112 protein-coding genes, 1 pseudogene and 1 riboswitch (1 of these 114 only partly in view) are annotated in these 111,807 nt (G+C 72.0%); of the genes and pseudogenes, 76 read left to right on the top strand and 37 right to left on the bottom strand.

The window, feature by feature from the left end; genetic code table 11:
• The 26 genes from rpsC to truA all read left to right on the top strand — a co-directional run.
• Positions 1 to 257 carry the end of a 30S ribosomal protein S3 gene (gene rpsC / locus AB0J36_RS12545; protein ID WP_091402401.1) on the top strand. 613 nt of this gene lie to the left of the window's left edge, so the window shows 257 of its 870 coding nt (coding positions 614-870); the start codon falls outside the window, past its left edge; the stop codon is at positions 255 to 257.
• Between the two features lie 3 nt (positions 258 to 260).
• Entirely contained in the window at positions 261 to 686 is a 426-nt protein-coding gene (gene rplP, locus AB0J36_RS12540; RefSeq protein WP_073834927.1) for a 50S ribosomal protein L16, read from the top strand.
• Complete coding sequence (rpmC, locus tag AB0J36_RS12535; protein WP_007465283.1) at positions 686 to 922, top strand: 50S ribosomal protein L29; 237 nt, start codon at positions 686 to 688, stop codon at positions 920 to 922. The genes rplP and rpmC overlap by 1 nt, the downstream gene beginning before the upstream one ends.
• The gene (rpsQ, locus tag AB0J36_RS12530) at positions 919 to 1,197 is read left to right on the top strand and encodes a 30S ribosomal protein S17 (protein ID WP_355050759.1); all 279 of its coding nucleotides are present in this window, start codon (positions 919 to 921) and stop codon (positions 1,195 to 1,197) included. Before rpmC ends, rpsQ begins: the two co-directional genes overlap by 4 nt.
• Positions 1,198 to 1,294: 97 nt before the next feature.
• Positions 1,295 to 1,663, top strand: coding sequence for a 50S ribosomal protein L14 (gene rplN / locus AB0J36_RS12525; RefSeq protein WP_007073026.1), 369 nt, complete (start codon positions 1,295 to 1,297; stop codon positions 1,661 to 1,663).
• Entirely contained in the window at positions 1,660 to 1,980 is a 321-nt protein-coding gene (rplX, locus tag AB0J36_RS12520; protein ID WP_007465276.1) for a 50S ribosomal protein L24, read from the top strand. The genes rplN and rplX overlap by 4 nt, the downstream gene beginning before the upstream one ends.
• On the top strand, positions 1,980 to 2,546 hold the full coding sequence (gene rplE, locus AB0J36_RS12515) for a 50S ribosomal protein L5 (RefSeq protein ID WP_355050758.1): 567 nt from the start codon (positions 1,980 to 1,982) through the stop codon (positions 2,544 to 2,546). Before rplX ends, rplE begins: the two co-directional genes overlap by 1 nt.
• A gap of 1 nt (position 2,547) precedes the next feature.
• Positions 2,548 to 2,733, top strand: coding sequence for a type Z 30S ribosomal protein S14 (locus AB0J36_RS12510; protein ID WP_007073023.1), 186 nt, complete (start codon positions 2,548 to 2,550; stop codon positions 2,731 to 2,733).
• Between the two features lie 115 nt (positions 2,734 to 2,848).
• On the top strand, positions 2,849 to 3,256 hold the full coding sequence (rpsH, locus tag AB0J36_RS12505; protein WP_007465270.1) for a 30S ribosomal protein S8: 408 nt from the start codon (positions 2,849 to 2,851) through the stop codon (positions 3,254 to 3,256).
• 16 nt (positions 3,257 to 3,272) lie between these two features.
• The gene (gene rplF, locus AB0J36_RS12500; protein ID WP_355050757.1) at positions 3,273 to 3,815 is read left to right on the top strand and encodes a 50S ribosomal protein L6; all 543 of its coding nucleotides are present in this window, start codon (positions 3,273 to 3,275) and stop codon (positions 3,813 to 3,815) included.
• Positions 3,812 to 4,201: a 50S ribosomal protein L18 gene (gene rplR / locus AB0J36_RS12495; protein WP_357126510.1), complete on the top strand. Its 390-nt coding sequence runs from the start codon at positions 3,812 to 3,814 to the stop codon at positions 4,199 to 4,201. Before rplF ends, rplR begins: the two co-directional genes overlap by 4 nt.
• 33 nt (positions 4,202 to 4,234) lie before the next feature.
• Positions 4,235 to 4,849 (top strand): 30S ribosomal protein S5, encoded by a 615-nt coding sequence (gene rpsE, locus AB0J36_RS12490; RefSeq protein ID WP_007465263.1) that lies wholly within the window; start codon positions 4,235 to 4,237, stop codon positions 4,847 to 4,849.
• Positions 4,849 to 5,031 carry a 50S ribosomal protein L30 gene (gene rpmD, locus AB0J36_RS12485; RefSeq protein ID WP_030329904.1) on the top strand — a complete coding sequence of 61 codons (183 nt, stop codon included), beginning with the start codon at positions 4,849 to 4,851 and terminating at the stop codon, positions 5,029 to 5,031. The genes rpsE and rpmD overlap by 1 nt, the downstream gene beginning before the upstream one ends.
• Entirely contained in the window at positions 5,031 to 5,474 is a 444-nt protein-coding gene (gene rplO / locus AB0J36_RS12480; RefSeq protein ID WP_357126507.1) for a 50S ribosomal protein L15, read from the top strand. Before rpmD ends, rplO begins: the two co-directional genes overlap by 1 nt.
• Positions 5,475 to 5,706: 232 nt before the next feature.
• Positions 5,707 to 7,035, top strand: coding sequence for a preprotein translocase subunit SecY (gene secY / locus AB0J36_RS12475; protein ID WP_355050755.1), 1,329 nt, complete (start codon positions 5,707 to 5,709; stop codon positions 7,033 to 7,035).
• On the top strand, positions 7,036 to 7,689 hold the full coding sequence (locus AB0J36_RS12470; protein ID WP_088950228.1) for an adenylate kinase: 654 nt from the start codon (positions 7,036 to 7,038) through the stop codon (positions 7,687 to 7,689). It abuts the gene before it with no gap.
• 88 nt (positions 7,690 to 7,777) lie between these two features.
• Entirely contained in the window at positions 7,778 to 8,629 is an 852-nt protein-coding gene (gene map, locus AB0J36_RS12465; protein ID WP_357126503.1) for a type I methionyl aminopeptidase, read from the top strand.
• 185 nt (positions 8,630 to 8,814) lie between these two features.
• On the top strand, positions 8,815 to 9,381 hold the full coding sequence (locus AB0J36_RS12460) for a DUF1707 domain-containing protein (protein WP_357126500.1): 567 nt from the start codon (positions 8,815 to 8,817) through the stop codon (positions 9,379 to 9,381).
• Positions 9,382 to 9,682: 301 nt separating this feature from the next.
• On the top strand, positions 9,683 to 9,904 hold the full coding sequence (infA, locus tag AB0J36_RS12455) for a translation initiation factor IF-1 (RefSeq protein WP_007073013.1): 222 nt from the start codon (positions 9,683 to 9,685) through the stop codon (positions 9,902 to 9,904).
• A 91-nt stretch (positions 9,905 to 9,995) separates the two neighbouring features.
• Entirely contained in the window at positions 9,996 to 10,109 is a 114-nt protein-coding gene (gene rpmJ, locus AB0J36_RS12450; protein WP_012184307.1) for a 50S ribosomal protein L36, read from the top strand.
• 266 nt (positions 10,110 to 10,375) lie between these two features.
• On the top strand, positions 10,376 to 10,756 hold the full coding sequence (gene rpsM / locus AB0J36_RS12445) for a 30S ribosomal protein S13 (protein ID WP_007465236.1): 381 nt from the start codon (positions 10,376 to 10,378) through the stop codon (positions 10,754 to 10,756).
• 17 nt (positions 10,757 to 10,773) lie between these two features.
• Positions 10,774 to 11,181: a 30S ribosomal protein S11 gene (rpsK, locus tag AB0J36_RS12440; RefSeq protein ID WP_030329919.1), complete on the top strand. Its 408-nt coding sequence runs from the start codon at positions 10,774 to 10,776 to the stop codon at positions 11,179 to 11,181.
• A 13-nt stretch (positions 11,182 to 11,194) separates the two neighbouring features.
• Positions 11,195 to 11,821 (top strand): 30S ribosomal protein S4, encoded by a 627-nt coding sequence (gene rpsD / locus AB0J36_RS12435; protein WP_007465229.1) that lies wholly within the window; start codon positions 11,195 to 11,197, stop codon positions 11,819 to 11,821.
• Between the two features lie 98 nt (positions 11,822 to 11,919).
• The gene (locus tag AB0J36_RS12430; protein ID WP_007465227.1) at positions 11,920 to 12,942 is read left to right on the top strand and encodes a DNA-directed RNA polymerase subunit alpha; all 1,023 of its coding nucleotides are present in this window, start codon (positions 11,920 to 11,922) and stop codon (positions 12,940 to 12,942) included.
• Between the two features lie 34 nt (positions 12,943 to 12,976).
• Positions 12,977 to 13,537 carry a 50S ribosomal protein L17 gene (gene rplQ, locus AB0J36_RS12425; protein ID WP_357126496.1) on the top strand — a complete coding sequence of 187 codons (561 nt, stop codon included), beginning with the start codon at positions 12,977 to 12,979 and terminating at the stop codon, positions 13,535 to 13,537.
• Between the two features lie 70 nt (positions 13,538 to 13,607).
• The gene (gene truA, locus AB0J36_RS12420; protein ID WP_357174365.1) at positions 13,608 to 14,438 is read left to right on the top strand and encodes a tRNA pseudouridine(38-40) synthase TruA; all 831 of its coding nucleotides are present in this window, start codon (positions 13,608 to 13,610) and stop codon (positions 14,436 to 14,438) included.
• Positions 14,439 to 14,507: 69 nt separating this feature from the next.
• Here the strand turns inward: truA and AB0J36_RS12415 are convergent, their stop codons facing one another.
• Positions 14,508 to 15,551: a hypothetical protein gene (locus AB0J36_RS12415; protein WP_357174368.1), complete on the bottom strand. Its 1,044-nt coding sequence runs from the start codon at positions 15,549 to 15,551 to the stop codon at positions 14,508 to 14,510.
• A 103-nt stretch (positions 15,552 to 15,654) separates the two neighbouring features.
• Here AB0J36_RS12415 and AB0J36_RS12410 point away from each other — a divergent pair, with 103 nt between their 5' ends.
• From AB0J36_RS12410 to AB0J36_RS12400, 3 genes are all read left to right on the top strand, one after another.
• Positions 15,655 to 16,260 (top strand): methyltransferase, encoded by a 606-nt coding sequence (locus AB0J36_RS12410; RefSeq protein WP_357126487.1) that lies wholly within the window; start codon positions 15,655 to 15,657, stop codon positions 16,258 to 16,260.
• Between the two features lie 41 nt (positions 16,261 to 16,301).
• Entirely contained in the window at positions 16,302 to 17,981 is a 1,680-nt protein-coding gene (locus AB0J36_RS12405) for an ATP-binding cassette domain-containing protein (protein WP_357126484.1), read from the top strand.
• Positions 17,982 to 18,067: 86 nt separating this feature from the next.
• Positions 18,068 to 19,012, top strand: a complete 945-nt coding sequence (locus AB0J36_RS12400; protein WP_357126601.1) for an aldo/keto reductase — start codon at positions 18,068 to 18,070, stop codon at positions 19,010 to 19,012.
• 175 nt (positions 19,013 to 19,187) lie between these two features.
• Here the strand turns inward: AB0J36_RS12400 and AB0J36_RS12395 are convergent, their stop codons facing one another.
• Entirely contained in the window at positions 19,188 to 19,727 is a 540-nt protein-coding gene (locus tag AB0J36_RS12395; protein ID WP_363660506.1) for a hypothetical protein, read from the bottom strand.
• A gap of 69 nt (positions 19,728 to 19,796) precedes the next feature.
• Positions 19,797 to 25,511, bottom strand: coding sequence for a ThuA domain-containing protein (locus AB0J36_RS12390; protein WP_357174373.1), 5,715 nt, complete (start codon positions 25,509 to 25,511; stop codon positions 19,797 to 19,799).
• A 419-nt stretch (positions 25,512 to 25,930) separates the two neighbouring features.
• Positions 25,931 to 26,040, top strand: a riboswitch (TPP riboswitch).
• Here AB0J36_RS12390 and thiE point away from each other — a divergent pair.
• The 7 genes from thiE to thiC all read left to right on the top strand — a co-directional run bounded on the left by thiE (position 26,035) and on the right by thiC (position 31,863).
• Complete coding sequence (gene thiE / locus AB0J36_RS12385; RefSeq protein WP_363660505.1) at positions 26,035 to 26,658, top strand: thiamine phosphate synthase; 624 nt, start codon at positions 26,035 to 26,037, stop codon at positions 26,656 to 26,658. (Overlaps the previous riboswitch by 6 nt.)
• Positions 26,655 to 27,749: a glycine oxidase ThiO gene (gene thiO, locus AB0J36_RS12380; RefSeq protein WP_363660504.1), complete on the top strand. Its 1,095-nt coding sequence runs from the start codon at positions 26,655 to 26,657 to the stop codon at positions 27,747 to 27,749. Before thiE ends, thiO begins: the two co-directional genes overlap by 4 nt.
• Positions 27,749 to 27,949 (top strand): sulfur carrier protein ThiS, encoded by a 201-nt coding sequence (gene thiS / locus AB0J36_RS12375; protein ID WP_357126469.1) that lies wholly within the window; start codon positions 27,749 to 27,751, stop codon positions 27,947 to 27,949. The genes thiO and thiS overlap by 1 nt, the downstream gene beginning before the upstream one ends.
• The gene (locus AB0J36_RS12370) at positions 27,946 to 28,725 is read left to right on the top strand and encodes a thiazole synthase (protein WP_363660503.1); all 780 of its coding nucleotides are present in this window, start codon (positions 27,946 to 27,948) and stop codon (positions 28,723 to 28,725) included. The genes thiS and AB0J36_RS12370 overlap by 4 nt, the downstream gene beginning before the upstream one ends.
• Positions 28,722 to 29,471 carry a thiamine phosphate synthase gene (locus AB0J36_RS12365; protein WP_363660502.1) on the top strand — a complete coding sequence of 250 codons (750 nt, stop codon included), beginning with the start codon at positions 28,722 to 28,724 and terminating at the stop codon, positions 29,469 to 29,471. The genes AB0J36_RS12370 and AB0J36_RS12365 overlap by 4 nt, the downstream gene beginning before the upstream one ends.
• Positions 29,468 to 30,253, top strand: coding sequence for a bifunctional hydroxymethylpyrimidine kinase/phosphomethylpyrimidine kinase (gene thiD, locus AB0J36_RS12360; protein WP_357126460.1), 786 nt, complete (start codon positions 29,468 to 29,470; stop codon positions 30,251 to 30,253). The genes AB0J36_RS12365 and thiD overlap by 4 nt, the downstream gene beginning before the upstream one ends.
• Positions 30,254 to 30,270: 17 nt before the next feature.
• Positions 30,271 to 31,863, top strand: coding sequence for a phosphomethylpyrimidine synthase ThiC (gene thiC, locus AB0J36_RS12355; RefSeq protein WP_357126457.1), 1,593 nt, complete (start codon positions 30,271 to 30,273; stop codon positions 31,861 to 31,863).
• A 91-nt stretch (positions 31,864 to 31,954) separates the two neighbouring features.
• Here the strand turns inward: thiC and AB0J36_RS12350 are convergent, their stop codons facing one another.
• From AB0J36_RS12350 to AB0J36_RS12335, 4 genes are all read right to left on the bottom strand, one after another.
• Complete coding sequence (locus AB0J36_RS12350) at positions 31,955 to 34,999, bottom strand: hypothetical protein (protein WP_363660501.1); 3,045 nt, start codon at positions 34,997 to 34,999, stop codon at positions 31,955 to 31,957.
• 77 nt (positions 35,000 to 35,076) lie between these two features.
• Positions 35,077 to 35,385, bottom strand: coding sequence for a cupin (locus AB0J36_RS12345; protein ID WP_355050737.1), 309 nt, complete (start codon positions 35,383 to 35,385; stop codon positions 35,077 to 35,079).
• Positions 35,382 to 36,332: an LLM class F420-dependent oxidoreductase gene (locus AB0J36_RS12340; protein ID WP_363660515.1), complete on the bottom strand. Its 951-nt coding sequence runs from the start codon at positions 36,330 to 36,332 to the stop codon at positions 35,382 to 35,384. The genes AB0J36_RS12345 and AB0J36_RS12340 overlap by 4 nt, the downstream gene beginning before the upstream one ends.
• 2 nt (positions 36,333 to 36,334) lie before the next feature.
• Positions 36,335 to 37,120: an ABC transporter ATP-binding protein gene (locus AB0J36_RS12335; protein ID WP_357126451.1), complete on the bottom strand. Its 786-nt coding sequence runs from the start codon at positions 37,118 to 37,120 to the stop codon at positions 36,335 to 36,337.
• A gap of 269 nt (positions 37,121 to 37,389) precedes the next feature.
• On the opposite strand from AB0J36_RS12335, the gene AB0J36_RS12330 reads away from it, so the two are divergent.
• On the top strand, positions 37,390 to 38,421 hold the full coding sequence (locus AB0J36_RS12330) for an ABC transporter substrate-binding protein (protein WP_355050735.1): 1,032 nt from the start codon (positions 37,390 to 37,392) through the stop codon (positions 38,419 to 38,421).
• A gap of 129 nt (positions 38,422 to 38,550) precedes the next feature.
• Positions 38,551 to 39,411, top strand: coding sequence for an ABC transporter permease (locus AB0J36_RS12325; protein WP_363660500.1), 861 nt, complete (start codon positions 38,551 to 38,553; stop codon positions 39,409 to 39,411).
• 135 nt (positions 39,412 to 39,546) lie between these two features.
• Here AB0J36_RS12325 and AB0J36_RS12320 read toward each other — a convergent pair whose 3' ends face one another.
• Positions 39,547 to 40,728 carry an ABC transporter substrate-binding protein gene (locus AB0J36_RS12320; RefSeq protein WP_363660499.1) on the bottom strand — a complete coding sequence of 394 codons (1,182 nt, stop codon included), beginning with the start codon at positions 40,726 to 40,728 and terminating at the stop codon, positions 39,547 to 39,549.
• Positions 40,729 to 41,174: 446 nt separating this feature from the next.
• Here AB0J36_RS12320 and AB0J36_RS12315 point away from each other — a divergent pair, with 446 nt between their 5' ends.
• The 4 genes from AB0J36_RS12315 to AB0J36_RS12300 all read left to right on the top strand — a co-directional run bounded on the left by AB0J36_RS12315 (position 41,175) and on the right by AB0J36_RS12300 (position 45,817).
• Positions 41,175 to 44,351: a sensor histidine kinase gene (locus AB0J36_RS12315; RefSeq protein WP_363660498.1), complete on the top strand. Its 3,177-nt coding sequence runs from the start codon at positions 41,175 to 41,177 to the stop codon at positions 44,349 to 44,351.
• A complete protein-coding gene (locus AB0J36_RS12310) occupies positions 44,348 to 44,755 on the top strand; it encodes a roadblock/LC7 domain-containing protein (protein ID WP_007465177.1) in 408 nt (135 codons plus the stop codon). Before AB0J36_RS12315 ends, AB0J36_RS12310 begins: the two co-directional genes overlap by 4 nt.
• Positions 44,756 to 44,844: 89 nt before the next feature.
• Positions 44,845 to 45,210, top strand: coding sequence for a DUF742 domain-containing protein (locus AB0J36_RS12305; RefSeq protein ID WP_282305307.1), 366 nt, complete (start codon positions 44,845 to 44,847; stop codon positions 45,208 to 45,210).
• Entirely contained in the window at positions 45,191 to 45,817 is a 627-nt protein-coding gene (locus tag AB0J36_RS12300; protein ID WP_357126437.1) for an ATP/GTP-binding protein, read from the top strand. The genes AB0J36_RS12305 and AB0J36_RS12300 overlap by 20 nt, the downstream gene beginning before the upstream one ends.
• 88 nt (positions 45,818 to 45,905) lie before the next feature.
• On the opposite strand, the gene AB0J36_RS12295 is transcribed toward AB0J36_RS12300, so the two are convergent.
• The 7 genes from AB0J36_RS12295 to AB0J36_RS12265 all read right to left on the bottom strand — a co-directional run bounded on the left by AB0J36_RS12295 (position 45,906) and on the right by AB0J36_RS12265 (position 54,083).
• Positions 45,906 to 46,994, bottom strand: a complete 1,089-nt coding sequence (locus AB0J36_RS12295) for a uroporphyrinogen-III synthase (protein WP_355050730.1) — start codon at positions 46,992 to 46,994, stop codon at positions 45,906 to 45,908.
• The gene (gene nirD / locus AB0J36_RS12290) at positions 46,994 to 47,341 is read right to left on the bottom strand and encodes a nitrite reductase small subunit NirD (RefSeq protein ID WP_357126595.1); all 348 of its coding nucleotides are present in this window, start codon (positions 47,339 to 47,341) and stop codon (positions 46,994 to 46,996) included. The genes AB0J36_RS12295 and nirD overlap by 1 nt, the downstream gene beginning before the upstream one ends.
• 8 nt (positions 47,342 to 47,349) lie before the next feature.
• Entirely contained in the window at positions 47,350 to 49,872 is a 2,523-nt protein-coding gene (nirB, locus tag AB0J36_RS12285) for a nitrite reductase large subunit NirB (RefSeq protein WP_357174388.1), read from the bottom strand.
• Positions 49,869 to 51,308 (bottom strand): FAD-dependent oxidoreductase, encoded by a 1,440-nt coding sequence (locus AB0J36_RS12280; protein WP_357126431.1) that lies wholly within the window; start codon positions 51,306 to 51,308, stop codon positions 49,869 to 49,871. The genes nirB and AB0J36_RS12280 overlap by 4 nt, the downstream gene beginning before the upstream one ends.
• Entirely contained in the window at positions 51,305 to 53,425 is a 2,121-nt protein-coding gene (locus AB0J36_RS12275) for a molybdopterin oxidoreductase family protein (RefSeq protein WP_363660496.1), read from the bottom strand. Before AB0J36_RS12275 ends, AB0J36_RS12280 begins: the two co-directional genes overlap by 4 nt.
• 122 nt (positions 53,426 to 53,547) lie before the next feature.
• Positions 53,548 to 53,826, bottom strand: coding sequence for a hypothetical protein (locus AB0J36_RS12270; RefSeq protein ID WP_363660495.1), 279 nt, complete (start codon positions 53,824 to 53,826; stop codon positions 53,548 to 53,550).
• Positions 53,823 to 54,083, bottom strand: coding sequence for a hypothetical protein (locus AB0J36_RS12265; RefSeq protein ID WP_357393835.1), 261 nt, complete (start codon positions 54,081 to 54,083; stop codon positions 53,823 to 53,825). Before AB0J36_RS12265 ends, AB0J36_RS12270 begins: the two co-directional genes overlap by 4 nt.
• A gap of 274 nt (positions 54,084 to 54,357) precedes the next feature.
• On the opposite strand from AB0J36_RS12265, the gene AB0J36_RS12260 reads away from it, so the two are divergent.
• From AB0J36_RS12260 to glmM, 9 genes are all read left to right on the top strand, one after another.
• On the top strand, positions 54,358 to 55,125 hold the full coding sequence (locus tag AB0J36_RS12260; RefSeq protein WP_363660494.1) for a DUF5753 domain-containing protein: 768 nt from the start codon (positions 54,358 to 54,360) through the stop codon (positions 55,123 to 55,125).
• Positions 55,122 to 55,316, top strand: a complete 195-nt coding sequence (locus tag AB0J36_RS12255) for a DUF397 domain-containing protein (protein ID WP_363660514.1) — start codon at positions 55,122 to 55,124, stop codon at positions 55,314 to 55,316. Before AB0J36_RS12260 ends, AB0J36_RS12255 begins: the two co-directional genes overlap by 4 nt.
• A 120-nt stretch (positions 55,317 to 55,436) precedes the next feature.
• Entirely contained in the window at positions 55,437 to 56,132 is a 696-nt protein-coding gene (locus tag AB0J36_RS12250; RefSeq protein ID WP_357126414.1) for a methyltransferase domain-containing protein, read from the top strand.
• Positions 56,133 to 56,215: 83 nt separating this feature from the next.
• Positions 56,216 to 56,479, top strand: coding sequence for a DUF6364 family protein (locus AB0J36_RS12245; RefSeq protein WP_357126411.1), 264 nt, complete (start codon positions 56,216 to 56,218; stop codon positions 56,477 to 56,479).
• Positions 56,451 to 56,756, top strand: coding sequence for a hypothetical protein (locus AB0J36_RS12240; RefSeq protein WP_357126408.1), 306 nt, complete (start codon positions 56,451 to 56,453; stop codon positions 56,754 to 56,756). The genes AB0J36_RS12245 and AB0J36_RS12240 overlap by 29 nt, the downstream gene beginning before the upstream one ends.
• 131 nt (positions 56,757 to 56,887) lie before the next feature.
• The gene (locus AB0J36_RS12235) at positions 56,888 to 58,273 is read left to right on the top strand and encodes a nitrate/nitrite transporter (protein ID WP_357174394.1); all 1,386 of its coding nucleotides are present in this window, start codon (positions 56,888 to 56,890) and stop codon (positions 58,271 to 58,273) included.
• A gap of 209 nt (positions 58,274 to 58,482) precedes the next feature.
• Entirely contained in the window at positions 58,483 to 58,926 is a 444-nt protein-coding gene (gene rplM, locus AB0J36_RS12230) for a 50S ribosomal protein L13 (RefSeq protein ID WP_007465158.1), read from the top strand.
• Positions 58,927 to 58,946: 20 nt separating this feature from the next.
• Entirely contained in the window at positions 58,947 to 59,411 is a 465-nt protein-coding gene (gene rpsI, locus AB0J36_RS12225; protein WP_355050719.1) for a 30S ribosomal protein S9, read from the top strand.
• Between the two features lie 117 nt (positions 59,412 to 59,528).
• On the top strand, positions 59,529 to 60,884 hold the full coding sequence (gene glmM / locus AB0J36_RS12220) for a phosphoglucosamine mutase (RefSeq protein ID WP_363660493.1): 1,356 nt from the start codon (positions 59,529 to 59,531) through the stop codon (positions 60,882 to 60,884).
• Positions 60,885 to 60,904: 20 nt separating this feature from the next.
• Here the strand turns inward: glmM and AB0J36_RS12215 are convergent, their stop codons facing one another.
• Both AB0J36_RS12215 and AB0J36_RS12210 read right to left on the bottom strand, forming a co-directional pair.
• A complete protein-coding gene (locus tag AB0J36_RS12215; RefSeq protein ID WP_357393832.1) occupies positions 60,905 to 61,651 on the bottom strand; it encodes an ABC transporter ATP-binding protein in 747 nt (248 codons plus the stop codon).
• 3 nt (positions 61,652 to 61,654) lie between these two features.
• Positions 61,655 to 64,480, bottom strand: coding sequence for an ABC transporter permease (locus tag AB0J36_RS12210; protein ID WP_363660492.1), 2,826 nt, complete (start codon positions 64,478 to 64,480; stop codon positions 61,655 to 61,657).
• 73 nt (positions 64,481 to 64,553) lie between these two features.
• Between AB0J36_RS12210 and AB0J36_RS12205 the strand changes: the two genes are divergently transcribed.
• The gene (locus tag AB0J36_RS12205) at positions 64,554 to 65,180 is read left to right on the top strand and encodes a PadR family transcriptional regulator (RefSeq protein WP_363660491.1); all 627 of its coding nucleotides are present in this window, start codon (positions 64,554 to 64,556) and stop codon (positions 65,178 to 65,180) included.
• On the opposite strand, the gene AB0J36_RS12200 is transcribed toward AB0J36_RS12205, so the two are convergent.
• Together AB0J36_RS12200 and AB0J36_RS12195 are read right to left on the bottom strand one after the other, a co-directional pair.
• On the bottom strand, positions 65,152 to 66,303 hold the full coding sequence (locus tag AB0J36_RS12200) for a pyridoxal phosphate-dependent aminotransferase (protein WP_357393855.1): 1,152 nt from the start codon (positions 66,301 to 66,303) through the stop codon (positions 65,152 to 65,154). The genes AB0J36_RS12205 and AB0J36_RS12200 overlap by 29 nt on opposite strands.
• A gap of 79 nt (positions 66,304 to 66,382) precedes the next feature.
• The gene (locus AB0J36_RS12195) at positions 66,383 to 67,333 is read right to left on the bottom strand and encodes an MmpS family transport accessory protein (RefSeq protein ID WP_363660490.1); all 951 of its coding nucleotides are present in this window, start codon (positions 67,331 to 67,333) and stop codon (positions 66,383 to 66,385) included.
• A 239-nt stretch (positions 67,334 to 67,572) separates the two neighbouring features.
• On the opposite strand from AB0J36_RS12195, the gene glmS reads away from it, so the two are divergent.
• On the top strand, positions 67,573 to 69,486 hold the full coding sequence (gene glmS / locus AB0J36_RS12190) for a glutamine--fructose-6-phosphate transaminase (isomerizing) (RefSeq protein ID WP_355050715.1): 1,914 nt from the start codon (positions 67,573 to 67,575) through the stop codon (positions 69,484 to 69,486).
• Between the two features lie 100 nt (positions 69,487 to 69,586).
• On the opposite strand, the gene AB0J36_RS12185 is transcribed toward glmS, so the two are convergent.
• The gene (locus AB0J36_RS12185; protein ID WP_363660488.1) at positions 69,587 to 71,311 is read right to left on the bottom strand and encodes an alpha/beta hydrolase; all 1,725 of its coding nucleotides are present in this window, start codon (positions 71,309 to 71,311) and stop codon (positions 69,587 to 69,589) included.
• Positions 71,308 to 71,604, bottom strand: coding sequence for a hypothetical protein (locus tag AB0J36_RS12180; protein ID WP_357174408.1), 297 nt, complete (start codon positions 71,602 to 71,604; stop codon positions 71,308 to 71,310). Before AB0J36_RS12180 ends, AB0J36_RS12185 begins: the two co-directional genes overlap by 4 nt.
• 174 nt (positions 71,605 to 71,778) lie before the next feature.
• Between AB0J36_RS12180 and AB0J36_RS12175 the strand changes: the two genes are divergently transcribed.
• From AB0J36_RS12175 to ung, 6 genes are all read left to right on the top strand, one after another.
• Positions 71,779 to 72,147 carry a holo-ACP synthase gene (locus AB0J36_RS12175; protein WP_357126380.1) on the top strand — a complete coding sequence of 123 codons (369 nt, stop codon included), beginning with the start codon at positions 71,779 to 71,781 and terminating at the stop codon, positions 72,145 to 72,147.
• Between the two features lie 55 nt (positions 72,148 to 72,202).
• Positions 72,203 to 73,672, top strand: a complete 1,470-nt coding sequence (locus AB0J36_RS12170; RefSeq protein ID WP_357174411.1) for an NAD(P)H-hydrate dehydratase — start codon at positions 72,203 to 72,205, stop codon at positions 73,670 to 73,672.
• A gap of 80 nt (positions 73,673 to 73,752) precedes the next feature.
• Positions 73,753 to 74,871, top strand: coding sequence for an alanine racemase (alr, locus tag AB0J36_RS12165; protein ID WP_357399266.1), 1,119 nt, complete (start codon positions 73,753 to 73,755; stop codon positions 74,869 to 74,871).
• Positions 74,871 to 75,974: an alpha/beta hydrolase gene (locus tag AB0J36_RS12160; protein ID WP_357126372.1), complete on the top strand. Its 1,104-nt coding sequence runs from the start codon at positions 74,871 to 74,873 to the stop codon at positions 75,972 to 75,974. Before alr ends, AB0J36_RS12160 begins: the two co-directional genes overlap by 1 nt.
• On the top strand, positions 75,971 to 76,453 hold the full coding sequence (tsaE, locus tag AB0J36_RS12155; protein ID WP_357126369.1) for a tRNA (adenosine(37)-N6)-threonylcarbamoyltransferase complex ATPase subunit type 1 TsaE: 483 nt from the start codon (positions 75,971 to 75,973) through the stop codon (positions 76,451 to 76,453). The genes AB0J36_RS12160 and tsaE overlap by 4 nt, the downstream gene beginning before the upstream one ends.
• Before the next feature lie 66 nt (positions 76,454 to 76,519).
• Complete coding sequence (ung, locus tag AB0J36_RS12150; protein WP_357399260.1) at positions 76,520 to 77,221, top strand: uracil-DNA glycosylase; 702 nt, start codon at positions 76,520 to 76,522, stop codon at positions 77,219 to 77,221.
• Positions 77,222 to 77,325: 104 nt separating this feature from the next.
• Here the strand turns inward: ung and AB0J36_RS12145 are convergent, their stop codons facing one another.
• The gene (locus AB0J36_RS12145) at positions 77,326 to 78,030 is read right to left on the bottom strand and encodes a helix-turn-helix transcriptional regulator (RefSeq protein WP_363660487.1); all 705 of its coding nucleotides are present in this window, start codon (positions 78,028 to 78,030) and stop codon (positions 77,326 to 77,328) included.
• 501 nt (positions 78,031 to 78,531) lie between these two features.
• Between AB0J36_RS12145 and tsaB the strand changes: the two genes are divergently transcribed.
• The 4 genes from tsaB to AB0J36_RS12125 are packed head-to-tail and all read left to right on the top strand — an operon-like array spanning position 78,532 to position 80,996.
• Complete coding sequence (gene tsaB / locus AB0J36_RS12140; protein ID WP_357126360.1) at positions 78,532 to 79,209, top strand: tRNA (adenosine(37)-N6)-threonylcarbamoyltransferase complex dimerization subunit type 1 TsaB; 678 nt, start codon at positions 78,532 to 78,534, stop codon at positions 79,207 to 79,209.
• Positions 79,206 to 79,688: a ribosomal protein S18-alanine N-acetyltransferase gene (rimI, locus tag AB0J36_RS12135; RefSeq protein WP_357126357.1), complete on the top strand. Its 483-nt coding sequence runs from the start codon at positions 79,206 to 79,208 to the stop codon at positions 79,686 to 79,688. The genes tsaB and rimI overlap by 4 nt, the downstream gene beginning before the upstream one ends.
• Positions 79,681 to 80,727, top strand: a complete 1,047-nt coding sequence (gene tsaD / locus AB0J36_RS12130) for a tRNA (adenosine(37)-N6)-threonylcarbamoyltransferase complex transferase subunit TsaD (RefSeq protein WP_357126354.1) — start codon at positions 79,681 to 79,683, stop codon at positions 80,725 to 80,727. The genes rimI and tsaD overlap by 8 nt, the downstream gene beginning before the upstream one ends.
• A gap of 14 nt (positions 80,728 to 80,741) precedes the next feature.
• Positions 80,742 to 80,996 (top strand): hypothetical protein, encoded by a 255-nt coding sequence (locus AB0J36_RS12125; RefSeq protein ID WP_053660576.1) that lies wholly within the window; start codon positions 80,742 to 80,744, stop codon positions 80,994 to 80,996.
• Between the two features lie 23 nt (positions 80,997 to 81,019).
• Here AB0J36_RS12125 and AB0J36_RS12120 read toward each other — a convergent pair whose 3' ends face one another.
• The 8 genes from AB0J36_RS12120 to AB0J36_RS12085 form a co-directional block, all read right to left on the bottom strand.
• Positions 81,020 to 81,760 carry a DUF4142 domain-containing protein gene (locus tag AB0J36_RS12120; protein ID WP_357126351.1) on the bottom strand — a complete coding sequence of 247 codons (741 nt, stop codon included), beginning with the start codon at positions 81,758 to 81,760 and terminating at the stop codon, positions 81,020 to 81,022.
• Positions 81,761 to 81,916: 156 nt separating this feature from the next.
• Positions 81,917 to 82,222, bottom strand: coding sequence for a DUF1707 domain-containing protein (locus AB0J36_RS12115; RefSeq protein WP_357126348.1), 306 nt, complete (start codon positions 82,220 to 82,222; stop codon positions 81,917 to 81,919).
• A gap of 19 nt (positions 82,223 to 82,241) precedes the next feature.
• Positions 82,242 to 83,423, bottom strand: coding sequence for an ROK family protein (locus tag AB0J36_RS12110; protein ID WP_357126345.1), 1,182 nt, complete (start codon positions 83,421 to 83,423; stop codon positions 82,242 to 82,244).
• Between the two features lie 22 nt (positions 83,424 to 83,445).
• A complete protein-coding gene (locus AB0J36_RS12105; protein ID WP_357174423.1) occupies positions 83,446 to 84,708 on the bottom strand; it encodes an ABC transporter permease in 1,263 nt (420 codons plus the stop codon).
• Complete coding sequence (locus tag AB0J36_RS12100) at positions 84,705 to 85,523, bottom strand: ATP-binding cassette domain-containing protein (protein ID WP_357126338.1); 819 nt, start codon at positions 85,521 to 85,523, stop codon at positions 84,705 to 84,707. Before AB0J36_RS12100 ends, AB0J36_RS12105 begins: the two co-directional genes overlap by 4 nt.
• 113 nt (positions 85,524 to 85,636) lie before the next feature.
• Positions 85,637 to 86,725, bottom strand: coding sequence for a substrate-binding domain-containing protein (locus AB0J36_RS12095; RefSeq protein ID WP_357126335.1), 1,089 nt, complete (start codon positions 86,723 to 86,725; stop codon positions 85,637 to 85,639).
• A 177-nt stretch (positions 86,726 to 86,902) separates the two neighbouring features.
• A complete protein-coding gene (gene ybaK / locus AB0J36_RS12090; RefSeq protein WP_357174426.1) occupies positions 86,903 to 87,382 on the bottom strand; it encodes a Cys-tRNA(Pro) deacylase in 480 nt (159 codons plus the stop codon).
• A 9-nt stretch (positions 87,383 to 87,391) separates the two neighbouring features.
• The gene (locus AB0J36_RS12085) at positions 87,392 to 88,573 is read right to left on the bottom strand and encodes a methyltransferase domain-containing protein (protein ID WP_357174429.1); all 1,182 of its coding nucleotides are present in this window, start codon (positions 88,571 to 88,573) and stop codon (positions 87,392 to 87,394) included.
• Positions 88,574 to 88,831: 258 nt separating this feature from the next.
• Between AB0J36_RS12085 and groES the strand changes: the two genes are divergently transcribed.
• From groES to AB0J36_RS12070, 3 genes are all read left to right on the top strand, one after another.
• Complete coding sequence (gene groES / locus AB0J36_RS12080) at positions 88,832 to 89,146, top strand: co-chaperone GroES (protein WP_030330046.1); 315 nt, start codon at positions 88,832 to 88,834, stop codon at positions 89,144 to 89,146.
• A 70-nt stretch (positions 89,147 to 89,216) separates the two neighbouring features.
• Positions 89,217 to 90,860 (top strand): chaperonin GroEL, encoded by a 1,644-nt coding sequence (gene groL, locus AB0J36_RS12075; RefSeq protein ID WP_357126326.1) that lies wholly within the window; start codon positions 89,217 to 89,219, stop codon positions 90,858 to 90,860.
• Positions 90,861 to 90,986: 126 nt separating this feature from the next.
• Positions 90,987 to 92,552 (top strand): molybdopterin-dependent oxidoreductase, encoded by a 1,566-nt coding sequence (locus AB0J36_RS12070; protein WP_363660486.1) that lies wholly within the window; start codon positions 90,987 to 90,989, stop codon positions 92,550 to 92,552.
• 187 nt (positions 92,553 to 92,739) lie between these two features.
• Here AB0J36_RS12070 and AB0J36_RS12065 read toward each other — a convergent pair whose 3' ends face one another.
• The gene (locus AB0J36_RS12065) at positions 92,740 to 93,123 is read right to left on the bottom strand and encodes a WhiB family transcriptional regulator (protein WP_357126320.1); all 384 of its coding nucleotides are present in this window, start codon (positions 93,121 to 93,123) and stop codon (positions 92,740 to 92,742) included.
• Between the two features lie 256 nt (positions 93,124 to 93,379).
• Here AB0J36_RS12065 and AB0J36_RS12060 point away from each other — a divergent pair, with 256 nt between their 5' ends.
• Positions 93,380 to 94,198: a helix-turn-helix transcriptional regulator gene (locus AB0J36_RS12060; protein WP_357126316.1), complete on the top strand. Its 819-nt coding sequence runs from the start codon at positions 93,380 to 93,382 to the stop codon at positions 94,196 to 94,198.
• 177 nt (positions 94,199 to 94,375) lie between these two features.
• Here AB0J36_RS12060 and AB0J36_RS12055 read toward each other — a convergent pair whose 3' ends face one another.
• Complete coding sequence (locus AB0J36_RS12055) at positions 94,376 to 94,798, bottom strand: DUF5319 domain-containing protein (RefSeq protein WP_357126313.1); 423 nt, start codon at positions 94,796 to 94,798, stop codon at positions 94,376 to 94,378.
• 186 nt (positions 94,799 to 94,984) lie between these two features.
• Between AB0J36_RS12055 and guaB the strand changes: the two genes are divergently transcribed.
• From guaB to AB0J36_RS12035, 4 genes are all read left to right on the top strand, one after another.
• Complete coding sequence (gene guaB / locus AB0J36_RS12050) at positions 94,985 to 96,547, top strand: IMP dehydrogenase (protein WP_357126310.1); 1,563 nt, start codon at positions 94,985 to 94,987, stop codon at positions 96,545 to 96,547.
• A 31-nt stretch (positions 96,548 to 96,578) separates the two neighbouring features.
• Positions 96,579 to 97,697 carry a GuaB3 family IMP dehydrogenase-related protein gene (locus tag AB0J36_RS12045; RefSeq protein ID WP_357126307.1) on the top strand — a complete coding sequence of 373 codons (1,119 nt, stop codon included), beginning with the start codon at positions 96,579 to 96,581 and terminating at the stop codon, positions 97,695 to 97,697.
• A gap of 151 nt (positions 97,698 to 97,848) precedes the next feature.
• Positions 97,849 to 99,270, top strand: a complete 1,422-nt coding sequence (locus AB0J36_RS12040; protein ID WP_363660485.1) for a M1 family metallopeptidase — start codon at positions 97,849 to 97,851, stop codon at positions 99,268 to 99,270.
• Between the two features lie 108 nt (positions 99,271 to 99,378).
• Positions 99,379 to 100,839 carry a M1 family metallopeptidase gene (locus AB0J36_RS12035; protein ID WP_363660484.1) on the top strand — a complete coding sequence of 487 codons (1,461 nt, stop codon included), beginning with the start codon at positions 99,379 to 99,381 and terminating at the stop codon, positions 100,837 to 100,839.
• A gap of 48 nt (positions 100,840 to 100,887) precedes the next feature.
• On the opposite strand, the gene AB0J36_RS12030 is transcribed toward AB0J36_RS12035, so the two are convergent.
• Positions 100,888 to 102,006 carry an LCP family protein gene (locus AB0J36_RS12030; RefSeq protein ID WP_357174449.1) on the bottom strand — a complete coding sequence of 373 codons (1,119 nt, stop codon included), beginning with the start codon at positions 102,004 to 102,006 and terminating at the stop codon, positions 100,888 to 100,890.
• Between the two features lie 146 nt (positions 102,007 to 102,152).
• Between AB0J36_RS12030 and AB0J36_RS12025 the strand changes: the two genes are divergently transcribed.
• Complete coding sequence (locus tag AB0J36_RS12025) at positions 102,153 to 103,850, top strand: GMC family oxidoreductase (RefSeq protein ID WP_357174452.1); 1,698 nt, start codon at positions 102,153 to 102,155, stop codon at positions 103,848 to 103,850.
• Here AB0J36_RS12025 and AB0J36_RS12020 read toward each other — a convergent pair.
• Positions 103,839 to 104,300, bottom strand: coding sequence for a GNAT family N-acetyltransferase (locus AB0J36_RS12020; RefSeq protein WP_357126291.1), 462 nt, complete (start codon positions 104,298 to 104,300; stop codon positions 103,839 to 103,841). The genes AB0J36_RS12025 and AB0J36_RS12020 overlap by 12 nt on opposite strands.
• Positions 104,301 to 104,472: 172 nt before the next feature.
• Here AB0J36_RS12020 and guaA point away from each other — a divergent pair, with 172 nt between their 5' ends.
• The gene (guaA, locus tag AB0J36_RS12015) at positions 104,473 to 106,029 is read left to right on the top strand and encodes a glutamine-hydrolyzing GMP synthase (protein WP_363660483.1); all 1,557 of its coding nucleotides are present in this window, start codon (positions 104,473 to 104,475) and stop codon (positions 106,027 to 106,029) included.
• Positions 106,030 to 106,036: 7 nt separating this feature from the next.
• Here guaA and AB0J36_RS12010 read toward each other — a convergent pair whose 3' ends face one another.
• Positions 106,037 to 106,375, bottom strand: a complete 339-nt coding sequence (locus tag AB0J36_RS12010; protein ID WP_357126286.1) for a PspC domain-containing protein — start codon at positions 106,373 to 106,375, stop codon at positions 106,037 to 106,039.
• Positions 106,376 to 106,519: 144 nt separating this feature from the next.
• Here AB0J36_RS12010 and AB0J36_RS12005 point away from each other — a divergent pair, with 144 nt between their 5' ends.
• The 3 genes from AB0J36_RS12005 to AB0J36_RS11995 all read left to right on the top strand — a co-directional run bounded on the left by AB0J36_RS12005 (position 106,520) and on the right by AB0J36_RS11995 (position 109,775).
• Complete coding sequence (locus AB0J36_RS12005) at positions 106,520 to 107,470, top strand: NUDIX hydrolase (protein ID WP_357126283.1); 951 nt, start codon at positions 106,520 to 106,522, stop codon at positions 107,468 to 107,470.
• A gap of 137 nt (positions 107,471 to 107,607) precedes the next feature.
• The gene (locus AB0J36_RS12000) at positions 107,608 to 108,495 is read left to right on the top strand and encodes an NUDIX domain-containing protein (protein WP_357126589.1); all 888 of its coding nucleotides are present in this window, start codon (positions 107,608 to 107,610) and stop codon (positions 108,493 to 108,495) included.
• A gap of 347 nt (positions 108,496 to 108,842) precedes the next feature.
• Positions 108,843 to 109,775 carry a CDP-alcohol phosphatidyltransferase family protein gene (locus AB0J36_RS11995; protein ID WP_357126586.1) on the top strand — a complete coding sequence of 311 codons (933 nt, stop codon included), beginning with the start codon at positions 108,843 to 108,845 and terminating at the stop codon, positions 109,773 to 109,775.
• A gap of 51 nt (positions 109,776 to 109,826) precedes the next feature.
• On the opposite strand, the gene AB0J36_RS11990 is transcribed toward AB0J36_RS11995, so the two are convergent.
• Positions 109,827 to 111,080, bottom strand: coding sequence for a phosphatidylserine decarboxylase (locus AB0J36_RS11990; RefSeq protein WP_357126280.1), 1,254 nt, complete (start codon positions 111,078 to 111,080; stop codon positions 109,827 to 109,829).
• A 158-nt stretch (positions 111,081 to 111,238) separates the two neighbouring features.
• Positions 111,239 to 111,807: pseudogene (locus AB0J36_RS11985) on the bottom strand (hypothetical protein); the annotation flags it as partial.

The raw sequence follows: 111,807 nt of genomic DNA, 5'->3' as shown, positions 1-111,807 counted from the left end.
GCGACGCCGTCCCGGGCCGGGAGGCTCCGGCCGAGGCCGGTCCGTCCCGCCCGCGTCGTGGTGAGCGCGGCGACCGTCCCGAGCGTCCGCGCCGTGGCCGGTCGGGTTCGTCCGGCACCACGGCTGGTGGCACCGAGGCCGGTCGGGCTGCTGCGACCACCATCGCGCAGCAGGCCGAGACGCCGAGCGGCGAGCCGGTCGACAGCGCTGCTGTCGCCGCCACTGCTGCTCCGGCTGAAACGCAGCAGGAGGGCTGACAGATGCTGATGCCGCGCAAGCCCCCGAAGGGCTTCCGCAAGCCGCACCACCCGGACCGCCACGGCGCGTCCAAGGGTGGTAACCGGGTGGTGTTCGGCGAGTTCGGGATCCAGGCTCTCGAGCCGGCGTACGTGACCAACCGCCAGATCGAGTCGGCGCGTATCGCGATGACCCGTCACATCAAGCGTGGCGGCAAGGTCTGGATCACGATCTTCCCGGACCAGGCCCTCACCAAGAAGCCTGCCGAGACCCGGATGGGTTCCGGTAAGGGTTCGCCCGAGTGGTGGGTCGCCAACGTCAAGCCGGGACGGGTTCTCTTCGAGATGTCGTTCCCCAACGAGCAGATCGCGCGTGAGGCCATGCGTCGCGCGATCCACAAGCTCCCGATGAAGTGCCGCATTGTTACGCGCGAAGTGGGTGAATCCTGATGGCAGCGGGCGTTAAGGCGACCGAGCTGCGTGAGCTCTCCGAGGAGGAGCTGGTCACGAAGCTGCGGGAGGCCAAGGCGGAGCTGTTCAACCTCCGCGTGCAGGCCGCAACCGGGCAGCTGGACAACAACCGGCGGCTGCAGGTCATCCGTCGGGAGATCGCCCGGATCTACACGATCATGCGCGAGCGCGAGCTGGGGCTCTCGGCCGCGCCGACTGAGGTGACTGCATCATGACCGAGAACACCACCGCTGACGCCACCCGCGCGCGCCGCAAGGTCCGCGAGGGCCTGGTGGTCAGCGACAAGATGGACAAGACCGTCGTGGTCGAGGTCGAGGACCGGGTTCGGCACGCGCTGTACGGCAAGATCATGCGTCGTACGAGCAAGCTGAAGGTGCACGACGAGCAGAACGCCGCTGGCACCGGCGACCGGGTCCTGATCATGGAGACCCGGCCGCTGAGCGCCACCAAGCGTTGGCGGATCGTGGAGATCCTGGAAAAGGCCAAGTAGCGAAGGCTCGAGCTCGCCCGGCGTTGCGTCGGGCGTAGGTTCCGCCAGGCTCCGGCCGCCACGGCGGCCGGAGAACCGGCAGACATAGGAGATAGACGTGATTCAGCAGGAGTCGCGACTGCGCGTCGCCGACAACACGGGTGCTCGGGAGATCCTGTGCATCCGGGTTCTCGGTGGCTCCGGTCGGCGCTACGCGAGCATCGGCGACGTCATCGTGGCCACGGTCAAGGACGCGATCCCGGGTGCCGGTGTGAAGAAGGGCGACGTCGTCAAGGCGGTCGTCGTTCGCACGGCCAAGGAGAAGCGGCGGCCGGACGGCTCGTACATCCGCTTCGACGAGAACGCCGCCGTCATCATCAAGGACGGTGGGGACCCGCGTGGAACCCGTATCTTCGGCCCGGTGGGCCGGGAGCTGCGGGACAAGCGGTTCATGAAGATTATTTCCCTCGCGCCGGAGGTGTTGTGACCGTGAAGGTCAAGAAGGGCGACACGGTCGTCGTCATCGCCGGCAAGGACAAGGGCGCCAAGGGCAAGGTCATCGCGGCCTACCCGCGGCAGGACAAGGTCCTGGTCGAGGGCGTGAACCGGGTCAAGAAGCACACCCGCATCAGCACCACCCAGCGTGGCGCCAAGACCGGCGGCATCGTCACCCAGGAGGCCCCGATCCACGTCTCGAACGTGCAGGTCCTGGACTCCGACGGCAAGCCGACCCGCGTCGGTTACCGGATCGACGACAACGGCCAGAAGGTCCGCATCGCGCGTAGCACCGGTAAGGACCTGTGATGACCACGGCTACCGAAAAGACCATGCCGCGCCTCAAGGAGCGGTACCGCAACGAGATCGTGGCCCAGCTGCGTGAGCAGAACAGCTACGGCAACCCCATGCAGGTGCCGCGGCTGGTCAAGATCGTCGTCAACATGGGTGTCGGCGAGGCCGCTCGCGACGCCAAGCTGATCGACGGCGCGGTCCGCGACCTCGCCACGATCACCGGCCAGAAGCCGCAGGTGCGGCGGGCGACCAAGTCCATCGCGCAGTTCAAGCTCCGCGAGGGCATGCCGATCGGCGCGAAGGTGACCCTCCGCGGCGACCGCATGTGGGAGTTCCTGGACCGGCTGCTCTCCATCGCGCTGCCGCGTATCCGCGACTTCCGCGGTCTGGACGGGCGCAAGCTGGACGGGCACGGCAACTACACGTTCGGTCTGACCGAGCAGTCGGTGTTCCACGAGATCGACCAGGACCGGATCGATCGCCAGCGGGGCATGGACATCACGGTGGTCACCACCGCCACGACCGACGACGAGGGCCGGGCGCTGCTCAAGCTCCTGGGCTTCCCGTTCAAGGAGAACTGAGATGGCCAAGAAGGCGCTGATCCTCAAGGCGGCCGCGAAGCCGAAGTTCTCGGTTCGCGCGTACACCCGCTGCCAGCGGTGCGGGCGTCCGAAGGCGGTCTACCGCAAGTTCGGGCTCTGCCGGGTCTGCATCCGGGAGATGGCCCACCGCGGTGAACTGCCGGGTGTGTCCAAGGCTTCCTGGTAAGGGCGACCGCGTCCCGGCTCCGGCCGGGAACTCCTGCACCGATTAGGTATTGCTCTTCGCCGTAGGCCCGGGGCTGGTGCCCCGGGAACCCCGGCGAGAAAGGCTGACGAAATCCATGACGATGACCGACCCGATCGCAGACATGCTCACGCGTCTGCGTAACGCCAACCAGGCGTACCACGATCAGGTGAAGATGCCCTACTCCAAGATCAAGGCGAACATCGCCGAGGTCCTGAAGGCCGAGGGTTACATCGCCACCTGGTCGGTCGAGGAGCCCGAGGAGGGCGCCGTCGGCAAGCGACTGGTCGTCGAGCTGAAGTACGGCCAGAACCGCGAGCGGAGCCTGGCCGGCATCAAGCGCGTGTCCAAGCCCGGTCTCCGGGTGTACGCCAAGTCGGACGGGCTCCCGCGGGTGCTCGGTGGGCTGGGCGTGGCGATCATTTCGACGTCCCAGGGACTGCTGACCGACCGGCAGGCCCGCAAGCGGAGTGTTGGCGGGGAAGTCCTCGCCTTCGTCTGGTAACGGGAGACTGGTAGAAATGTCGCGAATTGGACGTAAGTCGATCCCGGTGCCATCCGGCGTCGACATCACGATCGACGGGCAGACCGTCAAGGTCAAGGGCCCGAAGGGCGAGCTCCAGCACACCATCGCGGAGCCGATCACGATCGAGCGCGCGGAGGACGGGCAGCTGAACGTCAGCCGCCCGAACGACGAGCGCAAGGCCAAGGAACTGCACGGCCTGAGCCGTACCCTGGTCGCCAACATGATCGTCGGCGTGACCGAGGGTTACCGTAAGAGCCTGGAGATCGCGGGCACCGGTTACCGGGTCACCGCCAAGGGTTCGGACCTCGAGTTCGCGCTCGGGTTCTCGCACCCGGTGGTCGTCCCCGCCCCGGCGGGCATCACCTTCACGGTGGAGCGGCCGACCCTGTTCCACGTGGCCGGCATCGACAAGCAGCAGGTCGGTGAGGTCGCCGCCAACATCCGGAAGATCCGTCCGCCGGAGCCCTACAAGGGCAAGGGCGTGAAGTACCAGGGCGAGGTCATCCGCCGCAAGGCTGGAAAGGCAGGTAAGAAGTGAGCGCCACGCTGCTCAAGCGCCGCCGCGGCGTCGCCGCCAAGCGCGCCGTTGGGCGTGCGCGTCGGCACTTCCGCGTCCGCAAGAACGTCACCGGTACGGCCGAGCGTCCGCGCCTGGTCGTCACCCGTTCGCTGCGGCACATGGTCGCCCAGATCGTCGACGACACCAAGGGCCACACCCTGGCGTCGGCGTCGACCCTGGACGCCTCGCTGCGCGGTACGGAGGGCGACAAGAGCGCCCTCGCCGGCAAGGTGGGCGCCCTGCTCGCCGAGCGGGCCAAGGCCGCTGGCGTCTCCAAGGTCGTCTTCGACCGCGGTGGCAACCGGTACGCGGGCCGAGTCGCCGCGCTTGCCGACGCCGCCCGCGAAGCCGGGCTCGAGTTCTAACAACCCCGTCACGAGAGATAAGGAAGGCTGCTGATGCCAGGTCAACAGCGCCGTGGCGGCGGGTCCGGTGGCAACGAGGGTGGTCGCCGCGACAACCGCCGTGAGGGCGGCCGCGGAAACGCGCCCGTCGAGAAGACCCCGCACCTTGAGCGGGTCGTCGCGATCAACCGCGTCGCCAAGGTCGTGAAGGGTGGTCGTCGCTTCAGCTTCACCGCCCTGGTGATCGTGGGCGACGGCGACGGCACGGTCGGCGTGGGCTACGGAAAGGCCAAGGAGGTGCCCGCGGCCATCGCCAAGGGTGTCGAGGAGGCCAAGAAGCACTTCTTCAAGGTGCCGCGGATCGGTCAGTCGATCCCGCACCCGGTGACGGGTGAGGACGCGGCCGGTGTGGTGCTGCTCAAGCCGGCCTCGGCCGGTACGGGTGTCATCGCCGGTGGTCCGGTGCGTGCCGTGCTGGAGTGCGCCGGTATCCACGACGTGCTCTCCAAGAGCCTCGGTTCGTCGAACCCGATCAACATCGTGCACGCCACCGTGGCGGCCCTGAAGGGGCTCGAGTCCCCCGAGCAGGTCGCAGCGCGTCGTGGTCTGCCGGTGGAGGACGTCGCGCCGGCCGCCATGCTGGCGTCGCGGGCGGGGGTGGCGCGCTGATGGCACGCCTGAAGGTCACCCAGCTCCGGTCCGGTATCGGGACCAAGCAGAACCAGCGTGACTCGCTGCGTTCGCTCGGTCTCAAGCGGATCAACGACGTGGTGGTCAAGGAGGACCGGCCCGAGATTCGCGGCATGATCTTCACGGTCAACCACCTCGTGAAGGTCGAGGAGGTCGAGTAATGACGATCAAGGTGCACCACCTGCGCCCGGCGCCCGGTTCCAAGACCGCGAAGACCCGTGTGGGTCGCGGTGAGGGTTCCAAGGGCAAGACCGCCGGTCGCGGTACCAAGGGCTCCAAGGCCCGCAAGAACATCTCGGCGGCGTTCGAGGGTGGGCAGATGCCCATCCACATGCGCCTGCCGAAGATGAAGGGCTTCAAGAACAGGTTCAAGGTGGTCTTCCAGGTGGTCAACCTGGACCGGCTCGCCGAGCTGTTCCCGAACGGCGGCCAGGTCGGCCCGATCGAGCTGGTCGAGGCCGGCGCGGTCCGCAAGGGCCAGCCGGTCAAGGTCCTCGGCACCGGGGATCTCGGCGGGGTGGCGCTCCAGGTGTCGGCGCACGCGTTCAGCGCGTCGGCCAAGGAGAAGATCGCCGCCGCCGGTGGCTCTGCCACCGAGCTGTAAGGCGTACGACCTCGGCGCCCGTCCAGTTGCGAGCAACTGGCGGGCGCCTAGGTCTGCCTGGGGCCTGAGCGCCCGGTAATATCGGAATCGGTTTATGTAGCCGGGCACACCTGCCCGGAGTGGGACAGGGCTGTTAGAGTCCCATCCCAGCCATGGATTCCGGGCACTCGCCCGGGATTCACCCCGACCCGCCAGGGATCACCGGCGGCCCGCCTCGCGCAGGAGGAAGAAGTTGCTGTCCGCCTTTCTCAGTGCGTTCCGTACGCCTGACCTGCGCAAGAAGCTGCTGTTCACAGTAGGCATCATCGCGGTCTACCGGCTGGGTGCCACGCTGCCCAGCCCCGGCGTCTCGTACGGCAACGTGCAGAAGTGCCTCGACTCCATCTCGGGCGACACGACGGGCCCGCTGAATCTGCTCAACCTATTCTCCGGCGGAGCGCTGCTCCAGCTCTCGGTCTTCGCGCTGGGCATCATGCCCTACATCACGGCGTCGATCATCCTGCAGCTGCTGACCGTCGTGATCCCGCGCCTTGAGCAGCTCCGCAAGGAGGGCCAGGCCGGCCAGGCGAAGATCACGCAGTACACCCGCTACCTGACCCTGGGTCTGGGTGTCCTGCAGGCGTCGGCGTTCGTGGCCCTGGCCCGCTCCGGGCAGCTGTTCCAGAACCGCTGCGACCAGTTCCCGATCATCCCCGAGGGCACCGGCATCCCGGACTGGCTGACGCTGTCCATCCTGGTGATCACGATGACCGCCGGCACCGGCATGGTCATGTGGCTCGGCGAGCTGATCACGGACCGCGGCGTCGGCAACGGCATGTCCGTCCTGATCTTCACCTCGATCGCGGCCCGCCTGCCCAGCGAGGGCTGGCAGATCAAGACCAGCAAGGGCTGGGACATGTTCGCCCTGGTCATCGCGCTGGTCCTGGTGGTCATCACGGCGGTCACCTTCATCGAGCAGGCACAGCGCCGGATTCCGGTGCAGTACGCCAAGCGGATGATCGGCCGGCGCATGTACGGCGGCACCTCGACCTACATCCCGCTCAAGGTCAACCAGGCGGGCGTCATCCCGGTCATCTTCGGGTCGTCGCTGCTCTACCTGCCGCAGCTGGCTCTCCAGTTCTTCGACCAGAACGACCCGGGCAAGGTCCAGGCCTGGATCCAGAACAACCTGGTCGCCCCGGACAGCCCGATCTACATCACGGTCTACTTCCTGTTGATCATCTTCTTCACGTACTTCTACGTGTCGATCACGTTCAACCCGACCGAGGTCGCGGACAACATGAAGAAGTACGGCGGTTTCGTGCCGGGCATCCGTCCGGGCAAGCCGACCGCCGACTACCTGGACTTCATCCTCAGCCGGATCACCCTGCCGGGCGCGCTCTACCTGGGCGTCATCTCGATCCTGCCGAACTTCTTCTTCATCTGGCTGGACAACCAGCAGTACCAGAACTTCCCGTTCGGTGGCACCGCTGTGCTCATCATGGTCGGCGTCGGTCTGGAGACCGTGAAGCAGATCGAGAGCCAACTCATGCAGCGGAACTACGAAGGGTTCCTGCGGTAGATGAGACTCGTTCTGGTTGGCCCGCCGGGCGCGGGCAAAGGCACGCAGGCCGAGTTCATCGCCGCGCACCTCTCGGTGCCCAAGATCTCGACCGGGGACATCTTCCGGTCGAACGTCACCCAGGGCACGCCACTGGGCGTCGAGGCGAAGCGCTACATGGACGCGGGCGAGCTGGTTCCGGACGAGGTCACCATCAACATGGTCCGGGATCGGCTCGCCGAGCCCGACGCCAGCGAGGGCTTTCTCCTCGACGGCTTCCCGCGGACCACTCCGCAGGCAGCCGCTCTGGACAAGCTCCTCGCCGACCTGGGCACCGCTCTGGACCTGGTCCTGGAGCTGGTGGTCGACGACGACGAGGTGATCCGGCGGCTCTCCGGCCGGCGTACCTGCCGCGGCTGCGGCAAGATCTGGCACGTCGAGTTCGACGCCACCACCCGTCCGGGCATCTGTGACCGGTGCGGCGCCGAGCTGTTCCAGCGCGACGACGACAAGCCGGAGACCATCGCCACCCGCCTGCGGGAGTACAGCGAGAAGACCGCCCCCCTGGTCGACTACTACGGCGCCCAGGGCAAGCTCGTCGGGATCGACGCCACCGGCCCGGTGGAGGACGTCACGACCCGGGCCATCGACGCCCTGCGGTCGTACGGCGGCTGAGGCCCGGCCGCACCGCGGCGGATAGAGTGCGAACAGCGGGGTACGCGAGACGTGCCCCGCTGTTTCGGCAACGAAAGGTAACCGCTCCATGCGTCGTCCCCAGCTGGACATCCAGCTGAAGACCCCTGACCAGATCGAGAAGATGCGCGCGGCCGGGCTCGTGGTCGCCGAGGCGCTCCGCCGGATGCGCGAGGCTGTTGCGCCCGGTGTGAGCACCGCCGATCTGGACGCCATCGCCGAGTCGACGATCCGCGAGGCGGGCGCCGTCCCGTCGTTCAAGGGGTACCACGGCTTCCCGGCGTCGATCTGCTCCTCGGTGAACGAGCAGATCGTGCACGCCATCCCATCGTCGAACCAGGTGCTCGCCGAGGGCGATCTGATCTCGATCGACTGCGGTGCCGTGTTGAACGGGTGGCACGGCGACTCGGCGATCACCGTCGGGGTCGGCGAGGTCGATCCGGCGCTGTTGAAGATGGCTGAGGTGGCCGAGGACGCCATGTGGGCCGGTATCGCCGCCGCGGCCCGTGGTGCGGCCAGCGGCAAGGGCCGGCTCACCGACATCTCGCACGCCGTGGAGACCGCGGTCCGCAAGGGCGGCCGGTACGGCATCGTCGACGGTTACGGCGGGCACGGCATCGGCACCGAGATGCACCAGGATCCGCACGTGCTCAACCACGGCCGGCCGGGCAAGGGGCCGCGTCTGGTCCCGGGCATGGCCCTGGCGATCGAGCCGATGATCACCATGGCCTCGCCCCGTACGGTCGAACTGGCCGACGGCTGGACGGTGGTCACCCGGGACGGGTCGATCGCGGCGCACGTCGAGCACTCGATGGCGCTCCTGCCCGACGGCGTCTGGGTGCTCACCGCCTTCGACGGGGGCCGGGCCCGACTCGGCGACCTCGTGACGGCCCGCCAGCCCGCCGCCTCCACCACCCCCTGACGGCCCGCCGCCTCCACCACCCCCTGACGGTCCCGACCGGGCGGGCCAGTCGGTTGATCGACTCGGGTTCCGGAAGGTCGCCCTGTCCCACCGCCATGGAAACCCCGATTGCCCTGATGTCGGGTCGATCGAGGGCAGGGCAACCGGGCGGGACGGATTGGTGGGGCGGTGGCATGCTTGCCGGCATGGACGGGCGCGACGGGATGCGAGCGGCGGACGCGGACCGGGAAGCGGTGGCCGAACGGTTGCGGGCCGCCCTCAACGAGGGTCGGTTGGACCTGCACGAGTACGACGAGCGGTTGCAGCGGGCCTACGCTGCGCGGACGTACGCGGAACTGGATCCGCTGCTGTCGGACCTGCCGCCGATGTCGCCTGCGGCGCAGCCGGCCCCGCAGTCGCCTGGCCCGGTGGCCCAGCCGTCCAGCGGCCGACTCGCCTCGTTCGCGATCGGTGACACCAATCGTTGGCTGGGCGAGGTGTGGTTCCCGTACCTGAAGGTGCTTGCCATCGTGGTGACCATCTGGGGCGTGACCTCGCTGCTGAGTCAGGATCTGCTCTACTTCTGGCCGGTCTGGGTGGCCGGGCCGTGGGGTGTGGTGCTGGTGCTTCGGACGGTGGGTGGGCTGGCCGCGGGAGAGCCCCGGCGGCAGGCGATCGAGCGGGAGCGTCGTCGCCAGCGCAAGCGCGCCAAGCGAGAGCGCAGACGCCAACTCCGCTCCACCGAACCAGACAAAACCCCACCCCCCACCTGACTCACAAACCCCACCCAGATCCCCGTCGATCATGAAGTTACTGCCCTCGGGGCCCGGCGTGTCATGGCAATAACTTCATGATCAACCAGAGGCTGCGGGTCGTGGTGGGTGGGTGGTTTGGCGGTGGGCGGCAGGCGGGCGTACACTTTCTGATCGGCGCACAGCGTCCACTCCGGCATGCCCACCCTGCGCTTCGGTGGGTCCCGGAGCCGCGGCTGGCGCGGTCTTCTGATTCTGGTCAGATTTCCGTGTAAGACGTTGTGGGTCGCCCGGAGCAATCGACGTCAGGACAGCGGAGGACATGCCGAAAAAAGACGGAGCCATTGAGATCGAGGGTCGGGTCATCGAGCCCCTGCCGAACGCCATGTTCCGCGTGGAGCTCGCGAACGGCCACAAGGTGTTGGCTCACATCAGCGGCAAGATGCGGCAGCACTACATCCGCATCCTGCCGGAGGACCGGGTCGTCGTCGAACTCTCGCCGTACGACCTGACCCGCGGGCGCATCGTCTACCGCTACAAGTAGTCCTGACGGCGGCCGGGAAGTCCCGTGTCCGTCTTCGACGTCCGGTCTCGCGCATGGCGCGTTGCCGGGCCAGATGGGAAGTAAGGCAACCGTGAAGGTCAAGCCGAGCGTCAAGAGGATCTGCAACAAGTGCCGGGTTATCCGCCGGCACGGCCGGGTCATGGTCATCTGCACCGACCCGCGCCACAAGCAGCGCCAGGGCTGACTCAGCCCGTCCGGCCGAACACGGCCGGGTGGTGTTGGTCCGGGCAGTTCCTCAGCGACACACACATCACACATGCTCGTCCCAGCCGCGAGCGGTACGCGAGGCGTACTCCTTTCGTGGCTGACCCCCGGTCGGAGGCCGGGGCCCGCTTGGGCAGCGACCGATCCCGGTCGCCGGCGCTGATGGCGTCGGAAAGACGGGACGGCCGGTAGCGGGGTGGGACGGGTCCACACCTCCGCCACACATCACGAGGAGTACGCCCGCACATGGCACGTCTAGTCGGCGTGGATCTCCCCCGCGAGAAGCGGATGGAGATCGCGCTCACCTACATCTTCGGGGTCGGTCGAACCCGCGCCCTGGAGACGCTCGCCGCTACCGGCATCTCGCCGGACAAGCGCGCTCGGGACCTCACGGACGAGGAGCTCGTGCAGCTCCGCGACCACATCGAGGGCAACTACAAGGTTGAAGGCGACCTGCGCCGCGAGGTCGCCGCTGACATCCGCCGCAAGGTTGAGATCGGCTGCTACGCCGGCATCCGGCACCGCCGGGGCCTGCCCGTGCGTGGCCAGCGGACCAAGACCAACGCGCGGACCCGCAAGGGCCCGAAGCGGACCGTCGCCGGCAAGAAGAAGCCCGGCAAGAAGTAATAGGAGCGCACAGACTTATGCCACCGAAGGCTCGTGCCGGAGCCGCTGTCAAGAAGGTCCGGCGCAAGGAACGCAAGAACGTCGCCCACGGGCAGGCGCACATCAAGAGCACTTTCAACAACACCATCGTGTCCATCACGGACCCGACCGGTGCGGTCATCTCCTGGGCCTCCGCGGGCCAGGTGGGCTTCAAGGGCTCCCGCAAGTCGACTCCGTTCGCCGCGCAGCTGGCCGCCGAGGCCGCCGCGCGTCGCGCCATGGAGCACGGCATGCGCAAGGTCGACGTGTTCGTCAAGGGCCCCGGCTCCGGCCGGGAGACCGCTATCCGTTCGCTGCAGGCCGTCGGGCTGGAGGTCGGCCAGATCGCCGACGTCACCCCGCAGCCGCACAACGGGTGCCGTCCGCCTAAGCGTCGTCGGGTCTGAGAGGTAGAGAGAGATGGCTCGTTACACCGGTGCTGACTGCCGCCGTTGCCGGCGGGAGAAGATGAAGCTGTTCCTCAAGGGCAGCAAGTGCGATGGTCCGAAGTGCCCGTTCGAGTCCCGGCCGTTCCCGCCCGGGCAGCACGGCCGCGGCCGCACCAAGGAGACGGAGTACCTGCTCCAGCTCCGCGAGAAGCAGAAGGCCCGTCGCGTCTACGGCGTGCTGGAGAAGCAGTTCCGTGGCTACTACGAGGAAGCCGTCGGCAAGCAGGCCAAGACCGGTGAGGTCCTCCTGCAGATCCTCGAGTCGCGGCTGGACAACGTCGTTTACCGGGCCGGCTACGCCCACTCGCGGGACATGGCCCGCCAGCTGGTCAAGCACGGTCACTTCACGGTGAACGGCAAGAAGGTCGACATCCCGTCGTACCGCGTCAAGGAGCACGACATCATCGAGGTTCGGGGCAAGAGCAAGGAGCTCACCCCGTTCGTGGTGGCGCAGGCTCAGGCCGGTTCGAAGACGGTTCCGGCGTGGCTTGAGGCCATTCCGAGCCAGATGAAGGTGCTCGTGCACTCCCTCCCGGCCCGGCAGGTCATCGACACGCAGGTCCAGGAGCAGCTGATCGTCGAGCTCTACTCCAAGTAGTCGGGCTCGTTGCGGTGGCCTGCCCTTCGGGGCGGGCCACCGGAACAGTTTGTGTCGTGGGCGTCAAATAGCGGGCGTCCCGGAAGAGAAGAGACAAGATGCTCATCAGTCAGCGACCCTCCCTCTCCGAGGAGTCGATCAACGAGACCCGGTCGCGGTTCGCCATCGAGCCGCTCGAGCCGGGCTTCGGCTACACCCTGGGCAACTCGCTGCGGCGTACGCTGCTGTCGTCGATCCCGGGTGCGGCGGTCACCTCGATCAAGATCGACGGCGTGCTGCACGAGTTCACCACGATCCCCGGTGTCAAGGAGGACGTGGTCGAGCTCGTCATGAACATCAAGGAGCTGTGCGTCAGCTCCGAGCACGACGAGCCGGTCAGCATGTACCTGCGTAAGCAGGGCCCGGGCGACGTGACGGCGGGCGACATCCAGCCCCCGGCCGGCGTCTCGGTGCACAACCCGGACCTCAAGCTCGCGACCCTGAACGGCAAGGGCCGGCTCGACATGGAGCTGACCGTCGAGCGGGGCCGGGGCTACGTGACGGCCGCTCAGAACAAGCAGTCCGGCGCCGAGATCGGCCGGATCCCGGTCGACTCGATCTACTCGCCGGTGCTGAAGGTGACCTACCGCGTCGAGGCGACCCGCGTCGAGCAGCGCACCGACTTCGACCGGCTCATCATCGACGTCGAGACCAAGCCGTCGATGGGCCCGCGTACCGCGCTGGCCTCCGCCGGTTCGACGCTGGTGGAGCTGTTCGGTCTGGCTCGTGAGCTGGACGAGACGGCTGAGGGCATCGACATCGGGCCGTCCCCGCAGGACGCCCAGCTGGCGGCGGACCTCGCTCTGCCGATCGAGGAGCTGGACCTGACCGTCCGCTCCTACAACTGCCTCAAGCGCGAGGGCATCAACTCCGTTGGTGAGCTCATCGGGCGTACCGAGGCCGACCTCCTCGACATCCGCAACTTCGGTCAGAAGTCGATCGACGAGGTCAAGATGAAGCTCGCCGGGATGGGTCTCGGGCTGAAGGACTCGGCTCCGAACTTCGACCCGGCGCACGTCGTGGACACCTTCGGCGAGGCCGACTACGACACCGACGACTACCGCGAGACCGAGCAGCTCTAGTCCGCGCTGCCGCCACAACTGAGGAGCACCAAAAATGCCCACGCCCACCAAGGGCCCCCGCCTCGGCGGCAGCCCCTCGCACGAGCGGCTGATGCTCGCCAACCTGGCGACCGCGCTGTTCCAGCACGGCAAGATCCAGACCACCGAGACGAAGGCCCGGCGGCTCCGTCCGCTGGCCGAGCAGCTCATCACCAAGGCCAAGCGCGGTGACCTCGCCTCGCGGCGTCGGGTGCTGGGTGTCGTCAAGGACAAGGACGTCGTCTACGCCCTGTTCGACCAGATCGCGCCCCGGTACTCCAACCGCCCCGGCGGTTACACCCGGATCGTGAAGACCGGTCCGCGCAAGGGTGACAACGCGCCGATGGCGATCATCGAGCTGGTGGAGGAGCTTCAGGTCGCCGAGCCGAAGGCGAACAAGAAGACCGCCGCCCGCAAGGCCGCGCAGCAGGACAAGGTCGAGGCGCTCGCCCCGGCCGAGGACGCTCCGAAGTCGGCCGACGCCGACCAGGACTCCGAGGCGCCGGTGTCGGCCTCCGGCGACACCGCCGAGGCCCGCGAGGACAGCGACCTCGCCACCGAGGAGAACAAGGCCTGACCTCGGGCATCAGTGCGGGCCCGGCACCCCTTTCGGGGTGTCGGGCCCGACCCGTAACAGGAGGTACGAGGTGGACGAGCGGATCCGGCTGCGGCTGGACGTCTCGTACGACGGCGCGGACTTCTCCGGGTGGGCGCCCCAGCCGACGCGGCGGACCGTCGCCGGGGTGCTCGTCGAGACCCTGGACCTGGTCCTGGGCGCGGGTACGGCGACCGGTCTGACCGTCGCGGGCCGGACCGACGCGGGGGTGCACGCCCGCGGGCAGGTCTGTCACCTGGACCTACCCGTCGAGGTGTGGCGGGAGCACGAGGGGCGGCTGCTGCGCCGGCTGGCCCGGCTGCTCCCCACCGACGTGCGGGTACGGGCGATGACCGAGGTGCCCACCGACTTCGACGCCCGCTTCTCGGCCACCTACCGGCGCTACGAGTACCGGGTGACCGACGCCCCGTACGGCGCGGAGCCGCTCCGTCGGCACGAGGTGTTGGCCTGGCCGCGGGCGCTGGACCTGGCGGCCCTGAACGCCGCGGCCGAGGGCCTGGTGGGAGAGCACGACTTCGCCGCGTACTGCCGACGCAAGGAGAACGCGACGACGCTGCGCGAGGTGACCCGGTTGGACTGGCGGCGGGACCCGGACGGCATCCTGGTCGCCACCGTACAGGCGGACGCGTTCTGTCAGGCGATGGTGCGCAGCCTCGTGGGGGCGATGCTCGCGGCCGGCGACGGCCGCCGGCCGGTGCGGTGGCCGGGCAGCCTGCTGACCCGGCAGGAGCGGTCCAGCGAGGTGACGGTGGCGCCGGCGCACGGGTTGACCCTGGTCGCGGTCGGCTACCCGGACGATCCGGTGGACTACGCGCGCCGTGCCGACCTGACGCGCCGGCTGCGCGTGCCGGTCGAGGGCTGACGGGCGAACCCGGTACGGACGACGACGGGTGTGCCACCTCGGCGGCACACCCTTCGGACCGGTCGCGGGTCAGTCGCCGTCCTCGCCGCCGCTCTGGCTGCCGCTGCCGTCGGTGGACGCCCCCGTTGGCTGCCCGGCCGTGCCGATGTCGGCCCGCCGTTGGAGGACGCCCTTGCTGAGGTGGGCCTCGATCATGTCGAACAGGACTTCCCGGATCTTGGTGTCGCCGGGCTTGACCGCGGTTCCGTCGGCACGGACCACCAGCGCGTACGCCAGGTAGTGGCCGCGGACCTGCCAGCCGACCCGGGCCGGGGCGCTGGTCAGCGCATCGGTGTCGTCGCCGGCGGTGAGCCCGAGGAACCGGCCCTGCCGTTCGTCGAGGATCTGCCGGATCCGGTCCCGGGCCCGCTCGGCGTTGGCCCTGTCGGTCAGGTTGAACAGGCCGGTGGTGACCAGGTGCTCGCCGCCGGGACTCCGCAGGGTGGCCCGGACGACCTGGTTGCAGCCGAGCCGGACCAGCAGGTCCGCGACCTCGTCCGTGGCGGCGACGGCGCAACTGCCGCTGGACTGGGTCTTGAGCACCTGGTAGGCGGGCTGGCCTTCGGCGAGCTTCAGATCCTTGCCGGGGAAGAGTTCCTTCGCGGTGAGCGGCGCCTGGTCGGTGTCCCGCGAGTCGAGATCCTGCGGCTGCTGGACGCTGGCGGACGGCGCGGCGTTCGGCTGGTACGTCGGGGTGGACTGTGGTGTCGCGTCGCGATCCAGCAGCAGTGCGGCGGCGCCCAGGCCGCAGAGCGCGAGCAGGACGAGGACGGCGGCGCCGCCGATCACCACCTGCCAGAGCCGCCCACCGCCACGCCGGGCGGACGGCTCCACCGGCTGGGCCGAGGTGTAGACCTGGCTGCGGGGAGCCGCCACCGACGGGGTGACGCGGGGGGCCGGCGGCGGCTGGTTCGACGGCAGCACCAACTGGTTGGGTCGGGGCAGCGACGGCGCGGGGAAACGCGACGGTGAGGGGCCGGCCGGTGGAGGGGGACCTGCGCCGACCACGTCCAGGTCGGAGCCGGGCTCGGGGTCCTCGAATGCGTCCTCTTCGGACTGGTACCGATACACCATGTCGCCCAGAGTAGGAGTGATTGTCCCTTTAGGGGGTAATATCAGGGAAATGTGGGTGTGGGCAGTGTCGTGAGCCGCCCGAGCCGATGCGAGAATTGCCGACGTGACCGGCGACCACTACTTCACCGCGCAGCCCGCCAGCGACGCACCGGCGCGCGAGGTCGAATTCTCCGTCGCCGACCGCGACTACCGACTCGCCTCGGCCGGCGGTGTCTTCTCCGCCAGCCGTCTCGATCCCGGCACCGCCGTACTCCTGCGCAAGGCCGACCTGCCCGCCGCCGACACCACGGGTGACCTGCTCGACCTCGGCTGCGGGTTCGGACCCATCGCGTGCGTCCTGGCCGACCTCGCGCCGACGAGCACCGTCTGGGCCGTCGACGTCAACTCCCGCGCCCGCGACCTCACCGCCGCCAACGCGGCGAGGATCGGCGCCGGTGACCGGGTCCGGGTGAGCGCGCCGGACGACGTACCGGCGGAGGTGACCTTCGCCCAGCTCTGGTCCAACCCGCCCATCCGCGTCGGCAAGGACGAGCTGCACGAGCTGCTGCGGCGCTGGCTGCCCCGGCTCGCCCCGGACGGCGTCGGCTGGTTGGTCGTCGCCCGGCACCTGGGTGGCGACTCGCTGCAGCGCTGGCTCGTCGAACAGGGCTGGCAGGTCGAGCGGCACGCCAGCCAGAAGGGCTTCCGGGTGCTGCGGGTCACCCGGTAATTGGATGTCCCTACCGGTCCCGGTTGGGGCAGGATCCCGGCGTGGGATACGTGGACGTGGCAGCGGTCGGGCACACCCTGCCCGACGGTCGGGAACTCTTCGCCGACGTGTCGTTCCGAGTCGGTGAGGGCGCCAAGGTCGCCCTGGTCGGGCCGAACGGCGCCGGCAAGACGACACTGCTGAGGATGGTCGCCGGTGACCTTCCGGTACGCGCGGGCAGCATCGCGCGGGCCGGCGGGCTGGGCGTGATGAGGCAGTTCATCGGCATGATCGGCGACGAGACGACGCTCGCCGACCTGGCCCTGTCGCTGGCCCCGCCGGCACTTCGCGACGCCGGCCGCCGGCTCGGCGAGACCGAGGCGGCCATGCGGGCGGCCGAGACCCACGGCAAGTTCAGCAACGCCGCGGGCAAGGCGCAGTTGGCGTACGCGGACGCGCTCGGCGCCTGGGGCGAGACCGGCGGGTACGACGCCGAGGTGCTCTTCGACACCGTCGCCACCATCGTGCTCGACCAGCCGTGGGACGCCGTACGGGACCGACCGGTACGGACGCTCTCGGGCGGGCAGCAGAAGCGGTTCGCCCTGGAGTTGCTGCTGCGCGGCCCGGACGAGGTGCTGCTACTCGACGAGCCGGACAACTTCCTCGACGTGCCCGGCAAGCGCTGGTTGGAGGGGCGGCTGCGGGAGTCGACGAAGTCGGTGCTCTACGTCTCGCACGACCGTGAGCTGTTGGCGCAGAGCGCCGACCGGGTGGTCGCCGTCGAGGGCGGCAGCGCCTGGGTGCACCCGGGTGGCTTCGCCAGTTGGCACGAGGCCCGGGTGGCCCGGCACGCCCGCCTCGACGAGCTGCGTCGACGCTGGGACGAGGAGCACCAGAAGCTGCGCGAGCTGATGCTGATGTACAAGCAGAAGGCCGCGTACAACGACGGGTTGGCCTCGCGGTACCAGGCCGCGCAGACCCGGCTGCGCAAGTTCGAGGAGGCCGGGCCTCCGCCCGTACCCCCCAAGGACCAGGACATCCGGATGCGGCTGACCGGCGGGCGGACCGGCAAGCGCGCGGTCGTCTGCGACCAGCTCGAGCTGGACGGCCTGACCTTCCCCTTCGACCTGGAGATCTGGTACGGCGACCGGTTGGCGGTCCTCGGCGCCAACGGCACCGGCAAGTCGCACTTCCTGCGTCTGCTGGCGCGCGGCGGCACCGATCCCGACCCGGCGAACGGGCCGGTCGACGGCGCGGGCGCGCTCGCGCCGGTGGTGCACGACGGCGTGGCCCGGCTCGGCGCGCGGGTCCGCCCCGGGCACTTCTCCCAGACGCACGACCGACCGGAGCTGATGGGAAGGACGCTTGTCGAGATCCTGTGGCGGGGCGACGAGCACCGCCAGGGGATGGACCGGCACGCGGCGATGGGGGTGCTCAGTCGGTACGAGCTGGCCGGGCAGGGTGATCAGCGCTTCGGCACCCTCTCCGGAGGGCAGCAGGCCCGCTTCCTGGTGCTCCTGCTGGAGCTGTCCGGGGCGACCCTGTTGCTGCTCGACGAACCCACCGACAACCTCGACCTGGCCAGCGCGGAAGCCCTGGAGGCCGGCCTGAACGCCTTCGAGGGAACGGTGATCGCGGTCACCCACGACCGCTGGTTCACCCGATCCTTCGACCGTTTCGTACTGTTCCGCGGCGACAACGAGGTGGTGGAAACCCCCGAGCCGGTCTGGGACGTCGGCTGACGCGAAAGGAAGGGCCCCTTATTAGACACCAGGCGTTAGTAAGGGACCCTTCCTTCACGGGGCATAGGGTGGAACTCGTGACTGAGATGACCTATCGCCGGCTGGGCGACTCCGGGCTCGTGGTGTCCGTCGTCGGGATCGGCTGCAACAACTTCGGCCGCAAGCTGGACCTCGACGGCACGCGAGCGGTGGTGGACGCCGCCCTGGACGCTGGGATCAACCTCTTCGACACCGCCGACATCTACGGCGAGCCGCAGGGTGGTTCGGAGGAGCTGCTCGGGCAGGCGCTCAAGGGCCGCCGCGACGACGTGGTGGTGGCCACCAAGTTCGGTATGGACATGAACGGCCTCAACGGGCCGGACTTCGGGGCCCGGGGTGCGCGCCGGTACATCGCCCGCGCGGTGGAGGCGTCGCTGCGCCGGCTCGGCACCGACCACATCGACCTGTACCAGATGCACGAGCCCGACCCGGGTACCCCGATCGACGAGACCCTCGCCGCGCTGGACGACCTGGTCCGTGACGGCAAGGTGCGCTACCTGGGCAACTCGAACTTCGCCGGCTGGCAGATCGCCGACGCGGACTGGGTCGCGTCGTCCAACGGCCGGGCCCGCTTCATCAGCGCGCAGAACCACTACAGCCTGCTGGAGCGCTCGGTCCAGGCCGAGGTGATCCCGGCGTGTGAGCGGTTCGGCCTCGGCATGCTGCCGTTCTTCCCGCTCGCCAACGGCCTGCTCACCGGCAAGTACAAGCGCAGCGAGCAGCCGCCGGCCGGCAGTCGGCTCTCCGGCGGTGGCCGGTACGCCGACCGGCTCGCGGCCGCCGACTGGGACACCATCGAGGCCATCGAGGCGTACGCGAACGAGCGGGGTCTGACCATGCTCCAGGTGGCGATCGGTGGCCTGGCCGCCCAGCCCGCGGTGACCTCGGTGATCGCCGGCGCCACCAGCGCCGAGCAGGTGCACGCCAACGCGGCCGCCGGCACCTGGGAGCCCACCGACGAGGACCTGACGGCCCTGCGCGACATTCTCTGAGCGCGGGCGCCGCGTCGTGATCCACTCGCGTTCCTTGAATGCGGGGTGACCTGCGGTCGGGGATGCCCCGACTTCAAGGAACACGAGTCGATCACCAGCCGGCCGGACGGAATCGGGCCGGGCCGCTCGTCGCGGCCCGGCCCGGTCGTCGGAGTGGCGCTGGAGCGCCGACAGGTCAGTCGTTCGGCGTGGCGGAGCGGCGGCGGCCGAACAGCATGGCCACCCCCATCGCGGCGGCGATGAGCACCAGCCCGGCCGCCGCGAACGGCCACCAGCCGGCAGCCGCCCCGCGTCCGTCGGCCCGGTCCGCGGTCACCGCGACCGGCGTGGGCACCGGCGGAGACTGTGCCGCCTTCGCCTGCACCGTCGCGGTGGCCTTGCTCTGCAGCGGAGCGGGGGAGTTCACCGTCACCTTCCACGTGCCGGTGGAGAGCACCGGGCCGCTGCTGTAGAAGCCCTGCCCCTCGGGCTGCGGTTCCAGCTGCACCGGGCCGACCTTCTGCCCGTCCGGGCCGGTGGCGGTGAGCACCAGTCGTACCACCCGGTCCAGCCGACGACCGTCGGCGTAGCTGGCCTGGATGGTGACGCCCTCGGCTCCGTCGCCGGCCACCGTCAGCTTGAGTTTGTCGGCCTGCGCGGCCGCCGGGGTCGCGGCGAGCAGGGTCAGGGCCAGTCCGACGAGGACGGCGGCCAGCACCTTGCGGATACGCGTCACGGACGTCTCCTCCCTAATGAGGGAGGCCCCTCCCCGACGCCGGAGCGTCGGGGAGGGGCCTCGATCGGATCAGAGCTGGCGACCGGGTGCCAGCCGGGTGGCGTCGCCACCGAGCCGTCCCGTGCCCTTGACCGGCTCGCCGTCATTGGCCTTGACGCCGGCCTTGCTGGCCGTACCGCCGAGCCGCACGATCATCGCGTCGGCGTCCCGGGTGAGGGTGTCCCGGATCTCGGCCTCGGCCACCAGGGTGGCGTCGGTGGCGAGGTCCCGGAACTGGGTCAGCTGCTTGATCGCCTTGCTGTCGTTGCCGGCCGCCTCGGCCTGGCGGGCCGCGTCGAGCTTGGCGGTCAACTGCTTGTGCGCCTTGGCCGACAACCGCCCCGTCGCCTTGAACCGGTCCAGCAGGAACTGCATGTCCCGGAACGAGGTGGTGACGAAGAACCGGACGTTCGAGGTCGTCTTGTTGCCGGCCTTGTCGGTCGCGGTGACGGTCAGCTCGTGCAGGCCGAGCGACAGCTCGTACATGGCCTGCAGGGTGCCGCTGGCGTACGTGTTGCCGTCGAGCTGGCCGACCACGGACGCGATGCCCGAGGTCGGGTCCACGGCCTGCCAGGACACCCGGACGTCCTGGCTGTCGCCGTAGAGCTGGCCGTCGGCGATGCCGGAGACCAGCAGCGTCGGCTTGGTGCCGTCGATCTTCAGGATCGCCGACTTGAGCGTCTCGACGTTGCCCGCCTTGTCGGTGGAGCGGTACAGCAGCTCGTGCTGCCCGTCACCGGTCACCTCGACCGGCGTCGTGTACGGCGTCCACGCGCCACCGTCCAGCGACCACTCGACCGTCTTGACCCCGGAACCGGCGTCGGTCGCGGCGAGCACCACCGGGATGGTCCCGTTGTGCCAGCCCGCGTCGTTCGCCGGAGCGAACGTCGCCGTGGTGACCGGAGCGGTGGCGTCGATCTTGACCGTGACGGTCTTCGTCGACTCCACGTTGCCGGCCTTGTCGGTCGAGCGGAACCGCAGCTCGTGCTCGCCGTCACCGCTGATCGCCACCGGCGCGGTGTACGCCGTCCACGCGGTGGCCCCGTCCAGCTGGTACTCCGTGCTGGCGAGCCCGCTGCCGCCGGCCTCGTCGGCGGCGGTCAGGGTGACCGTCACCGGGCCGGTGTACCAGCCGTCGGTGGGGGTGCCGGACACCGCCGCGGTGGTGACCGGCGCCTTGTCGTCGGCCACCTTCGTGCTCAACCGGAAGTAGTCGAACGCGGCCGTCTTCGACGCCGTCTGGTTGGCGCCGAGGGTGAACAGACCCACCTTCGGGGTGGCGCCCACCGCGCTGTTGGTCAATGCCTCCAGCGTGGTCCAGGTCGTCCCGTCGGCCGAGTACGACGCGGTGAAGGTGTCGCCCACCCGGGCCAGGCGCAGGTACCACACCGCCGAGGTGAGGCTCGTCGCCTCCGGCTGCGGGCTCTGCACCGTCCCGGCGATCTCGCTGCGGAACTCGATCCGCCGCGTCACCGCCGAGCCGGCCGTGTTGTCGGCGATGAAGTCGAACTTCAGGTAGTTGTCGTCGTCGGCCTGCACGAGCAGACCGGCCTGCTGGTACTGCTCGTTCAGCAGACTGCCGTCGACCTTGGTCTCCAGGGTCCAGTCGCCCGAGGGCGCGGTCTGGAGGATGAAGTTCTTCGGACCGGTGTTGTCGGTGCCGTAGATGTCACCGTTCGGCACGTCGATCCGCAGCGCGCCGTCGGTCACCCGGTAGCCGTTCGGGTCCTCCCGAACGATGGCGTCCCACCGGCACTTGTCCAGCGTGCTGCCGGTGAACTCGTCCGACGGCTCGACCGGGCCGGCCGGAGCGTCCGGCGTGACCACGAACGAGTCGAACGCGGCGTCCACCACTGGGGCCTCGGTGCCGCCGTTGAGGGCGAACACCCCGATCCGCGGGTTGGTGATGCCGGCCAGCGCGGCCGAGCGGCCGACCGTGGTGAACGTCTGCCCGTCGCCCGAGGTGGCCGCGGTCAGGTTCGTCCCGTCGCTGGTGATCCGCAGGTACACGGTGTCACCGGCCGGCGCGTTGGTGGCGTCGGCAGCGTCGTTGCGCGGCGTGGCCGCCGTCTCCCGGATGAACTCCACCCGACGGCTGCCGTTGTAGAGCAGGTCCACCTTGGCGTAGTTGTCGTCGTCGCCGTACACCAGCAGGCCGGCCTGCTGGTAGTTGGCCGTCACCGGGAGGGTGACCTTGGTGGTCATCTCCCAGGCGCCGGTCGGCGCCGGCTGGAGCACCAGGTTGGTGGCGTCGTTGCGGGCGCCGTAGAGGTCACCCACGGCGGTGGGCAGCTTCAGCGCGCCGCCGCTGAGGGAGTAGAGCTGGTTCTCCCGGACCACGGTGGTCCACCGGCTCTTGTCCAGCGTGTTGCCGTTGAAGTCGTCCGAACGCGCCCCGAGGCAGGACGTGTCCGGAGCGTTGACCCGCACCGGCACCGTGGCGTACGACTTGGCACCCTTGCTGTCGGTCACCGTGAGGGTGGCCGTGAAGGCGCCGACGCTGGTGTACGTGTGGCTGGCGTCCAGGGTGGACGCCGTACCGCCGTCACCGAAGTCCCAGGCGTACGTCAGCGGGGTGTCACCCTCGGCGTCGGTGGCCGTGCCGTCGAAGGCGACGGTGACCGGCGCGGTGCCCGTGGTCGGGGTCGCGGTGGCGGTGACCACCGGCGGCCCGTTCTCGGTGACGCCGCGACCGACGAAGTCCATCCAGTTGACGTTGAACAGCGAACCCGTTCCGCCGTTCGGGTCACGGGCCACGAAGTACAGCCCGCCGCTCGCGGCACCGGTCACCGGCGCGCTCACGTCCGTGTACGTCTGCCACCCGCCGGTCGCCGGAACGGTGGCCGTGGCCACGACCGGTCCGTCGACCGCACCGGCGTGGACCTCGATCCGACCGCCAGCGGCGGCCGAGGCGGCCCGGAACCGGATCTCGGTGATGTTGGTGAGGTTCGCCGGAACGACCGACCACCAGTCGCCGTCCTCGATGAACGCGATGCTCTGACCGCCACCGGCGGTGTCGGTCGCGGCCTCGCGCTGCACGCCGGCGTCGCCGCCGCCCGTGCTCACCGGGGTACGCCCGGTGGCGGTGAAGTACTCGGCCTGCTTCTGCTTGGGCTGCAGGATCTCGATCTGCCGGCCGGTGAGCGCGCCGGAACCGCCCGCGCCACCCTTGTCGGTGTAGGTGGCCTCGAAGACCGCGAACACGTTCGCCTCGGCGCCGTGCCCGGAGGCGAGCGACGTCTGGACCGTGCCGGTGCAGCCGGTGTGCTGCTCCAGCGGGTGGGCGTGCTCGTCGTGACCGAGCAGCACCTGGAGGTTCACCTTGGTGCAGTCGATCTGCCCGTCCTCGGGGTCGGTCACCTTGACCGTGTAGCGGACCTGGTCACCCCAGTTGAAGAAGCCACCGTCCGGCGGGAACTCGATGGTCACCGTCGGCGCGGTGTTGCCCACGGTGACCGGTACGTTGGCCACCGCCGTGCGGCCCTTCGGGTTGGTCACGGTGAGCTGCGCCGTGTAGTTGCCCGCCGTGGCGTAGGTGTGCGTCGGGTTGGCCTCGGTGGAGGTCTGCCCGTCACCGAACGCCCAGGCGTAGGTGAGCGTGCCACCGTCCGGGTCCCGGGAGCCGGCGCTGGAGAACTCCACCGTCAACGGGGCCGGACCCGAGGTCGGGTTGGCGGCCGCCGCCGCGATCGGCGCACGGTCACCGGCGGTGTAGTCGATCCGGTAGACCCCGGAGTTGTCGTTGTTGCCGCCGAAGCCGCTGCCCCACTCGATCAGGTACAGCGCGCCGTCCGGACCGAACTCGAAGTCCATCGGCCGGATCATCGACATGCCGGGCAGCAACTGGTTGATGTCCACCAACGACTTGCCGTCGGCGGTCATCTGCATCGTGTACATCTTGTTCTGGTTCCACTCGCCCAGCAGCGCCTTGCCGTCGAAGTAGGCCGGCCACTTGCGGGTCGAGTTGAGGTTGGCGTCGTACCGGTAGGCCGGGCCGCCCATCGGGGCGCCACCGCCACCGATCTCCGGGTACCGCGCGTCACCGGCGTAGCCGTAGTCGACGGTGGCCGGGACGACCGGCGGGAGGTTGGTCAGGCCGGTGTTGTTGGGCGAGTTGTTGACCGGCGCGGCGCAGTCGAACTTCGGACCGCTCGGGCCGGACGGGAACGTGTAGTCGTTGTACGCCTCGTTCGTGCCCGTGCAGTACGGCCAGCCGTAGTTGCCGGGGGTCACGACGTTCCACTCGACCAGACCCCGCGGGCCCCGGTCCGGGTTGTTCGAGTTGGCGTCCGGCCCGTAGTCACCGACGTACAGCGTGTCGGTCTTCGGGTCGGTGCCGATCCGGAACGGGTTGCGGAAGCCCATCGCGTAGATCTCGGGACGGGTCTTCTCGGTGCCGGCCGGGAAGAGGTTGCCGGACGGGACGGTGTACGTCCCGTTGTCCTCCGGGTGGATCCGGAGCACCTTGCCGCGCAGGTCGTTCGTGTTGGCCGACGTGCGCTGCGAGTCGTAGTCCTGGCGACCCGGACGCTCGTCGAGCGGCGCGTACGCGTTCGACTCGAACGGGTTGGTGTTGTCACCGGTGGCCAGGTACAGGTTGCCGGCGCTGTCGAAGGTCATGCTGCCGCCCGCGTGGCAGCAGGTGTTGCGCTGGGTGTCGACCCGCAGCACCTGCTTCTCGCTCGCCAGGTCGATGGTGTCGCCGGTCACGGTGAACCGGGACAGCAGGTTGCGCGTGACGTTGTCGTTCGGGGCGTAGTAGAGATACACCCACTTGTTGGTGGCGAAGTCCGGGTCGAGCCGGATGCCGATCAGGCCGTCCTCGTTGCCGGTGAAGACGTCCAGGTCGACGGCGGTGACGGTGTTGCCGGTGTCCGGCTTGATGATCTGCACCCGACCGTCGCGCTCGATGTAGAAGACCCGCCCGTCGGGGGCGATGTCCAGCTCCATCGGGTTGCTGGTGTTGCTGTCCAGCGTGACCTTCTCGAAGTTGGAGGTCTTCGACGCGCCGCAGTCGGCGTCGACCACGCCGGCCGCCGTCTGGATGCCGCCGAGCAGGTGCTTGAGGAACTCGGGCTCGGCGTACGACTCACGGGTGTGCCCGCCGCCGGTGTACCAGGAGCGGCCACCGTCGAAGTCCTGGCACCACGCCGTCGGGTGGTCGGCGCCCATCGCGCCGGCGCCCGGGGTGTAGCTCTTCTCGTCCAGGCTGGCCAGGACGTGCACGTCCGACCGGGGGTTGGTCTGGAAGTTGTACCACTCGTCGAACCGGGACCAGCGTTCCGGCAGTCCGGCGGTGGACGGGTGGGCCGGGTCCTCCACCTTGACGGTGGCCTGCTGGTTCTGCGGGTGGTTGGCGAAGTACGCGCCGACCAGGTCGCCGTACCAGGCCCAGCTGTACTCGGTGTCCGAGGCGGCGTGGACGCCGACGTAACCGCCGCCGGCCTTCACGTACCGCTCGAAGGCCGCCTGCTGGTCGGCGTTGAGAACGTCACCGGTGGTGGAGAGCCAGATCACGGCCTTGTACTTGGCGAGGTTGGCGTCGCTGAACGCGGCACCGTCCTCGGTGGTGTCCACCGTGAAGCCGTTGGTGGCGCCGAGCTGCTGGATGGCGGCGATGCCGGTGGGGATGGCGTCGTGCCGGAAGCCGGCGGTCTTCGAGAAGATCAGGACGGAGTAGGGGTCGGCCGCTGCGGCCTTCGGCGCGTTCGGCGCCGCCTGGGAGAGCGGAGCCGCGACAGGCACGTCTCGCGCGGGGATCTGTGCTCCGGTCGGAGCCGCCTGCGCCGGGGACCCGATGAGGGCCGTCGACGTCAGGGCGAGGGACAACAGGGTAGCGGTGAGTGGTAAACGGGCACGACGAGAACGGGACACGCCGCCTCCAATGTCGCGGTGGACAGGGATCGCGGGGCCGGCTCGCCGAAGACCGTCCCAGATGGAGCCGGTGGGGACGCCGTGCCAGGGCGTCCACGCCGGCATTTTGTCGAATCGCTGAACAAATTAGTTCTGCTGCATCGATGTCCGGCAAGATGCCGGCGGGTAACGGTTCTGCAACGGCGGGCGACATTCCGAACAGGACAGGAGAAAGCACCCCGATCGATACGCCGCCTCGGGTCGATGACCCACCCTTGGCAGCGGAGGCCGAACTGTCGTACGGTGACACGCAAGTAACCCACGGGAGCCCGGTGTACCGGGCTGAGAGGGGGGCTGACAGCCCCCGACCGTCGAACCTGATCCGGGTAATGCCGGCGCAGGGAGGAGCGTTGCCGTGCCGTCCCTTGGACGACTGCATCTGATCACCGACACCCGACCCGGGCGCGATCCCCTCACCGTGGTCCGGGCCGCCCTCGCGGCGGCCCGCGCCGACCTCGTCGTGCAGGTCCGGGTCCAGGACTCCGCCACCGACCGCGAGGCGTACGACCTGGCCGCCCGGGTGCTCGCGCTGTGCGCGCCGTACGGGGCGACGTGCCTGGTCAACGACCGACTGCACGTGGCGCTGGCGGTCGACGCCGCCGGTGGACACGTCGGCGCCGACGACCTGCCGGTCGCCGCGGCCCGGCACGTGCTCGGCCCCACCGGCGTGCTGGGCGTCACCGCCCGCGAGCCGCGCGGCGCGGTCGAGGCGGTCGTCGCCGGGGCCACCTACCTCGGCGTCGGCCCGTGCCACGCCACCAGCACCAAGGCCGGCCTGCCCGACCCCATCGGGGCCGTCGGGGTACGCGACGTCGTCGACGCCGTCGACGTGCCGGTCATCGCGATCGGGGGAGTGACCGCCGACCGGGTGCCGGCGCTGCGCGCCGCCGGGGCGTACGGGGTGGCCGTGGTCGGGGCGGTCTCCTCGGCCGCCGATCCGGGACGGGCTACCACCGACCTGCTGCGGGCGCTGGCGTGACCCGCGCCGACGTGGCGGTGGTGGGCGCGGGCCCGATCGGGCTGGCGATCGCGTGGCGCTGTGCCACCCGTGGTCTGCGCGTCGAGGTGTACGACCCGACGCCCGGGTCGGGGGCGTCGGCCGTCGCCGCCGGGATGCTCTCCCCGGTCGCCGAGGCGTACTTCGGGGAACGGCGACTGACCGAGCTGCTGGTGGCCTCCGCCGCGCGTTGGCCCGCGTTCGCCGCCGAACTGACCGACGCCAGCGACGCCACGATCGGCTACCGGACCGAGGGCACCCTGATGGTCGGGCTGACCGGCGACGACCTGGCCGAGGCCCGCCGGCTGTGGGCGTACCAACAGGGTCTGGATCTGCCGGTGACGGCGCTGCGCCCCACTGAGCTGCGCGACCGCGAGCCGGCGCTCGCGCCCCGGGTTCGCGGCGGCGCGTTCGCGCCCACCGACCACCAGGTCGATCCCCGGCGGCTGGTGCCGGCGCTGCGCACGGCCGCGCGGCGGGCCGGCGCGGCGTTCGTGCCGCGGCCGGTCCGGCGATTGTCCGAGGTGGAGGCCGGAGTCACGGTGGTCGCGGCCGGTTGCGGCGCCGCCGCCCTCACCGGCCTGCCGGTTCGGCCGGTGAAGGGCCAGATCCTCCGGCTGCGCGCGCCCGGCGGCGTCGCGCCGGGCTTCCGGCACGTGATCCGGGGGTACGCCGACGGCGAGCACGTCTACCTGGTGCCCCGCGCCGACGGCGAGGTGGTGCTCGGCGCGACGGTCGAGGAGCGGTCGGACACCACCGTCACCGCCGGCGCGGTGCAGCGGCTGCTGCGCGCCGGGGTCGACCTGCTGCCCGAACTGACCGAGTACGACCTGGTGGAGGCCGTCGCCGGGCTGCGGCCCGGCACCCCGGACAACGCGCCGATCCTCGGGCCGCTGCCCGGCCGGCCGGACGTGCTGGCCGCCACCGGGCACCACCGGCACGGCATCGTCCTGACCCCGGTCACCGCCGAGGCGATCACCGAACTGGTGCTCACCGGAACGCCCGACCCGCTGCTCACCGGCTTCGGCGCCGACCGGTTCGCCGGCCCGAGAAGCAGTTTCGAGGAGGAGTGATGGAGCTGACGGTGAACGGAGCCGGGCGCAGCGTCCCCGGCGGTGTGTCGGTGGCCGACCTGGTCCAAGACGTCGCGCCGCACCAGCGTGGCGTCGCGGTCGCGGTCAACGGCGAGGTGGTGCCCCGGGCCGGCTGGCCGGCCACGGAGCTGCGCGACGGCGACCAGGTCGAGGTGCTCACCGCCGCGCAGGGCGGGTGAGCGGCGTGCCGTTCGAACTGGGTGGGGAGAGGTTCGGCTCGCGGTTGATCCTCGGCACCGGCGGGGCCGCGAACCTGCACGTGCTGGAGCAGGCGATCCGGGCGTCCGGCACGGAACTCGTCACGCTGGCACTGCGCCGGGTGGACACCGCCCCGGGCACCGGAGGCGGGCTGCTGGACCTGCTGGACCGGTGCGGCGTACGGCTGCTGCCGAACACCGCCGGCTGCCACACCGCGACCGAGGCGGTGAAGGTGGCCCGGCTGGCGCGCGACGCGTTCGATACCGACTGGGTGAAGCTGGAGGTGATCGGCGACGAGCGGACGCTGCTGCCCGACGGGGTGGAGCTGCTCCGCGCCGCCGAGGAACTCGTCGCCGACGGTTTCACGGTGCTGCCGTACACCAGCGACGACCCGGTGCTCGCCCGCCGCCTCGCCGACGTGGGCTGCGCCGCGGTGATGCCCGCCGGGGCACCGATCGGCTCGGGACTCGGCATCGGCAACCCGCACCACATCCGGCTGATCCGGCAGAGCGTGGACGTGCCGGTGATCCTCGACGCCGGCATCGGCACCGCCTCCGACGCGGCGCTCGCCATGGAGCTGGGCTGCGACGCCGTCCTGCTGGCCAGCGCGGTCACCCGGGCCGCCGACCCGGTGGCGATGGCGACGGCGATGCGGTACGCCGTCGAGGCCGGCCGCCTGGCGGCGGGCGCGGGCCGGATCGCCCGGCGCTTCCACGCCCTCGCGTCCACCCCCGACGAGGGAAGACCGAACCTGTGACGGGGTCGCCGCCGGCCGGGGTGGTCCTGTTGACCGATCGGCTGGTCGCCAGGAGCGGTCTCGAACGGGTCGTGGCGGGGGCGGTCGCCGGGGGAGTGCGCTGGGTCGTGCTGCGGGAGAAGGACCTGCCCCGCGCCGAGCGCGCCGCCCTCGCCGTCGAGCTACGCGCGATCCTCGCCGACGCCGGCGGGACCCTCATCGTGGCCGGCCCCGACCCGCTGGGCGGCGACGTCGTCCACCTGCCGGCCGCCGGCCCGTACCCGCCGCCACGCCACGGTCTGGTCGGCCGCTCCTGCCACAACGAGACCGAACTGAACCGCCTCACCACCGAGCACTACGCCACCCTCTCCCCGATCTGGCCCACCACCACCAAACCCGGCTACGGCCCACCCCTACAAGCAACGGGCCTGCGAAAGCTGATCGAGGTCAGCCCGGTGCCCCTGTTGGCGCTGGGTGGCATCGAAACCCCGGAACAGGTAACCGCCTGCGTGCAGGCAGGAGCCGCCGGAGTGGCAGTACTCGGCGCACTCATGCGCGCAAGAAACCCCGAAGAGGCAGCGGCAAACCTGACCAGCGCCTTCGAAGAGGCGGTCACCCAGAAGGTCCTAAAAGGCCGGCACGGGCGCACGGAGGTCCCCCGGTCAGGGCTGCGGCCGACCGTGCCCACGCAGGGATCAAGCCTGACCGCCCGGAGTGGGCACGGTCGGCCGCAGCCCCAAACCGCGACCACGAAGGAAAGCCAGTGACCCCGAAAACCACGCTAACCATCGCCGGCTCCGACTCCGGCGGTGGCGCGGGCATCCAGGCGGACCTCAAGGTCTTCGCGGCGCTCGGCGCGTACGGCACGAGTGTCCTCACGGCGGTCACCGCGCAGAACACCCGGGGTGTCGACGCCGTCCTGCCGTTGCCACCGCGCACGGTCGCGGAGCAGTTGGACAGCGTGCTCGCCGACTTCACCGTGGGCGCGGTCAAGACGGGGATGCTCGGCACCCCGGCCGTCGCCGACGTGGTGGCTCAGGCGGCCCGGGACGGTCGGTTGCCCCAGCTCGTCGTCGATCCGGTGCTGGTCGCGACGAGCGGTCACCGGCTGGGCGTGGTGGGCGCGGTGGAGCGGCTGCTTCCGTACGCCCGGGTGGCGACGCCGAACTGCGCGGAGGCCGCGGCCATCACCGGACGTGGCGTGGACGACGTGGCGGGGATGGTCGTGGCCGCCGAGGCGCTTGCGGCCGGCGGCCCGGAGTACGTGGTGGTCACCGGCGGCGACGTCGCTGGGGACGAGGCGGTCGACGTGCTGTGCGGCGCTGGCGTCACCACTCTGCTGCGCGGTCCCCGGGTGGACACCCGGCACACCCACGGCACCGGCTGTTCGTTCTCGGCGGCCGTCGCCGTGCGGCTGGCGCTGGGGGATCCGGTGCCGGCGGCGGTGCAGGTCGCCAAGGAGTACGTGTTCCGCGCGCTGACCGGCGGGCGGGGCTGGGAGCTGGGCACGGGGCGCGGGCCGCTGGATCACTTCGGCTGGTCCGCCTGATCACCAGGGAGGTTGTCATGCAGGCACGAGGCAAGGTGTACGTCGAGGGGTCGCGGCCGGATGTGCGGGTGCCGTTCGCGGAGGTGACGCTGACCGGTGACCATCCGCCGGTACGGCTCTACGACACGTCCGGCCCGGGGTCGGACCCGGCGGTGGGGTTGCCGGCGCTGCGTGGTCCGTGGATCGCCGAGCGCGGTGACGTGGCCCCGGTGCGGGGCGCGGGCACGCCGCTGGCCGGCGCGGAGGGTCGCCGGCCCACGCAGTTCGCGTACGCGCGGGCGGGTGTGGTGACGCCGGAGATGGAGTTCGTGGCGATCCGGGAGAACGTCGACCCGGAGCTGGTCCGGACCGAGATCGCCGCCGGTCGGGCGGTGCTGCCGCTGAACGTGAACCACCCGGAGTGCGAGCCGGCGATCATCGGTAAGGCGTTCCTGGTCAAGGTGAACGCCAACATCGGCACGTCGGCGGTCAGCTCGTCGGTGGCCGAGGAGGTGGAGAAGCTGACCTGGGCGACCCGGTGGGGCGCGGACACCGTGATGGACCTGTCCACGGGCAAGCGGATCCACGAGACCCGTGAGGCGATCGTGCGCAACTCCCCGGTGCCGATCGGGACGGTGCCGATCTATCAGGCGTTGGAGAAGGTCGGCGGCGACCCGGTGAAGTTGAGCTGGGAGGTGTTCGCCGAGACCGTCATCGAGCAGGCCGAGCAGGGCGTGGACTACATGACGGTGCACGCCGGGGTGCTGCTGCCGTACGTGCCGCTGGCCGTGGACCGGGTGACCGGGATCGTCTCCCGGGGCGGCTCGATCATGGCGGCCTGGTGCCTGGCGCACCACGAGGAGAACTTCCTGTACACCAACTTCGCGGAGCTGTGCGCGATCCTCGCGCGCTACGACGTGACGTTCTCGCTCGGTGACGGGCTGCGGCCCGGTTCGATCGCGGACGCCAACGACGAGGCGCAGTTTGCCGAGCTACGCACCCTCGGTGAGCTGACGAAGGTCGCCTGGGAGCACGACGTGCAGGTGATGATCGAGGGCCCGGGTCACGTGCCCATGCACAAGATCAAGGAGAACGTGGACCTCCAGCAGGAGTGGTGCCACGAAGCCCCGTTCTACACGCTCGGGCCGCTGACCACCGACATCGCGCCCGCGTACGACCACATCACCTCGGCGATCGGCGCGGCGATGATCGGCATGTTCGGGACCGCCATGCTCTGCTACGTCACCCCGAAGGAGCACCTCGGCCTGCCGGACCGGGACGACGTGAAGGCCGGCGTGATCGCGTACAAGATCGCCGCCCATGCTGCCGACCTGGCCAAGGGGCACCCTGGCGCGCAGGCGTGGGACGACGCGCTGTCGAAGGCACGGTTCGAGTTCCGCTGGGAGGACCAGTTCAACCTCTCGCTGGACCCGGAGACCGCGCGCTCGTACCACGACGCGACGCTGCCGGCCGAGCCCGCGAAGACCGCCCACTTCTGCTCGATGTGCGGCCCGAAGTTCTGCTCCATGAAGATCACCCAGGAGCTGAAGGAGTACGCCGCCCGCGGCATGAAGGACAAGTCGGAGGAGTTCGTCTCCGGCGGCGGGAAGGTCTACCTGCCCCTGGCCTGACGGTTTGGCGCGGTCGACCCCGGGTTCCGGGAAGTCGGGGCGTCCTGGCCGGCAGGAAGGCCCGAATTCACGGAACCCGGGGTCGGTCGGTTCAGTCGCGGTGGTGGCGGCCGGTGGAGCGCAGCGAGCGACGGCCGCTCTCCTGCTCGGGCTCGTTGTCGGTGACCGGCTTGCTCAGGCCGGCGACCCAGTCGACGAACTCCTCGTCCTGCGAGGGCAGCGGCTCCGCCGCATCGGGCGCGGGCCGGCTCTCCTCGTCGGCCCGCACCCGGTTACGCCGGAACAGCCCGCCGAGCCGCCCTCGCCGGGAGGACCGCCCGTCGTCCGTGGACGTCCGCGCGGGGTCGTTCGCCGGCTCGGCCCTGCCGGCGGTGGTGGACGCGTCGCCCTGCTCCGGTACGACCGGAGTGATCGACGGCGGCACGATGGACCTCGCCAGGGCGGCCATCGCCCTGGCCTGGTCGGTCGTACCGGCGGGGGTCTGGTCCGGCGTGCTGACGGCCGGTCCGGTGGTGCCGGCGGGCGATGCGCTGGTGTTCTGGTCCGGCGTACCGGTGCTCTGATCCGATGCTCTGGTGCGGCGGGTGGTGTCGAAGGCGTCCCAGGTGGGCACCCGGCTCAGGTCGGGCAGGGGTGCCCGGTGCCGGAAGCGGGGCGTCCAGTCGGTCGACTCCTCGGCGCTCACGGGCGCATCCGCCGGTTCCGGGTCGGTCGACGCCGTGGTCCACGACGGGGTGGCCGACCAGGCCGGCGCTGCCGGCGTCCACCGGTCGGCCCCCGCGTCGCCCGCAGTCGGCTCGCCGAACAGCGAAGCGCCGGTGCCACCCTCGGCCGTCGCCGGTCCGGTGCGGCGGCCCGCCCCGGGCTCCGCGACCGGGATGGAGCCGTCGGCGGGCAGGACCGCACCCTTTTCGGCGGCCAGGGCGTCGGGTTCCGCTGCAGCGGTCCGTGCCGCTTCGCCGGGCTCGACGCCTTCACCCTCGGGGGAGGGGCGCGGCGCGTCCTGGCCGAGCGGCTGGTCGGCGCTTGTCACGTCGGCGCCCTTGCCGGCGCGGGCCGTCCGCTTGGCGCGTCCGCCGGTCGTCGCTTCGGTGCTCGTACCGGTGGGCGCCGCTCCGGCGGTTGCCGTCGCGCTGGTGTTCGTCCCGGTGGCCGCCGCCGTGCCGTCCTCGGCCGCGGTCGTCGAGGTGGCGGTCGTCGAGGTGGCGGCCGGTACGGACTTCGGTTTGCGCGAGCGACGCGGCTTGGGCGCGGACACGTCGGCGGCGCTGTCCGTGTCGTCGGCGTTGCTGTCCGTGTCGGCGGCGCTGTCCGTGCTCGTGGTGCCGGCGACCTCCACGACCTGTGGACCCGTGCTCGGCCCAGCCACGTCCACGACCTGCGGGCCTGTGCTCGGCGTGCCGGCGTCGGCCACGACCTGCGGATTCGTGCCCTGCGTGCTCGGGGTGCCGGAATTGGTCGCGACCGGCTCGCCGGTGTCGCCCGCGCTCGGCGTGCCCGCGCCGCCCCTGGCCCGCGTGCCTGCCCTACGGGCGACCGGAGTGACGGTGGCGCCCGCAAGCGGAGTGCTCGTGTCACCGGAGCCGTCCGTGCCGACCGGGGCTTCCATGTCGGGCGGCGCTTGCGTGGCGCTGATCGTCGTGCGGTCGCTGCCCGGCTTGTCCCAGCCGGTCGTCGCGCTGTCTGTCGCGCCGTCGCCGCCCGCGTCGGGCGTCGGGCTGACGGCTGCCGATGCGGGCGTGGTGGGCGTCGGGCTGACGGCTGCCGATGCGGGCGTGGTGGACGTCGCAGCGGTACGGGCCGGGTCGGCGGCACCGCCGGTCGCGTCCTCGTCGCGGCTCGACGGCTGCCGCCCGGCGGTGAACTCGCCGGTCGGGTCGGTCAGCCAGGAGGCGCGGGCCGGTGTGCGGTCGTGCCGTGCGCCGGTGGCGAACGGGTCCGGAGTCGCGGCGTCCGCTGCCGACCCGGCGGCGTCGGACCGCTGGCGGGGGCCGGCGGGTCGAGGGGTCTCGCCCGCGCGCGTCGCGTCGGCGGGGACCGGGCCGTGCTGGCCGCTCACCGTGGCAGACGGCCAGTCCCAGTGGGCGGGGACGGTGCGTACACCGGTGGTGTCGTCACCGGCACGCGGACCCGCAGCCGTCTCGACCAGCTGTCGGCCGGCGGCCCCGGGGTGGTCCTCGGCCTGGTCCGTCGGCGTCGCCTGGTCACCGCCCGGCAGCGTCGGGCCGGTGGGCAGCGGACGCAGGATGTCGGTGGGCGCGATCGCCTCGGAGTCGGCGGCGCGGACGCCGACGGGCCAGCGCAGCAGGGCGGCCGCCGCAGCCCCGAGGGCGCCGGCGAGGACGGCGATCAGCGCGCCGTAGTAGGGGGTCGTCTGGTAGCGGTCGACGGCGTCGCCGGGGCCGGCGGTCAGGTAGGCGAACGCCACCAGCACCGGACCCGCCACCCCGGTCGCCGCGCTGATCAGCGGTATCTGGCCGCGCCACCGGGCCAGTCCGGCGGTCGCCGCGCCCGCGAGCAACGCCACCAGGGGCAGCACGAGCAGCGCCAGGCGCTGCGCGGCCGCGTCGTTGAGCCAGTTCGGTTCGAGTACGCCGAGTCGGACCGTGGGCAGCGGGCCGGACGTGCCGAGCGACGGCAGAACGGAGACCAGCGCCAGCAGCCAGATCGTCCCGGCAACGGCCGCCATGTTCCAGCCCAGCACCGGCCGGAGCAGTACGGCGATGGCCGCGCCCGCTCCGATGACCGCGCCGAGGATGGCGCAGATGCCGACCGCCCAGACCGGGTCCACCGAGATCAACTCGGCGGCTCGGGCGGGCTGCATGCAGAGCGGGGCGACGGCGGTGGCGCCGAGCGCGGCAGCGCCAGCGATGGCCAGGTGCCGGCCGGTGCTGGCCGGCGGGGTGTCCCGGCGGGCCAGTCGTCCGGTCAGGACGGCGCCGGCCACGGCGGCGTTCGCGGCGAACCAGCCCACCCAGACGAGCTGGGCCGGCCACTGGTTTACCGTCGAGCCGGTGAAGGCGCCGGTGAGCCGGACGATGCCGAAGCCGTACGCGACGCCGAGTTGGCCGGCTCCGGCCAGCACACTCACCCCGAGCGCCGTGAGCAGCAGTCTGCCCCAGGTCCGATAGGCCATGTCGGGCACGTTACGCACCTGGTACACCCGATCGCCACCGGCGCGCCGCGCGGCGCGCCGGGGCACGCCGGGCGGGTCTACTTGAGTTCGACCAGTCGGGCCAGGTATGTCGTGTCCCCGACATTGGTGAGCATGTGTACCGCGCCGGGGTCGCGGTACACGACACCGCCGGTGGGCTCGTCGGCGTCGATCCGGGTCCCGTCGATCGTCTGCACGACGTTCTTCGCGCCCTGGATCGCCACCACCAGGTAGGGGTGGTCGTGCCGGTGCAGGGGCTGACGCTCACCCGGTTCGAGCCGGATGTGCCAGACCCGGACCCGGTCGTTCTCGTACACGACCTCCTGGCCCACGGGCCCGAGTTCGGTGCCGTCGATCACGTCGGTCATCGTCCACCGTCCAGTTGGGGAAGCACCTCGGCGGCGATCAGCTCGAGGTGGTCGAGGTCGTCGAGGTCGGTGAGGCGCAGGTGCACGCGGCTCGCGCCGATCTCGGCGAACTCGCCGATCCGCTGCACCAGCTCCGCCGGCGAGCCGACCACCGGGTCCTCCGGCGGCAGCGCGCTCTTCTCGTGCAGGGGCGCGGCCCGTCGGGCGGCCTCCGCGTCGGTACGCCCGATGGCCACCACGATGCCGGCGGAGAGCACCAGCGGCGCTCGCCCGGACTCGGCCCGACCGGTACGGCCGCACGCCTCCCGAACGCGGTCGTACGCCCCGGCGGTCTCGGCCACGGACTTGAACGGCATGTTGAACTCGTCGGCGTACCGGGCGGCCAGCTCGGGGGTCCGCTTGGGGCCGCGGCCGCCCACGATGATCGGCGGGCCGGGCACCTGCGCCGGCTTGGGCAGCGCGGGCGCGTCCACCAGCCGGTAGTGGTCACCGGTGAAGCTGTACGTCTCGCCCACCGGGGTGGACCACAGCCCGGTGATCACCTCAAGCTGCTCGGCCAGCCGGTCGAAGCGTTCCCCGACGGCCGGGAACGGGATGCCGTACGACGTGTGCTCGCGCTGGTACCAGCCGGCGCCGATGCCGAGGTCGACCCGGCCGCCGCTCATCTGGTCGACCTGCGCGACCAGCACGGCGAGGGGGCCGGGCAGGCGGAAGGTGGCCGACGTCACCAGGGTGCCGAGCCGAATCCGTTCGGTCTCCCGGGCCAGCGCGGCGAGGGTCAGCCAGGCGTCCGTCGGGCCGGGCAGGCCCGGGTCGTCGCCCATCGACTGGTAGTGGTCGGCCCGCAGGAATCCCTCGAAGCCACCGGCCTCGGCCAGTCGGGCGAACCGGAGCTGGGTGTCGTAGTCGGCACCCCGGTGCGGCTCGGTGAACACCGACACCCGCATGGTCATCGTCCCTCCGCGCCGGCCGTGGCCGGCTGGTCGCGTTCCATCAACAGTTCGTGCAGGTCGGCGCTGACCCGGGCGACGTCGGCGAGGTGGGCGTTGCGGCCCAGGGTGCGTGGACGGGGAATGGCCACCTCGACCACCTTGCGGATCCGGCCGGGCCGAGGGCTCAGCACGATCACCCGGTCGGCGAGCAGCACCGCCTCGTCGATCGAGTGGGTGACGAAGACGATGGTGGGCTTGTTCTCCATGTGCACGCGCTGGAGTTCGCCGGACAGCTCCTCGCGGGTGAGCGCGTCGAGCGCGGAGAACGGCTCGTCCATCAGCATCACCCGGGGTTCGCCGATCAGCGACCGGCACAGCGACACCCGCTGCTGCATGCCGCCGGAGAGTTCGTGCGGCAGCCGCTTCTCGAACCCGGCCAGGCCGGCCACGTCGAGCAGTTGCCGGGCCCGCTCGCGGTGCTTGGCGCGACTCCAGCCGAAGATCTCCACCGGCAGCAGGACGTTGTCCAGCACGCTGCGCCAGGGCAGCAGCGCCGGCTTCTGGAACAGCATGGCGATGTCGCGGCGGGGTCGCGTGATCGGCGTACCGGCCACAGTGATCTCGCCGGAGGTCAGCGGGAGCAGCCCGGCGATCAGCCGCAGCAGGGTGGACTTGCCGCAGCCCGAGCGCCCGAGGACGGCGACGAACTCGCCCTCGGCGACGTCGAGGTCGATGCCGCGTAGGGCTTCGACCTGGCCGGACCGGCCCTCGAAGGTACGCGACACCCCGGACAGTCGGATCATCTGCGGCGGACCTCCGCTGAGTGGACGGTCAGGAATCCGACAAAGGCTAGCCGCCCTGTTGACATGTCGCACCGTCCGGGGTCGTCGTCAGGTTGTTTCCGATCCGCAACCCGGTACGCCTGGCGTCGCAACTGTGGGTTTCTCGTACGCTGTGCCCGCGAAGAGTCCCCTCACGATGGCGGTGCCCGGCTTGCCCCTCCCGCCGGTACCGCCGCGACAACCCCCTCCGGTGGCCTGCGGCCCCGGTCGGAAAGGACATGGTGCTACTGATGAGAAGGCTGACCCGTACGGTCGCTACGGCCGCGCTGGCCACTGCCCTCGCCCTCGTCTCCGCCTGCAGCAGCGGGTCGGACTCGTCCGACGACGCCAAGGGTGGCAAAGACGGAGCACTGGAGAAGGTGACCTACCTCACCTCCTTCGGCAACTTCGGCCGTGACTCCTACGCCTGGGTGGCGAAGGACAAGGGCTTCTTCAAGGAGGCCGGCTTCGACGTCGAGATCAAGGCCGGTCAGGGCACCGGCGGCGTGATCCAGACGGTTGTCGGCGGTCAGGCGGACTTCGGGCCGATCGACCTCACCGGTGGTCTGCTCCAGCTCGGCAACGGTCAGGCGAAGGACTTCACCGCCGTGGCCGCGATCCAGCAGCGCACGATGGCGGGCATCGCCACCGTCGAGGGCAAGAACATCAACTCGCCCAAGGACCTGGAGGGCAAGAAGCTCGCCGACACCCCCGGCTCCGTGGTGCGCAACCTGTTCCCGACGTACGCCCGGCTCGCCGGTGTGGACGCCAGCAAGGTGACCTGGGTCAACGGTGAGGCGCAGGCGCTGATCGGCACGCTGGCCTCCGGCTCGGTGGACGGCATCGGCCAGTTCGTCGTCGGTCAGCCGACGATCGAGGCGGTGTCCAAGAAGAAGGCCGTCATGCTGCCGTACAGCAACGTGATGCAGGACCTCTACGGCAACGTGCTGATCACCTCCAGCAAGATCGCCAAGGAGAAGCCCGAGATGGTGAAGCGGTTCACCGCGGCGCTGCTCAAGGGCCTCGAGTACAGCCTGGCGAACTCCAAGGAGGCCGGCGAGATCCTGAAGAAGAACGTCGACGCCGCCAACCCGGTGGCCGCCGCCGCCGAGCTGGACCTGATGGCCGCGTACGTGCGCTCCGGCAACTCCGGCACCGCGATCGGCACGCTGGACAGCGGCCGGGTGGCGAAGAGCATCGCGATCCTGCAGGGCGCGGGCGCGCTCAAGCAGAACATCACCCCCGAGCAGATCATCGACTTCAGCCTCGCGCCGAAGGCCTGATCGTCCGGTCGTCACCAGGGGGTACGTTCCACCGGTCTCCGGTGGGGCGTACCCCCGTCGCTTGTCGGCCCTCGGGGCCGGCGAATCCTGTCGGCCCTTGCGGGGCCAGCGAACAACGAGGAGGACAAGATGACCGACGTCCGCTCAGCCGAGCCGGCGGTGACGGGGCCCGCACCCTCGGGCGCCGGCCGCCAGGCGCGTCGGGCGGGTCGGGGCGCCGGCCTGCGGGCGGGGACCGGGGCGGCGCTGCTGCCCGCGGCCGGTCTCGTGGTCGCCCTGGCCGTGTGGTGGCTGGTCGCCCGGCTGGAGTTGATCCCGCCGGCCGCCCTGCCCCCGCCGGGAGGTGTGTTCAGCGCGTTCGTCGACAAGCCCGCCCAGATGTTGGAGCACACCTGGGCGACCCTGCTGGAGATCCTCATCGGCTTCGCCCTGTCGATGGCCGCCGGTGTCCTGATCGGACTCTCCCTGGCCAGCTCCCGAGCGGTGGAGCGGATGTTCACCCCGCTGCTCGTCGCGGTCAACGCCGTGCCGAAGATCACTCTGGGTCCGCTGCTGGTGGTGGCGCTCGGCTGGGGACAGAAGCCGATCCTGACCATGGTGTTCCTGCTCTGCTTCTTCCCCATCGTGCTGTCCACCGCGACCGGGTTGACCACCACGCCGGCCGACCTGGCCGAGCTGGTCCGGTCCTGGAACGCCTCCCGTTGGCAGGCGTTCCGCAAGGTGCGGTTCCCGGCGGCGCTGCCGCAGATCTTCGTCGGGCTCAAGGTGGCCATGCCGCTGGCGGCCATCGGCGCGGTGATCGGCGAGTTCCAGGCCGGGGAGAAGGGCTTGGGTTACGTCATCCTCCAGTACGCCGGCGTCGGCGACTACGCGACCGCCTGGGCGGCGATTCTGCTGGTGGCGCTGGTCAGCATCCTGCTCTACTCCGCGCTCGTGCTCGTCGAGCGGATCGCGCTGCCCTGGGTGAGGGAGACCACCAGCAGCCGCTGACCCGGTGAGGCGGGAGGCCAGGGTAGATCTTGGGTAACCCGGCACGGTCGTCTACCAGTCACAACTTCGGTGATACTGCTGCTTCCCGAGTGCCGGAGGCAGCAGTATCACCGAAGTTGCGTGGATCTTGGCGGGTTACCCCGCGAGCCGCCAGCGGCCGTTGCGCGCGACGAGCGTGGTGAGCGCCTGCGGCATGAGCCCCGAGTGGTTGTCGGGCGTCATGCGGATCGGGCCGGAGAGGCCGTCGATCTGGGACGTCTCCAACACGTCCCGGATGCCGTCCCGGTCGACCTTCCCCGCCGGGCCGCCGGCCCGCAGTTCGGCGTCGGCGATCAGCTGGATCGCGTCAGCGGCGAAGGAGGACGAGCCGTTGTAGCCGCCGAAGCGGGCCGTGTAGTCCTGGAACCACTGCCGCCGGGCCGCCTTCGCCGGCGTGGTGGCGATCACGTCGTCGATGACCATGGTCTGGGTGAAGACCATCGTGGCCTTCTCGGTGGCCCGGGCCGCCGCGCCGAGGAAGAGGTCGCCGGCCGCTCCCGCGTCGAAGAAGAGCGACCCGCGGAACGCGGCCTGCTGGGCGCTGGTCGCGGCGAGCGCGGCCTGCTCCGGTGGGGTCCAGACGACCAGCGCGTCGGGCTTGAGCTTGACGAGCTTGCCGATCTGCTGGCCGACCTCGGTGTCGGTGGTCTTCACCGATTCCTCGCCGGCCACCTTGATGGTGGTCTTGCCCAGTTCGCGGCGCAGCGCGAGGACGCCCTCGCGGCCGTAATCGTCGTTACTGGCGAGCAGGGCGACCTTGCGGACGTTCTTGCGACGCAGTTCGGTGGTGAGCGCCGAGGCGCTGTCGGCCGCGTTCGGGCCCAGCTTGAACACGTAGCGCCGGTCGGCGACCGGGCTCGAGATCGCCCCGGAAGCGGCCAGCGCAATGGTGGGAATCCGCTTCTCGTTGATGACGCCGACCGCGCCGACCGCGCATTCGCTACAACCGCCCATGACGATCGCGCTGACCCGGGAATCGCTGCTGAAGTCCGCGATGTTGCGCAGTGACTCGGCCGCGTCGGAACGGTTGTCCTTGATCCTAAGGTCGATCTTCCGGCCGTTCAGTGCTCCGGAGGAGTTCAACTGGTCCCTCTTGAGTTCCAGCGCGCGCTGGTATGCCCGGCCCATTGGTGCGGCGGCACCGGAGAGCTCGAGGTCGGCGGCGATCACGATCGGACTCGTGTCCTGCTCCGCTTCGCCGAACTGGCAGCCGGTGAGCGTGGTGGCCACGAGGGCCGATGCGAGCACCGCGATGGTCGCGGAGCGGATGGGGCTCAACTCAGTCCTCCAGGTGCGGGCGCGGGCGCTGCCCGGTCACCGCCGCTAATCCGTCCTCAGTGGAGGACGGGATCTCGTCTGCCGTACGGTGTGTGCGCGAAGCCTGCAAAACCTTGCCAATGGCCGGCGCTGTGGTCAAGCGCGGACCCCGGTTGCATTTTCGGGACGGTCATCCCACATGCTGGGGTAACGCAATGTTTGCAAAACCTCACTTTGCATACACGCGTGACCACTCTGGAGTTACATGCCCTGATCAGGGGCTTGCGGAAATGAAGGTATCAGTTGACCGGATCAAGGGTTCCGCGCCGTCCGACCGTTTCCTACCTCACTGCGGCTTCCCAAACACGATCTTCTCTGATGAAATCGCGGCCGTGCCGCGCGTGGTCCCCTCCGCTCCCGGCACGGCTCGGCGGGTCAGGCGGGGAAGAAACGACGGAGGCGATGTCGTGAGCACCGGACCGACGACCCTGCCCGCGATCGGCGGCGATACCGGGCGTACGCGCCGGCGCATGCCGAGGCTGCGGGACGCCCGGATCCGGTCCAAACTGGCGCTGATCCTGGTCGTTCCGGTGGCCGCGGTGATCGCGCTCGCCACCGTCCGACTCATCTCGATCGGCGAGGGCGCCTACGACGCCACCCGGGCCCGCTCGCTCACCGCGCTCGCCATCGACGTCAGCGCGCTGACCCAGGATCTGCAGGCCGAGCGGATGGCGGCGGCGGCCTACCTGGCCACTCCGCAGCAGCCGGCCGACGCGTACAACCTGCGGGTACGCCAGACGCAGCAGCGGGTGGACGAGTACCGCGCCGAGCGTGACCGGATCGGCGAGGTGCCGACGGCGGTGCGGGACCGGCTGGCGGCGATCGACGACCACCTGGCCACCCTGGACGGCACCCGCCAGGAGGTGCTGGACCGCCGGCAGATGGCGGTCGCCGAGGCGGTCCTGCGCTACGGCGTCATCCTCACCGACCTGATCAGCTACGGCGACGGGCTGGCCCAGCTACCCGGCGACGAGAGCCTGGCGGACAGTCGCCGCGCCGTCGCCGCCTTCGCCCGCGCCAAGGCGTCCGTCGCGGAGGAAGAGGCGGTCGCCTTCACCGCGCTGACCGCCGGCCAGCTCGACCCGGAGCAGTTCTCCTCCTTCGTGGCCACGCTGACCAGCCAGCAGGAGGCGCTCGTCGCCTTCTCGCTCGCCGCCGACCCCGTGCAGCGGGCCCTGGTCGACAGCACCGTCTCCGGTGACGCCGTCGGCCTCTCCGACCGGGTCGCCACCGACATCACCCGCTCCGTCGGGCAGCGCGCGCTGGTGAGCGCGCAGGATGCCACCGCCGCCATCGGCGCGGTGAACGACCTCATGCGTTGGGCCGAGATCCAACTGCAGGACCGGCTGCTCGACCAGGCCGACGAGGCACGCTCGGACGTCATCCGGCAGGCCGTGGTCGAGTCGATCCTGGTGCTGCTCACCCTGATCATCGCCGTGTCGCTGGCCGTCGTGCTGGCCCGGTCGCTGAACCACTCGCTGCGCCGCCTGCGCGAGGGCGCGCTCTCGGTGGCCAACCACGACCTGCCGGACGCCGTGCAGCGACTGCAGAACATGGGCAGCGTCGGCGACGGCGGTGTGGACGAGATCGTCCGGCAGGTCCGGGATCCGATCCAGCTCAACAGCCGCGACGAGGTCGGCCAGGTGGCGTCGGCCTTCAACGTCGTCCACCGGGAGGCGGTCCGGGTCGCGGCCGAACAGGCCGCGCTGCGCACCAGCGTCTCGGCGATGTTCCTCAACCTGGCCCGCCGTAGTCAGACCCTGGTCGACCGGATGATCGGCGAGCTGGACGCGATCGAGCGCGGCGAGGAGGACCCGAAGCGGCTGGCCCAGCTCTTCGAGTTGGACCACCTGGCCACCCGAATGCGCCGCAACGACGAGAACCTGCTGGTCCTGGCCGGCGCGGACTCGGCCGTACCGCGCCGCGACGACGCGCTCGTCGTCGACGTGCTGCGCGCCGCCCAGTCCGAGGTCGAGCTGTACAACCGCATCGAGTTCGGCACCGTCGACACCGACATCTCGGTGGCCGCGCACGCGGTCAACGACGTCGTACGCCTCGTCGCCGAACTGCTCGACAACGCCACCCGGTTCTCGCCGCCGAACACGACGGTCGTCGCCGACGGTCGCCGCATCCGCGACTACGTGCTGATCCAGATCGAGGATCGCGGGCTCGGCCTCACCGACGAGCAGCTCGACTCGCTCAACCGTCGGCTGGCCGCCCCGCCGAGCGTGGACGTCGCCGCGTTCCGGCTGATGGGTCTGGCCGTGGTGAGCCGGCTCGCGTCCCGCTACGGCATCCGGGTGGAGCTGCGCCGCAACGTCGAGGGCGGCACGGTCGCCCAGGTGACGCTGCCCGCCGCCACCGTGATCCTGCCCAGCAGCCGGGGCCGCGAGCAGGCGCTCACCCGCCCGCGTCAGCCGATGGCCGTCGAGCAGACGCCGCTCACCCCGGTCGGCCACGCCGAGTCGTACGCCGGCGCGACCACCACGGCGGCCACGCTGCCGGACCAGTGGCGGAGCAACGCCCCGGCGCCCGCGCAGTGGCAGTCCCCACTCGACACGCGGGACACCACCCCGGCCGTGCAGGCCGGCGGATACACCGGTGCGCGTCCGACGGTGCCGCCCGCCGCCGCGCCGGCCGCTCCGGCACCGCCCGCGCGACCGTCGTACGGCAACGGCAACGGCACCTCGGCGGGCAGCCCCACCGTGGCGTACCCGACCATCGACGCGCTGCCCCGGCGGGGCGCGACGGCCGACACCACGGACGCCCGGAGCGCGCCGGTGCTGCCGGTCGGTCCGGTTGCCGGGCCGGGCGCGGTCGCCCCGGCGGCGCCCTCCGCGCCGCCGCTCCCGCCCGTGCAGCCGGCCGCGCCGGTCGCGCCGCCGACGCCGGCCGCGCCGGTCAGCACCCGGCCGGAGTTCCCCGCCGAAGCGCCGATCTTCCGGGAGATGGAGGCGGTCTGGTTCCGGTCGCACGGCGACGACGCCACCGCGATCTTCACCCGGCCGCAGTTCGACACGCCGCCCCCGCCGGCCGACGCCGGCACGCGGGCCACCAACGGTGGCCCGTCGAGCGCCGCGACCGCGCCGGCCCGACCGCCGCTGCCCACCCGGACCCCGGGCAGTTCCGAGGGCACCGGAGCGCAGAGCGTGGGAAGCATGGACGGATTCGGCACCGCGAAGACCGGCGGTCGTACCGCCTCGACGCCGACGCCACCACCGTCCTACGCCCCGGCGCCGGCCGCCCCGGCAGCTCCGGCGGCCCCCGTCGCGGCTCCCGCGCCGGCCGCCGCGCCGCCGGCCCCGGACCCGGACGCCTGGCGCACGGCGGCCGACGAGGGGTGGACGCTGGCCAGCCGGGCCGCCGAGCCGGCCCCCGCCGGCACCACCCGCTCGGGTCTGCCGAAGCGGGTGCCGCAGGCGCAGCTCGTGCCGGGCGGTATCGAACCGAAGGGTGGCCGGGACCGCAGCCGGCGGACCCCCGACGAAGTACGCGGCCTGTTGTCGGCCTACCACCGTGGCGTGCAGCGCGGTAGGTCGGCTGGTACGGACCTGAACAGCACCTCGACCAAGGAGAGCCGATGAACAGGCCAGCTGCCATGCAGGACATGGGTTGGCTGCTCACCAACTTCGCCGACAGCGTGGCCGGTATCGCCCACGTGGTGGCGGTGTCCGCCGACGGGCTGCTGCTCGCGTCCTCCCGGGACCTGCCGGGGGACCGGGCCGACCAGCTCGCCGCGATCACCTCCGGCGTGGTGAGCCTGACCGAGGGTGCGGCCCGGATGTTCAGCGCGGGCGGTGTGTTGCAGACCGTCATCGAGATGGACAGCGGTTACCTGTTCCTCATGTCGATCAGCGACGGTTCGTCGATGGCCGTGCTGGCCGCGCGGAGCTGTGACGTGGGCCAGGTGGGCTACGAGATGGCGCTGCTGGTGGAACGGGTGGGCGCGGCGCTGGTGCCGCTGCCCCGGGACGCGGTGCGTTCGTAGCGCCACAGTCCGGCGCGCGGACCGCGCGCCGGAGCAGGGAGGGGAGGCGGTCTCTACCGGCTCCGCGGGAGACGAGGAGGTGATCGGGGATGGACCAACGACGCGTTGACCCGCGTGGCGCGTTGGTGCGTCCGTACGCGGTCACCCGTGGTCGTACCGAGCCCCGGCAGGACATCGCCCTCGAGGCGGTCCTCACCTCCTCTCCCACCCAGGTTGCCGAGTCCCGTTTCGCGGGGCACGACAAGCACCGAATCGCCACGGTCTGCGAGGGCCGTGCACAGTCGCTGGCGGAGATCGCCGCGTACACCCGGATGCCGCTGGGCGTCGCCCGGGTGCTGGTCGCCGACATGGTGGCCGAGAGCCTGCTGACGTTACACACTGCTGCTCCCGCCGAGGGGTTCGAGGAGCGGATGGAACTGCTTGGAAGGGTGCTAAGTGGACTTCGCAGGCTATGACCCCGCTGGGGGGCGGCAGCCGAGCCGGGGAATCGTCTCCGCGAAGATCGTCGTCGCGGGCGGTTTCGGCGTCGGTAAGACGACCCTGGTCGGCGCGATCTCCGAGATCACGCCGTTGACGACCGAGGCGGTGATGACCGCGGCCGGTGTCGGCATCGACGACCCGTCCAAGGTGCCCGGCAAGGAGACCACCACGGTCGCCATGGACTTCGGTCGTATCACCATGGCCCAGGACCTGATCCTGTACCTGTTCGGTACGCCGGGTCAGACCCGCTTCTGGTTCATGTGGGATGAGATCATCCGAGGGGCGGTGGGTGCCGCCGTCCTGGTGGACACCCGTCGGATCACGGACGCGTTCGCCCCGCTGGACTACTTCGAGAACCGGAACCTGCCGTACGTGGTGGCGCTGAACAACTTCGACGGCGCTCCCCAGTACGAGCTGGAGGAGATCCGCGAGGCGCTGGCCATCTCGCCGCAGGTGCCGCTGGTCATGACCGACGCCCGGCAGCGGGACTCGGTCAAGCAGGTGCTGGTGACGGTGGTCGAGCACGCCATGCTCCGCCTCCAGGCGGAGCACGGCCGGGGCTTCCCCACGCCGGTCGGCTGAACCCACGGTCACGGCCGGCTGGATCCACGGTCACGGCCGACTGAACCCACGGCCACGGCCGGCTGGCGACAGCCGGCCGTGGCGCGTTTCAGTCGACCCGGAGCCGGTAGCCGCGCTTCACCACGGTCTGCACCACCCGGGGCGCGCGCAGACCGGCACGCAGCCGGGCCACCGCCATCTCCACGGCGTGCTCGTCCGCGCCCCGGGGCAGGGTCCGCAGCAGGGCGGTACGCGACAGCACCCGGCCCGGGGACTGCGCCAGCGCCCGCAGCACGGCCATCGGCGCGGGAGCGAGGGGCCGCAAGTCGCCGTCGATCACCGCGGCGTGCCCGCGCAACGTGAGCAGGTGGCCGCCGGCCTTGAAGGTCACGGTCCGCCGGGGCAGCTCGTCGACGATGGTGCGAACCAGGGCACCCAGCCGGGCGCGGCCGGGCGCGCTCACCGGCACCCCGAGCCGGAGCAACGGCTCGGCGGTCACCGCGCCGACGCAACAAGCCAGCACGTCGGTGCGGAACGCGGACACCACCGCGTCGGTACGGTCGCCGGCCGCCCGCAGCAGCGCCTCGACCGCCGGCGCGGAGGTGAATGTCACCGCGTCCACCAGCCGGCCGGCGATCAGGTCGATCAGCCGGTGCAGCGGAGCAGGGTCCGTCGGTGGCGCCCAGCGGTAGACCGGCACCTCGATCACCGTCGCGCCGGCCGCCTCCAGCGCGAGGGTGCACTCGGGCTGCCGCTCACCGTGTAACTGCATGGCGATCACCTGCCCGGCCACCCCCCGCCGACGCAGGTGGTCGACCACCTCGTCGCAGCTCTCCGACGCCGGTGACCACTGGTCGTGCAGGCCGGCCGCACGGATCGCGCCGCGCGCCTTGGGACCCCGGGCGACGACGTACGAGCTGGCGAGCACCGAACGCAGCGGCTCGGCCAGCCCCCAGCCCTCGGCCGCCTCCAGCCACCCGCGCATCCCGATGCCGGTGTTGGCCATCAGGATGTCGGGTGGCTGGTCGAGGCAGGCGCGGGTCGCTTCGCGCAGTTCGCTGTCGTCGGACAGCGGCACGATCCGCAGCGCCGGGGCGAGCACCACGCGTGCGCCCCGGCGTTCGAGCAGCGCGGCCAACTCGTCGCGCCGCCGGTCGGCGGTCACCCCGATGGTGAAGCCGGCCAGTTCTTCCCGCATCAGTCCTCCCGTCGCAACCGCACTTCGACGATCCCGTCGTGGCAGCGCGTGTCGTGCCGGGCCACGGTCACCCCGGGCAGGTCGAGGCACTCGCCGGTGCGCAGGTCGTACACCTGCTTGTGCAGCGGCGACGCGACCGTCGGCACTCCGCCACGGCTGCCCACGATGCCCCGGGACAGCACGTACGCGCCGGTGACCGGGTCACGGTTGTCGATCGCGAACAGCCCGTCCACGGTGTGGAAGAGAGCCACCTGCACGCCGTCGACCAGGGCGGCGACACCCCGCTCCGGTTCCAGCCGGTCGAGGGGGCAGACCGCCGTCCAGCCGAGGGTGGTCCTGGTGGTCATCGTGATGCTCATCGCCGTACCTCCGGAAGGCCGAGCGTGACGGGACGACGGCCGTGGCCGTCGGGTGGGGTGCCGCCGCGCGCCGGCACCGGCTGGCCGCGCTCCACGGCGAAGGTGATGGACGGGTCGGGCACGTCGGGGGCGTTGACGAAGGAGGTGTAGCGGCGCAACCGCTCCGGATCGTCCAGCACGTCGCGCCACTCGTCCGAGTACGACGCCACGTGCTGTGCCATGGCCGCGTCGAGGTCGGCGCAGATGCCGAGCGAGTCGTCCACGATCACGGCCCGCAGGTGGTCCAGGCCGCCGTCCATGGCCTCGATCCAGCCGGCCGTGCGTTGCAGCCGGTCGGCGGTGCGGATGTAATACATCAAAAATCTATCGATTAGTCGAATCAGGGTTTCTGTTGACAAATCAGTGGCGAACAGGTCGGCGTGCCGGGGCCGGAAGCCGCCGTTGCCGCCGACGTAGAGGTTCCAGCCGGTCTCGGTGGCGATGATGCCGAAGTCCTTGCTGCGGGCCTCGGCGCACTCGCGGGCGCAGCCGGAGACCGCCGACTTGAGCTTGTGCGGGGCGCGCAGCCCGCGATAGCGCAGCTCCAGCGCCACGGCCAACCCCACCGAGTCCTGTACGCCGTACCGGCACCAGGTCTCGCCGACGCAGGACTTCACCGTGCGCAGCGCCTTGCCGTACGCGTGGCCGGACTCGAAGCCGGCGTCGACCAGGCGTCGCCAGATCTGCGGTAGCTGCTCCACCCGGGCCCCGAACAGGTCGATCCGCTGCCCACCGGTGATCTTCGTGTAGAGCTGGAAGTCCCGGGCCACCTCGCCGATCACGATCAGCTTTTCCGGGGTGATCTCGCCGCCGGGGATGCGGGGCACCACCGAGTAGCTGCCGTCGCGTTGCAGGTTGGCCAGGAAGTGGTCGTTGGTGTCCTGCAACGACGCCTGCTCGCCGTCGAGCACGTGCCCGTTGCCCAGCGAGGCCAGGATCGAGGCCACCACGGGCTTGCAGATGTCGCAGCCGCGTCCCCGGCCGTGCTCGGCGACCAGCCGGGAGAAGGTGCGGATGCCGCGTACGCGCACGATCTCGAACAGCTCGCGGCGGCTCACGTCGAAGTGCTCGCACAGCGCCGTGGACTGTGCCACCCCGGCCGCGTCGAGAAGCTGCTTGAGCATCGGCACGCAGGAGCCGCAGCTCGTGCCCGCCCTGGTGCACGCCTTCAGCGCCGGCACGTCCGAACAGCCGCCGGCGATCGCGGCGTCCACGTCGCCCCGGGTCACCGCGTTGCAGGAGCAGACCTGCGCGGCGGCGGGGAGCGTCCCGGCGTCCGCGCCGCCGCCGTCGGGGGCGAGCAGGGCCAGCGGCGCGGCCGGCAGCGGGCCACCCACGCTGGCCCGCAGCGTCGGGTACGCGCTGGCGTCGCCGACAAGCACCCCACCGAGCAGGGTGTGCGCGTCGTCGGAGAGGACCAGCTTGGCGTACACGCGGGTGGCCGGGTCGGTGAACGTGACGTCCAGGCAGCCCTCGGTGGTGCCGTGGGCGTCGCCGAACGACGCCACGTCCACCCCGAGCAGCTTCAGCTTCGTGGCGGTGTCCGCGCCCGGGAACGTCGCCGCGCCGCCGACCAGCCGGTCGGCGACCACCTCGGCCGTCGCGTACCCCGGTGCCACCAGGCCGTGACAGGTGCCGTCGACCGCCGCGCACTCGCCGACGGCCCAGACCCGCTCGTCGGCCGTGCGGCAGGTCTCGTCGACCAGCACCCCACCGCGCGGACCCAACGGCAGCCCGGCGGCCCGCGCCAGCTCGTCGCGGGGCCGGATGCCGGCGGCCACCACGACCAGTTCGGCGTCGACCACCCGGCCGTCGGACAGCTCCAACGCGGCCACCGTGCCGTCGGCCCCCGCGCGGATCGCCGTGGTGGCGACCCCGAGGTGGGTACGCACACCCAGGTCGTGGACGTAGCGGCGCAGCATCGCGCCGCCGGCCTGGTCCACCTGCACCGGCATCAGCCGGGGCGCGAACTCGACCACGTCGGTGCTCAGGCCGAGCAGGCGCAGGGCGTTCGCCGCCTCCAGCCCGAGCAGCCCGCCGCCGATCACCGCGCCGACCCGCCGACCGGCGGCGTACGTGCGGATCGCCGCCAGGTCGTCGAGCGTCCGGTAGACGAAGACGCCGGGCAGGTCGGCCCCGGGCACCGGCGGCACGAACGGGTACGACCCGGTGGCCAGCACCAGCGCGTCGTAGTGGTAGTCGCCCTCGGCGGTGCTCACCACCTGCCGTTCCCGGTCGATGGCGGTGGCCGGCTCACCGAGGCGCAGCCGCACCCCGTCGTCCGGGGTGTGCACGTTCAGTTCCTCTTCGCTCACCCCGTCGAAGTACGCCGAGAGACGCACCCGGTCGTACGCCGGACGCCTCTCCTCGGCCAGTACCGTGACCCGCCAGTGGCCCTGCGGGTCACGGGCGCGCAGTGCGTCGACGAAGCGTTGCCCCACCATGCCGTTGCCGACGACGACCAGGTCCGCGCCGCTCATCGCGTCACCTCCACAGATTCCGCTTCGGACAACCAGTCGACGATGCCGCCGACCGCGTCGCGGCATCCGCCGCATCCCGTGCCGGCCCGGGTGCCCGCCACCACCGCGTCGACCGTCCGCGCGCCGGAGCGCCAGCAGCGCACCAGCGCTCCCTTGGTCACGTTGTTGCACTGGCAGACGACGGCCGCGTCCGGCATCAGCGCCGGTGACGCGCTCGGCGTCGAGACGGCCCCGCCGAGCGCCCGGCCGAGCAGCAGGGCCCGCCGGTCGGCCGGTACCGGGTGACCCCGGTCGAAAAGTTGGATCACCGTGCCGATCGCCGGGTTGTCGCCGAGCAGGATCGCGCCGATCAACCGCTCGTCATGGATGCGCAGCCGGGCGTACGTGCCCCGGGTCGGGTCGGTGAACGTCAGCTCCTCGCCCGGCGGGCCGCCGACCGCCTCGCCCATCGCGGCCAGGTCGATCCCGGCCGCCTTGAGCCGGGTCACCACCGGGCGGGGCCGGTACCGGGCGAGCGGGTCCGTGCCGGTCAACACGTCGGCGAGCACCCGCGCCTGGGCCCACGCGGGCGCGACCAGTCCGGTGAGCGTCCCGTCGTGTTCGGCGCAGTCGCCGAGCGCCGAGATGGACCGGTCGTTGGTGCGCAGCCGGTCGTCCACCACCACGCCGCGCCGCACGGCCAGCCCGGCGGCCTGCGCGAGGGCGGTGTCCGGGCGTACCCCGCAGGAGAGCACCAGCAGGTCGGCGTGCAGCGACCGGCCGTCGGCCAGGTCGAGTCGGACGCCGCTGTCGTCCGCCGCCACCCCGGTGGCGGGCACCCCGAGCTGGATCGTGACGCCGAGCCCGGCGAGTGTGCTGGCCAGCACCGTGCCGGCCGCCGGATCGAGTTGCCGTTCCATGAGGTGGTTGGTCGGGTGCACCACGGTGGTGGCCAGCCCGCGCGTGGCCAGGCCCCGGGCGGCCTCCAGCCCGAGCAGCCCGCCGCCGAGCACGATCGCGGCGCGTGCGTCGCGCGCCACGGCCAGGATGCGGCGGCAGTCGTCCAGGGTGCGGAAGGGGACGACCCGCCGGGGCAGGTCGGCCGGGTCGAGGCCGGGCAGGGGCGGCACCACCGCCCGCGCGCCGGTGGCCAGCACCAGATGGTCGTAGGCGATCCGTTCGCCGTCGGCCGTGCGGACCTCGCGGGCGGACCGGTCCACGGCGGCGACCGTCACGCCCGAGCGCAGGTCGATGCCGTGCCCGGCGGCCTCGGTCAGCTCCACGTCCGGTTCGTCGATGCGGCCCGCCAGCAGCGTGGACAACATGATCCGGTTGTACGCGCGGTGCGGTTCCGCCCCGAGGACGGTGACCTTGCGCTCGTCCCCGCGGGCGTGCAGCTCGGTCGCGAGCCGGGCGCCGGCCATGCCGTTGCCCACGATGACCACCCGGGCGGTCATGCCTTCTCCACCCGGACCGCGCAGATCTTGAACTCGGGCATCCCGGAGATCGGGTCAACCGCGTCGTTGGTCACCGAGTTGGCCCGCCCGGCGCCCGGCCAGTGGAATGGCGCGAAGACCGTGTCCGGCCGGATACCCGGGCTGAGCCGGGCCGGGGCGCGCAGCTCGCCCCGGCGGGACGTGACCCGCACCGGGTCGCCGTCGTCGATGCCCAACCGGGCGGCCAGGTCGGGGTGCAGCTCGACGAACGCCTCGGCCGCCGCGCGACGCAGCGCCGGTACCCGGCGGGTCTGCGTGCCGGACTGGTACTGGGCCAGCACCCGGCCGGTGGTGAAGTGCAGCGGATACGTGGCGCACACCTCCTCGGCGGCCGGCCGGTGGTCGACGGGGTGGAACCGGGCCCGGCCGTCCGGGGTGGCGAACCTGTCGGCGAAGAGTCGTGGCGTGTCCGGCCCGTCCGCGCTGGGACACGGCCAGTGGACGCCGTCGGTGGCGTCGATGCGCTCCCAGGTGATGCCGGCGTAGTCGGCGATGCCGCCCGCGGAGGCGCGGCGCAGCTCGCCGAAGACGGTGGCCGGGTCGGTCGGGAACCGCGCCGCCGCCGTCTCGGCGTCGCCCAAGCGTCCCGCCAGGTCGGCGAGGATGGCCAGGTCGGTGCGGACGTCCGGCGGCGGTGGGCGCAGCGCGCGCCGACGCAGCACCCGACCCTCCAGGTTGGTCATCGTGCCGTCCTCCTCGGCCCACTGGGCGGTGGGCAGCACCACGTCGGCCAGCGCCGCCGTCTCGGAGAGCAGTAGGTCGGCGACGACCAGCAGGTCGAGGTCGCGTAGCCGGCCCTCGATCCGGGCGGCCCGGGGAGCGGAGACCACCGGGTTCGAGCCGAACACCAGCAGCGCCCGGGGACCGTCGGCGGTGCCGAGCGAGTCGAGGAGCTGGTACGCCGGCACACCGGGACCGGGCAGCTCGTCGGCCGGTACGCCCCAGACGCCCGCGACGTGTTCCCGGGCCGCCGGATCATCGATCCTGCGGTAGCCGGGGAGCTGGTCGGCCTTCTGCCCGTGCTCCCGCCCGCCCTGACCGTTGCCCTGGCCGGTGAGGCAGCCGTACCCGGAGCCCGGTCGGCCCGGCAGGCCCAGGGCGAGGGCCAGGTTGACGTACGCGGTGACGGTGTCGACGCCCTTGGCGTGCTGCTCGGCTCCGCGCGCGGTCAGGATGATCACCCGGCCGCCGGTGCCCAGCGCGCGGGCGGTCGCCTCGAGATCGGCCACCGGCACCCCGGAGAGCTGTTCCGCGCGGGCCGGCCACCAGGCGGCGACGCTGCGGCGGACCGCGTCGAAGCCGGTGGTGCGCTCGGCCACGTACGCCTGGTCGACGCAGCCCTCGGTGAGCGCGATGTGCAGCAGCGCGTTGGCCACGGCGAGGTCGGTGCCGGGCAGCGGTTGCAGGTGCAGGTCGGCCTGGCGGGCGGTGGCGGTGACGCGGGGGTCGACGACGATGAGCTTCCCGCCGCGTTGGCGCTGCTCGGTGAGCCAGCGCACCAGCGGCGGCATGGTCTCCGCCGGGTTGGCGCCGACCAGCAGCAGCGTGTCGGCCTGACCCAGGTCGGACAGGGGGAACGGCAACCCTCGGTCGATGCCGAAGGCGCGCATCCCGGCGGCGGCCGCCGAGGACATGCAGAACCGCCCGTTGTAGTCGATGTTGCGGGTACGCAGTGCGACCCGGGCGAACTTCCCCAGCGCGTACGCCTTCTCGTTGGTCAGCCCGCCGCCGCCGAAGACGGCGACCGCGTCCCGCCCGGAGCTGTCCTGGATGGCGCGTACGCCGGTGGCGACCCGGTCCAGCGCGGCGTCCCAGGTCGTCGGGCGCAGCTTGCCGCTGACGGTGTCACGCACCAGCGGGCTGGTCAGCCGGTCCGGGTGGTCGAGCAGCTCCGCCGAGGTCCAGCCCTTCTGGCACAGCCCACCCCGGTTGGTCGGGAACTGGCGGGGGAGCACGCTCACCCCTGCCTCGTCCTCGCGCAGGGTCATGCCGCACTGAAGAGCGCAGTACGGGCAGTGCGTCGCCACCTCCCGGGGCGTACGCCCCGATCGAGTTGCCGGCCGTGCACCGTCTGTCATGTCGGCAAAGCGTGCCGCCGGGCAGTTTCCAGTCCGGGTCCCTTCTGTTTCGGTCCTGTCAAGTGGGCCTCACACCGCACGGGAGCAACGGGCGTGACGGGTAGGTGGCGGCGGACCGACAGTCACCCCTCCAGGTCGGCGCGGTTCGGTCGGCGGGACAGCGAATGCCAGCCCAGAAACCGGGCGTGAAGTGCCCGCAGGTCAGGATCAAGACCCAGGGCGTACCGGTCGGCAACCGCGTCCTGCATGTTTGCTGCCAGGTAGAACGCCAGGGCGATCGAATGGCCGTGGAACTCGGTCGCGAGGTGAAGCTGTGCCGGCGGGCACGGCCAGGGAGCGGCACAGTTGCCGCAGAGCCACGCCGGGCGCATCGGATGGTGCGGGCGAGGACGACGGGTCATCGAACACGCGCCGGACCGCGCCTGACGGGAGTGCGGGTGGTCGAGCGACGGGCCGCCGGGGCGGACGTGCCCGCCCAGATCAGGCCCACGGGCATCACGAACAGGGATCGGCGCGCGACCGCGTCGCCATTCGGGGCCAGCTCGTAAGCGTCAATCCACAGCCACCCGTCGTACGTCGGCCAGTCGAGCACGCGAATCACGCGGACGAAGATCGGGTGCAGGAACTGCACACTCGCGGCACGCGTCAGGTGCAGCACGTCACCCGTGTGTGGCTTCCGAGGTGTGGGCTTCGGTGTGGGTCTCCGATCCGGCGGCTTGTCCGGCACGGTGCTCTCCCCCTGGTCGTCACTGTGGGAAGGGGCCGCCCCGCGATGCCCACGGGCCAGGGGCGGCCCCGATACGAACGCGTCCGCCGGGCTCTGATCCCTACCGGCCGCGCCGCCTGCCGGTTACATTGCCGAGAGTGATGGGATCAGTACACGACGTCGATCTATTCCCAGGGACGTTCGGGACGTTCATCTTGGAGGCGGGATGAATCATCTACTTCAGGTGGCCATGGCCGAAGCTGGCGAGACAGCCGAAAGTCTGGCTGCTCAGACGGGTGTGGATCCGAAGACGGCAGCGCGATGGATAAGCCCGGGACGTGTGCCGCAGCCCCGTCGGCGCGCGAAGCTGGCGACGATCCTCGGAAGGGACGTTGCGGACCTCTGGCCAGATGTCCTCAAGCGACGCGAGCCGCAATGGCTGCGCGAGTGGGTGGACTGGGAGCGTGAGGCCGTCGCGATTCGTTGGTTTGAGCACGCGTGGGTGCCTGGTCTCTTGCAGACTGAGGCCTATGCACGGGCGACATTGACCGGCGAAGCACTGACGATGGGTGAAGTTGACGATGTGGTCGCCTCCCGCATCGACCGGCAGGCCATCCTCCGTCGTGAGCGCCCGCCCCTGCTGACCGCGGTTGTGCACGAACTGGTTCTCTATCAGTCGGCGTACGGCGACCGCTCACTGATGCGCGAGCAGGTCGCCCACCTTGTCGACTGCGCGGCGTTGCCCGCTGTGCAGGTGCTCGTGGTGCCACAGAACGTCGGGATGTATCCGGGGCTTGGCGGGGGCTTCATCGTGGCCGAGCTACCGGACGGTGAGCAGGTCGCCCACATCGATAGCCAGGTGCGTGCGCAGATCGTGAACGGAGCTGCGGACGTTGCTACGCTAAATCGCAGATGGGAACGCATTAGGAGTGAAGCTCTTTCCCGTCAACAGTCCCTCGACCTGATCAGGAAAGCAGCGGGATCATGGACATGACCGGCGTGCAGTGGCGTAAGAGCACGAAGAGCGGAAACAACGGCGGCTCGTGCGTCGAGGTCGCTGACAACCTTCCCGGCATCGTCCTCGTCCGCGACACCAAGGACCGCGACGGCGGGACGCTGACTTTCGGACCGGCGGCATGGGCAGGCTTCGTTGACCTGGTGAAGGCGATCGGCCCCGTCGGTTAATCAGCTACAGCGCGAAAGGCCCCCGGCTCGCCGGGGGCCTTTCGCGTGTCCGGGGTCGGCGGGGTTGACCCCATGGCGCTTATAATGTGGGAAATCTGTCTCAAGGGATGGGAGTGCGCGATGAGTGTGGTGGACGTTTTCGACGCGGTGGCCGGCACCTACGACGAGGCGCGGCGGCGGCTGGTGCCCTGCTTCGACGCCTTCTACGGCACGGCCGTCGAGGTGGCCACGCCACCGCTGCGTGCCGCGCTGGCGGCGGGGCGTACCCCCGAGGTGCTGGACCTGGGCGCGGGCACCGGGCTGCTCTCGCTCCTGCTGGCCGCGGCGGTGCCCGGGGTCCGGCTGACCCTTGTGGACGCCGCGCCGGCGATGCTGGCCCGCGCCACCGACGAGCTGTCGGCGCGTTCGGTGCCGCACCGGACCGTCCAGGCGGACCTGTCCGACGAGCTGCCCCCCGGCCGCTACGACGCGGTGGTCAGCGCGCTCGCGATCCACCACCTGGACGACGACGGCAAGCGGGCGCTCTACCGGCGGGCCGCCGCCGCCCTGACGCCCGGTGGGGTGTTCGTCAACGCCGAGCAGGTCGCGGGGCCGACTCCCGCGCTCGACCAGCGCTACGACGAGGTGTGGATGGCGCGGATCGCCGAGTTGGGGTCGTCGCCGGAGGAGATCGCCGCCTCTCGGGGCCGCATGCGCTACGACCTTCCGGCGACCGTCGCCGACCAGTGCCGATGGCTCGACGAGGCCGGCCTGGTCGACGTCGACTGCTACTTCAAGGAGTGGCGTTTCGCGGTGTTCGGCGGACGTGCCCGCTGACGATATGCACGTTTCGACACCCGGGAGCGAGCCGGCCACCGCGTGGATGACTGACGGTCATACCGATGGGTAGTCTCACCGGCATGACTGCCAAGGTGACGCTGTCGTTCACGGACGAGACGATCGAGGAGGCCCGACGCTTCGCCAAGCGCGAAGGGCTGTCCCTCTCGGCGTGGATGGACCAGGCCGCCCGGGAGAAGGCGCTGCGCGAGGTCTTCACCGCGCACGCCGCCGCCGTGGGACGCGCCGGCCTCGACCTGGAGTCCGCCGCCCTCGCCGACGCCCGCGAGGTGGGCATGGTCAACGACCTCTTCTCCGGTGAACCGCCGCGTGCTGCGCAGGGGTGAGGTCTGGCGCATCGAGGGCGCCCGGGAACGCCTCGGTCTGGTGATCAGCTCGGATGTCTACAACTCCACCGACGTGCCCATCGTGATCGTCGTCGAGGTGGTCGAGGAGTCGCTGCTGCGCGACTCGCCCCTGGCCGTGCCGATGGGCGCGTACGTGGTGATGCCCGACCGGATCTCCTCGCCCATGAAGAAGTGGTTCACCGAGTGCGTGGACGTCGCCGACACCGACACGATGCTCCGGGTCGGCCGCGCGCTGCGCATCCTCCAACAGCTCTGAATCGACGGACCTCACCAACGCCCCCGGCCCGTGGTGCGGCAGGCGTTTCCGGGCCGACCCACGACAGGCACTGCCAGGTAACTCCACCTTCCTAGCGTTTTTCCTCGTCAGATCGACGAGGAGGAGCCGCCGTGAGCACGCTCACCAGCACCGCAGTCACCGCCGACCCACCTGCCGTCACCGGGCGTCGACGCCCGCTGGACGACTGGCGGCCCGAGGACCCGGACTTCTGGCGTACGACGGGCGCGCCGATCGCCCGCCGCAACCTCTGGGTGTCGATCTTCGCCGAGCACGTCGGCTTCTCCGTGTGGAGTCTCTGGTCGGTGACCGTGCTCTTCCTCGGCCCCGCGTACGGCATCGACCCGGCCGGAAAGTTCCTGCTCACCGCCGTGCCGGCCGCGCTGGGCGCGGTGCTGCGGCTGCCGTACACCCTGGCGGTGGCCCGCTTCGGCGGGCGGCGCTGGACGATGATCAGCGCGCTTCTGCTGCTGCTCCCGACGGTGCCGATGACGATCCTGCTGGAGCCGGGGGTGTCCTACTCCACCCTCATGGTGCTCGCCTGCCTCACCGGCGTCGGCGGCGGCAACTTCGCCTCCTCGATGGCGAACATCAACCTGTTCTACCCGCAGCACCTCAAGGGACGCGCCCTCGGGCTCAACGCCGGTGGCGGCAACCTGGGCGTACCGGCCGTGCAGCTCGTCGGGCTGGCGGTGCTGGCCACCGCCGGCGCCGCGTACCCCCGGTTGGTGCCTGCGGTGTATCTGCCGCTGATCGTGCTGGCCGCGCTGGCGGCGGCCCGCTGGCTGGACACCGTGCCCGGGGCGCGCAACGAGCCGGGAGCGCTGCGCGAGGCGGCCCGGGACCCGCACACCTGGGTGATGTCGTTGCTCTACATCGGCACCTTCGGGTCGTTCATCGGGTTCGGTTTCGCCTTCGGCCAGGTGCTCCAGCTCCAGTTCGCCGACCGGTTCCCCACCCCCGTCGACGCCGCCTGGCTGACCTTCCTCGGGCCGCTGATCGGTTCGCTGGTCCGGCCGCTGGGCGGGCACTTCGCCGACCGGCTCGGCGGGGCACGGGTGACCTTCTGGAACTTCGTGGCGATGGCGCTCGGCGCCGGCATGGTCCTGTACGCGGCCCGCGAGCGCTCGTTCGGGCTCTACCTGGCCGGGTTCCTGGCCCTCTTCGTCTTCTCCGGGATCGGTAACGGCTCCACGTACAAGATGATCCCGGCGATCTTCCGGGCCCGAGCGGCGGACGCGGTGGCCGACGGCACGCGCGACCCGGAGGCCGCCGCCCGGTGGGCGCGACGGATGACCGGCGCGTTGATCGGGATCGCCGGCGCGATCGGGGCGTCCGGCGGGGTGCTGGTCAACATCGCCTTCCGCCAGTCGTTCCTCAGCTCCGGCAACGCGGACGCCGCCTACCTGGCGTTCATCGGCTGGTACGCGCTGTGCTTCGCGGTCACCTGGGTCGCCTACCGTCGTCCGGGGTCGCCCCAGCGGCTCGCCGGCGTGTGAACCGGGTCACGGCCGCCGCGCCCGAGCGCGGCGGCCCACCCCCGTTTTGACCTGCCGATGGGGCGCCGGGTATCGTTGCCTGCTGTTGTACGACATCCAGAGGCGTGCCCTATCAGGTACGCTTGGTCGTTCGTGCGCGCTGGTCCGGCCTGCTAGCTCTGGTCACCTCGGCGCGCGACCCCAGACCGACGACGAGACAAGGTAGACCTGTGCGTACGTACAGCCCGAAGCCGGGTGAGATCGAGCGTCAGTGGCACGTCATCGACGCCTCTGATGTCGTGCTGGGCCGCCTGGCCACCCACGCCGCCACGTTGCTGCGTGGTAAGCACAAGCCGACTTTCGCGCCGCACGTCGACACGGGCGACTTCGTCGTCATCGTGAACGCGGGCAAGGTCGCGCTGACCGGCAACAAGCGCCAGACCAAGGTCGCTTACCGCCACTCGGGTTACCCGGGTGGTCTGAAGCAGGTTGGCTACGACGAGCTGCTGACCAAGCGCCCCGAGCGGGCCATCGAGCTGGCTGTGAAGGGGATGCTCCCGCACAACAAGCTCGGCCGTCAGCTGATCAAGAAGCTGAAGGTCTACGCCGGTGCCGAGCACCCGCACCTCGCGCAGCAGCCGGTGCCGTTCGAGATCAAGCAGATCGCGCAGTGAGCGCGGGCGAAGGAAGCAGCATGACCGACATCACCGAGACCGAGGTTGCCCCCGAGGCCACCGAGGCGCCGGCGCCCGTCGCCCGCGCGCCGCGTGGTGACCGCCCGATCCAGACCGTGGGTCGGCGCAAGGAGGCCATCGTCCGGGTCCGTATCGTTCCGGGCACCGGCAAGATCACCTGCAACGGCCGCGACCTTGAGGCCTACTTCCCGAGCAAGGTGCACCAGCAGCTCATCAAGGACCCGCTGGTCACCGCCGAGAAGCCCGAGGCGTTCGACGTCATCGCCAACCTGCGTGGCGGCGGCACCACCGGCCAGGCCGGTGCGCTGCGGCTGGCCATCGCCCGCGCGCTGATCGTCAACGAGCCGGACGACCGCCCGGCCCTCAAGAAGGCCGGCTTCCTCACCCGGGACGCCCGGGTCAAGGAGAGCAAGAAGTACGGCCTCAAGAAGGCCCGTAAGGCTCCCCAGTACTCGAAGCGCTGATCTTCTCCAGCGCGTTGTACTTCTGACGGACGGCCGGTCCGCCTCCCCCGACCGGGGAGGTGGACCGGCCGTTCCGCTTTCTCCTCATCGGCAGTTGCTCATCGGAGGTTGGCGGGTATGGGTCGGTTGTTCGGCACGGACGGCGTACGCGGGCGCGCGAACGCGGATCTCACGCCCGAGTTGGCGCTGGCGCTGGCCGTGGCCGCCGCGCACACACTCGCCGAGACGGACCGCAGTCACCCGCCGCTCGCCGTTGTCGGCCGGGACACCCGGGCCAGCGGCGAGATGCTGGAGGCCGCCGTCGTGGCCGGGCTGACCAGTGCCGGCGCGAACGTCGTACGCGTCGGTGTGCTGCCCACCCCGGCCGTGGCCTTCCTCACCGCCGAAGCCAAGGCCGACCTCGGCGTGGTGCTCTCCGCGTCACACAACCCCATGCCGGACAACGGCATCAAGCTCTTCGCCGCCGGTGGTCACAAGCTGCCCGACGAGATCGAGATGAAGATCGAGGCCGCGGTGGAGGCGAATGCCACCACCGCCTGGGACCGCCCGATCGGTGCCGGCGTCGGCCGGGTGCACGACCTGCTCGACGGCGCGGACCACTACGTGCAGCACCTGGTCGGCGCACTGCCGCACCGGCTGGACGGGATCAAGGTCGTCGTCGACTGCGCCAACGGCGCGGCGAGTGAGGTGGCTCCGGTCGCCTACCGGGAGGCCGGTGCCGAGGTCGTCGCGATCCACGCCGAGCCCGACGGCCTGAACATCAACGACGACTGCGGCTCCAACCACATCGAGGCCCTGCGTGAGGCCGTGGTGCAGCACGGCGCCCACCTGGGCATCGCCCACGACGGCGACGCCGACCGGATCGTGGCGGTCAGCGCCGACGGCGACGAGGTCGACGGCGACCAGGTCATGGCGATCCTGGCGCTGGCCATGCGGGAGGCCGGGACCCTCACCCAGGACACCCTGGTGGCGACCGTGATGAGCAACCTCGGTCTGCGGCTGGCGATGTCCGCGCAGGGCATCCGGCTGATCGAAACCAAGGTCGGCGACCGGTACGTCCTGGAGGAGTTGCGCGCGTCCGGCCTCGCGCTCGGCGGCGAGCAGAGCGGTCACATCGTCATGCCGGCCCACGCGACAACCGGCGACGGAGTCCTCACCGGCCTGCACCTGATGGCCCGGATGGCCGCCACCGGCCGGTCGCTCGCCGAGCTGGCCTCGGTGGTCACCAAGCTGCCGCAGGTGCTGATCAACGTGCCGGTCGGCGACCGGACCGTCGGGGCCAACGCACCGGCCGTCCGCGCCGAGGTCGAGCGGGCCGAGGCGGAACTGGGGGAGACCGGTCGGGTGCTGCTGCGCCCCTCGGGCACCGAGCCCCTGGTCCGGGTGATGGTCGAGGCCGCCACCGAGGCGATCGCCCGCGAGGTCGCCGAGCGGATCGCCGCCCTGGTGCGTACGGCCAGCCCGGCCGCCTGAGACCACCCCCCGGGGCGATGTCACAACCGCAGTTGGCTCGCCCGCCCGTAGGTGTCGGCGGGGTCCTCGCCGTCGGTGAGATCGAGATCCTCGGTGACACGGCCGTCGGTCAGTCGGACCAGTCGGTCACAGCGCGCGGCGATGGCCTGATCATGGGTCGCCAGCAGGATGGTCATGCCGTGCCGGTCACGGAGGTCGAGCAGTAGGTCGAGGATCTGGCCGCCGGTGGTGGAGTCGAGGTTGCCGGTGGGCTCGTCGGCCAGCAGCAGGCCCGGTGCGCCCATGAGCGCCCGAGCGATGGCGACCCGTTGCTGCTGTCCGCCGGAGAGCTGGGCGGGCAGGGCGCGTTCCCGCCCGGCCAGGCCGACCGCGTCGAGCAGTTCCCGGGCACGTGCCGCGTGATCGGTCCGACCACGGCGGGGCAGGACCGGCGCGATCACGTTGTCCAGCACGGTGAGCGCGGGCAGCAGGTGGTAGCGCTGAAAGACGAACCCGACCCGCTGCCGGTAGCGGGCCAGCGCGGCACGCCGCAGCTCGCTCACCACCACACCGTCGGTGGTGATGCTGCCCTCGTCTGGCTGCTCGATGGCGCCGATGAGGTGCAGCAGCGTCGACTTCCCCGACCCGCTCGGCCCGGTCAGCGCCACCACCGAGCCCGCCGCGATGCTCAGCGACACGTCGTCGACCGCCGTGAGTCGGTCCGCGCCGACGCCGAACCGTCGGACCAGGTGGTCGACCGAGATCACGCTGCCGCTCTGCTCGCTCATTAGCTACTCCTCTGCCAGAAGTCGGGCGGGCCGTAGACGCGGCAACAGGGCGGCCGGCACCAGCGCGGCGAGAGCGCTCACCAGCGCGCCCGCCAGCGCGACCAGCGCGGCCACCAGGATCAGCGCGCCGGGCAGGGCGCCGATCAGCCACGCCGCGCTGGCCAGGCCGACCGCCGCGCCGGTCGTCGACCCGACGAGCCCCAGCGTCAGCCCCTCGTAACCGACCAGCCGGCCCAGTTCGGCGTCGGTCCAGCCGATTGCCCGCAGGGTGGCCAGCTCGGCCGCCCGGTCGCGGATGTTCAGGTAGAGCACGTCCGCGACCGCCGCCGCGCCGAGCAGCACGGTGGCCACCGCGGCCACGGTGTCCGCGCCGCGCACGCTCAGGGAGACCACGTCGCCGAGCAGACTGCCGACGATCGCGCCCCGGAACGCCCAGGCAGCGGCGGTGACCAACGTCAGCGCGGCCACCCCGATGGCCAGCGCGCCGGCGCCGAGGAAGGTGCGTCCGGGGGTACGGGCCAGATTCGCCAGCGCCATCCCGAGCAGGGTGCGGGGCCGGCGTACCCAACCGGCGGGAGCGACCATCGGGCGCAGGGCGGCGGCGGGGTGGGCGCGCGCGGCCCGCAGCGCCGGCACCAGGCCCGCGGCCAGCGCGAGCAGCAGGGCGATGGGTACGGCCAGAGCCGACCGTCGCCAGTCGACATCGATGCCGAGGGCTGTTCCGAGCGGCACCGCGAGGGTCAGCGACAGCAGGCCGGCGATGAGCCCGAGGAGGGCCACCTCGCCCAGGATCAGCGCCGCGATGCGGCGGACCGGCCAGCCGAGGCAGGAGAGCACCGCCAGTTCGGAGCGTCGGTCCCGGACTGCGGCGCTGACCGCGTTGCCGAGGAACAGGACGCAGACCACCAGCACCAGGAGGAAGAGCACCAGGCTCTTGCGGTCCACCGCCTGAGTGATGATCGAGGCGACGCCGAGCGCCGACCAGTTCTCGGTCAGCCGTAGCGTCGGCCGACCGAACGTGCCGGCGGGCAGCTCCACGGTCTGCGGCGCGGCCGACGAGCCGAGGGTGATGTCGACGTCCAGTCCGGTGCGCGCCGCGATCTGCTCGGCGACCAACCGGACCCGCTCGGCCGAACGTTCGGTGTACCCGCCCACGTCGGCCACCCGTACCCGGATCGCGCTGATCGGGGCCTTGGCCTGTGGGCTGCCGGTGCCCGCGAGGAGGGTCGGCAGGCTGCCGAGGTTGGTGATCAGCAGCGGTGGGGCGGAGAGGTATCCGGCCGGGTTGCCGCTGGGCGCGAGTGGCTGACCGCCCAGCGCCGCGCGGCTGCGCTCGTCGGCGCCCTGCGCGACGGGCGCCTGATAGGTCTGCAGCGGCAGGTGGCCGAGGTCGGCGAAGCCGGTCAGCCGACTCGGGTCGAAGACACCCGTGGCCCGCCAGTACCGGAAGGTGGTGTTCCCGGCGGCGGCCAGCAGCAGCGGCCGTACCGACCGCGAACCGCTGTCGTCGGCGAGCCAGGGGCGGGGCACCGGGTTGTACGCCGTCTCCCGGCCGTACGCGGTGGGTGCGCCGGGTGGCTGCGGACGGGCCCGCAGGCTGCCGTCGGCAAGACGGTCGTACTGCACGTCGGCCGACTGCACGATGGCCTGTAACTGGCCCACGCAACACCCGGTCGGGGACAGCTCCTCGGTGAGCATCGTCTGGTGGCCGGCGGTGAGGTCGGTTCGGGCAGACCCAGCTGGCGCCCCGACCGGGCGGCTCAGGGTCTTCTCCAGGTCGATCGCCGGCACGCCCACCGGACTGGCCGAGAGCCGGGTGAAGGTGGCCGACAGTGCCTCGTCGATGAAGGGCCGGTTGGTGACGAGGACCGGCACCTGCAGGTTCTCCGTGCTGCCGGCCCGTTCGACAGCGACGGTGTCGTCCGGGCGGACGGCCCGGCCGGTGACCACGGCGTCGTCGAGGCCGACCAGACGTTCCTCGGCGGCCGGGTCGACAGCGGCCAGGAGGAACGGCACGGTCAGGTCGTACGCCATCACCAGCCGGTCGGCGGGCGCCGAGGTGCCGTCCCGATCGCTCGCCAACGCGTAGGGCTGGCCCCGGAACCGGCCGTCGGGCAACAGTTGCACGGCGTGCAGCGACCACGCCTCCCGCTCGGAGTAGGTGCCAGGGTTGCCGAGCAGGGCGTACTGGGGATCGCAGATGGGCAGACTGCGGCCGTCCGGCTGCACCTCCCGGGGGGCCGGTCCGCAGGACTCCGGCCAGGGGTAGGAGTTCCCGTCGGAGTAGGGGACCGATTCGCTGCCGAGTCCCCCGTCGAGCCGGGGGAAGATCAACGGTTTCTTGGTCACGTAGACGTACCGGGGCTTGCCCCGCGCGCTGGAGAGACCGCGTTCGGCGTGGAAGGTGGGGTCGACCCGGATGACCTGATGATCGAGTGAGCGGTCGACGGCCCCGGTGAGGTCGATCGGCGTCGGCAGCAGCGTGGTGGAATAGCCCAGCATCGCGATCGGGGCCGCCACCTCGATGCCGGGGACGGCCGCCACCTGCTCGTACTGCTGGGTGGTGATGCCGCCGAAGAGCCCGGAGAGATAGTTGGGGCGGACCAGCCCGCGCTCGGCTTCCAGCGGGGTGCGGGTGCCCTTCGGGCGCACCAGGATCTCGTAGGCGACCTGGGTGTTGCGCTCGACCGTGCCGTTGACATCCAGGCGGGAGGTGGTGGTGGCACCGGTCAGGACCACAAAACCGGTGGTGGCCACCAGCACTCCGACCAGCAGTGCCACCGACCGCCCCGCACGGCCGCGTAGCTGTCGCCAGATGAAGCCGAGCATCGCGCCTCCCCGTGTGCCGTCTCCCACTCTGCGCGATACATTGTGACAATGCAAGACCGGTACCGGAGGTGACATGGCGATCCAGCACGCCGTCCTCTCCCTGCTCGCTGGTGGCCCCAGCCACGGCTACCAGCTCAAGGGAGCGTTCGAGGCCGCCGTCGGCCCGCAGTGGGGGCCGCTGAACATCGGCCACCTCTACCAGATCCTCGACCGGCTCTCCCGGGACGAACTGGTCGTCGCCGAACGGCAGCCCCAGCCGATCAAGCCGGACCGGGTCGTCTACGAGATCACCCCGGCCGGGCGCGCGGAGCTGGCGCGGTGGCTGGGCGAGCCGAGCCCGCGCAGCGGCGGATTCCGGGACGACTTCTTCCTCAAGGTCACCGCCGCCGCCCGGTCCGGGTCCGCGGTCACCGTTCGTGCCGTGCTGAGCAACCAGCGCGGGCACCTGCTGCGCGAGTTGCGCAATCTGGACGGCCTCCGGCGGACCGCCGACGATCCGGTGGTCGGGTTGCTGCTCACCGCGGCGAGCCGGCACGTGACCGCCGACCTGTCCTTCGTGGACGACGCCGAGGCGGCGCTGCTCGGCGATGAGGGCCAGTTGCTCACCCGACTGGCGTCGCCCACCCCGGATCAGTCGGCGACCGATCCGGACGCGACCGGCTCCGGGCCGGTCAGCGGGTCAGCGCGCGCAGCCGGGTGACCGCCTCGGCCAGCACCTCCGGGCGCTTGCAGAACGCGAACCGGACCAGCCGCCGGCCGGCCTCAACGTCGTCGTAGAAGACCTGGGTGGGCACCGCCACGACGCCGCAGCGCTCCGGCAGCGACCGGCAGAACTCCATCCCGTCGGTGCCGCCGAGCGCGGTGACGTCGGCGGTCACGAAGTACGTGCCCTCCGGCGTCAGCACGTCGAACCCGGCGTCCGTGAGGCCGCCGATGAGCTGGTCGCGCCGCTGCTGGAGCCCGTCGCGGAAGCCCGTGTAGTAGTCGTCGGTCAGGGCCAGCGCCACGGCGACCGCCGGTTGCAGCGGCGCGGCGTTGACATAGGTGAGGAACTGCTTCACCCGCAGCACCGCCGAGACCAGCGCCGCCGGGCCGCTCACCCAGCCGATCTTCCAGCCCGTGCAGGAGAACGTCTTGCCGGCCGACGAGATGCGCAGCGTCCGCTCCCGCATCCCGGGCAGCGACGCCAGCGGCACGTGCGCGCTGGACGCGTCCGTGAACACCAGGTGCTCGTACACCTCGTCGGTGACCGCGTACGCGCCGAACTCCTGGCACAACTCGGCCACCAGCGCCAGCTCGGCCGGCGTGAACACCTTGCCGGTCGGGTTGTGCGGCGAGTTCAGCAGCACCAGTCGGGTACGCGGCCCGAACGCCGCCCGCAGCGCCGCCGGATCGAAGGCGTACCGGCCGTCCGCGCCGGGACGCAGCGTGACCGGCCGCCGGACCGCGCCGGCCAGCGCGATCGAAGCGGCGTACGAGTCGTAGTACGGCTCGAAGCAGACCACCTCGTCGCCCGGTTCGCAGAGAGCGAGGATGCTGGCCGCCACCGCCTCGGTCGCGCCCGCCGTGATCACGATCTCGCCGTCCGGGTCGTACGCCAGGTCGTAGAACCGACGCTGGTGCGCCGCGACGGCCGCGCGCAGGGCGGGGATCCCCGGACCGGGCGGGTACTGGTTCTGCCCGCCGCGCAGCGCCTCGACGGCGGCGGCCAGCATCTCCGGCGGGCCGTCCGTGTCCGGGAAGCCCTGGCCGAGGTTGACCGCCCCGGTCCGGACGGCGAGGGCGGACATCTCGGCGAAGATCGTCGTACCGAACGGCCGCATCCGGGCCACCAGCGGGTCGACATCGGTGCTCGTCGTCACCTGCACCAGCCTACGGTCACCCGCTGACCCGACTCCAGCCTCACTCGGGCTCACAACTGGTGGCCCAGGTCCCCTGGGTCTTGTTCGTCACGGGCTTTCCGGCGCCGGTGACCGTGACGGTGCAGCCGATCGGCCTCTCACCGTCATCGGACCACCTGGCCTCGACCATGACCCGACTCTGGCCGTTGGTGCGGATGGTCATGCGCCAGGGCAGTTTCGCGCCGTCGATGTGGATGAGATCGCTCTCGGCGTCGAAGTACGCGATGTCCGCCCGGCCCACTCCGGTGACCTCGTAGACCACCGTCACGGGGGCCGGACCCGACGTCGGGCGCGTGATCGGCTTCTTGGTGGGCCCCGTCGTGGGGGTGTCGGGCACGGTGGGCGGCTCGGGCGCGATGCTCGGCGGCCAGGTGTCGTCGCCGAAGGGGTCGCTGTCGTACGGGTCCTCGGCGACCGTGTCCGGGACAAGCCGGCTGAGCAGTGACCCGGACACGCAGAAGCATCCGCACCCGAGGAGGGCGAGCGCCACGACGACCGCGACGACGATCCCGACGACCCGGCCGGCCCCGCCGCCCGGCCGGGCGGGCGGCGGATAGCCGGGATAGAGGTACGGCGGTGGGTAGCCGGGCGGTGGATAGCCGGGCGGTGGATAGCCGGGCGGTGGGTAGCCGGGTACCGGGTAACCCGGCGGGTAGCCGGCCGACGGCTGTTCTGGGGGCGGCGGCCAGGCGCCGGTTCCGGCGGCGTCGGGCGTACCCGGAACGCCGGTGGGATCGGGCGTCCACGGCGCGGACGGGGGCGGCGGGGTCCAGGCCGGTGGGGGCGCCCAGGGCTGGCCCGGTGTCAACGGATCCGGCGTCGGGAAGGCGTCCGGCGCGGACCAACCGGACGGCGGGTTCGTCGGCGGCGGCGCAGCCGTCGGGTCCGGCGGCGGCGGGGCGGGGTCCGGAGGTGGCGTCGGGGACGACTCGGGGGGCGGCGCGTCGGACATGGCTGCTCCGGGCGGGAGTGGGTAAGGGGTCGAGGAGTCAGCGGAGCGTGCGCCGAACCCGCCGGAAGACTGTCGTACGCGCCGGTCGTCCCGCAACCCCGTCCGGTCCCGCGCACGCCGGCCCGGCTCGTGAAGCTCGTCCCATTGCGGCCCACCAACCACCGATCGCTCAAATTCGGTGCTTGTTTAGCCGTCTTTCGAGCACCCATGATGAGCGAAACTGGGTTAGGCTGCGGGCCATGTGTGGAATCGTGGGATACGCCGGCGCGCGCCCGGCGCTGAGCATCGTGCTCGACGGGCTGCGACGGCTGGAATATCGGGGCTACGACTCGGCCGGCGTCGCCATCGTCTGCGACGACCAGCTCCTGACCGAGAAGAAGGCCGGCAAGCTCGCCAACCTCGAAAAGGTGCTCTCCGAGCGTGCCGCCGACGACCCGACCTCCTGCGCGGCCAGTCCGATCGGCATCGGTGACGGCACCACCGGCATCGGGCACACCCGGTGGGCCACCCACGGCGGGCCGACCGACCGCAACGCCCACCCGCACGTCGCGCCCGACGGCCGCGTCGCGGTGATCCACAACGGCATCATCGAGAACTTCGCCAGGCTCCGCGCCGAGTTGGAGGCCGACGGCGTCCAGTTCACCAGCGACACCGACACCGAGTGCGCCGCGCACCTGCTCTCCGCCGCCCTGGCCGACCTGCGCGCCGCCGGCCAGCCGGACGGCCCGCAGCTGCTCGCCGCCGGCATGCGTGTCGTGTGCCAGCGACTGGAGGGCGCGTTCACCCTGCTCGCGGTCGACGCCTCCGTGCCCGGTGCCGTCGTCGGCGCCCGGCGCAACTCGCCGCTGGTCGTCGGGCGCGGCGACGGCGAGAACTACCTGGCCAGCGATGTGGCCGCGTTCATCGAGCACACCCGCGAGGCGGTGGAGCTGGGTCAGGACCAGATCGTCCTGATCACCGGCGACAGCATCGAGATCACCGATTTCGACGGTCAGCCCGCCAGCGGCAAGGACTTCCACATCGACTGGGACTCGTCCGCCGCCGAGAAGGGCGGTTACGACTGGTTCATGCTCAAGGAGATCGAGGAGCAGCCGCAGGCGATCGCCGACACCCTGCTCGGCCGACTCACCGAGAGCGGCGAGATCGCCCTGGACGAGGTCCGCCTCAGCGACCAGGATCTGCGCGACGTCGACAAGATCTTCATCGTGGCCTGCGGCACCGCGTACCACGCCGGCCTGGTCGCCAAGTACGCCATCGAGCACTGGACCCGGATCCCGTGCGAGGTGGAGCTGGCCAGCGAGTTCCGCTACCGCGACCCGGTGCTCGACCGGTCCACGCTCATCGTGGTGATCTCGCAGTCCGGCGAGACGATGGACACCCTGATGGCCCTGCGGCACGCCAAGGAGCAGAAGGCCCGGGTGCTCGCCATCTGCAACACCAACGGCTCCACCATCCCCCGCGAGTCCGACGCCGTGCTCTACACCCACGGTGGGCCGGAGATCGCCGTCGCCTCCACCAAGGCGTTCCTCACCCAGGTCGTCGCCTGTTACCTGATCGGCCTGCACCTGGCCCAGGTACGCGGCATCAAGTTCGCCGACGAGGTCGGCGCGGTCGTGGCCCAGCTCCAGGAGATGCCGGGCAAGCTGCGCGAGCTGCTGGACCGCATCGAGCCGGTCCGCGAGCTGGCCCGCGAGCTGAAGTCCGAGCCGACGGTGCTGTTCATCGGCCGGCACGTCGGCTACCCGGTGGCCCTCGAAGGCGCGCTCAAGCTCAAGGAGCTGGCGTACATGCACGCCGAGGGCTTCGCTGCCGGCGAGCTGAAGCACGGCCCCATTGCCCTGATCGACAAGGGCACCCCGGTGATCTGCGTGGTGCCCTCCCCGGTGGGGCGCGGGATGCTGCACGACAAGGTCGTCTCCAACATCCAGGAGGTCCGGGCGCGTGGCGCGCGGACCATCGTGATCGCGGAGGAGGGCGACGAGGCCGTCGTCCGGTACGCCGACCACCTGATCTACGTGCCGCGTACGCCCACCCTGCTCGCCCCGCTCGTCACCACCGTGCCGCTGCAGGTGTTCGCCGCCGAGATCGCCGCGGCTCGGGGGCACGACGTGGACCAACCCCGCAACCTGGCCAAGTCGGTCACCGTCGAGTAGTCGCCAGCCACGCCCCGGAGCCCCGGCCGCGCCGCACCCGCGGTGGCCGGGGCTCCGTCGTCGGCGTCGCGTCCGGTGGCTCGTCGGCGGCCCGGTCCCGTCACCGGCCCAGTACGACGCGGGCCATCCCGTCCAGCGCCGGGTTGTCCGGCTCCCAGTAGCCGGCGTGCCCACCCCGGCCGCTGCGGAACACCCGGCCGCCGAACCCGGCATCGGCCGGGTCGTGACCGAACCACAGCTCGTGACCGGTGCGATCCGGCCAACCCAGCACCGCGGCGAGCGGAGCCGCGCCCAACAGCGCCGGGCGACCCAGCTCGTCCACCGGCCGGGCCAGGCGGATCACGTCGTCGGGTGCCCTGCTGGCCCACACCTGCCCGGCCGGGACGCCCAGTTCGTCGGCGTGCGCCACGCCCACCCCGGGCGAACCGACGAACATCAGCGCGTCGGCCGCCAGCCCGTGCTCCCGGGCGGCCACCCCCACCACCAGCGACCCGTAGCTGTGCCCGAGCACCGTCTGCCGGGCCGGCGACCCCTCGTGGGTGGCGCGCAGCCCCTCCTGGAAACGGTGCAGCGCCGGCCCGGCGTCCCGGGCCTGGCCGGCGGACGCCGCCTCGGTCAGGAAGTCCGGAGCGTCGTAGTCCAGCCACAGCACGGCCGCGCTGCGCTGACCCGGCGCGAGCGCCGCGCAGCGCTCCAGCACCCGGGCGGCCCGACCCAGCTCGCCGGGGGCGTCGTCCAGCCCGGCGGTCATCCCCGGCACGTACGTCAGCACCCGATCGGCGTGGTCCGGGTCGTCGAGCGCCACCACCACCCGCCCCTCACCGGTCGGGTCCAGCCCCAGCAGGTACGCCCGCGGCGTCCCGCCGGCCAGCCGCTCGGTGAGCGCGTCCAGGCCGGCCAACCGTGCGGCCAGCGCGCGCAGTCGCACCGACACCAGCGGTCCCGGCGGCACCCGGACCGACAATCGCCGCCGCTCGGCCAGCAACTCGTCGCGCCGCGCGCCGAGCAGCAGGCGGTTGGCCTGGTCGCGGGCCGCCACCGGTACCCCGTCCAGGGCGCCGACCAGCGCCGGTTCGTGCCCGACCAGCCAGCGCCGCTGGGCCGGCGTCAACCCGGACCACCAGGCGCGTACAACCGACGGCGACGCCCCGGTGGCCGGCCGGCCGGGCGGTGCCGGGGACGCCCAGCCGGTGCCGGCCGCACGGGCCAGCTCCGCCAACCGGTCGGCGGCGGCCCGATCCGCCGCGTCGGCCCGCTCGACCGCCGCGCGTACGGCCGCCGCCACTCCCGCCACCGCGACTCCGACCGCCGACCCCGCCGCCGTGCCGGCTGCCGACCCCGCCGCCGTGCCGGCTGCCGACCCCGCCGCCGTGCCGGCTGCCGACCCCGCCGCCGTGCCGGCCCTCGTACCCGCCGGTGGCCCGGCTGCCGCCGTGCCGGCTCCGACGGGATGCGCGGGGTCCACCGGAGCCGCCCGCACACCACCGGCTCGGTCCACGGTCAGGCCGGCCGCCTCGGCCCGGGTGACCGCCTCGGCGAGCTGGGCCCTCGCCACGGCGAGCTGCCGGGCCAACTCGGCCAGCGTCTGGTCGGCCTCGATCAGCGCCGGCGCCACCGACGTCAGCTCGTCGGCAAGACCGGCGAGCCGGGCGTCGGCTGCCGTGGCCGCCGCACCGGACCAGCCACTGCGCAGCCGCCCGGCCGTCCCGGCCAGCTCGTCGGCGTGCCGGTGGACCGGGCCGGTCAGCCCGGCCCAGGCCGATCCGGCCGCCCGCCAGCCGGCCGGATCGGCGGCCCAGAGCTGCCGGTAGCCGACCCCGCTCACCGGGGCACGGTGACGAACCGGCCGGCGGCCCGGTCGTCCACCGTCTCGTACGCCTCGGCCGCCCCACGGATGCCATCGGCGGTCACCGCCACGGCTGTGCCCAGCCGGCAGAACCAGGCGTGTCCGGCCGCCTCCAGCCCCGCCAGCGCCGTGGCCGTCCGCCAGCCCGGGGCCGGCACCAGCAGCCCGGGCACCCGCGCCAGACCCCACGCCAACCGGTACGCCTCGTCGTCGAGCGCGCCGGCCTCCGCGCGCAGCTCCTGCGGCCGGACGGCGAACGGCTCCTCGGTCATGACCCCACCCCCGTGTCGGATCGGCATCGACGCGGTGAACGCTAGGCAGAGCCGGGCCGCGCCGAGGTGCCCTGTGGACGGCGGACTGCGGTCGTACCCCGGTCTGTCCACAGGCGTTGCCCACCGCGGGCCCGACGGCTAATCTGCCGCCCCCGCCGCCGGTAGGGTGGTCTGGTGATCGTCGCTGTCGGCCTCGACGTCGTCCTGGTGGACCGGTTCACCCGGTCCCTGGCGCGGACGCCGCTGCTCGCCGACCGGCTCTTCACCGGGCCGGAGCGGGTCACCCGTTCCGGCGGTCCCCGCTCGCCGGAGTCGTTGGCCGCCCGCTTCGCCGCGAAGGAGGCCGTCGCCAAGGCCCTCGGCGCTCCCGCCGGCCTGCGGTGGCACGACTGCGAGATCGTGCCCGACACCGATGGCCGGCCGTGGCTGAGCGTCTCGGGAACCGTCGCGGCGGTGGCCGCCGAGCGTGGTATCAACCACTGGCACCTGTCGCTCTCGCACGACGGTGGCATCGCCTCGGCGATGGTGGTCGCGGAACGGTGACGTCGGCCGGGTGGGCCGTGCCGGCCAGCCCGCGGAACGGATGGGACACGGTGACATGAGACCGGTGTGGCGGGTGGGCGACGTACGGGCCGCCGAGGCGGGGCTGATGGGCACGCTGCCGGAGGGGACGCTGATGCAGCGCGCCGCCGCCGGGCTGGCCCGCCGGGCCGCCCTGCTGCTCGCCGAGCGCGGCGGCGTGTACGGCGGCCGGGTGCTGCTGCTCGTGGGCTCGGGCGACAACGGCGGTGACGCGCTCTACGCCGGAGAGCGGCTGGCCCGCCGGGGCGTCGAGGTCTTCGCCCTGCTGCTCACCCCCGGCCGGGCGCACGTGGCCGGGTTGGCCGCGCTGCGGGCCGCCGGTGGCCGGCTGGTCGACCGCCCCGCCGGCCCCGTCGACCTGGTCCTCGACGGCATCGTCGGGATCGGCGGCACGGGTGGGTTGCGGGCGAACGCGGACGAGGTCGTCCAGGGGCTGGGCGACCTGCGCGGGCGCGACGGCCAGCGGGCCACCGTTTTGGCCGTGGACGTGCCGAGCGGGGTCGCGGTGGACACCGGGCACGTGCCGCTGTCCGCGTCCGGCCGGCCCACCGCCGTCCGCGCCGACGTGACCGTCGCCTTCGGCGCGCTCAAGCCCGCCCTGGTGGTCGGGCCGGCCGCCGCGTTGGCGGGGCAGGTCGAGCTGGTCGACATCGGGTTGGAGCCCTGGCTGCGGGGCACCCCCGCGCTGAACGTCACCGACTGGTCCGACCTTCAGCGGTGGTGGCCCGAGCTGGGCGCCGCGTCGGAGAAGTACACCCGGGGTGTGGTGGGGGTGGCGACCGGCTCGGCGACGTACCCGGGCGCGGCGGTGCTCTCCGTCGGCGGTGCGCTCGCCGGGCCGACCGGCCTGGTCCGGTACGCCGGTGGGGCCCGCGACGAGGTGCTGCGCCAGCACCCCTCGGTGATCGCCACGCCCCGGGTGGCCGATGCCGGCCGCGTGCAGGCGTGGGTGTGCGGCTCGGGGTTGGGCACCGGAGACGAGGCGGCGGCCGAGCTGCGGGCCGTCCTGGCGACACCGGTGCCGGTGGTGCTCGACGCGGACGCGTTGACCCTGCTGGTCGACGGTTCACTCGCCGACCGGCTGCGCGGCCGGGACGCGCCGATCGTCGTCACCCCGCACGACCGGGAGTTCACCCGGCTGTGCGGGGAGGAGCCGGGCGCCGACCGCGTCGGGTCCGCGCTGCGACTGGCCGCCTGGATGAACGCGGTGGTGCTGCTCAAGGGGGACCGCACGGTGATCGGCACGCCGGACGGCCGGGCGTACGTCAACCCCACCGGCACCCCGGCGCTGGCCACCGGCGGCACCGGCGACGTGCTGGCCGGGCTGCTCGGCTCGCTGCTGGCGGCCGGGGTGCCGGCGGATCGGGCGGCGGCCGGGGCCGCGTACCTGCACGGGCTGGCCGGTCGGGAGGCGGCCCGCGGCGGCCCGGTGACCGCGCCCGACGTGGTGACCGCGCTGCGCCCGGTCGTCGCCCGGCTGGGCTGATCGTCCCGAACCGACCCGACCGGTGCGGCGGGCCGAGCGTCGCCGCCCACGGTGATCAGGCTGGAAAGTAGGCTGGGCGCATGTGGCAGGCCGAGGTACGTGTCGATCTTGACGCGATCCGCGAGAACGTGAGCCGGCTCCGCTCCGGCACCACCGCCGAGCTGATGGCGGTGGTGAAGGCCGACGGGTACGGCCACGGCATGCTCCCGGCCGCCCGCGCGGCGCTCGACGCGGGGGCCGACTGGCTCGGCGTCTGCACCCTCGACGAGGCGCTCACGCTGCGCCGGAACGGGATCACCGCGCCCGTGCTGGCGTGGCTGCTCGCGCCTGGGCTGCCGCTGCACGAGGGTGTCAGCGCCGGGGTCGATCTCGGTGCCGCCAGCGTGCCGCAGCTCGACGAGATGATCGAGGCGAGCCGGCGTGCCGAGCGCCCCGCCCGCCTGCACCTGAAGATCGACACCGGGTTGTCGCGGGGCGGCGCCACCGTCGCCGACTGGCCGGCCCTGCTCGACGCCGCCGCGAAGGCCCAGGCCGACGGCCTGGTCGAGGTGGTCGGTGTGTGGAGCCACTTCGTGTACGCCGACCTGCCCGGCCACCCGACCACCGACCGGCAGCTCGCCGTCTTCCACGAGGGACTGGCCATGGTCGAGCGGGCCGGGCTGCGCCCCCGGTGGCGGCACCTGGCCAACTCGGCGGCCACCCTGACCCGCCCCGACACGCACTTCGACCTGGTCCGTCCCGGGCTGGCTATCTACGGCCTGTCCCCGGTGGCCGGCGAGACGTACGGGCTGCGTCCGGCGATGACCGCTCGCGCCCGGGTGATGCTCACCAAGCGGGTGCCCGCCGGGACCGGCGTCTCCTACGGCCACACCTACACCACTGAGTCGGACGCGAACCTGGCCGTGGTGCCGCTCGGGTACGCCGACGGTGTACCCCGGCACGCCTCCAACACCGGCCCCGTACAGCTCGCCGGCGCGCGGCGGACGGTCTCCGGACGCGTCTGCATGGACCAGTTCGTGCTCGACTGCGGCGACGACCCGGTGGCCGACGGTGACGTGGCGACCCTCTTCGGCAGCGGCGCCGACGGCGAGCCGACGGCCGACGACTGGGCCGAGGCGGTCGGCACGATCAACTACGAGATCGTCACCCGGTTCGGCAGCACCCGGGTGCCGCGCGTCTACGACGGTGAGCGCCCCTGATGGCGTACCGCATCCCGCGCCCGCGGACCGCGGCCGGCCGCGTCGCCGGCCTGGTCGGGGCCGCGGTCGGGGTGGCGGCGGCCGGTCTGGCCGCCGGCGTCGCGACCGAACGCACCCTGGTCCGCCGGCTCAAGACCGACCCGACCGACCGCTACGCCCAGGAGACGTTCGGCGAACAGAGGTACGACGAGGCGTTCCGGCTGGAGCTGCCGGACGGCACCGACATCCACGTCGAGGTGGTCGAGCCGACCCGTCCGGTGCCGGGGCACCCGACGGTGGTGCTGGTGCACGGGTTCTGCCTGGACATGGGCACCTTCCACTTCCAGCGCGAGATGTTGGCCGCGCGTGGCGACTATCGGATCGTGGCGTACGACCAGCCCGGTCACGGCCAGTCCGGTCGCTTGGAGACCGGCGAGTACGACCTGGCCGTGCTCGGCCGGACACTGCGCCGGGTGATCGACCGGGTCGCCCCGGAGGGGCCACTGGTGCTGGTCGGCCACTCGATGGGCGGCATGACGATCATGGCGTTCGCCGAGCTGTTCCCGGAGCTGTTCGGTGACCGGGTGGTGGGCACGGTGCTGATGGCCACGTCGGGCGGTCTCGTCGCGGAGACCAAGTTGGTCGCCCCGGCGCTGCTGGGCCGGGTCGGTGGTCCGGTGCTCTACATGGTCAGCAACGCCACGCGGTACGGCGGCCCGGTGATCGACCGGGCCCGCAAGTCGACCTCGAACGTGGCCTGGTTGCTGACCCGCAAGTACGGCTTCGGCACCCGCAAGCCCAGCCCTCGGCTGGTGTCCTACGTGGAGACCATGAACTCCCGGACCTCGGCCGACACGGTGACCCGCTACCTGCGGACCCTCGCCACGCACTCGCGCTTCCCGGCGCTGGCGGCGTTGGCGAACGCGCCGGTGCTGGTGGTCGTCGGCGACAAGGACATGATCACGCCGGTGACCCATTCCGAGGAGATCGTCCGGCGGCTGCCGCACGCCGAGTTCATCAAGATCAAAGACAGTGGTCACGTGGTGATGCTGGAGCACGCCGACGAGGTCAACGCCGCGCTGGAGCGGTTCCTCGAATCACTGGAGAGCATGGAGGACCGGTGAGTTTCGTCGTCAAACTGCCGACCGTCGAGGACACTCGGGAGTTCGGCCGCCGGTTGGCCGGGCTGCTGCGGGCCGGTGACCTGGTGCTGTTGACCGGCCCGCTGGGCGCCGGCAAGACCGCGCTCACCCAGGGTATCGGTGCCGGGCTCAACGTCCTCGGGGACGTGACCTCGCCGACGTTCGTGATCGCCCGGGTCCACCGGCCCGATCCGGCCCGGGGCGGCCGGGTGGCCCTCGTGCACGCCGACGCGTACCGGCTGGGCGCCGCCAGCGACCCGCGCGCCGAGATCGACGACCTGGACCTGGATGCCTCGGTGGACGCGTCGGTGACCGTCGTGGAGTGGGGCGAGGGCCTGGTGGAGCAGTTGGTCGACGCGCACCTGCGGGTCCGTATCGACCGCCGCGACGACGACACCCGAGTCGTCGAGCTGGATCCGGTCGGTGGTGACTGGGCTCGGCGGTTGGCCGAGCTGGGTTAGGGCGCGGCGCTGTCGGACGTGATGCTTAGAGTGCGGGCGACCGACCCGCGCTGGAAGAGGTTTCTGATGCCCGACGATGCCCCCGCCCTGGATCTGCTGGCGCTGCTGCCGGAGCAGTGGCGTGCCGTGCTCACCCCGCACCTCGACCCGGCCCGCACGGCCGCGCTGGCCGAGTTCGTCGCCCGGGAGTACGCGACGCAGACCGTCTTCCCGCCGCTGGAGGACCTCTTCTCGGCGTACCGGCTCTGCCCGCCGGAGGCCACCCGGGTGCTGATCCTCGGGCAGGACCCCTACCACCGGGCCGGTCAGGCGCACGGGCTGAGCTTCAGCGTTCGCGAGGGCGTGTCGGTGCCGCCCTCGCTGCGCAACGTCTTCAAGGAGCTGGGCGAGGACGTGGGCGTGCCCAAGCCGCGCAGCGGCAACCTCGACGGTTGGGCGGCGCAGGGCGTGCTGCTGCTCAACGCGGTGCTGACCGTCCGTCAGGCCACCCCCGGCTCGCATGCGAACGCCGGCTGGGAGGAGTTCACCGACGCCACCATCCGGGCGCTGGACGCCCTGCCGGACCGGGTGGTCTTCCTACTCTGGGGCGGCTACGCCCGCAAGAAGGCCGGCCTGGTCACCAACTCTCGGCACGTCGTGCTGGAGGCCGGCCACCCGAGCCCGATGAACCCGCGCGGCTTCCTGGGCAGCCGCCCGTTCAGCGCGGCCAACAAGGCCCTCGCCGACGCCGGCCGTCCCACCATCGACTGGGAGCGCACCGCCGACTGACCTCAGCCTGGCCTGGCCTGGCCCGGGTTCGGCGCCGGCTGGCCTGCTCCGGGTCCGGCGCCGGCTGGCCTGCTCCGGGTCCGGCGCCGGCTGGCCGGGTCCGGTCAGCTTTCCGGGGCGCGGCGCCGGGCCCGGTAGCGGCGCAGCAGGTCGGCGGCCCGCGGCTCGGTCAACTCCAGCTCGACCAGCGGCACCACCTGATAATCGCGGCCACCGTGGCGTACCTCGATCGTCTCGGGCAACTCGTCGCACATGGTCGCCCTGATCTCGCCGTACCGGGTCGACCAGCGGTGTTCGCCCGGCTCTTCCGGCTCCAACCACACCCCGCCGAACTCGCCCCACCGGGCGTTCCACCGCTGGCCGTAGTTTGCCTCCAGCCAGCCGGTGAACCGTTTCGAGTCCTGCCAGCGGAGGGCGATCTCGACGGCGTCCACCGGCACCGGCGCGCCCTGCAACAGCGCCGCCGTGCTACCGGTGAGCACCTGCGGAAAGTCGATCAGTCGGTCCAGCGTCTCGTTGAGGCCCAGTTCGTCGATGCGTTCGCCGATCGGGCGGGCGGCCAGTTCGTCGATGCGAGCGTCGAGATGCGCGTCCAGCGGTTCGACCCCGACCACCAGCTGCACGTCCATCGCGGTGAACAACCGCTCCAGCACCGGGACGCTCGGCGCGCGTTCGCCGCGTTCGATCCGCGCCACGGCCGCCTGGCTGACCTCGGCGAGTCCCGCGAGCTGGCGCTGGCTCAGCTCGCGTCGCTGGCGTTGTTGTCGCAGCACGGCGCCGAGGAGGGTGACGAGGCGAGTCGATGGCATCCCGGCATGCTGGCCCAGCATCAGACGGTCGCGGTAGCTCTGCGGCGGATTCACGACTCGCGGTCTTGCAGGCCGGGATCAGCACGGTCGGGGCCGCGTCGCTGAGCGGCGGCGGTATTGCTGATGAGAGTGATGCCTGTGAGTCATCTTGATGACTCACAGGCATCAGGCTCATCAGGATGGTGTCGCCGTCGCCGTCGCCGTCGCCGTCGCCGCGGTCGGGAAGACGCGTGGCGTGGCGTCGCGGTCGGGAAGACGCGTGGCGTGGCGTCGCGGTCGGGAAGACGCGTGGCGTGGCGTCGCGGTCGGGAAGACGCGTGGCGTGGCGTGGCGGTCGGGAAGACGCGTGGCGTGGCGTGGCGGTCGGGAAGGCGCACGGCCGGCGGGGTGGCGTGGCGAGGGGTGGAGTCGCGGCGCTGCTCGTCCGCCGGTAGGCCCGGTGGTGGCCGAGGGGCGGGGCGTCACGGGCGGGCGGTGGCGGGGCCGCTAGGCTGGCTAACCGTGCTCGTACTCGTGGTGGACAGCTCGACCCCCGCGGTGACCGCAGCGTTGGTGGAGATCTCGGCGGACGGCGTCACGTCCCGGGCGCACCGGTGCACGGTCGATGCCCGCGCGCACGGTGAACTGCTCGCGCCTCAGGTGGACGCGGTCCTTGCCGACGCCGGCGCGCGCCCGCGTGACCTGGGCGCGATAGTCGCCGGGCTCGGCCCCGGGCCGTTCACCGGGCTGCGGGTCGGCCTGGTCACCGCCGCCACGATGGGGCAGGTGCTCGGCATTCCGACGTACGGCGTCTGTTCCCTGGACGCCATCGGCCACCCGGCGGCTGCCGGCGAGCCGGTGCTGGCAGCCAGCGACGCCCGCCGCAAGGAGCTGTACTGGGCTGTCTACGACGGGGCCGGCCAGCGGGTCGTCGGGCCCGAGGTGTCCTCGCCGGCGGTGGCCGCCGCCCGCGCCCGTGAGCTGGGCGCGACGGTCGCGGTCGGCGACGGAGCACACCGGTACGCCGAGGCTCTGGACCTGCCGGTCCGGGTCGAACCGCGCTACCCGGAGGCCACCGTGCTGGCGCTGCTCGCCGCCGAGCGGATCCGGGCCGGCGCGCCCGGCGAGCGACTCACCCCGCTCTACCTGCGCCGTCCCGACGCCGTGGCGGCCACCGGCCGCAAACCGGTCCTCCCGTGACGTCGGTACGGCTGGAACGGTTCCGCTGGTGGCACGTCGACGAGGCGATGCCGATCGAGGCGGACCTGTTCGGCGCCGGGCAGTGGTCGCCCTCCATGTTCTGGAACGAGCTGGCCAACGGGCACCACTACCGGGTCGCGACCGACAGCGACGGAGCGGTGCTCGGCTACGCCGGGCTCGCCGGCGCCCCACCGGACGAGGTGTGGGTGCAGGTCATCGCCGTCCGGCGGGACGTCCAGCGACGTGGCGTCGGCCGCGTCCTGTTGGAGGAACTGCTCGCCGAGGCGAACCGTCGGGGCGCCCGCAGCACCCTGCTGGAGGTGGCCGTGGACAACGCCCCCGCCCAGCGCCTCTACGCGACGTACGGGTTCGAGCCGATCGGGGTGCGTCGCGGCTACTACCAACCGAGCAACACCGACGCGCTGGTCATGCGGCGCGACGCCGAGCCGACCGGGGACGGACCACACGACCATGGCTGACGAACCGCTGATCCTGGGCATCGAGACCTCGTGCGACGAGACCGGCGTCGGCATCGTACGCGGGCACACCCTGCTGGCTGACGCGCTCGCGTCCAGCGTCGAGGAGCACGCCCGTTTCGGGGGCGTGGTGCCGGAGGTGGCCAGCCGGGCCCACCTCGAAGCCATCGTGCCGACCATGCAGCGGGCGCTCACCGACGCTGGCGTCACCCTCGCCGACATCGACGCCATCGCGGTCACCTCCGGGCCGGGCCTGGCCGGCGCGCTGCTCGTCGGCGTCGCCGCCGCCAAGGGGTACGCCCTCGCCGCCGAGAAGCCGGTGTACGGCGTCAACCACCTCGCCGCGCACGTGGCGGTGGACACCCTGGAACACGGCCCACTGCCCGAACCGGCCATCGCCCTGCTGGTCTCCGGCGGGCACTCGTCCCTGTTGCTGGTCGACGACCTGGCCCGGGGTGTCACCCCGCTCGGCGCCACCATCGACGACGCGGCCGGTGAGGCGTTCGACAAGGTGGCCCGGCTGCTCGGGTTGCCGTTCCCGGGCGGTCCGCCCATCGACCGTGAGGCCCGGGCGGGTGACGCCGCCTCCATCGCCTTCCCGCGTGGCCTGACCGCCGCGAAGGACCTGGCGGCCCACCGGTACGACTTCTCGTTCTCCGGTCTGAAGACGGCCGTGGCCCGCTGGGTGGAGGCACGGCAACGCGCCGGTGAGCCGGTGCCGGTCGCCGACGTGGCCGCGTCCTTCCAGGAGGCGGTCTGCGACGTGCTGACCAACAAGGCCATCGCCGCCTGCCGGGCGCAGGGCATCGACACCCTGGTGATCGGTGGGGGAGTGGCCGCGAACTCCCGGCTGCGGGCGTTGGCCGAGGAGCGGGCCGAGAAGTACGGCATCCGGGTTCGGGTGCCGCGGCCGAAGCTGTGCACCGACAACGGGGCGATGGTGGCCGCGCTCGGATCGCACCTGGTCGCCGCCGGGGTCGCGCCGAGCCGGCTGGACCTGCCGGCCGACTCGGCGCTGCCGTTGACCACGGTCAGCGTGTGACGGGGACGCCGGAGATGATCGTGCGGATGTGGGAGGCGCGCGCCGAGGCGTACGGCGTCGCCGACCTGATCACCTGGGTGTGCGACACCGCCCTGCCCGAGCTGGAGCACGACCCGCTGCACGTGTCGAGCGAGGTCTTCTCGTCCACCGACCACCGCGTCGTGGTCATCTCGAAGTGGCGCAGCAACCCGCGTCCGCTGCCCGATCCGCCCGCCCTGCTGGTGGCCCGCGCCCCGCACTCCTGGGACTTCACCCAGGTCGACCGCTGACTCCGGGCCACCTCAATCGTCGGTCAGCTCCGGCGCAGCATCCGGTAGGTGGCGATCCCGCCGGTACCGAGCGCGGCGAGGAAGACCAGCCAGACGACGGTGCTGCTCACCCCGACCTGCGGCCCCGCGTTCGCCCCGGCGGCGGCGAGCAGACCGTCCTTGCCGGGCGCGGGCAGCGCGGCCGGCGGCAGTTCGGGCCAGCGGACCAGTCCGGTGGACTCCAGCATCTGCATGTGGTGCTGTACGAAGGCGTTGGCGTCCTCGCAGAGCTTGCGGACGGTGGCGTCGCGGGTGCTGGCCCGTACCGCGCCGATCACCGGGAAGATCTTGCCGTGGGCCACCCGGAGCCGGGTCACGAAGATCTGGTCGAACCGAGCGCCGGACGCGTTCTGCATCTCGGCCAGCCAGCCCTTCTGTTCGGCCGTCGGCTCGGTGGGGATGGACGCGCCGAGCTTGTTGGCGGCGTCCACGACGAGCTGGTCGAGCTTCTGGTGCTCGCCGGCGATGCCGGCCCCGATCTCCCGTACCTTCGGCGACTGTCCCTTCTCGGCGGCCATCTGGCCGGCCGGCATCTCCCACAGCCCGGCCAGGCGCACCCCGTTGAGCAGCGTCATGTCGGCGGCGTTGAGCTGCTGCCCACCCGCGGGGGCGGCGATGGCCACGCCCGGCAGGACACCGACCCCCGCGATGATCGCGATGAGCAACATCGCCGCGCGGTGCGTCCGGTTGCCCGGCCGGCGACGGGCCAATCTGAGCGGTGCCATGTCTGCGGTGCCTCCTCGGTCCGGACCGAAACGCGTCTGGACCGGGCAGCCGCACCCTGCCGGCCGCCCGTCCGCCCACTGGTACGGACTGATCGTCCGATCAGTTCATCCGCTCGGGCCGTGGAAATGCGGAGCCCGTCGGGCGTGCCACACGGATCAGCGGGTGACGGCCAGGAAGCCACCGAGCAGCAGCAGGGTGAGCGCGGCGACGGCGAAGAGCACCAGCAGCTCCCGGCGGCCGTGCCCGATCCCGTCGTCGCCCTTCGCCGCGGCTGCGGGATCGGGCAGGGCGGGCAGGTCCCGGGTCAGCGTGGCGAGGTCGCCGAGGGTGCGGGAGGTCCACACCGCGCCGACCCGTTCGGAGAACTCGTCCAGGGTGAGTCGGCCCACCGTGGTGTGCCGGTGCAGCTCGGCGACCACCCGGTGACGGTCGTCGTCGGAGGCGCGCAACTCGACGTCCACGCCGGACAGCGTACGCGGGTCAGCCCACGTCGAGGGGGTCGGCGAGCAGTCGTTCGAAGGCCAGCTCGGCGGCCCCGATCAGGGGTGCGTCCTCGCCCAGCGTCGGCGTACGCAGCCGGACGTGCTCCAGGCACGCGCCGAGTGCGTTCGAGTTGAGCCGGCTGCGGATCTGGGCCGCCGCCGCGAGGTAGAGGTCGCGCATGGTGCCGCCGAAGATGACCATCTCGGGGTTGAAGACGTTGACCAGGTTGGCGACCCCGAAGCCGAGCCAGTCACCCGCCTGGCGTACCGCCGTCTGGGCGCGGGCGTCCCCCCGGTCGGCGGCGTCGAAGACGGCCAGCAGGGCGTCGCGTCCCCGCGCATCGGAGCGTCCGGCGGCGCGCAGCAGGCCGTGCTCGCCGATCTCGGTCTCCCAGCAACCCCGGGCGCCGCACTCGCAGGGCCTGCCGTCGCGCACCACCTTCATGTGGCCGACCTCGCCGCCGTACCCGCCGTGTCCGGTGAGCCGACGCCCACCGGCGATGATCCCGGCGCCGACGCCGACGTCGCCGTACAGGTAGATGACGTTGTCGCAGCCGGCCGCGACGCCCCTGGTGTGCTCGGCGAACGCCGCCACGTCCGCCACGTTGCCGACCGTGACCGGCACGTCCAGGCCCATCTCGGCCCCGAGCGCCGCGCCGATCGGCTCGTCCACCCAGCCGGTGGTGGGCCCGAGCCGCACCAGGCCGTCCTCCCGGCGGACCATGCCGCAGACCGCGACGCCGGTGCCGACGCAGATCGCGCCGCCCGGGACCGCCTGCTGCATCTCCTTGACGGCGCCGGCCAGCATCGGCGCGGCCTCCGCGGCCAGCAGGCCACGCGGGCGGTCCAGCTCGCGGCGGTCCAGCACCGCGCCGCCCAGACCGACCCGCGCGGCCCGCAGCCGGTCCACCTCCACGGAGTACGCGTACGCGTACACCCGGGCCGACTCGGGCCGGACGACAATGGACGGTCGTCCGGCCCGGCCGGTCTCCTTCGGCGTTCCCTCACTGACCAGCCCGACGCCGGCCAGGTCGGCGGTGAGCGCGCCGATGGTGCTCCGGTTCAACCCCAGTGCCGTGGTGAGTTCGGCACGGGTGGTCGGCCCGTGGACGTGCACGTACCGCAGCAGGGCCCCGAGGTTCTGCCGGCGAACCTCTTCCTGGCTCGGTGCCGGGCGCATGCTGGTGCTACCTCCCGCGCGGTCAGCGGGAGCCGGTGGCTGCCGCGCGGCGGCGGGAGAGGGCGTCGACGCTGGCGGCGAGCAGCAGCACGACGCCGGTCACCACGTACTTGACTCCCGCGCTGTACCCCATCAGGCCCATTCCGTTTTCGATGACCGCGACCACCGCGCCTCCCAGCACGGCATCGAATACCCGGCCCTTGCCGCCGAAGAGGCTGGTGCCGCCGATCACCGCCGCGCCGACCGCGTAGAGCAGTACGTTACTGCCCCCCGTGTTCGGGTCGACCGAGTTGGCCCGGCTGGCGGCCACGATGCCACCGACGGCGGCCATGGACGAGCAGATCACGAAGACGGAGATCCGGATCCGGTCGACTCCGATGCCGGCCCGGCGGGCCGCTTCCCGGTTGCCGCCGACGGCGTAGATGTGCCGGCCGTAGCTGGTGCGTTGGAGCACGAAGGTCCAGATGACCAGCAGCACCGCGATGATCGGCACCACGATCGGCACACCCTTGAGCGAGACGATGAGGACGTTGCGGCTGCGCTCCAGGTTGAGCACGTACACGGCGGTGCCGAGGATGACGGCGAGCCCGCCGATCCGCAGCGCCACCACCGCGATCGGGTCGGTGATCAGGCCGCGGGCCGCCCGGTTGCGGTGGCGTAGCAGTTGCACCGCCGCGTAGCCGACGACGGCGACGGCGGTCAGCGCCCAGCCCAGCGCGGGGGCGAGGTTGCGGTTGGCGATGGCGACCAGCACCTCGTCGCGGACGGAGATGTTGGTGCCCTCCTGCACGAGCAGCAACACGACGCCCTGGAAGGCGAGGAAGCCGGCGAGAGTGACCACGAAGGACGGAATGCCGATCTTCGCGACGAGCATGCCGAGCGTGGTGCCGATGATGACACCGGTGGCGATGGCGGCGAGGACGGCGACCCACCAGGGGTAGCCGAGCACGGTGACCACGTTTGCCAGTACCGCCGCGCAGACACCGCTGGCGAAGCCGGCGGAGAGGTCGATCTCGCCGAGCAGCAGCACGAAGACCAGGCCCATCGCGATCAGCGTGACCGCCGCGCCCTGGGTGAAGAGGTTGGCGAAGTTGCCGGCCGACAGGAACGACGACGGCCGCATGACCGCGAAGACGGTGCAGAGCACGATCAGGCCGAGCACGGCTGGTAGCGCGCCGACGTCGCCACCGCGTACCCGGCTCACGTAGTTGCGGACGTGGCTCCCGACGGTCGGCGGCGGTGTGACGGCCGCCGGGCCGTCCTTGCGCACGGCGGTGGTGGTCATCGGACGCCTCCTGAGATCGAGTCGGCCGGCTGCGGGCCGTCGCCGTTGCCGCCCGGGTCGGTGGCGAGGCCGAGGCCGCCCGAGCGCCCGGCGGTGATCAACTCAACCACCTGGGCGTGAGTGATGTCGGTGGTCTTCACCTGGGCGACCATCTGGCCGAGGTACAGCGCGGCGATCCGGTCGGAGACGGCGAAGACGTCGTTCATGTTGTGCGAGATGAGCACCACGGCCAGGCCGTTGTCGGCGAGGCGGCGGACGAGTTCGAGGACCTGGGCGGTCTGTGCCACGCCCAGGGCTGCGGTCGGCTCGTCCAGGATGACGAGCTTGCTGTTCCAGAGCACCGCCTTGGCGATGGCCACGGTCTGGCGCTGACCGCCGGAGAGGCTGGAGACGTGCTGGCGAAGCGAGGTGACGGTGCGGATGGAGAGCCCCGCCAGGGTCTCGGCGGCGAGCTGTTCCATGGTCGGCTCGTCCAGGACGATGCCGCTGTGCTTCTCCCGGCCGAGGAACATGTTCTGCACGATGTCCAGGTTGTCGCAGAGCGCGAGGTCCTGGTAGACGACCTCGATGCCGAGCGTTGCGGCGTCGCGGGGACTGCCGATGTGCACCTGTTCGCCGTTGAACAGGACCTCACCGGCGTCGGTGGGGTAGATGCCGCTGATGCACTTCACCAGGGTCGACTTGCCGGCGCCGTTGTCGCCGACAAGTGCGGTCACTTCGCCCGGGTGGACGCTCAGGGCGACGTCGCGGAGCACCTGGACGGGACCGAAGCTCTTGTCGATCCCGCGGAGTTCCAGCAGGGGAGTCGCGGACACGGGGTCTCCTTCTTAAGGGAGGGTCGGGGCCCGTCCGGCGGGCGCCGCCCGGCACGGGAGGGTGCTCCCGTGCCGGGCGGCGATGGTCGTCCCGGCGGGTACTGCGGCGTCGGTCAGCTGATGCCGGCTTCGGCGCAGAACTTGGCGTACGCCGCGGTGCAGACCTGCTCCTTGGTCGCGTAGCCGTCGGCGATGACGTCCTTGACGTTGTCCTTGTAGATGGCCTTCGGGGTGAGCAGCACCGAGGGGACGTCGCGGTCACCGTCCTTCACCGACTGGCCGGTGTCCTTCTTCTCGCCCTTGGCCAGCGCGATGGCCAGGTCCGCGGCGGCCTTGGCCTCTTCCCGGACTGCCTTGTAGACGGTCATGCACTGGTCACCGGCGAGGATGTTCTGCAGGCCCTCCACGCTGGCGTCCTGCCCGGTCACCGGCACCTTGCCGTTGATCTTGTTCTTCTTCAGGATCGAGATGGCGGCGTTGCCGAGAGTGTCGTTGGCGGCCAGCACGCCGTCGATCTTGCCCTTGGTCGCGGTGAGCTGCTGCTCGAAGATGGTCGCGGCGGTAGGGCCGTCCCAGCCCGGCACGGCGTCGTCCGGGCCCTTGGTGTATTCCTTGGAGTCGAACTTCGGCTTGAGCACCGAGTCGTAGCCGGCCTTGAACAGGGTGGCGTTGTTGTCGGTGGGCGAGCCGTTCAGGTACGACACGACAGGGTTCTTGGCGCCCTTCTCGGTCAGGCACTTCGACAGGCCCTCGCCCTGGAGCTTGCCGACGACCTCGTTGTCGAAGCTGACGTAGTACTGGGCCGAGCCGCCGAGGGTGAGCCGGTCGTAGTCAATGGTGGCGACGCCCTGCGACTTGGCCTTGTCGAGCACGGCCTTGCCGGTGCCGGAGTCCAGGTTGACGATCATCAGGGCGGTGACGCCGCCGGTGATCATCTGGTCGGCGATCGTCTGGAAGGCGGCCTTGTCGTTCTGGGCGTTCTGGATGTCGGACTGGACGCCGGCGGCCTTGAACGCCTCCTCCAGGAAGCGACGGTCCGCCGTCTCCCAGCGGGGGGAGGACTTGCTGTCCGGAAGGATCACGCCGATCTTGGGAGTCTTCTTGGAGTCGGCCGAGCCGTTGCCGGAGTCGTCGCCGCAGGCGGTCAAACCGCCGGTCGCGAGCAGGCCCACGGCGGCGATGGTGAGGATCCCCTTACGCATGTGCAGGGTCCTTTCGGAGGTGGGGGAGGTGTTGTTTTGTTGTGTCCGGCAACGTATTCCGCGTCACACTGGAACCACAAGACCACGCAGGTCCCAAGTTTGTTGGAAGCGATAACAATTCAGCAACGCGACTGTTACTCGCCGAACATCCCCCGAAAAGGGCGATGTAACGACAGGTCAGCGCGCCTGCAACGGCGCGCTGTGGGCCCCGGTGAGCGCCACCAGGTCCACCGCCGCCAGTTCGAGTTGCAGCCCGCGCCGACCAGCGGAGACATAGATCGTCGGCAGGTCCAGCGCGGAGTCGTCGAGCACGGTGGGCAGTCGCCGCCGCTGCCCGAGTGGGCTGATTCCGCCTCGCACGTAGCCGGTGGCCCGCTCGGCGACCGTCCGCTCGGCGAGCGCCGCCCGCTTGCCGCCGACCGCCGCCGCGAGCGCCTTGAGGTCCAGCTCACCGGTCACCGGTACGACCGCCACGGTGAGGACGCCGTCCACCTCGGTCACCAGCGACTTGAACACCCGCTCCGGCGCCACGCCGAGGGCGGCCGCCACCAGGGCGCCGTAGTTCGGAGCGTCGGGTGCCACCCGGTACGGGTGGGTGCGGTGCGCGATCCCGCGCTTGGCCAGTAGTGCCGTTGCCGGAGTGCCCTGTCCCGCCACGCCCCGAACCTAATCCACCGGCCGGCCGATCAGCACGGTCGGCGCTCCGGCGACCCGGGTCAGCACCAGGCTCGCCGCCTGGTCGCCGGCCAGGCGCAGGTCCCGCCGCAACTGCTCCGGCGTCAGCGCCGAACCCCGCTTGAGGATCTCCACCCGACCCACCCGACGCTCGCGCAGCAATGCCCGCAGGCGCTTGAGCGAGAACGGCAGCACGTCGGTGATCTCCAGACAGCGCGCGTACGGGGTGCGGGTCGGCTGGTCGGCGTAGAGGTACGCGATGCTCGGGTCGGCAAGGGTGGCGTCCAGCTCCGCGGCCAGCTCGGCGACGAGGTGCGCCCGGACCACCGCCGGGTCCGGGTCGTACAGGTAGCGGCGCGGGGGTCCGACCGGCGCCTCCGTGTCGCCCGAGCCGGTGAGCTGGTGGATCTCCCTCCGGTACACGCTGGCGCGGCGGGGCACCTCGGCCAGTTCGCCGCACCAGAGCGCCGCCTCGACCAGGTCGCCGTCCACGCCGACCCACTCCGCCTCCGCGCCAGCCGGGATGAGCGCGTGATCCAGGCCCGGCGCCACCTTCACCACCGTGCGGGGCACCCGCTCGGCGAGGCCGGTGACGAAGTCCCAGGGCGGCGAGTAGGCGCGCGGGTCGAAGATCCGTCGGCCGGTGCCGGTGGCCCGTCGGGCCGGGTCGCAGAAGACGCCGTCCACCCGCGACACGTCGAACGCGGTCGCGTCGCCGCACTCGACCGTGAACAGGTCGGCCAGCCCGGCGGCGGCGGCGTTGGCGGCGGCCATCGCCGCGGTCACCGGGTCGGCCTCGACCCCGTACACCCGGATGCCGGCACGGGCGGCGGCCAGCGCGTCCGCGCCGAGGCCGCACCCGAGATCGGCCAGGGTGCGCACGCCGGCCGCGTGCAGCCGGGCGGCCCGCCGGTCGGCGACCACCCGGCGGGTGGCCTGTTCCAGGCCGGGGCGGGTGAGGAACATCCCGGCGGCGGCCGGGCCGAACTTGCCCACCGCCCGGTGGCGCAGCTCGGCCTGGGTGAGGGCCGCCGCCGCCAGCGTCGGCGGCACCCCGGCCGCGCGGAGCGCCGACGCCGCGGCCAGTGGATCGCCGCCGGCCAGCTCGGCCGCCGCCGTGAGGGCGGCCGACCCCTCGGGGGTACGCAGTGCCGCCAACTGATCGAGATCCACCTGCCCATTCTCCCGACCGAGGGGAAAATACCGCTGGCGGGGCGCGACGCGCTGGCACTCTCCTTGACGGAGTGCTAGCCACGGAATAACCTGCGATTAGCACTCTCACCCTGAGGGTGCCAGCTTCCGGGTCTCGCGACCCGGGTGCGCACGCCAGGCGGACCGGCACCCGCGACGACGGCCCCGCCCGGTGGCATGAGGCAGATTGACGCTGGTCAGCCCCGCTGGCCGGCAACGAAACCAGTACCCCAGGAGGGTATGCCCGTGACTACCGCGACCAAGGTTGCGATCAAGCCGCTCGAGGACCGCATCGTGGTCCAGGCGAACGAGGCTGAGACCACCACGGCGTCGGGCATCGTGATCCCCGACACCGCCAAGGAGAAGCCGCAGGAGGGCACCGTCCTCGCTGTCGGTCCGGGGCGCGTCGACGACAACGGCAACCGGGTTCCGGTTGACGTGCAGGTCGGCGACACCGTCCTCTACTCGAAGTACGGCGGCACCGAGGTCAAGTACGCCGGCGAGGAGTACCTGGTGCTCTCCGCCCGCGACGTCCTCGCGGTCATCGAGAAGTAAGCAACCGATCAGTGTCGCTGCCCCGGTCCGGCTCGCCGGGCCGGGGCAGCGGCGCTTCGAAGGGACATTCATGGCGAAGATCCTCAGCTTCTCGGACGACGCCCGACACCTGCTGGAGCACGGTGTCAACGCCCTCGCTGACGCGGTCAAGGTCACCCTCGGCCCGCGCGGGCGCAACGTCGTCCTGGACAAGAAGTTCGGTGCGCCGACGATCACCAACGATGGCGTGACCATCGCGAAGGAGATCGAGCTCACCAACCCCTACGAGAACCTCGGCGCGCAGCTGGTCAAGGAGGTGGCGACCAAGACCAACGACGTCGCCGGCGACGGGACCACCACCGCGACCGTGCTGGCGCAGGCGATGGTCCGTGAGGGCCTGCGCAACGTGACCGCCGGGACCAACCCGGCCGGCCTCAAGCGGGGCATCGACGCGGCGGCCGCCAAGGTCTCCGAGGCGCTGCTCGGCAAGGCCGTCGAGGTCGCCGGCAAGGAGTCGATCGCGAACGTGGCGACGATCTCCGCGCAGGACGCCACCATCGGCGAGCTGATCGCCGAGGCGATGGAGCGGGTCGGCCGCGACGGTGTCATCACCGTCGAGGAGGGCTCGATGCTCACCACCGAGCTGGACGTGACCGAGGGTCTCCAGTTCGACAAGGGCTTCATCTCGCCGAACTTCGTCACCGACCTGGAGGGTCAGGAGTCCGTCCTCGAGGACGCGTACATCCTGGTCACCACCCAGAAGATCTCGGCGATCGAGGAGCTGCTGCCGCTGCTGGAGAAGGTCCTGCAGAACAGCAAGCCCCTGCTGATCATCGCCGAGGACGTGGACGGCCAGGCGCTCTCCACCCTGGTGGTCAACTCGCTGCGCAAGACCCTCAAGGTCTGCGCGGTCAAGGCCCCGGGCTTCGGCGACCGGCGCAAGGCCATGCTCCAGGACATCGCGATCTCCACGGGCGCCGAGCTGGTCGCCCCGGAGCTGGGCTACAAGCTCGACCAGGTCGGCCTGGAGGTGCTCGGCACCGCCCGGCGCGTCGTGGTCGACAAGGAGAACACCACGATCGTCGACGGCGGCGGCCAGAAGACCGAGGTCGACGACCGGGTGGCCCAGATCCGCAAGGAGATCGAGGCCTCCGACTCCGACTGGGACCGGGAGAAGCTGGCCGAGCGGCTGGCCAAGCTCTCCGGCGGCATCGCCGTGATCAAGGTGGGTGCGGCGACCGAGGTCGAGATGAAGGAGCGCAAGCACCGCATCGAGGACGCCATCGCGGCGACCAAGGCCGCGGTCGAGGAGGGCACCGTGCCCGGCGGCGGCGCCGCCCTGGTGCAGATCCTCCCCGTGCTCGACGACGACCTGGGCTTCACCGGCGAGGAGAAGGTCGGCGTCTCGATCGTGCGCAAGGCGCTGGTCGAGCCGCTGCGCTGGATCGCGCAGAACGCCGGCCACGACGGCTACGTCGTGACCCAGAAGGTCGCCGGCATGCAGTGGGGCAACGGCCTCGACGCGGCCACCGGCGAGTACGGCGACCTGGTCAAGTCCGGCATCATCGACCCGGTGAAGGTGACCCGCAACGCCGTCACCAACGCCGCGTCGATCGCCGGCCTGCTACTCACCACGGAGAGCCTCGTGGTGGAGAAGCCGGAGCAGCCCGAGCCGGCCGCCGCCGGTGGCGGGCACGGCCACGGCCACGGCCACCAGCACGGCCCGGGCTTCTGACCCGGTAGCGACACCCGTTCCGGGGCACACCGCCGTACGGCGGTGTGCCCCGGTTTCGTCCGGGCGAGCATTACCAAGCGATGACGTCGTTGGCGATCGGCCGAGATGATCGCGCACACTGGGCCGATGAGCACGACGTCGCGGCGGTACGCCGCGCTGGCCGGAGTCACCGCCGCCGCCGTCGCGATCGGCACCGCGGAGCCGGTGGCGGTGCTGACCGGCCCCCGGTCGGCGCCACTGGTCGCGGTCGGCGGGGTGGTCGTCGACGCCGTTCCCGAGCCGATCAAGCAGTTCGCCATCGACGTCTTCGGCACCGCCGACAAGATCGCCCTGCTGACCGGAACGGCCCTGCTGCTGGGTGGGTTCGCGGCCCTGTTCGGAATGCTGGCGATCCGGCGGCTGGCCCTGGGCCTGTCCGGTATCGCGGCGTTCGGCGCCGTCGGTGTGGCCGCCGCGCTGACCCGCCCCGGCGCGGACGTCTTCGACGCGCTGCCGTCGCTGGTCGGCGGCGGGCTCGGCGCCCTGGTGCTCTGGCTGTTCATCGCCGGCCCGTTCGAGCTGGAACCCTGGCCGTGGGACCCACCCACGCCGGTGACGCCGGCCGCGCCGGTCGAGGGTGTCGACCCGGAGTCGCGCCGACGGTTCCTCACCGGCACCGGAGTGCTGCTCGGTACGGCGGCCGTGGCCGGTCTCGGCGGCCGTTGGCTGGCCGGGCGGCGGGGCGTCTCGGCCGCCCGGGACGCGATCCGGCTGCCCGCCCCGGCCGTCCCCGCGCCGGCCGTGCCCGCGGGAGCGGACCTGTCCCTGGCTCAGCTCGCGCCGTACGTCACCCCGAACTCCGGGTTCTACCGGATCGACACCGCCCTGGTGGTGCCGCAGGTGAACCCGGACACCTGGCGGCTGCGCATTCACGGCCGGGTGGGTACCGAGCGCACCTACAGCTACGCGGACCTGCTGGCCCGGCCGCTGGTCGAGCGGTACGTCACGCTGGCCTGCGTCTCCAACGAGGTCGGCGGGGACCTGATCGGCAACGCGCGCTGGCTCGGCGTACCGCTGCGGGAACTGCTGGACGAGGCCCAGCCGGACGAGGACGCCGACCAGGTCGTCGGCCGGTCGGTCGACGGCTGGACCTGCGGCACCCCCACCGCCGCCCTGCGCGACGGGCGGGACGCGCTGCTGGCGATCGGCATGAACGGCGAACCGCTGCCGGTCCAGCACGGCTTCCCGGTGCGGATGGTGGTGCCCGGTCTCTACGGCTACGTGTCGGCCTGCAAGTGGGTGACCGAGCTGGAGTTGACGCGCTTCGCCGACTTCGACGCGTACTGGGTGCCACGCGGTTGGTCGGCCCAGGGGCCGATCAAGACCCAGTCGCGGATCGACGCGCCACGACGGCGCAACAAGCTGACCGCCGGCCCGGTGACGGTGGCCGGTGTGGCCTGGGCGCAGCACCGGGGCATCAGCCGGGTCGAGGTACGCGTCGACGACGGCCCCTGGCAGGAGGCGGCGCTGGCCCCGACGGTGTCGGTGGACACCTGGGTCCAGTGGTCCTGGCGCTGGGACGCCACGCCGGGCGAGCACCGCCTTCAGGTCCGGGCCACGGACGCGACCGGCGAGACCCAGACCGAGCGCACCCAGAGCGTCGCCCCCGACGGCGCCACCGGCTGGCACACCGTCCCGGTAAACGTCCACTAACCCCACCCACCCCCACCCCTCGGCCCGGTGATCATGAGGTTGTTGCCACCCTGACGGCACGCCGGGGGCAACAACTTCATGATCACCGGGGTCGGGGTCGGGGTCGGGGTTGGGTGGGGTGGGTACGCGGGAACCGCGCTCCCGCTGGGCGGGGGCGCGGTTCGCGGTGTCGGGGTGGTGTGTGGGGTCAGGCGACGTTGCGCTGGGCGGGGACCGTCGACTTGTGCGGGCGACCCAGGCGCGCCTCCAGGCGGGCCACGTCGACCCGGATCTGCCGGCGGTCCGCCAGGTCCTCCCAGCCGACGGCGAGCAGGCGCAGCCGCTCCGACTCGCTGAAGCCGCCCCACACGCCGTACGGCTCGCGGACCGACAGCGCGTGTGCGGCGCACTCGGCGCGGACCGGGCAGGCGCGGCAGACCGACTTGGCCGAGGACTCCCGCCGCAGCCGCGAGGATCCGCGCTCCCCGTCCGGGTGGAAGAACTGCGCGCTGTCCCGGCCCCGGCAGGCACCGAGCCGCTGCCAGTCCCAGAGGTCGACGATGGGTCCGGGCAGTCTACGTACGTTCGACATCAGCACCCCTCCTCCCGCGCGGCACCGCGAGAATGCTTGTGGCCGGCTTCCGGGCGGCGGGCCGCGCAGGCGCACCGTTCCCGGCCTGGACCCCCCGGTACCCGGGTCGTTGCCGGCTCACACTTCTGTGATCGAAAACCCCCGACAACTTGCGGCTTTTGCCCCATCTGTCGGAAAAGTTCAGATGATTGCCGGGAACCTCCTCCCCAGCCGACCTCGTCATGGTCTGCTCGTGTGCGGAGAGGAGACCATCACAGTGCGTACCGTTCTTGTGTGCGTTCGGACACCGCTCGCGGCTCAGCACCTCACTTCTGCTGCCGCGCGGCTGGGTCTGTCCGCGATCGTTCGTACCGCCGTCTCCGATCCCGAGGTGATGCTGCGACTGGCCGAACGACCGGCCGACGTGGTTCTGGCCGACACGGCCCTCACCCGGCCGGACAGCGCGGGCTTCGTCCGTCGGGTGCTGGCCCGCGCGCCGCAGGCCGCGGTCGTGCTGCTCGGCGCCGAGGAATCCGAGGCGGCGGCCGCCACCATCAGCGCCGGCGCCCGTGGGCTGATCCAGAACGCCGACCACGACCTCACCAGCGCGGTGGCGAAGGCCCTGCTCCTGTTGACCGCGCCCGGCCGGGCCTCCCGGCAGCGGGTCACCGACCCGGCGCGGGATGCGGCGGCGGTCGGCGGCTCGGCCCGTTCCACTCCGTCGGTACGCGGCGCCGCAGAGCCCGGCTGGACCGCCGCGACCGGCGACGGGCCGGCGGGCGTCGCCTCGGTACCCGTGCAGCGGGGCGACGACGAGGTCGAGGCGGCGACCGACGGGACCGCCACCGGGCAGTCCGACGCCATCCGGCCCGGCGCGGGCGTTCGTGGCGGCCGGTCGTCGATCGGGCTCACCGAACGGGAACTCCAGGTGCTGCTGGGCATGGCCGAGGGCAAGAGCAACGCGGAGATCGGCCGGGAACTGTTCGTCTCGGAGGACACCGTCAAGACACACGCGCGCCGGCTGTTCCGCAAGCTCGGCGCCCGGGACCGCGCCCACGCGGTCGCCGCCGGCTTCCGGGCCGGCCTGGTCTCCTGACGCCGCAGCCCGCCGCAGCCCGCCGCAGCCCGCCGCGACCCGCCGCAGCCCGCCGCGACCCGCTCAAGATCGTGCTCGAACCGGAAAGTAGTGGCCTCCCGGCGCGGCGGGGCCACTACTTCCTTGTTCCAGCACGATCTTGAGCGGTCTCCGGGAGCGCCCGGGGCCGGCGGAACCTCAGTCGGTGGGGGCGGCGCCCGGGTCCGGCTCGTCCTCGGTGCCCTCGGTCAGGGTGTCGTGCACCCCGTCGGCGTACCCACGGGCGTAGTCCCAGGTCACGTAGTGGTCCGGATCCGGGTCGTACGCCGGCTCGTGCACGCGGGGCCGCCCCGAGTTGAGCAGGTGCCGCAGGTTGCCCCGCAGCAGGTCCCAGTCGAAGTAGTGCGGCTCCCGGCAGTCCTCGCATTCGATGACCAGCCCGCGCACCCCGATGGGCGCCAGCAGGGCCTGGTAGATCTCCAGATCGGCGAGGTCCTCCAGCACGTCCTGTCGCTCGACGTCGGTCAGTGGATCCGGCGTCGCGTCGTCGCCCGGATCGTCCAGCCCCGCGGTCGGGTCGGCCGGGTCGCCGTTGAACGGGTCGATGGGCTCGTCGTGCACCCCCTCACCGTAGACCCAACGCGGCGGGAACGTCCGCCCCCGGGCACCGCGCCGAGGCAACCGCCGCCGATCCAGGTCGCGCAGGTCACTGGGTACGATGGGACGACGTGCCGGCACCGTGGCGTGTTCCGGTGCCCGCCCGCGCCACCTCGCTGAAGCCCATCCGAGCAGCTCAGGGGAGCAATCGTGGAAAATTCGCCCAGCACCGATCTTCCGGCCGGCGTCGAGCACGCCGACCTGGGCGGCCACCTGCCCGAGCTGCCCGCCGGCTCGGCCCGGGTCGTTCCGCTCGGGCTCACCTTCGACGACGTGCTGCTCCAGCCGGGCGAGTCGGACGTGGTGCCCAGCCGGGTCAACACCCGGACGAAGCTCACCCGCAACGTCGAACTGACCGTCCCGCTGCTCTCCAGCGCCATGGACACGGTCACCGAGGCGCGGATGGCGATCGCCATGGCCCGCCAGGGTGGCATCGGCGTGCTGCACCGCAACCTGTCCCTGGAGGACCAGGCGCTCCAGGTCGACCTGGTGAAGCGCTCCGAGTCCGGCATGATCACCAACCCGGTGACCGCCAGCCCGGACGACACGCTGCGCGAGGTCGACGAGCTGTGCGGGCGGTACCGCATCTCCGGCGTTCCGGTGGTGGACGGCAACGGCCAGTTGGTCGGCATCGTGACCAACCGCGACATGCGCTTCGTCACCGAGCCGGACACCCCGGTCCGCGAGATCATGACCCGGACTCCGCTGGTCACCGCCCGGGTCGGGGTGAGCAAGGACGACGCGCTGGCGCTGCTGCGCCAGCACAAGGTCGAGAAGCTGCCGATCGTGGACGACTCCGGCCGGCTGCGCGGCCTGATCACGGTGAAGGACTTCACCAAGAGCGAGCAGTACCCGAACGCCACCAAGGACGACGCCGGCCGGCTGCGGGTGGCCGCCGCCGTGGGTGTGGGCGAGGACGCGTACAAGCGGGCGCGCACGCTGGTCGACGCCGGTGTCGACGTGCTGATCGTGGACACGGCGCACGGGCACCAGCGGGCCGTGCTGGACATGGTCCGCCGGCTCAAGAAGGACGTGACGATCGACATCGTGGGCGGCAACGTGGCCACGTACGCCGGCGCGAGGGCGCTGGTCGAGGCCGGCGCCGACGGCATCAAGGTGGGTGTGGGCCCGGGCGCGATCTGCACCACCCGGATCGTCGCCGGCGTTGGCGTCCCGCAGATCACCGCGATCATGGAGGCGGCCCGTGCCGCCCGCCCGGCCGGCGTGCCGGTGATCGGTGACGGTGGCATCCAGTACTCGGGCGACATCGCCAAGGCCCTGGTCGCCGGCGCGGACACGGTGATGCTCGGCAGCCTGCTGGCCGGCTGCGAGGAGAGCCCCGGCGAGCTGATCTTCATCAACGGCAAGCAGTACAAGGCGTACCGCGGGATGGGCTCGCTCGGCGCGATGCAGTCCCGGGGGCAGGCCAAGTCGTACTCCAAGGACCGGTACTTCCAGCAGGACGTTCTCGCCGAGGACAAGCTGGTCCCCGAGGGCGTCGAGGGCCAGGTGCCCTACCGGGGCCCGCTGTCCGCGGTCGCCCACCAGCTCATCGGCGGGCTGCGGGCCGCCATGGGGTACGTCGGCGCGGAGAGCATCCCCGAGCTGCACCGGCGCGGCCAGCTGATCCGGATCACCGCGGCCGGGCTCAAGGAGAGCCACCCGCACGACATCCAGATGACCGTCGAGGCGCCCAACTACCACTCCCGCTGACCCCACCACCCCCAACCACCTGGAGTCCCCCATGCGTGACGTGGTCGAGATCGGGCTGGGCAAGACCGCGCAGCGCGGCTACCACCTGGACGACATCGCCATCGTGCCGAGCCGCCGGACCCGGGACGTCGACGACGTCTCGACCGCGTGGCAGCTCGACGCGTACCCGTTCGGCATCCCCTGTGTCGGGCACCCCTCGGACGCCACGATGAGTCCGTCGTCGGCGGTTCGGTTGGGCCAGCTCGGCGGTCTCGGCGTGCTCAACGTCGAGGGTCTGTGGACCCGCTACGAGAACCCGACGAAGGTGCTGGACGAGCTGGCCGGCCTCGACGAGGACGCCCGTGCCACCAAGCGACTCCAGGAGGTCTACGCGGAGCCGATCCGTCCCGACCTGATCGCCGAGCGGGTGCGCGAGCTGCGTGCCGGCGGCGGCACGGTGGCGGTGCGGGTCTCCCCGCAGCACACCCTCGCGCTGGCGCCGGTGATCCTGGATGCCGGGGTGGACATCCTGGTCATCCAGGGCACCATCGTCTCGGCCGAGCACGTGTCGACGACCGACGAGCCGCTGAACCTCAAGGAGTTCATCGCCGACCTCGACCTGCCGGTGATCGTCGGCGGCTGCACGGACTACAAGACGGCGCTGCACCTGATGCGGACCGGCGCGGCCGGCGTGATCGTGGGTATCGGCGGCGACGAGTGGTCGACGACCGAGTCGGTGCTGGGCATCCGGGTGCCGATGGCCACCGCCATCGCGGACGCCGCGGCGGCGCGCCGTGACTACCTGGACGAGACCGGTGGCCGGTACGTGCACCTGATCGCCGACGGTGACATTCAGACCTCCGGTGACATCGCCAAGGCGCTCGGCTGCGGCGCCGATGCGGTGATGCTCGGTGAGCCGCTGTCGCTCTGCGACGAGGCCCCCGCCGGTGGCGCCTGGTGGCACTCGGCGGCCAGCCACCCGTCGCTGCCCCGGGGCGCCTTCGAGGTGTCCGGTGACCCGATCGGCTCAATGGAGCAGCTGCTCTTCGGGCCGGCGGACGAGGCGGACGGCCAGCTCAACCTGTTCGGTGGGCTGCGTCGGGCCATGGCCAAGTGCGGCTACCGCGACCTCAAGGAGTTCCAGAAGGTCGGGCTGGTCCTCGACCGCTGATCGCTCGCGTCGCCGAAGGGCCGGCTCCGCCACCGGGCGGGGCCGGCCCTTCGCCGTCACCGTCGACGCCCTCGCCGTCGATTCGGGCATCCGTCGGCGGGTCGGTGGCTACGCTCGGTCCTGACCCCGGGTGGCGCGGAAGGAGTGGTGCATGGTCCGGAGCGGACTGACGCCGCCGCGCCGTCGGCTGGTCGCCACTCTCACGGCTCTGAGCTGCGCCGTCGTGCTGACCACGGCCGGCTGCACGGGCGACGACGACGGCTTCCGGCCCGGTGCGGTGGACGCCGGTGACCCGTACGTGCCGGGCCGGGGCAACGGGGGCTACGACGTCACGCACTACGGGCTGGACGTCCGCTACGACCCGAGGACGGACGGGCTCACCGGTCGGGCCACCATCACGGCGACCGCCACCCAGAAGCTGTCCCGGTTCAACCTGGACCTGGTCGGCCTGAACGTCGACGGGGTCACCGTCGCCGGCAAGCGCGCCCAGCACCGACGCGACGACGGCGAGCTGGTGGTGACCCCACGCGCCGGGCTGGCGCGCGGTCGGTCGTTCACGGTGACTGTCGACTACGCGGGCGTGCCCACCCCCGTCGACGACGGCGTGCTCGGCAGCGGCGGTTTCCTGCACACCGCCGACGGGGCCATCGCGCTCGGGCAGCCCGAATCGGCGGCCACCTGGTTCCCGGTCAACGACCACCCGTCGGACAAGGCCAGCTACGACATCGCGGTGACCGTCCCGGACGGACTGTCCGCGTTGAGCAACGGGGTGCCCGGCCCCCGGAGCAGCGCCGACGGGTGGACGACCTGGCGCTGGTCGGAGCGCACCCCGATGGCCAGCTACCTGAGCACCCTCGTGATCGGGAACTACCGGGTGGTCTCCGGCACCCACGCCGGAAGGCCGCTGGTCACCGCGGTCGCGGCGAGCCTGCCGGCGAACGGTGGCGCGGCCGGCTCGGTGGCCCGCACCGGGGAGATCGTCGACTTCCTGGCCAGCCGCTTCGGCCCGTACCCCTTCGACTCGTACGGCGGGATCGTGGTCGCCGACGAGCGGATCGGGTACGCGTTGGAGACGCAGTCCCGGCCGGTCTACGGGCCGGCCTTCTTCACCGGCGACCACCCGAATCCCGGGGTGGTGGCGCACGAGCTGGCCCACCAGTGGTTCGGCGACAGCGTGTCCCTGCGCAGGTGGAGCGACATCTGGCTCAACGAGGGCTTCGCCAGTTACGCCGAGTGGCTGTGGGAGGAGCACGACGGCGGCCGGACCGCGCAGCGCAACTTCGAGCTGCAGTACGCGTCGACCGACTGGTCGGAGCCGTCGGTCGAGCCGGGCCGGGAGCGGATGTTCGGCACCGCCGTCTACAAGCGCGGCGCGCTCGCCGTGCACGCGCTGCGCCGGACGGTCGGTGACGACACCTTCTTCCGCATCCTGCGCACCTGGACGTCGGAGCGGGCGTCCGGCACCGCCACCACCTCGGACTTCGTGGCGCTGGCCGAGCGGGTGGCCGACCGGCAGCTCCAGCCGCTCTTCGACGCCTGGCTGGTGGGCGGCGCGGCACCGACCCTGCCGTGACGGCCTTGTGATCATCTATCGATAGGCTGCCGCCTGCGATCGGGCAGGAGCGCCGGTCGCGCGGGGGTGGCGCGGCCCTCCCGCACCGGGTGTACGGGGAGGTTCGTGATGCGGGGTAGGCGGCACAGGCTGCGGGCGGGCGTCGGTCTGCTGGTGACCGGGGCGCTCGTGTTGTCCGGATGCGACTCGTCCACACCGGAGGCGGCACCGCCGTCGCCGAGCGCGTCCCCGACGCCGTCGCGGAACTTCACTCCGGGTGCGGCCGGAGTCGGCGACGCCTACTTCCCCAGCTACGGCAACGGCGGGTACGACGTCGGGAAGTACACCGTCAAGGTGCGCTACGACCCGGCGAAGGACCGGTTGACGGGTGCGACCACCGTGCAGGCCACGGCGACGGCGGACCTGTCGACCTTCAACCTCGACCTGGCGGGCCTGACGGTCACGACGGTCACCGTGGACGCCGCGCCGGCCACCCACACGCGGAACAAGAACGAGCTGGTCATCACGCCGGCGGCCGGCCTCATCACGGGCAACGGATTCGTGGTGGAGATCGCGTACGAGGGTGTGCCGAAGCCGCTGAAGAACGAACTGCTCGGCGAGGGCGGTTTCCTGCACACCGCCGACGGCGCCATCGCCCTGGGTCAGCCCGAGTCGGCGAGCACCTGGTTCCCGGTCAACGACCATCCGTCGGACAAGGCGGCGTACGACTTCGAGATCACCGTCCCGCAGGGCATCACCGCGGTCAGCAACGGCGTGCCGGGCGGTAGCACCACCACGGATGGCTGGACCACCTGGAAGTGGTCGGAGAAGTCGCCGATGGCGAGCTACCTGAGCAACGTGGTGATCGGCAAGTTCCGGATCACCACGGGCCAGCACAAGGGCAAGCCGGTGTACAGCGCGGTCACCACGAAGGTGGCCAAGGGCGCCTCCGACGCGTCGATCGCGAAGACCGTCAAGGTGGCCGACTACCTGGAGACGGTCTTCGGGCCGTACCCGTTCGACGCGTACGGCGGCGTGGTGGTCTCGGACAGCCGGATCGCGTACGCGCTGGAGACGCAGAGCCGCCCGGTCTACTCGGCCGGCTTCTTCCGGCGGGGCGAGAACACCGAGGTGGTCGCCCACGAGCTGGCCCACCAGTGGTTCGGCGACAGCGTGGCGCTGGCCAAGTGGGAGGACATCTGGCTCAACGAGGGCTTCGCGACGTACGCGGAGTGGCTGTGGGCGGAGCACACCAAGGAGTACACCGCCAAGCAGGCCTTCGACATCCGGTACCAGCGGGTGCCCGCCACGGTGTGGAAGACCCCGCCGGGCAAGCCGGGCGTGAAGGACCTGTTCAGCGAGTCGGTCTACCAGCGCGGCGGAATGACCCTGCACGCGCTGCGGGTGGCCGTCGGTGACAAGGCGTTCTTCGAGATCGTCAAGACGTGGGCGGCGGAGAAGCGCAACGGTGTCGCCACCACCGCCGAGTTCGTGGCCCTCGCCGAGCGGATCTCCGGCAAGCAGCTCGACGCGCTCTTCGACGCGTGGCTCTTCGGCACCAAGAAGCCCGCCCAGCCCAAGAAGCTCTGACCCCGCCCACGCCCCCGCCCGCCCCACCGGGCGGGGCGGGGGCCGGGCTCAGTTCTTGACCACCAGTTTGGGGTGGGCCTTCAGGTACGCGTCGGCGCGACCGGCCCGGAGTTCGGTGATGAACGTCCGCCCCTCACTGGTGAGCTGTTCGCCCCGGTAGGCGCTGCCCTTGCCGACGCCGGAGCCGGGCAGCCCGACCAGGGTGAACTGGTTCTCCGGCACCCCGCTGAGGGCGTACGCCAGGTCGACGATCCGGTCGCCGCCCACGTACACCAGGGTGTCGCCCAGGGCGGCGACCACCTGGTCGACCCGCTCGGGCTGCCGGGCCAGGCCCTCGTCGAGGATCTTGCGGGTCAGGGCCTTGACGAGTTGCTGCTGGTGACGCTGGCGGGCGTAGTCGCCGCCGGTGATGTAGCGCTGCCGGGCGTAGTCCAGTGCCTGCCAGCCATTGAGGTGCTGTTCGCCCTTCTCGTAGACCTTCTGCGGGCCGGTGTAGCCGCCGGGGGCGCTGTCCCGGTACTTGCCGTCCGGCTTGCGGTGCAGGGACGCGACCCGCTGGTCGACGTAGATGTCCACCCCGCCGAGGGCGTTCACCAGCTTGTCGAACCCGCCGAAGGTGAGCACGGCGCCCGCGTCGATCCGCAGCCCGGTGTAGCCGCTCACCGTGCTGCGCAGCAGCTCGTACCCCTGGGCCGTGCTCGGCTGCTTGGGCTTGCCCGGCACCCGGCTGCCGAAGCTCATCGAGTGGGTGAGCTTGGTCTTGCCGCCCTTGTAGCCGGCCTTGGGGAACGGCGGGATGTCCACCAGCAGGTCGCGGGGGAGCGAGAAGAGGTACGCCCGGCCCAGGCCCTTCGGCACGTGCAGCACCAGGACGGCGTCGGAGTGCGGCTCCCAGCCCGGCACGCTGACCCGGGTGTCCACGCCGACCAGCAGCAGCGTCAACGGGCCGCTGATGTTCGCGCCCGGCGGCGGGCCGGTCGGGCTCGGGGTGGGTGGGGCGGCCGGCGACGGACTCGGCGAGCCGGCCAGCGGGGTGCTGGCGGCCTTGTCGTCGCCGCTCAGCCGCATGATCACCGTCGTTCCGCCGACGACCAACGCCACGACGGCGAGCGCCGCCAGCCCGAGCAGCAGCCAGCGTCGGCGCGGCTCCATCGACCCCAGGATCATCGTGTGCTTCCTTCCACCCGTATCCGGAACAACGCTCCGACGGGTGCTCCGGGTTGCGGCCGGGAGGCGACGGGTCGGTCGGCCGGTGCATGATCGCGCGAAAACGGGCGCTGGCGCGAGCGCTACTCGCGAGTAATGATGCGTCCATGCGGTACGACGTGGTCGTCATCGGGTCCGGCTTCGGCGGCGGCGTCACCGCCCTGCGGCTGGCGGAGAAGGGCTATTCGGTCGGTGTCGTCGAGGCGGGCCGCCGCTTCGCCGACGACGAGTTCCCGCAGACGTCGTGGCGTCTGCGCCGGTTCCTCTGGGCGCCGAAGCTGGGCTGCTACGGCATCCAGCGGCTCACCCTGCTCCGCTCGGCCGCCGGCCGGTCCGGCGGCGGCGTGCTGGTGCTCTCCGGAGCGGGGGTGGGCGGCGGGTCACTGGTCTACGCGAACACCCTCTACGAGCCGCTCGACGCCTTCTACCGCGATCCACAGTGGCGCGACGTCACGGACTGGCGAGACGAGTTGGCCCGCCACTACGACCAGGCGAAGCGGATGCTCGGCGTCACCACGTACCCCGTCCACACGGGCGCGGACCGCGCCATGCGGGCGGTGGCCGACCGGATGGGGGTGGGGCACACCTTCCACGCCACCCCGGTCGGCGTGCACATCGGTCGTCCGGGTGAACGCGTCGCCGACCCCTACTTCGGTGGCGTCGGCCCGCAGCGCACCGGCTGTCTGCACTGCGGCTCGTGCATGACCGGCTGCCGGCACGGCGCCAAGAACACGCTCGCCAAGAACTACCTCTGGCTCGCCGAGCGGCTGGGCGCCACCGTGCACCCGCTGACCACGGTGACGGCCGTCCGGCCGGCCGCCGGTGGCGGGTACGAGGTGCACACCGAGCGCACCGGGGCGTGGTTGCGCCGACGGCGGCAGGTCATCCACGCCGACCAGGTGGTCTTCGCGGCCGGGGCGCTCGGCACGCAGCGGCTGCTGCACGAGATGAAGGCCACCGGGGCGTTGCCGCGCCTGTCGGACCGGCTGGGCGCGTTGACCCGGACCAACTCCGAGGCGATCCTCGGCGCGTCGATCCCCCGGCGACGGGCCCGACGGGAGCGGACCGACTTCACCGAGGGGGTGGCGATCACCAGTTCGTTCCACCCCGATCCGCAGACCCATATCGAACCGGTCCGCTACGGCCGCGGCTCGAACGCCATGGGCCTGCTCCAGTCGCTGCTGGTCGACGGCGGGCCGCACCGGGTCCGGCGCTGGCTGGGCAGCATCGTCCGGCAGCCGCGCCTGGCCGCGCGGATGCTGACCGTGCGCGGCTGGTCGGAGCGGACGGTGATCGCCCTGGTGATGCAGTCGGTGGACAACTCGTTGACCACCCGCTGGCGGCGCGGTCGGTGGGGCCGCCGCCTGGTCGCGGGGCCGGGGCACGGCACCCCGAGCCCGACGTGGATCCCGGCCGGCAACACCGCCACCCGACTGCTCGCCGAGGAGATCGGCGGTACGCCCGGCGGCTCGCTCACCGAGCCGTTCGACATCCCGGTCACCGCGCACATTCTGGGCGGGGCGGTGATCGGCGCCACCCCGGCCGACGGGGTGGTCGACCCCTGGCACCGGGTGTACGGCCATCCGGGCCTGCACGTGGTCGACGGCGCGGCCGTCTCCGCCAACCTCGGGGTCAACCCGTCGCTGACGATCACCGCGCAGGCGGAGCGGGCGATGTCCTTCTGGCCCAACCGGGGCGACGAGGACCCCCGGCCCCCACTCGGAGATCCGTACCGACGGCTGCCGGCCGTACCCCCGCGCACGCCGGCCGTGCCCGCGGACGCCCCGGCCGCCCTACGCCCCTGACAGGGGCCGGCGGAGGATGTGGTTGACGCCGAACACGGTGTCGCTGACGCGGACGTCGGTGTAGCCGAGCCGGTGGTAGAACCCGTGCCCGGTGTGGCTGGCGCCCGTTTCCATGAACGCGTGCCCCTCGGCCCGGGCCAGCTCCTCGACGTGCCGCATCAACCGGCGGCCGACGCCGCGGCCGTGCGCGTCCGGGTCGACGAACATGGTGTAGACCTTGTTGCCGTCGCGGGACACCGTGCCGACCGGGCGTCCGTCCTGCTCGGCGACGTAGATCCGCCGCTCGGCACTGAGGTCGCGGAACCGGTCGGCGGTGAAGTGGTCGCACATCCGGTCGATCAGCTCGGCCGGGTAGTCACGGCTGTTCACCTCCCGCAGGCAGCGGACGACCAGGGCCGACAGCGCCTCGCCGTCCTCGGGGCGGAACGCTCGGATGGTCAGCTCGGTCATCGGCACGCCTCCGTCCGGTCCGCACGGGGATCGTCGCGCACCGTATCGGGACGCGGGACGCCGTCGCCACCCCGCCGGACATCACGGGGCATACCGCCGACGGTGCGGCCGCCGCGCCGAGTGCGTGGGGCGCGGGTCGGGCCGGGGGTGACTGTCGGTAGGCTTTCTGCACATGAGCCTGCCTCGCCCCGTCCTCGTGGTGGACTTCGGAGCCCAGTACGCCCAGCTCATCGCGCGCCGGGTCCGCGAGGCGAAGGTCTACTCCGAGATCGTGCCGCACTCCATGCCGGTCGCCGAGATGCTGGCGAAGAACCCGGCCGCGATCATCCTCTCCGGCGGTCCGGCCAGCGTGTACGCGCCGGACGCCCCGCAGATCGACGCCGGCCTGTTCACGGCCGACGTGCCGGTCTTCGGCATCTGCTACGGCTTCCAGGCGATGGCCCAGGCGCTCGGGGGCACCGTCGCGCACACGGGCAGCCGGGAGTACGGCGGTACCCCGCTGCGTCCCCGCCTCACCGAGCCGGGTGTGCTGCTGCGTGACCTGCCGGCTGATCTGCCGGTCTGGATGAGCCACGGCGACTGCGTCACGGAGGCCCCCGAGGGCTTCACGGTGACGGCCGAGTCGGCGGGCGCGCCCGTGGCGGCCTTCGAGGACATCGTCGGCCGCCGGGCCGGCGTGCAGTTCCACCCGGAGGTCGGGCACACGGCGCACGGCCAGGAGATGCTGACCCGCTTCCTGTACGACATCGCCGGCATCGAGCCGACCTGGACGCCCGAGAACATCATCGACGAGCAGGTCGCCCGCATTCGGGCGCAGGTCGGCGACAAGGAGGTCATCTGCGGCCTCTCCGGCGGGGTGGACTCGGCGGTCGCCGCCGCGCTGGTGCACCGGGCGGTCGGTGACCAGCTCACCTGCGTCTTCGTCGACCACGGCCTGCTGCGCGCCGGTGAGGCCGAGCAGGTCGAGAAGGACTACGTCGCCGCCACCGGCATCAAGCTGAAGGTGGTCGACGCGGCGGAGAGGTTCCTCGGCGCGCTGGCCGGGGTGACCGACCCCGAGCAGAAGCGCAAGATCATCGGCCGGGAGTTCATCCGGGTCTTCGAGGCCGCCGCCCGGGAGATCGCCTCGCACGGTGACGTGGAGTTCCTCGTCCAGGGCACCCTCTACCCGGACGTGGTCGAGTCCGGCGGCGGCACCGGCACCGCCAACATCAAGAGTCACCACAACGTCGGCGGCCTGCCGGAGGACCTGAAGTTCGCGCTCGTCGAGCCGCTGCGCACGCTCTTCAAGGACGAGGTCCGGGCGCTCGGCCTCCAGCTCGGCCTGCCCGAGGCGATGGTCTGGCGGCACCCGTTCCCCGGCCCCGGTCTGGCCATCCGGATCATCGGCGCCGTCGACCGGGAGCGCCTCGACCTGCTGCGTCATGCCGACCTGATCGCCCGTGCGGAGCTGACCGCCGCCGGCCTGGACCGGGGCGTCTGGCAGTTCCCCGTGGTGCTGCTCGCCGACGTGCGCAGCGTCGGGGTGCAGGGTGACGGGCGCAGCTACGGGCATCCCGTGGTGCTGCGCCCGGTCTCCAGCGAGGACGCGATGACCGCCGACTGGTCCCGGCTGCCCTACGAGGTCGTCGCCCGGATCTCCACCCGGATCACCAACGAGGTCGCCGAGGTCAACCGCGTGGTGCTGGACGTGACCAGCAAGCCGCCGGGCACCATCGAGTGGGAGTGAGCGGGCCTCACGCGGCCGGCGGGGTCGTCGGCGGGTAGGGCGGCGTCGGGGCGTACCCCGGCGGTGGACCGCCCGGCGCGGACCCGGCGGTCGGCGCGACGCCCGCCGGGTGCGGCCAGGCGGGCGCGCCGGTGGGCTCCTCGGGCATCAGGAACCACATGATCGGGTACGCGAGCAGCGCGACCCCGCCGGTGAGCAGGCCGGTGACCGCGAAGGCCACGCGGATCAGGGTGGGGTCGACGTCGAAGTAGCGGCCGAGGCCACTGGCGACCCCCGCCACCATGCGGTCGGTGGTGGGTCGCCGGAGCTGCTTGTACGGGGCCTGGGGAGCGGCGGTAGGTGTCATGCCTCCACGGTCCTCGTCGACGCCCGGCCTGCCCTCGGTGACCGCCCGGATCCCTACCCTGATCGATCCCTGAGCGGGAAGCGAGAAGTCAGGAATCCGACTCTTTTCCGTTCCGGTAACGCGGCCCGGGGAGAATTTGGACCCGTGACCACCATGCTGGAGCCGCTCCGCAGGATCGCGGCATACGCAGTTTGTGCTGATTCAGACGGCCGAGTGTTGCTGGTCCGCGCATCGGAGCGCTCCGGCACCCCCGGCACCTGGTCGCTGCCCGGAGGGGCGGTCGACCACGGCGAGGACCCCCATCACACGGTGGTCCGCGAGACCGCCGCCGAGACGGGCCTCTCGGTCGCCGTCTCCGGCCTGGCCGACGTGCTCGCCGACATGCGGGCGTTGCCCGAGCGCGGCATCACCATCCACACCGATCGCCTGATCTACCGGGTGGCGGTGCGCGGCGGCACGCTGGCCGACCGGGCCGGCGAGCGTCCCACCGACCTGGCCCGGTGGTACACGCTTGACGAGGCGCGTCAGTTGCCGCTGCGCTCCTTCACCGCCCGCACTCTCGGCCTCCCCGCCTCCTCGGCCGACGTGGTGCCCGAGGAGGCCCCCGAGTTCCCCTCCTTCTACGCGGTCCCCGGCCCGGACGGGCTGCACCGGGCGCAGCGCTTCGCCGCGTACGCGGTGTGCACCGACCCGGCCGGGCGGGTGCTGCTCACCCGCATCTCCGACGGCTACCCGGGCGCCGGCTGCTGGCACCTGCCCGGCGGCGGCACCGACTACGGCGAGCAGCCCGGCGCGGCGCTCATCCGGGAGCTGGTCGAGGAGACCGGCCAGGCCGGCCGCCTCGTCGAGCTGCTCGGTGTGGCGAGCCACCGCGACGCCGCCTCGCTCGGTCCGGAGGGTTATCCGATCGACTGGCACGGCGTACGCGCCTTCTACCGCGTGGTGGTCGACCAGCCCAACCCGCTGATCATCGGCGACGTCGGCGGCTCCACCTGCGAGGCCCGTTGGTTCGCCCGCGAGGAGTTGGGCGCCCTGCCCACCGACCGTCTGACCGAGGTGACAGCCGAGGCAGTCCAAGCAGCCCAACTAACCTGACCCCCCACCCCCACCCTGGCCCCCGCCCACCGGCCTCGCGGTGATCATGAAGTTATTGTCAGGACACGCCGAGATGGACGGCGATAACTTCATGATCACCGGGTGCTGCTGGGGACGGGGGTAGGGGCGTGGGCGGGGTGGAGTCGGTGCGGCGGGTTGGTTCCTATGGTCTGTTGGGGGATCTGGGGCGGTTTCTGGTTGTCCGGGATAGCGGGGCGCGGGCCTGGTCGCTGCCGGGAGGGCTTGTCGCGCACGCGGAGCACCCGGAGCGGGCCGTGGTGCGCGCGTTCACCGAGCAGACCGGTTCGAGCGCGTCGGTGGGTCGGTTGCGGGCCGTCGTCGCGGACGTGAACGCCGACGCGGGTGGCGGTACGTCGGTGCACACCGACCGCTTGCTGTTCGACCTCGCCGTACCTGACGGTGTGCCGGAGGTCACCGGCGGTGGCGTGGAGACCCGTTGGGTCGACCCCGGGGCCGTGGCCGAGCTGCCGTTGACGCCGTTCAGCGCCGAACTGCTCGGCCTGCCCGCCGTTACGCTTCCGGTCGACGCGTACCCGTCCGCCGAGCCGCCCGCGCCGTCGCATCCGGATCGCCGGCTGCGCTTCGGGGCGTACGGGCTGGTCACCGACCCGGCGGGGCGGATCCTGCTGACCCAGATCGCCGACGGCTACCCCGGTGCCGGCAAGTGGCACCTACCCGGCGGCGGCACCGATCACGGTGAGCAGCCGACCACCGGGCTGCTCCGGGAACTGGTGGAGGAGGGCGGTCAGGTGGGCCGCGTGGTGGAGCTGCTCGGCGTGGACAACCTGCACAACCCGGCCGCGCTCGGCCCGGAGGGTCGTCCGTTGGACTGGCACGGCGTCCGGGTGGTCTACCGGGTGCTGGTGGACGCCCCCACCGACGCCGTGGTGACCGAGTCCGCCGGTGGCTCGACCGCGCGGGCGGGCTGGTTCACCGTCGCGCAGACCGCTGAGCTGCCGCTGACCGGCATCGCTGCCTCGGCAATCGGACAGCTGGCCGCATAGCACTCGGCTCAGCGAGCCGAGTTGGCTACCCTCCGGTAGAGTCAGAGGCGGGAATGGTGGAGGAAACGGGCGATGAAGCCCGGGATGGGGAATAACAAGCGGTTCGCGTGGTTTGTACCAGATGAGTACCGCCGGCAGCTATCGCCAAGCCCCGTTCCCCTGTGCGATGGTGTACTCCGCCAAAACGGCTGCCGGGCCACGTAAGGTCCGGCACGAGACAGCCGGACACCCGCCCCCCGAGGGCGGCAAGCCGATCCGGTGATGGAGGAAACGTGCCGAGAGCCCTTTGGCGCCGGCGTCGTACGACTGACAGTCCGCGCCCCGCAGGGCGTCGCTGGGCGGGCCAGTTGCGCCGCAGCAGCACGTTCGCCCGCCAGGTGTTGCTGGTCCGGGTGGGCCGCCGTGACGGTGACCTGCGGACCACCGACCTGACACTGCCCGAGCACCGGTACGCCGACCGCCAGCGCCGTCGCTACGGCCTGGACCGGCTCAGCCGGCCTGCCGGCGTCAGCCGCGCCGGCATCGAAGCGGTCATGCCGGTCAGCCCGGCGCTGCCGATGGCGCACACCGACGAGGCCACCGCCGGGTCGATCCCCCTGCTCCCCGGCGAGCGCACGATGGCCCGCCGGATGAAGTTCGCCCTGGTCAACGCCTGCACCCTGGCCAGCCTGATGCTCGGCATGCTGGCGATCTTCCTGGCCATGCAGGGCGAGGTGCGCATCGCCGCCCTCTGCCTGATCGCCTGCGTCATCTTCGACGGCCTGGACGGTGCGTTGGCGCGTCGGCTCGGCGTCGCCAGCCCGTTCGGCGCTCAGATGGACTCGCTCGCCGACATGTGCTCGTTCGGCCTCGCCGCGCCGGTGGTGGTCTACGCGTCGCTCGCCGGCTCCGTGTCGACGGCCGCGGCTGCGGTCGCCTGTGCGCTGGTCGCGGCGTGCGCGGCGATCCGGCTGGCCCGCTTCAACGTCTCACCGAAGGACGGCCGCTTCTTCTGCGGTGTCCCCACCACCATGGCCGCCGCCGTGCTCGCCGTGACCGTGGCGATCGGTCTGCCGGTGCCCGGCTTCGTGCTCGTGGCCGGCGTGGCGCTGCTCGCCTTCGCGATGGTGTCCAGCTTCCCGTACGCCAAGCTCGCGCGCCTGGTGAAGCTGCCGCCGTGGCTCTGGCTCGCCCCGGTGCTCGGCGCGCTCGTCGACATCCGGCTCACGTTCGCCCTGATCGTGGTCGGTTACCTGATCAGCGGGCCGGTGCTCTGGCTGCGCCAGCGTCGTACCGCCTGACCCGACGTACGAGAACGGGGCGCCGCGGACAGCGGCGCCCCGTTCTTCGTCTCAGCGCCAGCGGGCGATCACCGTGGCGCCGCCGACGACCTTGTCGCCCGGCCCCACCAGCGGTTCCGCGGCGTCGGCCGGCAGGTAGACGTCGGTCCGCGAGCCGAACCGGATGAGCCCGAACCGCTCGCCCTTGGCCAGCAGCGCGCCGATCGGCGCGCGCTGCACGATGCGGCGGGCGATCAGACCGGTCCGCTGCGCGACCACCACCGTGCCACGGCTGGTGTCCAGCACCGTGTACGCGGCGACGTTGTGCTCGGCGTCCGGCTTCATCGCGTTGACGAAACCACCGTCGGCGACGAAGTAGTCCACCACCTTGCCGGCGACCGGGGCCCGGTTGACGTGCACGTCCAGCACGGACAGGAAGACCGCGACGCGCAGCCACTCGCCGTCACCGAACCGCTCGTCGTGCAGCCGCTGCACCGACAGGACCTTGCCGTCCGCGCTGGCGACCACGGCGTTCGGGTCCTCCGGCACGTCCCGCTGCGGATCCCGGAAGAACGCGGCGACCGGGCCGGCCGCCAGCGCCGGCAGCAGCCACAGCTTGGACGACGGACGCGCCACCCGGGCCAGCGCCGCCAGACCCAGCGTGATGCCCGCCGCCGCCACCCCGTTGGAGTCGATGTGCATGCCCCTGGTCAGCGGCACGCTGGACGGCCGGTACGCCGGGGCCAGCCGGTCGGCCGCCGCCGGACTGGCCGGCGTGAACCGCAGTCGGTGGACCCGTATCGGCGGCGAGTTGCGCAGCACCAGGTCGCTGCCGACGCCGTACAGGGCGTCCTGGCGGCCCAGCTCGCCGGCCGCGCCGGTGGTCCGGCCCGGCGTCGCGGTGGTGGCGACGGTCAGCACCGCGCCGTCGGCGAGGTACTTCGACAACCCCTGGATGTCGTGACGGGCCTCCTCGGCGGTGCCGACGAACGCCTCACCGGCGACGACCACCGCCGCGGGCTCGGCGTCGGAGAGCGCGTCGACCACGTGTACCCGGTCGGCGACCCACCGGCCCTGGGCGGTGACGTGCTCACGGAGCGCGGCGGCGGTGGACGACTCGGCGGGCACCACGGTGAGCCGGTCGCCGGGGAGCAGCGCCTCGATCGCCGCGGCCAGCACCGCGGACTCCGGGCTCACGCCGACCAGCAGGGCGACCTTCGGGTCGTTCATCCGGGCCAGCTCGGAGACGAGCGTACGGGCGGCTCGCTCGCCGATGCGGACCGGACCGGACCGGCCGGTGGTACGCACGGCGGGGGACTGCGTCATGACGGGCGGGCTCCTGACGGGGTAGAGACGGGAATCGCGGCGGGGGCGCCATGGCGGGACGGGCCGGCCGGCGGAGGCGAGATCTCCACCGGCCAGCATATGCGCCTGTCCGCCCCGGCCGCAGCGGCGAGCCCTCCGGCCCGGGGCGACCGCCGGGGTCAGGAATCCTCTCGCCGCCCCGCCCGCTCGTCAGCGCCCGCCGGATCGTCGCCGGTGGCGGGGCCGTCGCTGGCCGCCGGATCCTTGTCGCCGGCCGACGTCTCGGCCGACGTATCGGCCGACTTTTCGGCCGACGGATCGGCCGCCCGGGTCTCGCCGACCGGGGTGAGCGGGTGGTCGACCCGGGTCGGCTCGGCGGCCTGCGCCGTGGCCGGCGAGGTCTCCGGCTCGGCCGGGGCGTGCGCCAGCCAGGCGGGATGGACCATGCCGGCCGTCGCCGCGTCCGCCGTGCTCAGCTCGGCCGTGGGCGGCTCCGCCGTGCTCAGCTCGGCCGTGGGCGGCTCCGGTGTGCGCAGTTCGGCCGTGGGTGGCTCCGGCGTGCGTAGCTCCGCCGTGGGCGCAGGGTCGGGCATGGACTCGAACATGGTCGGCGCGGGCGGCTCGTACCCGGTCGGCTCGAACGAGGCGGTCCGCGGTGTGCCCTGCTCGGCTGCGACGGGCGCGGGCGCGCCCGCGCCCGTCGCACCGGGGGCCGTCGCACCCGGGACGGGGGGGGAGATCGGGTCGG

This window comes from Micromonospora sp. NPDC049662, from assembly GCF_040675055.1.
Lineage (GTDB): Bacteria > Actinomycetota > Actinomycetes > Mycobacteriales > Micromonosporaceae > Micromonospora.
This window is presented reverse-complemented; position numbering and strand designations above follow the sequence as displayed.

Bases quoted from the DNA above. Each gene is read 5' to 3' on its own strand.
- rplP (WP_073834927.1), top strand. From the start codon at position 261: ATGCTGATGCCGCGCAAGCCCCCGAAGGGCTTCCGCAAGCCGCACCAC.
- rpmC (WP_007465283.1), top strand. From the start codon at position 686: ATGGCAGCGGGCGTTAAGGCGACCGAGCTGCGTGAGCTCTCCGAGGAG.
- rpsQ (WP_355050759.1), top strand. From the start codon at position 919: ATGACCGAGAACACCACCGCTGACGCCACCCGCGCGCGCCGCAAGGTC.
- rplE (WP_355050758.1), top strand. From the start codon at position 1,980: ATGACCACGGCTACCGAAAAGACCATGCCGCGCCTCAAGGAGCGGTAC.
- AB0J36_RS12510 (WP_007073023.1), top strand. From the start codon at position 2,548: ATGGCCAAGAAGGCGCTGATCCTCAAGGCGGCCGCGAAGCCGAAGTTC.
- rpsH (WP_007465270.1), top strand. From the start codon at position 2,849: ATGACGATGACCGACCCGATCGCAGACATGCTCACGCGTCTGCGTAAC.
- rplF (WP_355050757.1), top strand. From the start codon at position 3,273: ATGTCGCGAATTGGACGTAAGTCGATCCCGGTGCCATCCGGCGTCGAC.
- rpsE (WP_007465263.1), top strand. From the start codon at position 4,235: ATGCCAGGTCAACAGCGCCGTGGCGGCGGGTCCGGTGGCAACGAGGGT.
- rpmD (WP_030329904.1), top strand. From the start codon at position 4,849: ATGGCACGCCTGAAGGTCACCCAGCTCCGGTCCGGTATCGGGACCAAG.
- rplO (WP_357126507.1), top strand. From the start codon at position 5,031: ATGACGATCAAGGTGCACCACCTGCGCCCGGCGCCCGGTTCCAAGACC.
- AB0J36_RS12470 (WP_088950228.1), top strand. From the start codon at position 7,036: ATGAGACTCGTTCTGGTTGGCCCGCCGGGCGCGGGCAAAGGCACGCAG.
- map (WP_357126503.1), top strand. From the start codon at position 7,778: ATGCGTCGTCCCCAGCTGGACATCCAGCTGAAGACCCCTGACCAGATC.
- AB0J36_RS12460 (WP_357126500.1), top strand. From the start codon at position 8,815: ATGGACGGGCGCGACGGGATGCGAGCGGCGGACGCGGACCGGGAAGCG.
- infA (WP_007073013.1), top strand. From the start codon at position 9,683: ATGCCGAAAAAAGACGGAGCCATTGAGATCGAGGGTCGGGTCATCGAG.
- rpsM (WP_007465236.1), top strand. From the start codon at position 10,376: ATGGCACGTCTAGTCGGCGTGGATCTCCCCCGCGAGAAGCGGATGGAG.
- rpsK (WP_030329919.1), top strand. From the start codon at position 10,774: ATGCCACCGAAGGCTCGTGCCGGAGCCGCTGTCAAGAAGGTCCGGCGC.
- rpsD (WP_007465229.1), top strand. From the start codon at position 11,195: ATGGCTCGTTACACCGGTGCTGACTGCCGCCGTTGCCGGCGGGAGAAG.
- AB0J36_RS12430 (WP_007465227.1), top strand. From the start codon at position 11,920: ATGCTCATCAGTCAGCGACCCTCCCTCTCCGAGGAGTCGATCAACGAG.
- rplQ (WP_357126496.1), top strand. From the start codon at position 12,977: ATGCCCACGCCCACCAAGGGCCCCCGCCTCGGCGGCAGCCCCTCGCAC.
- AB0J36_RS12415 (WP_357174368.1), bottom strand. From the start codon at position 15,551: ATGGTGTATCGGTACCAGTCCGAAGAGGACGCATTCGAGGACCCCGAG.
- AB0J36_RS12400 (WP_357126601.1), top strand. From the start codon at position 18,068: ATGACCTATCGCCGGCTGGGCGACTCCGGGCTCGTGGTGTCCGTCGTC.
- thiS (WP_357126469.1), top strand. From the start codon at position 27,749: ATGGAGCTGACGGTGAACGGAGCCGGGCGCAGCGTCCCCGGCGGTGTG.
- thiC (WP_357126457.1), top strand. From the start codon at position 30,271: ATGCAGGCACGAGGCAAGGTGTACGTCGAGGGGTCGCGGCCGGATGTG.
- AB0J36_RS12350 (WP_363660501.1), bottom strand. From the start codon at position 34,999: ATGGCCTATCGGACCTGGGGCAGACTGCTGCTCACGGCGCTCGGGGTG.
- AB0J36_RS12345 (WP_355050737.1), bottom strand. From the start codon at position 35,385: ATGACCGACGTGATCGACGGCACCGAACTCGGGCCCGTGGGCCAGGAG.
- AB0J36_RS12340 (WP_363660515.1), bottom strand. From the start codon at position 36,332: ATGCGGGTGTCGGTGTTCACCGAGCCGCACCGGGGTGCCGACTACGAC.
- AB0J36_RS12335 (WP_357126451.1), bottom strand. From the start codon at position 37,120: ATGATCCGACTGTCCGGGGTGTCGCGTACCTTCGAGGGCCGGTCCGGC.
- AB0J36_RS12330 (WP_355050735.1), top strand. From the start codon at position 37,390: ATGAGAAGGCTGACCCGTACGGTCGCTACGGCCGCGCTGGCCACTGCC.
- AB0J36_RS12325 (WP_363660500.1), top strand. From the start codon at position 38,551: ATGACCGACGTCCGCTCAGCCGAGCCGGCGGTGACGGGGCCCGCACCC.
- AB0J36_RS12310 (WP_007465177.1), top strand. From the start codon at position 44,348: ATGAACAGGCCAGCTGCCATGCAGGACATGGGTTGGCTGCTCACCAAC.
- AB0J36_RS12305 (WP_282305307.1), top strand. From the start codon at position 44,845: ATGGACCAACGACGCGTTGACCCGCGTGGCGCGTTGGTGCGTCCGTAC.
- AB0J36_RS12295 (WP_355050730.1), bottom strand. From the start codon at position 46,994: ATGCGGGAAGAACTGGCCGGCTTCACCATCGGGGTGACCGCCGACCGG.
- nirD (WP_357126595.1), bottom strand. From the start codon at position 47,341: ATGACCACCAGGACCACCCTCGGCTGGACGGCGGTCTGCCCCCTCGAC.
- nirB (WP_357174388.1), bottom strand. From the start codon at position 49,872: ATGAGCGGCGCGGACCTGGTCGTCGTCGGCAACGGCATGGTGGGGCAA.
- AB0J36_RS12280 (WP_357126431.1), bottom strand. From the start codon at position 51,308: ATGACCGCCCGGGTGGTCATCGTGGGCAACGGCATGGCCGGCGCCCGG.
- AB0J36_RS12275 (WP_363660496.1), bottom strand. From the start codon at position 53,425: ATGACAGACGGTGCACGGCCGGCAACTCGATCGGGGCGTACGCCCCGG.
- AB0J36_RS12270 (WP_363660495.1), bottom strand. From the start codon at position 53,826: ATGACCCGTCGTCCTCGCCCGCACCATCCGATGCGCCCGGCGTGGCTC.
- AB0J36_RS12260 (WP_363660494.1), top strand. From the start codon at position 54,358: ATGAATCATCTACTTCAGGTGGCCATGGCCGAAGCTGGCGAGACAGCC.
- AB0J36_RS12255 (WP_363660514.1), top strand. From the start codon at position 55,122: ATGACCGGCGTGCAGTGGCGTAAGAGCACGAAGAGCGGAAACAACGGC.
- AB0J36_RS12250 (WP_357126414.1), top strand. From the start codon at position 55,437: ATGAGTGTGGTGGACGTTTTCGACGCGGTGGCCGGCACCTACGACGAG.
- AB0J36_RS12245 (WP_357126411.1), top strand. From the start codon at position 56,216: ATGACTGCCAAGGTGACGCTGTCGTTCACGGACGAGACGATCGAGGAG.
- rpsI (WP_355050719.1), top strand. From the start codon at position 58,947: ATGACCGACATCACCGAGACCGAGGTTGCCCCCGAGGCCACCGAGGCG.
- glmM (WP_363660493.1), top strand. From the start codon at position 59,529: ATGGGTCGGTTGTTCGGCACGGACGGCGTACGCGGGCGCGCGAACGCG.
- AB0J36_RS12215 (WP_357393832.1), bottom strand. From the start codon at position 61,651: ATGAGCGAGCAGAGCGGCAGCGTGATCTCGGTCGACCACCTGGTCCGA.
- AB0J36_RS12210 (WP_363660492.1), bottom strand. From the start codon at position 64,480: ATGCTCGGCTTCATCTGGCGACAGCTACGCGGCCGTGCGGGGCGGTCG.
- AB0J36_RS12205 (WP_363660491.1), top strand. From the start codon at position 64,554: ATGGCGATCCAGCACGCCGTCCTCTCCCTGCTCGCTGGTGGCCCCAGC.
- AB0J36_RS12200 (WP_357393855.1), bottom strand. From the start codon at position 66,303: ATGCGGCCGTTCGGTACGACGATCTTCGCCGAGATGTCCGCCCTCGCC.
- AB0J36_RS12195 (WP_363660490.1), bottom strand. From the start codon at position 67,333: ATGTCCGACGCGCCGCCCCCCGAGTCGTCCCCGACGCCACCTCCGGAC.
- glmS (WP_355050715.1), top strand. From the start codon at position 67,573: ATGTGTGGAATCGTGGGATACGCCGGCGCGCGCCCGGCGCTGAGCATC.
- AB0J36_RS12180 (WP_357174408.1), bottom strand. From the start codon at position 71,604: ATGACCGAGGAGCCGTTCGCCGTCCGGCCGCAGGAGCTGCGCGCGGAG.
- AB0J36_RS12170 (WP_357174411.1), top strand. From the start codon at position 72,203: ATGAGACCGGTGTGGCGGGTGGGCGACGTACGGGCCGCCGAGGCGGGG.
- alr (WP_357399266.1), top strand. From the start codon at position 73,753: ATGTGGCAGGCCGAGGTACGTGTCGATCTTGACGCGATCCGCGAGAAC.
- AB0J36_RS12160 (WP_357126372.1), top strand. From the start codon at position 74,871: ATGGCGTACCGCATCCCGCGCCCGCGGACCGCGGCCGGCCGCGTCGCC.
- ung (WP_357399260.1), top strand. From the start codon at position 76,520: ATGCCCGACGATGCCCCCGCCCTGGATCTGCTGGCGCTGCTGCCGGAG.
- AB0J36_RS12145 (WP_363660487.1), bottom strand. From the start codon at position 78,030: ATGCCATCGACTCGCCTCGTCACCCTCCTCGGCGCCGTGCTGCGACAA.
- tsaD (WP_357126354.1), top strand. From the start codon at position 79,681: ATGGCTGACGAACCGCTGATCCTGGGCATCGAGACCTCGTGCGACGAG.
- AB0J36_RS12125 (WP_053660576.1), top strand. From the start codon at position 80,742: ATGATCGTGCGGATGTGGGAGGCGCGCGCCGAGGCGTACGGCGTCGCC.
- AB0J36_RS12120 (WP_357126351.1), bottom strand. From the start codon at position 81,760: ATGGCACCGCTCAGATTGGCCCGTCGCCGGCCGGGCAACCGGACGCAC.
- AB0J36_RS12110 (WP_357126345.1), bottom strand. From the start codon at position 83,423: ATGCGCCCGGCACCGAGCCAGGAAGAGGTTCGCCGGCAGAACCTCGGG.
- AB0J36_RS12105 (WP_357174423.1), bottom strand. From the start codon at position 84,708: ATGACCACCACCGCCGTGCGCAAGGACGGCCCGGCGGCCGTCACACCG.
- AB0J36_RS12095 (WP_357126335.1), bottom strand. From the start codon at position 86,725: ATGCGTAAGGGGATCCTCACCATCGCCGCCGTGGGCCTGCTCGCGACC.
- groES (WP_030330046.1), top strand. From the start codon at position 88,832: ATGCCCGTGACTACCGCGACCAAGGTTGCGATCAAGCCGCTCGAGGAC.
- groL (WP_357126326.1), top strand. From the start codon at position 89,217: ATGGCGAAGATCCTCAGCTTCTCGGACGACGCCCGACACCTGCTGGAG.
- AB0J36_RS12070 (WP_363660486.1), top strand. From the start codon at position 90,987: ATGAGCACGACGTCGCGGCGGTACGCCGCGCTGGCCGGAGTCACCGCC.
- AB0J36_RS12065 (WP_357126320.1), bottom strand. From the start codon at position 93,123: ATGTCGAACGTACGTAGACTGCCCGGACCCATCGTCGACCTCTGGGAC.
- AB0J36_RS12045 (WP_357126307.1), top strand. From the start codon at position 96,579: ATGCGTGACGTGGTCGAGATCGGGCTGGGCAAGACCGCGCAGCGCGGC.
- AB0J36_RS12040 (WP_363660485.1), top strand. From the start codon at position 97,849: ATGGTCCGGAGCGGACTGACGCCGCCGCGCCGTCGGCTGGTCGCCACT.
- AB0J36_RS12035 (WP_363660484.1), top strand. From the start codon at position 99,379: ATGCGGGGTAGGCGGCACAGGCTGCGGGCGGGCGTCGGTCTGCTGGTG.
- AB0J36_RS12030 (WP_357174449.1), bottom strand. From the start codon at position 102,006: ATGATCCTGGGGTCGATGGAGCCGCGCCGACGCTGGCTGCTGCTCGGG.
- AB0J36_RS12025 (WP_357174452.1), top strand. From the start codon at position 102,153: ATGCGGTACGACGTGGTCGTCATCGGGTCCGGCTTCGGCGGCGGCGTC.
- AB0J36_RS12020 (WP_357126291.1), bottom strand. From the start codon at position 104,300: ATGACCGAGCTGACCATCCGAGCGTTCCGCCCCGAGGACGGCGAGGCG.
- guaA (WP_363660483.1), top strand. From the start codon at position 104,473: ATGAGCCTGCCTCGCCCCGTCCTCGTGGTGGACTTCGGAGCCCAGTAC.
- AB0J36_RS12010 (WP_357126286.1), bottom strand. From the start codon at position 106,375: ATGACACCTACCGCCGCTCCCCAGGCCCCGTACAAGCAGCTCCGGCGA.
- AB0J36_RS11990 (WP_357126280.1), bottom strand. From the start codon at position 111,080: ATGACGCAGTCCCCCGCCGTGCGTACCACCGGCCGGTCCGGTCCGGTC.